Genomic DNA, 113,388 nt, shown 5'->3' with positions numbered 1-113,388 from the left:
CGGAATCCCCCGGGGCGGTGCTCGACACCGGTCACGACACCGGCGAGGGGGGCACGGTTGACGTGCACGTTGAGGGGGTTCATGAAGACCGCGACCCGGGTACTTCCGTCGGATCGTGGATCGATGCTCTGGACGACCCCGTCGGCCGCGGACAGCACACGCCCGGTGGCCGGGCCGCGCTCCGGGTCGCGGAAGAACCAGGTCATCCCCGCCGCGAGCGCGATCACGGGTACGGCGGCCAGGGTGCGTGCCCTGGAACCTCGCGCGGCCAGGGCCGCGGCGCCGGCGGCGCCCAACGCCGGTACCAACCAGGGGGCCGATCCCTGGGCCATGCCCATACGAGGTCGGGCCGGTGGCCGGGGGGAGACGGAGGAGGAAGGTGAGTCGTCGGTCATGGGGCGCTTTCGTCACGGGTCGGTCTGTTCGCCGGCACATCGGCCACCGCTTTGAGGAGCGGGCCCCGTACGGGTGGCGGGGCGGTGCGCGGTCACCGGGAGGGGTATCCCCGCCGCGCGCGGTTTCCGTTCGACCAGGGGTCGATCGTCGGTGCGTTGGTGAGATTATCCCCGATCCCACGGGGGTGGGAATCGGTGCAGGTACGGGGACCCGCCGTGGCCATGGCCACGGGATACCCGGCGAACCGAAAAGGTAAGCCTACTCCGTGGGTTCGAGGGAAAGCGCGACGGAGTTGATGCAGTACCTGGCGTCGGTGGGGGTGTCGTAGCCCTCGCCGCGGAAGACGTGACCCAGGTGGGAGCGGCAGGTGGCGCACCGTACCTCGGTGCGGACCATGCCGAGGGAGACGTCGTCGTGCAGGGTCACGGCTTCGGAGTCGGCCGGGTCGAAGAAGCTCGGCCACCCGCAGTGGGAGTCGAACTTCTCGTCCGAGCGGAACAGTTCGGTCCCGCATCCCCGGCAACGGTAGACGCCCGTGGTCTTGGTGTCGACGTAGGCGCCGGTCCAGGGGCGCTCGGTGCCGGCCTCACGGAGTACCGCGTACTCCATGGGGTCCAGGCGCTCGCGCCACTCCTGTTCGGTCGTGGGCAGGTCCTGTGCGGCTCCGTCGTTGGAACGCGGTGCCTGGTCCGATGCGTCAGCCATGGTGATGACGCTACCCGGAATCGGGCCACGATGCAGACCGGAGGCCGAATAGGTCGGAATCGGACGATCGCCCTGGAGGTAGGTAAATCATCCTTAGGGGCTACATGCACCTATCTTCACCCTTTCGCGACGTTCGGTGGTGATCTCGGTGGGTACGGGCTCAGGCAGGGGTCAGTGGTCGAGGTGTACTGAGGCAGGTGGCATGGCTGTTACAGCTCAACAGGCACTCGGAGTCAGTCGGCGACCACTGCGCGTTGGAAGGGTTCGATACGGACTGTGGTGGCTGGACCAGGTGACGACGGGGGCCCGCACGCGAGCCCGAGCCGTCACCGACGGTACGGCCACCGCGGGACGGGAACTGCGCTGGGCCGCCGAGCTCAGTGTCCGCGCCACGCTGGCGGGGATCGACCACGCGCGCCCCGAACCCTGGAGCGACCGAGGGCTGATCTGGCTCTTCGGCGCGATCTCCGTCGCCGCGGTGGCGATGGCGGTCCTCCTGGGAGCGGGAATGGCGCAGTGGGCGATGACCTCGTCCGACGCCATGCTGTTCGCCGCGGCGGGGGCCTTGGCGGTGGGACTGGTGTTCCTACCGCTGGCGTACCTGGTCTTCGCCTCCAGACGACAGCGTCGCCGACGCTAGAGGCACGAGGAAGACGGAAAACCAACGGGTGGAGACGATGATGGAGGGGCCTCGTGGCGAGGCCCCTCCAGCACGTTCGGGGGGCGGCGCCGGGGGTCGGGACGTCGCGGGGGTGCGCGGGGACTGTCAGGCGTCGAAGTCGTACTGGAGCACGTACGCGGAACCGTCCATGGTGATCTCGTTGAACTCCACCGGACGGTGGTCGGCGGTCAGCGCGGTGCGCGCGACCTCCATCACGGGGGTACCGGGGAACAGTTCCAGTTCGACGGTCTCCTCGGGGGTGGGCATGCGGACCCGGATCTCTTCGGTGAAGTGGGCCGGTCCGCTCCCGAGGTCGGTCAATCGGGCGTAGATTCCGCCGGGCCCGCTGTCGTGGGCGTGTAGGCGTCGCGCGGAGTCGGAGGTCTCCTGCCCCTCCCAAGAGCGCGGAGACAAGTGGGACACGGCGCTCTGCACCGGTCTACCGTCCACGAGGTAGCGCCGGGAACGACGTAACACCGTGGACCCCTCCGGTAGGTCGAGGACGCGTAGGACGTGCCCTTGGGGTATCACCTCCTCGATCACGAGGCCCTCCACCTCGTAGCCGCGGGTTTCACTGTCGGTCTGCCAGATGGCCCGCCCGCCGCCCCACAATTCCTTGGACAGACGCCGGGCGCCGTGTCTTCGCAGGGGACGGAACAGACGGACGTAGATGCCCGAGCCGCGGACGGCCACGGCCAGGCCCTCGTTGATCAGTACGGAGAGCGCCTGACGCGCGGTCGCCCTGGCGACCCCGTGACGCTCCATCAGGGTGTTCTCCCCGGGAAGGCGGTCGCCGTCGGCGTACCGTCCGGAGCGGATCCGTGCTCGAAGTTCCTCGGCTATCTCCCGGTAGACCGGAGGTGATCCGTTTGCGGCCGTCGGCACTACGTTCATCCTCTCGCCCAGGGGACCACACCGGTGAGCCCCGTTGATGCGGTGTGTCCGGTCACAACGTTTTCAGTGGATGGCACACCACGGGTATGTCCGGTTGCGGGATGGTTCATGCGTCATTGTGGGGTGACCGAAACACAGCGGTTATGGCGGCCCCTGCGGGGAACCCCCTCAATCCCTCAGGTAACGGGTGAACAGGTTTCCCTGCGCCTCCCACAGGTGGGCCAGCCGCAGCGGGGTGGTCTGTTTCGTGCCCACGCCCGGAACGCCCGGGACCGGTGGCCCTCCCGCCACGATCCGGGGCGACCCCACGCCCAGGAGGTGCGGACTCACCGTCAGGCACAGTTCGTCGAGCAGGTCCGCCGCCACGAACTCCGCCAACAGGTGTGGACCCCCCTCCGTCAACACCCGGTACAGGCCTCTCTCGGACAAGGCGTCGAGGATGTGCCATGGCCGCACGGAGTATTCGTCGACCACCACCAGGTCGGCGTGCTTCGCCACGAACGCTCGCCGGTCGGCGGGGCTGTTCTCGACGGTGAACACCAGGGTGCGGGCGTCGTCGGGAGCCGTGGTGAGCAGTGCGTCGTCGAACTCCAGGGTCCGTGAGACCACGGCGATCCGGGGTGTCGCGGGCCGGCCCTCGCGCAGCTCCGCCCAGACCTCGCGCGGACGCACCGGCCTGTACCCCTCGTGCCGGGCGGTCGAGGCGCCCACCACGATGACGTCGCACAGACCCCGCAGGACCGCCATCACCCTGCGGTCCGGTTCCGAGGACATGTCGCGGCTGCGCCCTGATGGTCCTACGGCACCACCGTCGGCGCTGGCGACCATGTTGGCGCGTACCCAGGGCCGGGTCAGAGCGGTGGGGTAGGTGTAGGCCTCTTCCGGTCGCACGTCCGTGCGCTCGGGGTCGGGGAGGAGTTCGCGGAGCCGTGCGGGCGCGGAGCTTCCCGCGGCGTGAGTGTTCGACATGACCACCAGGCTAGGTTCTATTCCGTCGACCAGGGGGTCACCCTTCGGGCGCCGTCAGGTCCTGATTCTCCGAAAAACCCGGGGAGGTGGCGGGGGAGGCGCCGGGGTGGGGTCGCGAGGAACGAGCCGTCACACCGTGGGCGCCGATGTGTCTCCCCAACCCGTTCCCGACTTCTCGGGGCGCCGGCACACTCCGAGGGCCGGGCCCCTCCCGGCACGCGTGCGGGCGCTGCCGAGAGGGGCCGGCCGTACCTCAGCCGTGGTGGGGCGAGACGCGCCGCAGCAGCATCAGGGCGCGGTCGATCACCCGCACCGGGCAACCCGCGGTAACGAACGGACGCCCTCCCACGTCCGGTTCGGCGGTGTCCAGGACCGTCTCCCACGCCATGCCGTACTCGGTCCCGGGCAGTTTGAACTCCACCGCGTCCGGTCCGCTGTTGAGCAGCAGTACGAACGAGCGGTCCCGGATCGTGCGCCCCCGCGGGTCGGGCTCGGTGATGGCGTCCCCGTTGAGGAACACGCCGAGGGCACGGTCGCCGCTGTTCCAGTCGTTGCCCTCCATGGCAGACCCGTCCCGGCGCAGCCACGAGATGTCGGGCAGCCCGTCCTCGCCGGACCCCTCACCGGGGAGACCGCCCTCCACCGGGCTGCCGCGGAAGAACCTGCGGCGGCGGAACACCGGGTGCTCCCTGCGCAGCCGGGCCAGCTCGCGCACGTAGTCCAGCAGGTCGTTCTCCGGGTACTCCCCGGCCGGCCCCGCGCCCTCCCAGTCGATCCAGGAGATCTCGTTGTCCTGGCAGTAGGCGTTGTTGTTGCCACCCTGGGTGCGTCCCACCTCGTCGCCGTGCGAGAGCATCACCACGCCCTGGGACAGGTACAGGGTGGCGAGGTAGTTGCGGACCTGCCTGCGGCGCAGGGTGAGGATGGCCGGGTCCTCGGTGGGCCCCTCCACCCCGTGGTTCCAGGAACGGTTGTCGTTGGTACCGTCCCGGTTCCCCTCGCCGTTGGCCTCGTTGTGCTTGTGGTCGTAGGAGACCAGGTCGGCCATGGTGAAGCCGTCGTGGCAGGTGATGAAGTTGATCGAGGCCACGGGGCGGCGCCCGTCGTCCTGGTACAGGTCGCTGGACCCGGCCAACCGGGAGGCCAGCTCGCCCTTGACCGGTTCACCCCGCCAGAAGTCGCGCACCGTGTCCCGGTACTTGCCGTTCCACTCGGTCCACAGTGGTGGGAAGTTGCCCACCTGATAGCCGCCAGGGCCCACGTCCCAGGGTTCGGCGATCAGCTTGACCTGGGAGATCACCGGATCCTGTTGGACTATGTCGAAGAACGTGCTCAGCCGGTCGACGTCGTGGAACTCCCGGGCCAGTGCCGAGGCCAGGTCGAAGCGGAACCCGTCCACGTGCATCTCCAGGACCCAGTAGCGCAGCGAGTCCATGATGAGCTGGAGCGAGTGCGGGTACCGCACGTTGAGGCTGTTGCCACAGCCCGTGTAGTCGAGGTAGTAGCGCTGGTCCTCGTCCACCACCCGGTAGTAGCCCAGGTTGTCGATGCCCCGCCAGGAAAGGGTGGGACCCATGTGGTCGCCCTCGGCGGTGTGGTTGTAGACCACGTCGAGCAGTACCTCGATGCCCGCCTCGTGCAGCGACTTCACCATCGCCTTGAACTCCTGGACCTGCTGTCCGCGGGATCCGCGGGCCGCGTACCCGCTGTGCGGGGCCAGGAACGCCAACGTGTTGTAGCCCCAGTAGTTGGTCAGACCGCGCGCCACCATGGCGTGTTCGGGGACGAAGTGGTGCACCGGCATGAGCTCGACCGCGGTCACCCCCAGGGAGGTGAGGTAGTCGATCATCGCCGGGTGTCCCAGCCCCGAGTAGGTGCCTCTCTGGTGTTCGGGGATGCCCGGGTGGCGCATCGTCAGGCCGCGCACGTGGGCCTCGTAGATCACCGTCTGGTGGTACGGGGTGCGCGGACGAGACTCGTTGCCCCAGTCGAAGAACGGGCTGACCACCACGCACTTGGGCACGTAGGGAGCGCTGTCGGCGGTGTTCTTTCGGTCTGGGGAGGCGAAGTGGTAGCTGAACAACGACTCATGCCAGGTGAGCTCGCCGTTGAGCGCCTTGGCGTAGGGGTCGGTGAGCAGTTTGTTCGGGTTGCAGCGCAGGCCCTGTTCGGGTGCGTAGGGTCCATGGACCCGGTATCCGTACTGTTGGCCCGGGCCCACCCCGGGAAGGTACCCGTGCCAGACGAAGCCGTCGTATTCGGTCAGGGGTATGCGTGTTTCCACCCCCTCGTCATCGAACAGGCACAGTTCCACCTGTTCGGCCGCTTCTGAGAAGAGCGAGAAATTGGTGCCGGAACCATCGTAGGTCGCACCGAGCGGATAGGAACTACCTGGCCAGACTTCCACCATAGGCGTCGTCAGTCTCTTGTGTTCGGGGCCCGGAAGGGCGCTTTGGCGTTGCGCCTTCTTCCTTCCGCCAAGGCGGCAAAAGTATGCCGAAACAGACCGACGTTCCTGCGCCGGCCTGTTTCGCGAGTCTTCTTATGGTGATTTGTGTCGGATTTGCGAGGTCGTTCGATAAAATACCGATGGTGAATATTTCACCGACGTGGACGGGCCCTTTCCAGGATCAGGCCGGTGTCCACTCCACGGGGCAGGGTTCCGAACACGTGCCCCCACCCGCCTCCGAGTCGGGAGGCGGTGAACGCCTCGGCCACCGGGGTCGGCGCGTGCCGTAGCAACACCGACGCCTGCAGGGTCAGGGCCATCAGCTCGACCACGGAACGCGCCCGATACTGCATCTCGTCCACGTCGCCCAGGGCCTGCTCCAAACGCTTGAGGGCGGTGTCGTAGTGGTCGTCGGCGCCCGCGGCGGCGCGCAGTTCGGTGAGGAAGGCCTCCACCGACTCCGGAGACCTGGCCATCGCGCGCAGCACGTCCAACGCCGCCACGTTGCCCGAGCCCTCCCAGATGGAGTTGAGGGGCGAGTCCCGGAACAGCCGGGGCATGCCCGACTCCTCCACGTACCCGTTGCCGCCCAGGCACTCCAGCGCCTCGGCGGCGTGCGCGGGCTGGCGCTTGGTGATCCAGAACTTGCCCACGGCCACACCGAGCCGACGGAACGCGGTCTCGCCCTCGTCGCCGCGCACGGAGCGGTCGGCGGCCCCCGCCAGACGCATCATGAGGGCCGTGGCCGCCTCCGATTCCAACGCCAGGTCGGCGAGCACGTTGCGCATCAGCGGTTGGTCGACCAGCCGCTCACCGAACGCGCTGCGCGTCTCGGCGTGGTGCAGCGCCTGCACCAGCGCGGCGCGCATCCCCGAGGCCGAACCGATCACGCAGTCCAGGCGGGTGCCGTTGACCATCTCGATGATGGTGCGCACGCCCCGCCCCGGCTCGCCCACCAGGTGCGCGACCGCGCCGTCGTACTCAAGCTCCGCGGAGGCGTTCGACCGGTTGCCCAGCTTGTCCTTCAACCGTTGGACGAACAACTTGTTACGGGTTCCGTCGGGCAGTACCCGCGGTACCAGGAAACAGGTCAGCCCCTCCGGTGCCTGCGCCAGGGTCAGGAACACGTCGCTCATCGGCGCGGAGGTGAACCACTTGTGCCCGGTGAGCAGGTAATGGCCCTCGGAGGTGGCGACCGCGCGCGTGGTGTTGGCGCGCACGTCCGAACCGCCCTGCTTCTCGGTCATGGACATGCCCGCGATCAGGCCGCTCTTGCCCAGCGGCGGACGCAGCCCGAAATCGTAGGAACGGGCGGTGAGCAGCGGCTCGTACCGGGCGGCCAACTCGGGGGAGTGGCGTAGCGCCGGCACCGCCGCGTAGGTCATCGAGATGGGACACCCGTGCCCGCTCTCGGCCTGGGACCACAGGAAGAACTTGGCGGCGCGGGCCACGTGCGCGCCCGCGCGATCGTCCGCCCACGGTGCGGCGTGCATGCCGTGTTCCACCGCCTGGTCCATCAGGACGTGGTAGGCGGGCTGGTAATCGATCTCGTCCACCCGGTGGCCGTAACGGTCATGGGTGCGCAGCACGGGGGTGTAGGTGTTGGCGGACTCGCCCCAGGCGCGGACGCGCTCCGAACCCGCGGCCGAGCCGACCTCGCGCACTTCGGCCTCGGCCCAGCCCGCGCCCTCGCGGCGCAGACCGTCCAAGAGCGCGGGGTCGTCGGCGGCGTCGTGGTCGCCGAGCGGTGTGGCCTGGTTGAACACCTCGTGTGTGGCGGACATGCCGGCTCCGTTCCTGGTCCGAGGGCGGCGAGTGGGTGAGCCGCATCATATCCGCACGCCGACCTCGAACAGAATCGCGTTCGGTCTCCTTCGGGTCAGGGCCACAACAGCCCGCGACGCCACTCCGTGCCCTCGCGTTCGTAGCGCAGTCGGGTGTGTCTGCGGTCCGGGTCGCCCTGCCAGAACTCCACCTCCCACGGCCGCACCAGGTACAGGCCCCAGTCGTCGGGAGCCAGGTCGGGGTCGGCCACCAACCGGGCGCGGCTCCGCTCGGCCTCGCGGTGGATCTCCGCCGTCTCACTCAGGGATTCGCTCTGGCGACCGTGCAGCCCGGCCACCCGCCCCTCCAACGGCCGATCGCGGAAGTCGGCCGCTCGGGCCTGGGCGTCGGCGAGTTCGGCCCGGCCCCGGATCCGCACCTGGCGTCCCTGCGGGCCCCAGAAGAACAGCAGGGCCACGTTCGGATTCTGGGCCAGGTCACGCCCCTTGGCGGAGGTCGTGGTCGTGGCGAACCACCATCCCCGCTCGGTGAGGTCCTTCAGGATGAGGATCCGGGCGGAGGGTGCCCCGTCGGCGTCGACGGTGGCCACCGTCATCGCGTGCGGTTCGGCGACCCCGGCGGCCACCGCGCCGGCGAACCAGTCCCGGAACAGCTCCAGCGGGTCCGCCGGCGCGGTCTGCGGATCGAAGGACGCCAGGGGACCGGCGAACACCGTCAACCCGCGCAACAGGTCTCGCATGCTCTCGGACATCTCGTGACTCCCCCTTCGGGTCGGCGTCGACACGTCGAATCTATCGAGGCGGACAGGGGAGACGGCGGCCGGGGCCACTCGTGGGACACCGACCCGGTGACGGTGGCGACCCCGGGCTCCCGATATGATGCCGGACGCCGATCGGCGTCCTATGCGAGCAGTGATCCCCTGATGGGACGACTCCCGTGCCGCCGCGATGGTCACGGAGCGAAAAGGGGAACATGACCAGCGAGGAAACCCGTGGACGCGCGAGGTGGCTCTTGGGCCTCCTGGGTAGCGTGATGCTCACCCACACCGCGCTCAACCTCGCCCGACCGCTCATCTCCTATCGGACCATCGCCGTGGGCGGCGACGCCTTCGAGGTCGGGTTGGTCACCGCCGCCTACGCCCTGTTGCCCCTGGTCATGGCGGTCTCCGTGGGCCGTTTCACCGACCGTGCGGGTCGTATCACCTGGCTCGCGGGTCTGGGAGCGCTCATCCTGTCCGTAGGCGGGTTCTCCCTCGCCGTCTCCGGGGACCTGTTCGGGCTGGCGCTGGCGAGCACCGTCGTGGGCGTGGGCCACCTGCTGTGCATGGTCGCGGCCCAGGCGCTCATCGCCCGCTACTCGCGTCCCGAGAACCTGGACCGCGACTTCGGCTGGTTCACCGCCGCCGCGTCCCTGGGCCAGCTCGCCGGGCCACTGATCTCCGGCGTCATCCTCGACGACGCCTCGGGCCCCGCCCTGCTCTCGGCCACCTCCACCGCCCTGGTGGTCGCCGGGGTCGTGGCGTCCCTGGGCGTGCTGCCACTGCTGCCGCTGGCGCGCCTGCGACCGATCCAACGCACCGCCGAGCAGAAGGCCGCGCCCCCGGTGCCCACCCGGGACCTGCTGCGCCGTCGCCGGATGCCCTCCGCGCTGCTCACCAGCCTGGCGTTGCTGACGGCGGTGGACCTTCTCACCGCCTACCTGCCGCTCATCGCGGAGACCCGCGGCATCTCCCCGATGCTCGTCGGCGTGCTGCTGAGTCTGCGGGCGGGCTCCTCCCTGCTCTCCAGGCTGATCCTGCCGTGGATGCTGCGGCGTTGGTCCCGCAAGGCCCTCATCATCGCCAGCACGTCCGTGTCGGCCGTCGCGCTGGCCCTGGTGGCATTGCCCACGAGCGGTTTCGCCGTCTTGGCGGTGGTCCTGCTGGTGGGCGGATTCCTCCTCGGTGTGGGCCAACCCCTCACCATGGCCGAGGTCGCCACGTTGGCCCCCGAAGGGGCCCGTGGCGCGGCCCTGGCGCTGCGCATCTGGGGCAATCGGATGGGCCAGGTGGCCATCCCGGCCGCGGCGGCCGGTGTCGCCGGTGTGGTGGGAGCCCCCGGCGCCCTGCTGTTCTCGGCGTTGGTCCTGGTCACCGCGGCGATCACCGCGAGATGACCCCGAACACCAAGAGCGGGTGGCCCCGAGGGATCACCCGCTCTTCGTGTTCGGTTCGCCTCAGACCACCGCGTGACGGGCGGTCACCGTGGCGTCGTAGCGTTCCAACACGATCCGGGCGAGCTCGGGAGAGTCGCCCAGGGCGGGGGAGACCACGGCCGCCCCCGCCGCCATCGACCGATCATGGATCCGGTCGGCGAAGAACCCCGGCGCCAACAGGTAGGTGGCCACCGCCACCCGCCCGGCCCCGCGTTCCCGCGCCGCCGTGACCGCCTCATCGGGTGTGGGGGAGGCGGCCGACGCGTAGGCGGCCACCACCTCACGCCACGGGCCGCGCTCGGCCAGTTCCTCGGCCAGCCGTGCCACCACGGCGTTGGCCTCCGCGTCGCTGGACCCGGCCGAACAGAGCACCAGCGCGGTGTCGGGATCGGCGCGCGCGCCCACCTCGTTCAAGCGCCGCTCCACCGCCGAGGACAGCGACGGGTGCGGTCCCAAGGTGTCGGCGTGGTACACCCGCAACCAGGGACTGCGCTCGCGTGCCGTGGCCAGTACCTCGGGCAGGTCCACCTTGCTGTGGAAGGCCGCCGTCAGCAGGGTCGGCAGGACCACCACCTCACCGGCTCCGCCCGCGGCCAGTTCGTCCAACGCTTCCTCGGCGCCGGGCGCCACGTGGTCCAGGTAGGACAGTCGAACGTCCAGTTCCGGGCGCAGCGCGCGCACCCGGTGGAACAGTGCCGAGACCGCCTCGGCCGATCTCGGGTCCCGGCTCCCGTGGGCCACCGCGAGCAAGGGGATGGACGTTCCCCCTTGCTCGGTCCGCTCGTCGCCGCTCATGTGTGGATTCCGCACTCGGTCTTGCCGCTGCCGGCCCAACGCCCGCTGCGGGGGTCCTCGCCCGGGGCGACCCGACGGGTGCACGGCTCGCAGCCGATCGAGGGGTAGCCGTCGTACTGGAGCGGATTCACCAGCACACCGTGTTCACCCATGTAGGCGTCCACCTCCTCCTGGGTCCATCGTGCGATCGGGTTGACCTTGGTCATCCTTCGACGCTTGTCCCACTGCACGACGGGGGTGCCGCGGCGGGTCACCGAGTCCTCCCGGCGCAGACCGGTCAACCACGCCGAGTAGGGCTCCAGCGCCCGCTGTAGGGGTTCCACCTTGCGCAGGTGGCAGCAGATACCGGGGTCGCGGTTGTGCAACCGCGGACCCAGCACCAGGTCCTGCCCGGCGACGGTCCGCTTCGGCTCCACGGTGATGAGGTTGATGTCGTAGATGGACTCCACCGCGTCACGGGTGCCGATGGTCTCGGCGAAGTGGTAGCCGGTGTCGAGGAAGATCACGTCGATCCCCGGCAGCGTCTTGGCGGCGAGGTCGACCATGAGGGCGTCGGCCATCGAGGAGGTCATGCACAGACGGTCGCCGAAGGCCTCACCGGCCCAGGAGATGATCTCCTGGGCGGTGGCCTCCTCCAGCTCACGCGCGGCGCGCTCGGCCAGTTCGGGACCCTCGGTGATGGTGGCGTTCATTCGTTCCCTTCCGTCGGTCTGGAGGGGACGCCGCCCGGCGAGAACGACGCGGAGCGCAGACCCACGTACTTGACCCGGAACACCCGGGCGCAGGACAGGCAGGCCCAGGGGTAGCCCTCGCCCTTGACGGCGGCGCCCTCCTCGGGCACCAGGTCCTCGTCACCGCAGTAGGGGCAGTAGTAGGGTGCGGCCCTCTCGGACACGGCGCACCTCCTCCTTCGGATCGGGCCCGGCCCCCTGGGGAATCGGGGCCGGGCGGGGCTCGTCGAGCCCGTACGTTCGTTACCGGGACGGCGTCACTTGAGGTCGGCGTCGTCGGCGCGGGCCGCCCACGCCGCGAAGTTCTCGCCGTCCACCCGCTGTGCCTGGAAGCGTCGCAACACCCGCTCGACGTAGTCCGGCAGGTCGTCCGCGGTGCTCTTCAAACCGCGGATCTTCTTGCCGAAGGCCTGGGTGAGGCCCATGCCGCCGCCCAGGTGGATCTGGTAGCCCTCCACCTGCTCGCCGCGCTCGTTCAGCATCAACTGGCCCTTGAGACCGATGTCGGCGACCTGGACGCGCGCGCACGAGTTCGGGCAGCCGTTGACGTTGATGCTGATCGGGTCCTCGAAGTCCGGCAGGCGCTTTTCGAGTTCGTCGATCAGCGTGGAGGCGCGGTCCTTGGTCTCCACGATCGCCAACTTGCAGAACTGGATGCCGGTGCAGGCCATCGTCTGGCGACGGAACACGCTCGGGTCGACCTCGTAGCCCTCGGATTTCAGGGAGGCGCTGATCGAGGCGATGCGCTCCTCCTCGACGTCGAGGATGATCAGCTTCTGGTCGGGTGTGGTGCGCACGCGGTCCGAACCATGCTCCTCGGCGATCTCGGCCACCCGCAGCAGCGAGGTGCCCGACACCCGGCCCACCTTCGGGGCGAAGCCCACGTAGAACCGGCCGTCGTTCTGGCGGTGCACACCCACGTGGTCACGGCGCACGCCCGGGTCCAGGACCGGCTCGGGGCCGTTGGGGAGCTTGTGACCGAGGTACTCGTTCTCCAGCACCTCGCGGAATTTCTCGGCGCCCCAGTCCTTGATCAGGAACTTGATCCGAGCGCGGGTGCGCAGCCGGCGGTAACCGTAGTCGCGGAAGATCCCGGCCACACCCGCCCAGACCTCGCTGACCTGGTCGGGACGCACGAACGCGCCCAGGCGCTTGGCGAACATCGGGTTGGTGGCCAGGCCACCGCCGACGAAGAGGTCGTAGCCCGCCTCGCCCGCCTCGTTGCGCACACCCACGAACGCCACGTCGTTGATCTCGTGGTTGACGCAGTGCACGGTGCAACCCGAGAGGGAGGTCTTGAACTTGCGGGGCAGGTTCGAGAACTCCGGGCTGCCGATGTGCTCGTCGTAGATCTGCCGGATCTGCTCGCTGGGGTCCAGGACCTCTTCCTCGGCCACCCCGGACACCGGGCAGCCCATGATCACACGCGGGGTGTCACCACAGGCCTCGGTGGTGGACAGCCCCACCGACTCCAGCTTCTCCCAGATCGCGGGCACGTCCTCGATCCGGATCCAGTGGTACTGGACGTTCTGGCGGTCGGTGACGTCGGCGGTGTCACGGCCATAGTCGCGGGAGATCTCCGCGATCGCGCGCAGTTGGGCCACGCTCAGCTGCCCACCGTCGATGCGCACACGCAGCATGAAGTAGCGGTCGTCGAGCTCCTCGGGTTCCAGTACGGCGGTCTTGCCGCCGTCGATGCCCGGGGCCCGCTGGGTGTAGAGACCGAACCAGCGGAAACGCCCTCGAAGGTCGGCGGGGTCGATCGAGTCGAACCCGCCCTTGGCGTAGACGTTGACGATCCGATCGCGGACGTTGAGCCCGTCGTCGTTCTTCTTGTTCTCCTCGTTCTTGTTCAGCGGCTCACGGTAGCCGAGGGCCCATTGGCCCTCGCCACGACTGCGCCGAGGTTTGGTGGCCGTCGCGGCCTTGCCGGGCTGCGCGGAAGAGGGAGGCATCGCGGGTGTCTCCGATGGGGTCACGGGGGTGACCACGGTCCCGGTGCCATCACCGCAGGGCCCGTCGGCACCGCACGTCCTCGTGACAGGTGCAACGGGTGAAGTCCGCGTGTGTGGGAGTTCAAGAAGAGGGTGGAGCGCCGGGGCCGCGGGCACCCACTGAGTTCACGGGGTGCTCAAGGCGGCGAGGGTTTATCCGACGCTGCGACAGATGGCGCTGCTGACCCGAAGGAAGTCCACGTGGCGGCGCACGCGGAGCATGGGGTCGATAACAGCGGTCATGCCTTGAGAATGGCACGCCCGTCGGGTCGTTGTCCAGGTGCGCGGTCGTCATAGGCGGGTGACCCACGTCATGTCGCGGCGTCCCCGGTCATGGTGCGAAAGCGCCCGAGCTGCTCCATTACCGCTAACGTTCTCCTTGTGGTGGGTCTTTGGGAGAGCTTGTGGAGAGCGGCCGACGTGTGGCTCCGTCGGCACCCCATGGTCCACAACGGCACCCTGTTGGTCCTGCGCACCATCCGCGCCTTCGCCCGTGACCGCGTGGTCGGCCTGGCCGCCGAGTCGGCCTTCTTCGCGCTGATCTCCCTGCCGGCGCTCCTGTTGTGTCTGTTGGGCGCGCTCGGACCGTTGGCGATGGTCTTCGGTGAGGACCTCGTGATGGAGATCCGAGAGTGGATGCTGGACCTGGCCGCGCGCATCCTCACCCCCGACACGGTCGCCTCCGTGGTGGAACCGCTCGTGGACGACTTCCTCGGAGGTGTTCAGGGCGGGGTGCTGTCGGTGACGTTCCTGGTGTCCCTGTGGTCGGGCTCGCGCGCGATGAACGTGTTCATCCGCTCCATCACCATCTCCTACGGCCTGGACGAGCTCCGCGGCTGGCTGGGTCAGCGCCTGCTCGCCTTCTTCGCCTACCTCGGCGGCCTGTTCTTCGCCGTGCTGGTGCTGCCGATCCTGGTGGCCGGGCCGGACCTGGTCCACGAACTGTTGCCGATCACCGTGGGCAGACTCAATCTCCTCTACTGGCCTCTCGTGGCCTTGATGGTCACCGCCGCGGTGACGCTGCTGTACGCGCTCAGCGTCCCGGTGCGCACCCCACTGTGGCGCCACCTGCCCGGGGCGGCGCTGGCGACCCTGGTCCTGCTGAGCGGTTCGGCGCTGCTGCGCGCCTACCTGGACGCCTCCTTCGGCCAGGTGAGCATCTACGGGTCACTGGCCGCCCCGATCGCGATCCTGGCCTGGTTGTACGTCATGGCCATCGCGGTGCTCGTGGGGTCTTCCCTCAACTCCGAGATCGACGCCCTGTGGCCGACCGTGCGCACCGCCGCCGCCCGCGCCGACCTCGCCAACCGCCACTTCGAACGCGCCGACCGCATCGCCCAACGCCGGGAACAGGCGGTCATCGACACCATCAACGAACAGAACGGTCGCTGACCACAAACGGCCGAAAGCTCCCACACCAGGGCCGTCGTCGGTATTCTCGCGCCGTCCGGGGGCGCGAGCCCGTCGCCCCGAGCCGGATCCCCCACGAAAGGCCCCCGAGTGACCTCCCCCCGATCGTCCCCGGCCAGGGAGTGCCTTCTCCTGGGTGTGTGCGCCATGATGTCCGGTCAGTTCTCCATGATGCTGCGCATGGTGCTCACCGACCACCACCCGCTGCACGATCCCGGTGTCGCCTCGATCGTCATGTCGGGGCTGCTGGTGCTGCTCATGATCACCGTGCTGTTCGTCCTGGCCGGGCCCGCGTTGCCAAGGCCGTTCCGTGAACCGGAGGATCCTCCACCGCCGGCACCGTCGACGCCCCGGATCATGACCTGGATCTCGTGGGTCATGGTGGTCGTGCCGGCGCTGATGCTCGGGTCGGAGCTGCGCCACCTCCCCGCTCTGTGGCCACTCGCCCTGTTCTCCGTCGCGGGTCTGGTCTTCGCCCTTCTGTGCACCCGGGTCCATCGACGTGAGCGCGCCCGGATCTTCGAAGCGAAGGAGCGTACGCGATGAGGCCCTGGCAGTGGCTGGCGAACATCCCGGGCCTGGCCGTCCTTATCGTGGTCAGCACCGCCCTGACGATGCACGTCACCCAAGACCGAGTGTCGGTGCCGATGGGGCTGTGGACGGCTGTGCTTCTCGTTTTCTTTGCTGGAACGGCCTATTTCGTCGGCCTCATGGAAACGACTCCGTCGGAACGGCAGCGGGCCAAGGGGGCCAACCCGCTCGCCGGTATGGCCTTGGTGAACCTGTTCCTGTCGGTGGGCGGGATTCCCCTCGCGGCGTTCCTGATCATGTGGACCAGGCAGTGGGCGTTGACCCCCACTCTGTTGGTCGGTCTCGCGGGACTCGTCCTCTCCTTCGTGTTCTGGAAGCGTGAGAGGGGCACTCTCCCCGAACCACTGCCCGAGCCCACCCCCAAACTCGTGGGCATGCCCGTCGACGCTCGGCTTCCGGACGGCTGGATCCCCGTGTACGTGCACCGACCGGGTGGCCGCTACCGCGACATGCTCGTCGACTACCGGCTGTACGTGGACGGTGCCCGGGTGGGAGAGCTCGGGCCGGGACGGACACTGCTGATCGGTCTCACCGCGGGGGCGCACGTGTTCCTGGGGCGGATGACCGGTGGCTCCAGTCCGGTCCTGGACCTGTGGCTGAGCGAGGGCAGACCGGTCCATCTGGTGCTGGAGCCGAACGGAAGCGACCTGGAGGCCCTGGCGCGGGTGTTCACCCCCGGCGCCTACCTCAGGCTCGTGCGCCGGGAACAGCCGGGTGTCGGTTTCGAGAACGGTGCGCGGGGACCGTACCCGTGAGTTTCCGGAAACGCGGAGTGGCCGGATCCGGCCAGTTTCGGCGTCAACTTCGACACCTTTCTGCGTGTCCGAACCAGTGCCGATGGAACGAAGCGTGCCCGGTGTGCGGCGAGTGATTCCGGATCAACGCAGGTCACCCGATACGTCAAGTGAAAACCGTGGGAGTGAGCGCGAACCATGCCCGTTTTCCCGGCATCAGATACGGTCGGTCGGCTCCTGTGGGGATCAGTATGATCACGTCCAGCAATGACTACGTCTGTGCCGTAACCCCCTGTTCGGTCACCCCGCCGAGCCGCCACCGCACGTCATCGTCGACCACGATCTCCTCTCTCCAGTACACGAACAGGTCCATGTTCCACATGCCTTCGGAGGCACCATGAGCCGGGCGTCCCGCCCGGGGCATCCCCGGCCCACCGCCGTCATCGTCATCGCGCCGGACGAACGCAACGCCGAAATCGTCATCGAGGGTCGGCGACAGGTCGTCCAGGGCCAGGCCCCCAAGGAGACCCGGCGCGCGGCGCTGGACGTCGCCACCGGATACGCCGCGCACATCGGCCAGCCGGTGCTCGTGGAAGCACGTGACGCCAACGGTTACTGGCGTCTGCTCGCCACCCCCGACGGGGTCGTCCAGGCCGCCGACCAGCCGGTGCCGGGGCCGCCGCAGGGACCTCCGCGGCAGCCTCCGACCGGACCCGGGCCCGCCACGGGCCCCACCGCCCCGAAGGACCGTGCCGCCGGGGCCAAGCGTCGACGCCTGCTCTTGGTCGTCGGCGCCGCCGGTCTGGCCCTGCTGCTCCTGGTCGGGGGCGGCCTGGTCGCCGCGAGGTTCCTCTCCGGCTCCACCGAGGCCTCCGGCGAGGAAGGCGACGACACGACGGTGGAACTGGACCACCCCGCGCCGCCCGGTTACGCCACCACGGTGGACATCACCGAAGAACTGGCCCCCGACACCCTGCCGTCGGTCGACCGCGAGGGGGAGCGCCTCGCCTACATCGACCCGGCGGAGCGGCTCAACCTGCTCAACGCGGAGGGATCCCGCGAATGGTCGGTCGATCTGCCCTTCGAGGCGGGTAAGGCGCTCGGCAGCCCCCGTTTCGTCGAGTTCGACGGCGGAACCCACGTCGCGCTGGAGACCCCCGGGGCCCTGTGGCTCTGGCCGGAGGAGGGAGGAACCGCCGTCAACGTCGAGTTGACCGAGTCCGCCTCCGCCCAGTTCGTCGGCGACGGCGTCCTGGTGCGCGATGACGACAACGCCTACGTCCTGGTGGACGGAGAACTCGCCGAGGTCGAGACCCCCGGCGGTTCCGCGGCGCTGCTGGCCGAGGACGGCCGCGCGCTCGCCGGCGTTCTCCAGGGGCCCTGGCACTGGGTCGCCCCGGGCGAGGACCCTCAGCGAGTGGAACCCGAACAGCCCGACGGCGCCGGCGATCTGGCCGAGGTCATGACCTTCCTGCGCGGCTACGCGCTCGTCCACTGGGAGACGGAGGACGGCGACGGTCACCTCCTCGCCTTCCACGACAACACCGACGGTTCGGTGCTGGGCACCGCCGAGGTCGAGGAGGAGGACCTGGCGGAGGTGCAGCATCGCACCGGCCCCCTCGGCCCGGACCTGGCGGCCTACGGCCCGGTGCTGTTCGCCCCCGGCAGCGGTGAGACCAACGTCGTCCCGGGTTTCGAACCCGAGGTCGCACTCGGCGACCAGGTCTTCGGTGAACTCGACGGGTCCAGGGTGGCGATCGACGCCTCCGGTGCGCTCACCGACGTTCCCGAGGGCGCAGAGACTCCGCGCGGCCTGCTCGGCGACCGCGCGGTGGTGGTCCACGACGGCCACCTTTATGCCATTTCCCCTGAGTGATCACTGCACAAGAGAAAAGAAAGGAGTCGGATGTCCCCCAAGAATCGGGTACTCACCGTAACGGCGGCGGGTCTCTTCATGGCCGGTTTCTCCGTGGGCCCGGCGTTCGCCGTGACCGCTGACGAGACCACTCCTGACGTCACCCCCGAGGTGACCGAGGAGACGGTCGAGTCCCAGCCGGTCGAGCTCGAGATCGACCTCGGCGAGGTCGTGGAGCGTCCCGTCGAGAACGTCTTCAACATCCTCCCCTTTGACGAGGACGATGGCGAGACGCCTCCCCCTGGTGACGGTGGTGAGGAGCAGCCGCCGCCGGTCCCCGTCGACCCGCCGGATGACGGCGACGACGAGGACGATGGCGAGACGCCTCCGGACGAGGGCGAGGAGCCCCCGCCCGGTGGCGAGGAGCCCCCGCCCGGTGACGGTGACGACGGCGACGATGGTGATGACGGCGACGACGGCGAGGACGGTGGCGAGACGCCTCCGCCCGGCGACGACGACGAGACCACGCCGCCGGACGACGGTCAGACCCCTCCCCCCGGTGACGGTGACGACGGCGACGATGGTGGCGACGACGGCGAAGGCGACGACGGTGAGGGTGACCAGGGCCAGACCCCTGGTGCGACCACTCCCACCACGCCGGCTCCGGCGTCGAACGCCGGTGACCCGAACCTCGCCGCGACCGGCGTCGACCTGTCGGGCTTCGTGCTCGGTGGCGCCGTCGTGGCCGGTATCGGTGCTCTGGCCCTGTGGGCCGGCAGCCGCCGTCCGGGCCTGGCCGAGTAACACCGCGTCCGTGCCCACGAGACTGTGGGCCCTGATGTGAGGAGGGCCCCGACCAGCATGGTCGGGGCCCTCCGTCATGTGATCACGACCGTGGACGTAGGGCCGGTGCCAGGAGGAAGGCGGCCGCGCCCCCGACGGCGATCACCCACAGGGCACCGCCCAGGGTCACCGAGTCGGCGAGGAACCCCACGGTCGGGGGGAAGGCCAGGAACCCCACGCGGCCCAGCCACCCCACCAAGGTCACCCCGTCACCGGTGCGCACCCCCGGAACGTTCCCGGCGGCGGCCAGGGTCAGCGGGAACAGGGTGGACACGCCCAGTCCCATCACCCCGAAGCCGATGATCGTGGTGACCGGGTGCGGCAACGCCAGGGCCAGGGCCATGCCACCGGCGGACAGCAGCCCGCTCGCCTGCCCGACGACCACCGCCCCGAACCGGTCGGTGACCCGGTCGCCGATGAGCCGCCCGAACGCCATCATCGCCTGGCATGCCACGAACGGCATGGCGGCCAGGAACAGCGCCGCGTCCAGTTCCGAGGTCATGTACACCGCGCCCCAGGCGGCGGCGGAGTCCTCGATGCCGCCCGCCATCATCAACAACATGCCCAGCGCAAGGAGCAGGACCACGGCGCGACCGGACATGCGGACGCGACCACCACCGTGGCCGTTGGTCCCGTCCTCGCGTTCGCTGTTCTCCGGTCCGGGCAACAGCATGCGGGAGACCACCAGGTTGATCACCACGAGCACGGTGGTCACCCCGCACAGGTGCCACAGGATGGGCACCCCCGCGCCCGCCATGGCGGCACCGAGCAGTCCTCCGGAGACCGCGGCCAGGCTCCAGACCGCGTGGAAGGTGTTGATGATGCTGCGTCGATAGCGTCGCTGCACTCGTAGGCCGTGCGAGTTCTGCGCGGAGTCGGTCCAGGTGTCGGCGACGCCCAGGACGAAGAGGGCACCGGCGAGCATCCACCAGTTCTGCGCGAGCGCGATGAATGGGAGCGCTCCCAAGCTGATCAGGCTCGTACCCACCGCGGTCCGACCACTGCCGAACCAGTGGATGAGCGGACCGGCGAACATCCCGGTGAGGATCGCGCCGAACGGCATCGCCGCGATCGCCAATCCCAGTTCCGCGTTACTCAGCCCCAGCCCGTCCTTGATCACGGGGAGCCAGGGCACCGCGTTGGTGTAGGTGAACCCGTTCACGAAGAACAGGGTCGACACCGCGACCCGGGCACGCCTGGCCTCGGGCGGTGGTGTGGTGGCCGTATCGGTCGGGGTGTTCACGGGCGGCTCCCTAAGCGCTTTCGATGCGGGCCGATGCTATCCAGTCCGGTCATCGGATGAACAGTGTTTTGTCGCGCTCGGTCCCGCCGGGCTTGCCTTTCGGAGCGGAGGTGTTTTACATAGGGAACCCGTGTCCTCACCGAGAGCCCGGAAAGGACCCGCTCGACCCCGCCCTCGCCCCACCCCGCCCCGCCCACACCTCGTCCCCCGCCCAGGCCCATGCACCCAGGCCACGCCACCGCGTCCCGTTCCCGCGTGCGGCATCCCCGCCCACCGTCTCCCTCACCCGGGTAATGCCGTGCCCCACGGTCCCGGCCGGAACCGGAAGACCCGCATGATCAACACGAGCGCGCTGCGAGACAAGCCCACCCTCAACGGCGAGAACGTGTCCCTGGTCCCCCTCGGCCCGGAACACACCGACGCCTACTTCGCCGCGGGACTGGACGAGGAGGTCCGTAGACTCACGGGGTCGCACGGGCACCTGACCTATGAGCAGGCGCGCCTGTGGTGTCACGGTCGCGCCGAAGGGGACGACCGCCTGGACCTGGCGATCACCGAACCCAAGGGCGGTCGTTACCTCGGTGAGCTCTCCATCTACTCGGTGTCCCCGGAGAACGAGACCGCCGGCTATCGCATAGCGCTGTCGGCCATCGAGTTCACCGGTAAGGGGCTGGGCCGGGAGGCCACCCAACTGGTCATGCGCTACGCGTTCGAGGAGATCGGCCTGCACCGGCTCTGGCTCCAGGTGTACGCCTTCAACATGCGGGCCATCGCCGTCTACCGTTCCTGCGGTTTCTACGTCGAGGGTCGTCTGCGCGAATCACTGCTGTGGGAGGGGCGCAGACACGACGCGCTGCTGATGGCGGTGCTGCGTGACGGCTTCCGGCCGGCCTGACACCGGGCGATCGGCGGTTTCTCATCTTCCGGTGAAGGGTGCGGGTTTTGCCCGGACCCGGGGTTGTAATCCGTGTACGGCGGGGTATGCCGGTAGCACTTTGCGAGCGGCGTGATCCACGGACAGCCGGAAGGAGGGGTGTCGGGTCCCATGGCCCCGGCACAGGCGACGACATGAACCCGGTACCCGTATCCCTGCCCTTCACCGACCGGACCGAGGCGGGCCGACGCCTCACCGATCGCGTGCGCCCCTACGCGGTCGAAGACCCGATCGTGCTGGCCCTGCCACGCGGTGGCGTGCCGGTGGGAGCCGAACTCGCGCGCGGTCTCGGCGCGGACTTCGACGTCCTCATGGTGCGCAAGATCGGCCTGCCCGGTCGGCCCGAGACCGGGGTCGGCGCCATCACCGAGGACGGTCACGTCCTCTACGACGACCTCGCCCTGGCACGGATGCGCGTTCCCCGCCAGGCGCTCTCCGACACCGTCACCTCCGAACGCGAGGAGCTCGACCGCCGGCGACGTATCTACCGGGGCGAGCGGTCCCTACCCCGGATCACCGGCCGCGACTGCGTGGTGGTCGATGATGGGGTGGCCACCGGTGGCACCGCCCGCGCCGCGCTGAGGATGGTGCGCCAGGCGGGCCCCTCCAGCCTGGTCCTGGCGGTCCCGGTGGCCTCGCCCGAGGCGCTGGAGATCCTCAAGGGGGAGGCCGACGCGGTGGTGGTGATCGGCGCACCGGACAACTTCCGCGCCGTGGGGGAGTGGTACCGGGACTTCGACCAGCTCTCGGACGACCACGTCACCACGATCCTGACCGAACTGGAACGCTCGCGCCCTCGGCCCGAGGTGGCCCGCGCGGTGCGCATCCGCGCCGGGCAGGTCTACCTCGACGGTGACCTGACCATGCCCACGGCCCTGCGCGGTGTGGTGGTGATGGCCTTCGGCCGTGGACGAGGGGACCCCGAACGACGAGCGATCGCGGCCTCGTTGCAGCGGGCCGGATACGCCACCCTGCTGTTGGATCTGATGACCGGTGACGACGGTGACGACGAGGGGGACACCGAGGTCCTGGGCGAGAGGTTGGGCGCGGCCGTCACCTGGTTGCGCCGGGCCACCGACGCGGCCAGCGAACCCCTGGGCGTCATGGGTTGGGGAGACGCGGCGCCCGCGGCCCTGGTGGCCGCGGCGGAGCTGCCGCAGGACGTGGCGTCGGTCGTGGCGCACGGTGGCCGTGTGGACTTGGCCGAACCGGCGTTGGGCAAGGTGCGCGCGCCCACGCTCGTGCTCTTGGAGAGCGAGGACTCGTTCGTACGTGAGCTGGGGGAGTGGTCGAGGGCCCACCTGGGAGGCTCCTCGGAGCTGGGCGTGGTCTCGGGGACCGACCGCCTCCTCGGCGGGACACGGCAGTGGCGCGAGGTCGCGGTGCGCACCCTGGACTGGTTCGACCGGCACCTGTTCCGCCGTGCCGAGTAGGGCGGGGCGGCCGGGCCGAAGATATTACAGCGGCTCGCTCGAAGGTGCCTTCCGAGTAAGACGTTCGAGTCCGTTCCGTGACCCGGACAGTGGAAAACCCGCGGCGCCCTCGACATGAACGTCGGGGCGCCGCGGGTCATCGGGGCCGGGGCCTTCCGGAAAGAGTTCCGCGTGGGGAATGAAACGCGGACTTAGGCGGCGTTGGCGCGTCGCATACGACGACGGCGCTCAGAGGCGCGCTCGTCCTCGTTCAGACCACCCCAGGTGCCGTACTTCTCCGGACGCGAGATCGCATAGTCCAGGCAGTCGGTCCGAACCGGGCAGGCCGCACAGATCTCCTTGGCCTTGCGCTCACGAATCTCCCGCTCCGGCTGGCGCTCGCCATCCGGGCCGAAGAAGAGCACAAGGTCCTCGCCCCGGCACGCGGCGGCATCCTGCCACCCCCAGCTCGGGCGGGGGCGCAGCGCGGCCTGCCGACGTACCTGAGACATGCTTGAACCACCTCTACTGAAATCACTAGTAAGCTGTCTTAAAAAGCTTCAGTCACCAACAAGTCGGTCACGCGGCGCGAGGCACCCCGCACGACGCAAACGTCGTGCGGTGCAGGTGTTGTTCCCCGGTGTGGCTGAGACCACGAGAAGCACCATCACAGCAGGCGATGCCTGTCGATGAAGGGGTGCTCTCACGCGAACGGCCGCGGAGGCGGTGACAGCCTCCGTCCGAGCCGGTACGTAATCATGCCATCCCCACTCCCGATCGTGCACGGGGGGTGGGGAAATTACTCGTTCAACTGTTACCGAAACCTGATGTCTGACATCAGCTCTGTGGGTATTTGTCCGAGTTTGTCGCAGATCACATGTACGACCGTCTTGCGAAGGACAAGGGACATCGTATGGCGCTATGTCGCCCCTGCCTAGGGGGTCCCCCTGATGCGCCCATCACATTCTGGTCGCTGTAGATCTGCGAGATTGGGTGGGACCGTATGTCATCACCCTCCGCGAGGAGCGACCGAGTGCTCGCCGGCACCCGACGAGGCCCGGTGTGGCGCTCGTGTCCCGCGGCGTCCCCTAAGGGTAGGTCCAGGGATCCAAGGTGGAACAGGGCATGGTGTCCGAGCGTCCCAGACGATAGAAAACAGGATGCGTTCGATCGAATACCCGACGAACGGCACCCACGCCCAGGACAGACTCAAGGAGACGAATCACCGTGGCCCTCTTGCGGCTCATTCTCAACATCATCTGGATCTTCGTCGCCGGGTTCTGGCTGGCGCTCGGTTACGTGTTCGCCGGCGTCATCTGCTGCATCCTCATCGTCACCATCCCGTTCGGGGTCGCGTCCTTCCGTATGGCCAAGTACGCCATTTGGCCGTTCGGCCGTGACCTCGTGCGCCGTCAGGGCGCCGGCGGTGGTTCCACCCTCCTGAACGTCATCTGGCTGATCGTCGCGGGATGGTGGCTGACCATCGGCCACATCGTCACCGCCGCCGGTCTGGCCGTGACCATCATCGGAATCCCCATGGCGTGGGCCTCCATCAAGATGATCCCCGTGGCCCTGGCCCCCTTCGGCAACGAGATCGTCGAGAGCGGGCACGCCCGGGAACCCTGGCAGTTCTGACGGAGTTGTGTCCTTCACAGGGTCGGGGAGAACCCGGACCCTGTACCGTGCATCAACCCCACTGCGACACCCACGCACCATCCGCCTTCCATCCCCCGAACGAGACGAAACGGCATACGGGTGGTCGCCGTCGATGAGCGACCTCGGTGTCACCACCGGAGAATGGAGTCCATGTGCAAGCCCAGCGGCCGGGAGTTTGGGCGCTCCTGAACAAGTGGCTCGTGTCCCGCAGAGCCCGCGCCGAACGCCTCGCCCACCTGGAGGCGCAGGAAGAGGCCCGGGCCGAGGTCGAGGCCAAGGTGGAACAGGAGAAGCGGGTCGCGGCCGAGCAGGATGACGTCGGTGCCGGCGACCTGTTGCGAATGGTCAGTGACGTCGCCTGGCGGATCCTGCTCATCGGCGTCGTGGTGGGCCTGTTCGTCTACGCGGTCATCCACCTGTCGGTGATCACCCTGCCGGTGGTGCTCGCCGTCTTCATCACCGCCCTGCTCATGCCGATGACCAACTGGCTGCGGAGCAAGGGACTGGGGCGGGGATCCTCGACCGCGCTGTCCGTCCTCTCGGCACTGGTCGTGCTCAGCGGCGTGGTCACCATGATCGTCTCTCCCGCGATCCAGGGCTTCGACGGGCTGGTCGCCAGTGTCAGCAGCGCCTTCGTCGAGCTCCAGAAGGTGGAGATCCCCTTCGTCGACCAGGCGTTGTTCACGGAGATGCTGAACAACGCCTGGGCGCAGGTCCAGGGGATGATCACCGACAACACCGACCAGTTGCTCAGTGGCGCCTGGACCGCCGGCACGGCCGTGGTGCAGCTCCTGCTCGGCCTGGTCCTGATCATCGCCATGACCGTGTACTTCGTGCACTCCGGCGACAAGCTCATGGACTGGGTCGTCACCCTGCTGCCGCCCAAGTCCCGCCCCGGCCTGCGCCACGCCAGTGGCGTCGCCTACGGGGTGATGGGCCGCTATGTGCGGGGTGTGGCGATGGTCGGTGTCATCGACGCCGTCGGCATCGGCATCTTCCTGTTCATCTTCCTGGACGTGAACCTGGCCATCCCGCTGATCGTGCTGACGTTCATCGGCGCGTTCCTGCCGGTCATCGGCGCCTTCCTCACCGGTCTACTGGCGGCCATGGTCGCCCTGGTCGCCGAAGGCCCGGTCATCGCGCTGATCATCGTGATCGCGGTCGTCGTGGTCCAACAGGCCGAGAGCAGCTTCTTCGCTCCCCGGATCTACGGACAGGCCCTGGAGCTGCCCTCGCCGGTCGTGCTGATCGCGATCACCGCGGGTGGCATCCTCGGCGGCATCCCCGGCATGTTCCTGGCGACCCCGATCGCCGCCGTCCTGGCGGCGCTGCTGCGCAACCGTCCTCCGGTCAGCACCGAGAACAACTCGGGTGGGCAAGAGGAGTCCGGCCCGGTGACCGCGGACAAGGACAAAGCGGTCGTGGTGGTGGCCCAGGGCCAGGAGACGACCGAACCGGTCAAAGGGACGAAGGACAAGACCGTCAAGGACAGGGCGGACAAGGACAGGGAACAGGGATGACGACCTGATGTGAGCCCGCGCCCGCGGCGCGGGGAATGGCCACGCCCCCGAACCCGTTGTGAGGGTCGGGGGCGTGGCCGTGCACGCTCCGGCCCCCGTGCTCCGGGGGCTCCGGGAAAAACCCTTCACCGACCCCCTCACCCGTGCCGTTAGGCTGGGTCGGTCCGCCGGGGCGCTCCCGCCCACCCGACCCCACCCGCCGGCCCCACGAACAAGGGCTTGGCCGCGCGCGGTCCAGGGCAGCCACCGACCGTCACACCACCTTGAGGAAGCTCCACCCATGCTGATCGCCACCGACCTCGAAATGCGCGTCGGAGCCCGCCTCCTTCTGGAGCCGACGACCTTCCAGGTCGCCGCGGGCGACCGGATCGGTCTGGTCGGCCGCAACGGTGCGGGCAAGACCACCATGACCAAGGTCCTGGCGGGTGAGGGGCTGCCCACCGGTGGGACGGTCACCTCGTCCGGCACCATCGGTTACCTGCCCCAGGATCCCCGTACCGGAGACCTGGACGTCATCGCCAAGGACCGTGTGCTGTCCGCCCGCGGGATCGACGAGGCGCTGCACGGGCTGCGCGAGGCCGAGAAGAAGATGGCCAGCGACCACGAGAAGACCCGCAACAAGGGCGTGCGCCAGTACGCGAGGTGGGAGGAACGCCTCCACGTGCTGGGCGGGTACGCCGCGGACTCCGAGGCCTCGGCTATCGCCTCCAGTCTGGGCCTGCCGGACAAGGTCCTCGGCCAGCCGCTGCACACCCTCTCCGGTGGCCAGCGACGCCGCATCGAACTGGCCCGCATCCTGTTCAGCGGTGCCGACACGCTGCTGCTGGACGAGCCCACCAACCATCTGGACGCCGACTCCATCGTCTGGTTGCGCGACTTCCTCAAGTCTCACCGGGGCGGGCTCATCGTGATCAGTCACGATGTCGAACTGGTCGAGCACGTGGTCAACAAGGTCTTCTACCTGGACGCCAACCGCAGCGTCATGGACATCTACAACATGGGCTGGAAGCAGTACCAGGTCCAGCGCGAGGACGACGAGCGTCGACGCCGCAGCGAGTTGGCCAACGCGGAGAAGAAGGCCGACACCCTGCGCAAGCAGGCCGAGCGTTTCCGCTACAAGGCCACCAAGGCCCGCGCGGCCCAGCAGATGCTCAACCGCGCCGACAAGATCGTGGACGGGGTGCAGGGGGTTCGCAAGGCCGACAAGGTCGCCAAGCTGCGTTTCCCGGACCCGGCCCCCTGCGGTCGCACCCCGCTCATGGCCGAGGGACTGTCCAAGTCCTACGGTTCGCTGGAGATCTTCACCGGGGTGGACCTGGCCATCGACAAGGGCAGCCGGGTGGTCATCCTGGGGCTCAACGGAGCGGGCAAGACGACCCTGCTGCGCCTTTTGGGCGGGGTCGAGGAGGCCGACACCGGTCGGGTCGTTCCGGGCCACGGTCTCAAACTCGGGTACTACGCCCAGGAACACGAGACCCTGGACGTGGGCCGCAGCGTTCTGGAGAACATGATGAGCGCCGCCCCGGACCTGCCCGAGGTGGAGGCGCGCAAGACCCTGGGATCGTTCCTGTTCACCGGCGACGACGTCGAGAAGCCCGCCGGTGTGCTCTCCGGTGGTGAGAAGACCCGGTTGGCCCTGGCCACACTGGTGGTCTCCAGCGCCAACGTGCTGCTGCTCGACGAGCCCACGAACAACCTGGACCCGGCCAGCCGCGAGGAGATCCTCTCGGCGCTGCGCAACTACAAGGGCGCGATCGTCCTGGTGACACACGACGAGGGCGCCGTCTCCGCCCTTCAACCCGAGCGGGTCATCATGCTCCCGGACGGGGTCGAGGACATGTGGAACGCCGACTTCGAGGACCTCATCGCCCTGGCCTGAGTCGGCCCGTGGGAACACGGTGAGGGAAGGGGTGGACGCCCAGAAGGCTGGGAGGTTCACCCCTCCTCTTTTTCGGACAGGGTTTGTGTGTCTCCGAAACCCCGGTCACTCGGTGTGTCCACCGTCGGTTGTGGCGGTCCGGGACGCCCATGCCTGATCATGGCTGTGGTTCCGGCACCCACGGTGCCGGAGTGTCTTGAACGGGAGAGAACTGTGAGTGACGAGTTGAGGAAGGGCGCCCGGGTCTCGGGTGCAGGTCGCGCGGAGCTGGCCGCCGATCTCAAGCGCCGCTACGACGAGGGGGAGAGCATTCGTGGTCTGGCCGCGGCCACGGGCCGTTCCTACGGTTTCGTGCACCGTCTGTTGGGCGAGGCCGGCGTGGAGCTGCGCGGGCGTGGTGGGGCGACACGCAAGGCGTGACGGTCGGTGTCGTCGCCGGGGTTACCCGCGAGTAGGGTCGGGGGTGTCACACCGATCCGACGGAGGAACACATGTCCCAGGCCCAGCAGGAGACCGGCGCGCGGCAGGCGCCCACCGAGGAGGAGCTGACCCGCGCGGGACTGCGGCTGTCGGTGGAGGGCGCGGTCGCCCGCATCACCATCGCCCGCCCCGAGCGCCGCAACGCGATGACCGGTCGCACCTGGACGACCATGGCCCACATCGGCCAGACGCTCCCCGGGGATGTCCGAATCGTCGTCATCTCCGGGGAGGGCGACATCTTCTCCGCGGGCATCGACCTCAACATGTTCACCCCCGAAGGGGTGGACGGGGAGCGCTCGATCATCGACGGGCTGGCCGAGGGGACCACGGACGACGCCGAGCTGGACGCCTACATCGCCGAACTCCAGGAGGGCTTCCGCTGGTTGCGCCGTCCCGACCTGGTCACCATCGCCGCCGTGCGCGGACACGCGATCGGCGCCGGGTTCCAGCTGGCCCTCTCGTGTGACCTGCGCATCCTCGCCGACGACGCCAAGTTCTGTATGAAGGAACCCGCCCTGGGCTTGGTGCCGGACCTCACCGGCACCAAGCCCCTGGTGGACATCGTCGGCGTCCATCGCGCCGTCGAGATCTGCCTGACCGCCCGCAAGGTCGGTGCCGAGGAATCTCGCGAGATCGGTCTCGCGACCCTGGTCGTGGGCGTCGACGAACTCGACGGTGCCGTTGACGACGCCATCGCCGGGCTCCTCGCGGTCAACGCCGACGCCGCCGTCGCGACCAAGGCGCTCCTGTGGCAGGCCGCGGACAACACCCTGGAAGAACAGTGCGCCGCCGAGCGCAAGGCCCAGGCCGGTCGCCTCACGGCCATGGCCAAGGCCATGGCCGCCGGTTCCTGATCCCGGAGCACGGCCGATGGTGATCGGGGCGGGCGGGGAGACCGGTATCACCGGGGAAATGCCCCCGTCCCGTCCCCGCTCAGAGATGATCTCTAGTACGCTGCTGCAAGCGGTCGTTCAATGCCGCGCGCATAAGAGCGCGCCGGGCCGCCAAGACGCGGAGAGCGTGTCGACCCGGTCGACGTCACTCTTGACCCGAAGAGCACACGAACCCCACACGAGACGGGGTCGCTTCCGCGTGTGATCAGGCGCGTTTGTGTGATTTCTTCGCTGGGTCCGCTGTGACCGTGTGAAGCCTTCCTCGAAACGCCGCCAAACGATGAGGAAGGTACACGTCACTTGACGACGGACACTGCCGTAATGCCTGCCTTCGACAGCCTTGGCCTGCCCAAGGACATCGTCGAGGAGCTGGCCAAGAACGGTGTGACCACCCCGTTCCCGATCCAGGCCGCCACCATTCCCGACGCCATCGAGGGCCGCGACGTCCTCGGTTGTGGCCGCACCGGATCGGGCAAGACCCTGGCCTTCGGCCTGCCGGTCCTGATGCGCTGCTCCGAGCGCCGCGCCGCCGCCAACCGCCCCCGGGCCCTGATCCTGGTGCCCACCCGTGAGCTCGCCCACCAGGTGCGCGACTCCCTTCGCGGCTACGCCCGCGTCGTGGGCGTGCGCGTGGGCGACGTGGTCGGTGGCAGCTCCTACACCCGCCAGATCAACGAACTGCGCCGCGGCGTCGACGTCCTCGTCGCCACCCCCGGCCGCCTGACCGACCTGATCGAACAGGGCGCCTGCGATCTGGGCGACGTCGAGGTCTCGGTGCTGGACGAGGCCGACCAGATGTGCGACATGGGCTTCATGCCGCAGGTCAGCGAGCTCCTGGACCAGGTCAAGCCGGACGGGCAGACGCTGCTGTTCTCGGCCACCCTGGACGGTGACGTCGACAAGCTCGTGCGCCGGTACATGAGCGACCCGCGCACCCACTCGGTCGACCCGCCCGTCTCCCAGGTCACCACCATGGAGCACCACCTGCTCAAGGTGCTGCCCCGCGACAAGAACAAGATCGTCACCCAGATCGCCGCGCGCGATGGCCGCACCATCATGTTCGTGCGCAGCAAGTACCGCGCCGACACCATCAGCGAGCAGCTGATCGAGGCCGGCGTGCCCTGCGCCTCCCTGCACGGTGGCAAGACCCAGAGCGTGCGTACCCGCACCCTGGCCAAGTTCCGTGAGGGCAAGATCCAGGCCCTGGTCGCCACCGACGTCGCCGCTCGCGGTATCCACGTCGACGGCATCGACATGGTCGTCAACATCGACCTGCCCACCGGCCACAAGGACTACCTGCACCGCGGCGGCCGTACCGCCCGCGCCGGTTCCTCCGGCCTGGTGGTCTCCCTGGTGGCGCCCAACCAGCGTCGTATGGCCCGCCGCCTGCTCAGCGACGCCGGCGTCGAGGCCAAGCAGCACCTGGTCAACCCCGGAGACGAGTTGCTCTCCGAGGTGACCGGCGCCAAGGAGCCTTCCTGGGAGCCGTGGATCGAGCCGCCGGAGCCCGTTCGCGAGCGTCGCGGCCGTGGCGGCCCCCGTCGCGGTGGCGGCTACCGCGGTAACGGTGGTGGCTACCGAGGCGGTTACCGTGGTGACCGTTCCGAGGGTGGTTACCGTGGCGGCGGTCGTAACGACCGTGATGGCGGTTACCGCGGTGAGCGTTCCGAGGGTGGTTACCGTGGCGGTGGCCGTAACGACCGTGAGGGCGGCTACCGCGGAGACCGCCCCGAAGGCGGCGGTTACCGTGGTGACCGTCCCGAGGGTGGCGGCTACCGTGGCGGCGGCGAGCGTCGGGGCGGCTACGGCGGCGACCGTCGCGGTGGCGGTGGCCCCCGTGGCGGCTTCCGTGGCGACCGTCGCGGTGGCGGCGGCCCCCGCCGTGGTGAGCGCTTCGACTCCGCTCCCCAGCGTTAGGGACTGAACTGAGGAGGGGCCCGGACCGGCACACGCCGGCCCGGGCCCTTCGTCATGGTCCGGAACATGGGTGTTTACGGTCCTTTACCACCTCTTCGCGTGTCCCGGAGAAGCCGCGATCACCCGGAGGAGCACAGTGGGCGGGAAACCCCGAAGTCGCACTCGGGACCACCACGCCCACCTGAAGGGGAACGCGTGACCGTCCTCAACAACGCTCTCGTCGCCCTCAACGACGCCTTCTGGACCTTCTTCGTCATCCCGCTGCTGGTCATCCTGGCCGTCTACTTCACGGTGCGCTCGGGGTTCGTCCAGGTCCGGCTGCTACCCGAGATGTTCCGCGTCATACGCAGCAGCCCCGGGACCGCTCCGGACGGCGGTAGGGAGATCTCCTCCTTCCAGGCCTTCGCGCTCTCCGCGGCCTCCCGCGTGGGTACCGGCAACATCGTCGGCGTCACCCTGGCGATCATGCTGGGCGGGCCCGGAGCCGTGTTCTGGATGTGGCTGATGGCCGGCGTCCTCGGCGCCGCCTCCTTCGTGGAGTCCACCCTCGCCCAGCTGTACAAGGTGCGTACCGGAACCGGATTCCGTGGTGGCCCCGCCTACTACATGCTTCACGGGTTGAACCGACGGTGGATGGGCGCGCTCTTCGCCGTCATCATCACCGTGACGTTCAGCCTCGTCTTCAACTCCGTGCAGTCCAACAGCATCTCCGGGGCGATCGGCACCTCGGTGGGCGCCCTCGGCGGGGGCGGAGGGTGGATCCTGAACGTGGCCGTGGGTCTGGTCCTGGTCGCCATCACCGCCGCGGTCATCTTCGGTGGTGTGCGCCGGATCGCCACCGTCGCCCAGGCCCTCGTCCCGCTGATGGCGATCCTCTACATCCTGCTCGGCGTCGCCGTGGTGATCATCAACATCCAGGCCGTCCCGGACGTCTTCGGCGCCATCTTCGGCCACGCCTTCGGCCTGCGCGAGGTCGCTGCGGGTGGCGTGGGCACCGCCATCCTGTGGGGGATGCGGCGGGGAATGTTCTCCAACGAGGCGGGTCTGGGGTCGGCGCCCAACGCCGGTGCGGCCGCGTCGGTGTCCCATCCGGCCAAGCAGGGCCTGGTCCAGACCCTGGGCGTGTACTTCGACACCTGGTTGATCTGCTCGGTGACCGCGTTCATCGTGCTGCTGTACGGGACCGAGTTCAACCCCGACATCCCGCCCATCGAGGTGGCCCAGACCGCTCTGGAGAGTTCGCTGGGCGGCTGGTCCGTCCACGCGCTCACCATCATCATGTTCCTGCTGGCGTGGACGTCGGTCCTGGGCAACTACTACTACGGCGAGTCCAACCTGCAGTTCCTGGACGCCGAACCCAACCACATGACCTACTTCCGTTCGGCGGTCCTGGTCGCGATCTTCCTCGGTTCCGTCGCCCCGCTGACCGTCATCTGGACCCTCGCCGACATCTCCATGGGTGTCATGGCCACGGTCAACCTGTTGGCCATCGCCCCGTTGTCCACCGTCGCCTTCCGGCTGCTCGCCGACTACAGCCGACAGCTGCGATACGGCCTGGACCCACAGTTCTCCCTGGCCAAGATGCCGGACCTGCAGAACGTCACCGCGTGGGGTCCGGTGTCGGGGGAGTCGGTGGACCGGCGCGAGCCCGGCGAGGAGGGCGACGAACGGGTGGCCGGAGACCAGGGATCCGAGGGCGGCGACGGGCCCCCCGAGGAAGACGAGGACCCCGGCCGTGAGGACGACCGGGGCCCGGAGACGAAGGACTGATCATGCGCCGGGGGCGGGTTCACCGCCCTTGGGCACGGCGGCCAGGTCGGTGCCCCGGGTCTCCCTGGACCACACCACCGCCACCACGGTGACGACACCGACCGCCGCCACGTACACCGAGATCGGCAGGCTGGAACCGAAGGTCGCCAGCAGCGCCGTCGCGATCAGTGGGGCCAGACCACCGGCCACGATCGACGCCAACTGGTAGCCGATGGAGGCACCCGAGTACCGCACCCGGGTGCTGAACAACTCCGAGAAGAACGCCGCCTGCGGACCGTACATCGCGCCGTGCAGGATCAACCCGACGGTCGCGGCCAGGGTCACGGAGCCGAACGTGCCCTGGTCGATGAGCGGGAAGAAGGCGAACGACCACAGGGAGACCCCCACCGCCCCGACCGCGATGACCGGCCGCCGTCCCACCACGTCGGACAGCGCGCCCCACGCCGGGATGGTCACCAGGTGCACCGCGGAGGCGATCAGCACCGCGTTCAGCACGGCCTCGTTGGACAGGCCCGCCTGCTGGGTGGCGTAGACGAGGATGAACGCCGTGACCACGTAGTAGGAGACGTTCTCGGCCAGCCGCACGCCCATGGCCACGAGGGTCTCGCGCCAGTGATGGCGCAGCACGTCGAGAATCGGGGCGCGCTCGGTGCCCTTGGACTCGCCCACCTTGCGCGAGGCGTCCTTGAACACCTCCGACTCGGTGACCGCGAGCCGGATCCACAGACCGATGAACACCAGGATCCCGGACAGCAGGAACGGGATGCGCCAACCCCAGTCGAGGAAGGTCTCGTCGGCCATCACCACGGCCAGCACCGCGAGGACGGCGGTGGCCAACAGATTGCCGCAGGGCACCCCGGCCTGGGGCCAGGACGCCCAGAAACCGCGGTTGCGCGGCTTACCGTGTTCGGCGACGAGCAGGACCGCGCCACCCCACTCACCGCCCAGGGCGAACCCCTGGATGACGCGTAGCAGGGTGAGCAGCAGGGGAGCGCCCACCCCGATCGCCGCGTAGGTGGGCAACAACCCGATCGCGAAGGTGGCGCCGCCCATCATCAACAGACTCAGCACCAGGAGCTGTTTGCGACCGATCCGGTCGCCGTAGTGTCCGAAGACCACACCGCCCAGGGGTCGGGCCACGAACCCGACGGCGTAGGTGCTGAAGGCCAGCATGGTGCCGACCAGGGGGTCGGAGTCGGGGAAGAAGACCACGTTGAAGACCAACGCGGCGGCGGCCCCGTACAGGAAGAAGTCGTACCACTCGATCGTGGTACCGATGAGGCTGGCGGTGACGACCTTGTGGAAGGGGGTTTTCGGAGCACTTCCGTCCGCGGGGGACGGCGTCGTTCTCGGTTCCATGGGCGCCAACGATAGAGACCTGGATCACATTCTGACCATGGGGGTGGAACCCATACGTGCGTTCTCGCTCATGTGGTCTTCGCCCGGGAACGTCCATCCACAGGTTCGCCGTTGCTCGCGCGAACGAAAACGGTTTTCGGTTACCATTCGGGTAGTTCCCAACCGAACCTCACGGAGTACACCCGTGTCCGAACGGACCACACACGACTCCGCCCCGTCCTCCTCTCTCGGCGACTCCCTCGCCGGCGGCTGGGACGACCGCGGAGACGAACTGCCCCCCGCCGACTGGGGAAGGCGGCCCGGAGCACGCAGGACCGGCACGGTCTGGCTCTTCGCCCTGATCATCACCGCGATGGCCTTCGGCCACGCGTGGCTCTCCGACGACCTGACCGGCCAGGCCTTCCTGGCCTGGGCCACCATCTTCACGGCCATCAGCTTCCAGGCCATGCCCTTCCTGGTCTTCGGAGTGGCCCTGTCCGCCGCCCTTGTCGCCTTCGTGCCGACCTCGGTCTACCGGCGGTTCATCCCGAGCAAGGCGGGCCACGCCGTCCCCGTGGCGGGTGTCTCAGGCGCCTTGCTGCCAGGGTGCGAGTGCGCGTCCGTGCCCATCGCCGGCAGCCTGATCAAACGGGGGGTGGCGCCTGCGGCGGCGTTGACCTTCCTGCTCGCGGCGCCCTCCATCAACCCGATCGTCATGATCGCCACCGCGGTGGCCTTCGCCGGACAGCCGGAGATGGTACTCGCCCGCTTCACGGCCTCCCTGCTGGCGTCGGTGGTCATCGGTTGGATCTGGGTGAGGTTCGGTCGTACCGATTGGCTGCGTCTTCCCGCGCAGTCCCATGACCCGGGTGCTTCCAAGTGGCGGGTCTTTCGCGAGTCGATGCTGCACGACATCATGCACGCCGGCGGATACCTGGTGGTGGGCGCCCTCGCGGCCGCCACGCTCAACGTGATGGTGCCTCGCGAATGGCTGCTGACGGTGGCCGAGGCACCCATCGTCTCGGTGCTGGTGCTCGCCGCGCTGGCCATCCTGTTGTCCATCTGTTCGGAGGCCGACGCCTTCGTCGCGGTCAGCCTCACCGACTTCTCGCCCACCGCCAAGCTCGCGTTCATGGTCATCGGCCCCATCGTCGACCTGAAGCTCATCGCGATGCAGGCGGGAGTGTTCGGCTGGCGCTTCGTCGCCCGCTTCGCCCCCCTGTGCCTGGTGGTCGGTCTCCTCAGTACGTTCCTGATCGGAGCCTTGATCCTGTGAACCGCATCGCGCAGGGACTCACCCTCGTCCTGCTCGGCGCCGCCGCGCTGACCAGCACCGTGCCCACCGACCTGTACCTGAACTGGGTCAAGGCGGGCTTCGGGCCCTTCCTGATCGCCGCCGGGATCGTCATGGTCGGGCTCGGCGTCCTGGTCATCGTGGCCGAGGTCCGCGGGGAGAGGGACGACTCGGACGAAGAGGAGACCACCCCCGCCACGGCCGAGGCGAACACGTCGGGACAGGGCGACGATCACGGCCACGACCACTCTCGCGCCCCCTGGGTGGCCTGGCTGCTCCTGCTCCCGGTGCTGGCGGTATTCGTGGTCGCCCCGCCGGCCCTGGGTTCGTACACGGTGGAGAGCACGAGTGGTTCGGCGGGTCCACCACCCCGGGATGAGGGTGGGAACTCCAAGTTCAACGACGCCCTCTCCGAGGCGGCGCCGGGGGAGACGGTCCGACTCGATATCCAGGCGTTCGTGATGCGGGCCTGGATCGACGAGGAACGCGAGATGGCCGACCGCGAGATCGAACTGACCGGGTTCGCCGTTCCCAACGAAGAGGGCGAGGGCTGGTACCTGGCCCGACTCCAAATGGCCTGCTGCGCGGCGGACGCCGTGGTCAACAAGGTCCTCATCACCGATCGGCCGGCGCCCGAGGCGGACAGCTGGTGGACGGTCCAGGGCACCTGGGTGGAGCCCGAGGGAGACCTGTACGACGTCTCCGAGCACGAGTTCGCCACCGAGGGGATGGAAGAGGTCACCAACCCGCCCGATCCCTACGAGTAGGGGCCGGGACTCTCGGCCCGTTGGGGCGTCGCTCCCGCCACACCGTCGCCAGTTCTCGGTTTTGGGATGACACTGGGTGACAATGAGTGCGTGTCAGAACCCCAGGAACGGCAACGGAAAAGATGGGGATGGCTCCGCCCCCGTTCCATCCGAGCCCGGGTGACGGTTTGGGCCACGACCATACTGACCCTGGTCGTACTGGTCATCTCCGTGGGTTCCTTCCTGTTCCTCCGGGAAGTGGTACAGAACCAGTTGAGCGATCGGGCTGCGGAGGCGGCACGTGCCGTCGTCGAGCACATCATGATGGACCGCTACGACTCCTCCATCCCCGCCACCGAACCGATCCTGCGGTTGCAGATCGTTGACCGGGAGACCTTTGAGGTCCTCGCCTCCAGCGCCGCGGTGAGGGGCCTGCCGGCCCTGACCGAACGGGCGCCGGCCGAACACGACTTCCGCATGGACACGGTCGTCTGTGATGAGGCGGCGGGGATCGAACCCGACGACTGCTTCCAGGTGGTGGGCTACACCGTCACCGACTCCGCCTATGGTGACGTGATCGTGCTCGCCGCTACCCGCACCCCCCAGGTGCTCATGCGGCACACGCTCGAATCCGCCCTGACCGGTATGGCGGTCGTCCTGCTCGTCGGCACCGCCCTGATCCTCTGGTACGGGGTGGGACGGGCGATGCGCCCGGTGGAGATGATCAGCGCCGAGATGGACCGGATCTCGGTCAGCGACCTGCACCGCAGGCTCCCCGTCCCCCGCAGCGACGACGAGATCGCCCACCTGGCCCGCACCGCCAACTCCACCCTCGGCCGGCTGGAGGAGGCGATGGTCCGGCAGAGGCGCTTCGTCTCCGACGCCTCCCACGAACTGCGCAATCCCATAGCCGGTATGCGGACCAAACTGGAGGTCGAACTTTCCGATCCCGAACCCGACCAGCGCGCCCGCGAACGCCTGCTCAACGGTCTGCTCTCCGACACCGAACGGTTGGAGAACATCGTCTCCGACCTGCTGGAACTGGCCCGGATGGACACCGACGTGGCCATGATCCGCGAACGTATCGAACTGGGCTCCCTGGTGCGGGAGGAGTTCACCGACCCGCGCCGACACACGCAGGTGCGCGTGCACGCAGCCGAACCCGTCCACGTCGTGGTCAACCGAATGCGCCTGGTGCGGGTGTTGACCAACCTCGTCGCCAACGCCGAGCGCCACGCCCACAGCCGTATCGACATCATCGTCGGACAAGGCAAAGGGGCCGCGGTCCTGGAGGTACACGACGACGGCGCGGGGATCCCGGTCAAGGACCGCGAACGCGTCTTCGAACGCTTCTCCCGACTGCCCGACTCCAAGGAGCTCGACCCGGGTGGCAGCGGCCTCGGGCTGGCCATCTCCCGGGAGATCGTGCACGCCTACGGCGGCACACTCGTGGCAGGCCACAGCGACCTGCTCGGCGGTGCCCTGTTCACTCTGCGCCTCCCCGAAGAACTGGACGACGAGGACGAGTCGGAGCAGCGCACATGAGCGTCGACGCCCCGGCCACGGGCGCGACCGGAACAACGACCCGGGGGCCGCAGGAGGACCCGAAGGCCGAACGTGAGCCGGGGGCCGCCGGCGGGGGAGGCGGAGTCGACCCCCTCACCCGCCCCTCCGGGGGAGGGGCCCACCGCCCCAACTACTTCGTCGTCGGGTTCGTCGGCGCACTCGGAGTCCTCAGCGCCTGGCTGCTGGTGGAGGCCCTGACCGGGGCCCGAGCGGTGTTCGTCTACATCCTGGTGGCGCTCTTCCTCGCGGTCGGCCTGAACCCGGTCATCGAACTACTGCGCCGCGGGCTGCGGATGCCCCGCTGGGCGGCGATCGTCACCGTGTGCCTGGCCCTGCTGGCCTTCGTGGCGGTGTTCACGTGGGCCATCGTGCCACCGTTGACCGAGCAGGTGAGCGGTTTCGTCTCCGCGCTGCCCGGCGCCATCGACCATCTGCGGAACACGGCGTTCTTCCACGAGGTGGATCACCGCTACAACGTGTTGGAACGCCTGGAGGGGGTCGTCACCGGCGGCGACTTCGGACAGCGGATCTTCGGTGGCCTGGTCGGGGTGGGCCAGGTGGTGTTCAACTGGTTGTTCGCCCTCTCCACGGTGTTCGTCCTGACCCTGTTCTTCATGGCCTCGTTGCCCGGCATGATGGACGTCTCCTACCGGTTCGTGCCGCGTTCGCGCCGCGACGGGGTCCGTGAGATCGGTGACGAGATCGTTCGACGCATCGGTGCGTTCATCGCCGGACAGTTGGTGGTGGCGGCCTTCGGCGGGGTCGTGGCGTTCTTCTTCCTGTGGGCGATCGGTTCGGCCTACGCGCTCACCCTGGCCCTGGTGGTCGCCGTCACCGCGTTGATCCCTTTGGTGGGTACCAGCATCGGTGCGCTCGCGGCCGCCCTGGCGGTGGGGGTGGGCGACCTCTGGCTGGGACTGGCCACCCTCGTCTTCTTCCTCGCCTACCAACAGATCGAGAGCTACGTGATCTCTCCCCGGGTGATGCGGCACGCCGTGGACGTGGCTCCGACGGCCAACATCACCGCCGCCTTGGTCGGCGGCGCGCTGCTCGGTCTGGTCGGGGCGCTGTTGGCCATCCCCACCGTGGCAGCGCTCACCCTGGTGCTGAAGAAGGTGGTCTTCCCCCGTCTGGAGCGGCGCTGACCCGGAGTGGCGGAAGGGGAGGAGGGCGCGGGCCCGATGCGACCCACGCCCTCCTTCGCCTTGTGCCTTCCGGGTGTGCCCGGAGCGGGCCCCGCTAGTGGTCGCCGTCGTGCAGGGCGACCTCGTCGGGGTCGGGCCGGTCCAGTTCGAAGGGGAGGATCTCCCCGCCATCGCTGTCGGTGACCCGCGGTTCCTGCAGGATCTCCGGTTCCTCACCGGCGTGGTTCTGGGCGACCATGACGCCGGAGTAACCGCTGTGGTCGTCCTCGGTGGCGACGAACGGCACCAGCCCCGGGCCCTCCCACTCCTGGGAGTTGAGCGTCTGGATCAGGGTCTCCCGGTCCAGGTCGGGGCCGACCTCCATGAGCAGCTGGGCCATCAGCGTGGCCTGCACCATGCCGTACATCGTGGTGTCGGTGAAGGGCGCGCCCTCGTTGTACTCATCGTGGATCTCACGGAAGAACGCGGTCCACGGGTCTTCGGTCTGGCCGGCCATCGGGAGGAAGGAGGTGATGATCAGCCCGTCGGTGAAGGCCTCCGGCGGCACGTCCTCCGCGGGTGTTCCCTCGGCGTACCGCGTGATCAGTTCGGTGACGACCTCGACGTCACCACCGAAACTGGGGGCCACCCACTGCGGCTCGTAGCCGACGGATTGGGCTTGGAGGATGGCCAGACCGAGGAAGGCCGGAATGCAGTAGCAGACGGCGACATCGGCCTCGGCGTCCTTCAGGGCCTCGATCTGACCGTCGAGTTCGGCGACGCCGGGGTCGTAGTCCTCCCAGGCGACGATGTCGTCGATGAGGTACTGCTCGATGCCCGCGTGCGAGGAGGGGCCGACGTCGTCGTTCTGGTAGAGCAGACCGACGCTGTCGTCGGGGAAGTTCTCCGAGATGTAGGCGCCCTGGACCTTCGCCTCCTTGGAGTAGTCCACCTGGAAGCCGTAGCTGTAGGGGTACTGCTCGGGTGAGTCCCAGGCCAGTGCTCCGGAGGAGACGAAGAGGTCGGGGACTCCCTCGGCGTTGAGGTCGTCGATCACCGCTTCGTGGGTGGGCGTGCCCAACCCACCGAGCATGGCGAAGATCTCCTGCTCGTCGATGAGGTCGCGCGTGACGTCCATGGTCTGCGCGGGGTCGAAGACGTCGTCCTCGACGCGGTAGTCGATCTGGCGGCCGTGGATGCCACCGTTGTCGTTGATGTAGTCGAAGACGGCCCTCGTGCCGGTCGAGACGTGTACGAAACCCGGTGACGCGGCACCGGTGAGAGGTTGATGGGTTCCGATGACGACGCTGTCGTCGGTGACCCCCGTGGTGAGATCGCTCGCGGCGGACTCTTCCTCACTCGACCCGGAGCCGCCGCACGAGGTCGCGAGAATCGCCACGGTGAGCGTCGAAGCGATGATTCTCAGTGTTCGCATGTGGTCTTCCTGAACTTCGGTGGTGCCTGCGCAGCGGGAGGCTTTTCGGCCTGTGGGGGAAGACGGCTTCGTAGCTCGGGAGAAGGCTCTGGGGGTGGACCCCTACTCATCAGTACGTTACCGGCTGGTAAACATCATACGAAGGGGGTCGAGTGCTGCGACCGCTGGTAACGCATAGTCGCCCGGCCCCAGGTCACAGGCGCGCGAATGGGCCGGAGGTCCGACCGGGGGTCTCCGGCGTTAAAGGTGGCGAGGGTCGGCGCGCCTTTGTCGAGAAACCCTTAGGGGGTAACGGTTTCGTGGTGTGCAAGGGTGTTTCGAGTGGAAAGTCCGATCATGGGATCAATGTGCGGATCGAAGTCGGTGATTCTTCCCGATCGGCTCAGACCTTCTCGGCGCTCTGGTCGATGATCTCCCGCGCCACGCGCGCGATCCGGTCCGCCACCTGGCTCACCGGGCCGTCGCGGCGCCAGACCAGAAGGTGCCGAAGCTGTATCGGGGCCCCCGCCAACTGACGGACCACCACACCCCGGCCGGTGTCGAAGTCGGACTGGCAGGGTGCCACCGCCCGGCGGTCGGCGATCAGGTCACGGATCTCCGACCGATCGTGCAGTCGGTAGGGCACCTCGGGGCTGAACCCCGCCTGCTGGCAGGCGACGTAGAAGCACTCGGGCCAACCGGTTCCGTCGGGGGGAGTGAGCGCCCAGGAGTTGTCCGCCAGGTCCTCCAGGTGGATGGACGGTTTTTCGGCCAGCGGGTGGTCCACCCACAGTGCCACGTGCAGCGGATCCACCGCGAGCATCGCCCACGCCAGCGGTCCGTCCGTGGTCAGGTCGCGGTCCACGTAGTCGATGGTGGTTCCCAGGTCGAGTCGGCCGGCCCGGACCAGGTCGGTGACCAACTTGGGGGAGTACTCGGTGCGTACGTGTACCGGGACCCCGGGGAAGACCTCCGAGAGTCGTCCGGACAGCTCCACGGTGAGTTGGCCGACCCCGCCGATGCGCAGCGCGGTGGGGAAGGCTCCGCGCGCGCTGATGTCGTGCATCAGGTCGTCCATGGACAACAGCACGGCACGTGCTCGGACCAGGACGAACTCGCCCAACTCGGTCGGGCGCACCCCCGAGCGGCCACGGTGGAACAACGCCCCGCCGACCTCGCGTTCGATGCGTTGCAACTGGGTGGTGAGCGCGGGTTGCGAGGTGGACAGTGCCGCTGCCGCCTTGGTGACGCTGCCGGTGTCGGCGAGGAGACAGACGGTGCGAAGGTGGCGGAGTTCGAGGTCCATGCGTGGAATCTAAGCCGCATGACCCCTCCGTGTACAGGCGGCCGAACCCGAAGGCTCGTGGTGGGCGTCGTGTTCAGGGCGAACGTCTCGGAGGCCGTTCACCGTCCAACCCCGGGGTGCCCAAAGTGCGGGGCTTTGGGATAAGGTGCCCAGCGTCACCATATAGTTGGACGACCTACTAAATCGCGGTCCGCGAAGTGGGTCCCACGCGCACCAGGGCGCGTAACCGTGGGAGAGTTCATGGCGGTCGAACGCACGCTGCACACACCCGAGGCCGAACAGCTCCTTGAGTTGACCCGGGAGATCGTGGACAAGGAGATCGTCCCGCGTGCGGCCGAGGACGAGGAGAACTCCGTCTTCCCCCGCGACGCCTTCACCACCCTGGGTCGCGCCGGTCTGCTGGGGCTGCCCTACCCCGACGAGTACGGCGGCGGGGGACAGCCCTACGAGGTCTACCTCCAGGTGGTGGAGGAGATCTCTCGCGGTTGGCTCGCCCTGGGCCTGGGCGTCAGCGTCCACACCCTGTCCTGCTACCCGTTGGCCGCCTACGGGGCCGAGGACCAGAAGGCCGCGCTCCTGCCGGACATGCTCGGCGGGGAACTCCTCGGCGCCTACTGCCTGTCCGAGACCACCTCGGGTTCGGACGCCGCGGCCATGGCCACCCGCGCCGAACGCACCGAGACCGGCTACCGGGTCAACGGTGCCAAGGCGTGGATCACCCACGGCGGACAGGCCGACTACTACGCGCTCTTCGCCCGTACCGGAGCCCCCGACTCCGGTGGCCGCGGCATCAGCTGCTTCCACGTGCCGGCCGACACCCCCGGACTGGGCTCCGCCGCGCCCGAACGCAAGATGGGCATGTGCTCCTCCACCACCGCCGGGATGCTTTTCGACGACGTCGAGCTCGACACCTCGGCGCTGGTCGGGGAGGAGGACCGGGGCTTTCCCATCGCCCTGTCCGCCCTGGACTCGGGGCGCCTGGGCATCGCCGCCTGCGCCGTGGGCCTGGCCCAGGCCGCCTTGGACGCCGCCGTCGCCTACTCCCGCGAACGCCACCAGTTCGGCTCCGCCATCGGCGACTTCCAGGGTCTGGGCTTCATGCTCGCCGACATGGCCACCCAGATCGCCGCCTCACGCGAGCTGTACCTCTCCGCGGCCCGCCTCCGTGACGCCGGACGCCCCTTCGGCAAGCAGGCCGCCATGGCCAAGCTCCTGGCCACCGATACCGCCATGAAGGTCACCACCGACGCCGTCCAGGTGTTCGGCGGCTACGGCTACACCCGCGACTTCCCGGTCGAGCGCTTCATGCGCGAGGCCAAGGTCCTTCAGATCGTGGAGGGCACCAACCAGGTGCAGCGTCTGGTGATCGGCCGCCACCTGGCCCGAGAGGCCGAGGCCTGAGCACCGCACCGCCTCAACGGCGCAGCAGCTCCAGGGCGATCTCCGCCTGGTGCACCGTCGGCTCGACCCCGCGGTCGGTGAGCACCGCCAGGGCCGACCGGTAGTCGGGGCCGCGCTCCAGGTCGTGGAGCCAAGCGGCCTCGGGACCCCCGCCGCCCTCCCAACCCAGGAGTCGCGCCCGGCTGTTCGGTGGGCTCACCGAGACCCGACGCAGGCCACCGGACAACCCCAGTCCGGTGGCCTTGAGCAGGGCCTCCTTGCGCGCCCAGTAGCCGAAGAAGGCCCCCACCCTCCCGGCTTCGGGCAGCGTGCTCCACTCTCGACGTTCGGTGTCGGCCAGTGTGAAGGCGGCCAGTCCGTCCAGGTCGCGCGAGTCCGACACCCGCTCCACGTCCACCCCGACCGGGACACCCTCGGCCAGGGCCAGCACCACCCACTCGCCGGAGTGACTCACCGAGATCTCCCAGCCGTCGGCGGCGCCGATCGGAACCGGCTTGCCGTGCGGGGAGGCGTCCTCCCCACCCGCCCCGGTGCGAGCCTTGTCCTCACACGATCGGCAGCGCAGGTCGAAGACGACGTCCTCGGGGGCGCAACCGACACGTTCGGCGAGCACCAGACGGGTCAGTGCCCGCCCGACCAGATGGCGATCCCGGTCGGCCTGAAGTCGGAACCGGGCGTTGCGGGTGCGTTCGCCCTCGTCCAGCAGGTCGAGCAGACGGCCGCTCGCGGCGGAGGTGTGGGCCCACCACACCGTGGACTCTAGGGGCGAGGAACCAAGGGTCATGCCCTCCATTGTGGCCGATCTTCCCGTTCCTGGGGGGTGTGCGCCCGTGTCGAAGTGGGCATTCGGTAAGTGGCAGGTCGGCCCGCCCCCTTTGGAGGCTCAGATGTCTGTCGTGATGATGTTCGGTGCCGGAGCCCTGGTCGGGCTCGTCGCCCTCACCGTGGTCTTCCTGGTGACCCTCCTCACCGAGAAGCCCCTCACGTGGGAGTCGGAGGAGACGGAGGCCCCGGACGCGCAGCGGCGTGACCGGTCCGTACTCTAGTTCGACGGTGGGGCGGCGATCGTGCCGCGCACCACCGATCGATCGAGGAAGGGCCGATGAACATGGCCGAGGAGAGCCGTCCGACGTTCGGCGCCGAACGTCGAGAGCGCATCCTGGAGCTGGTCCGCGCCAACGGGAGCATGTCCCTGCGCGACCTGGCCATCAAGGTGCGGGCCTCGGAGGTCACGATCCGTCGTGACGTGCGCGCCATGGAGACCGAAGGGCTGCTCGACCGCCGCCGCGGTGGTGTCGCCCTGCCCGGCAGGATCGGACACGAACAGAGCTACACCGGCAAGCGCGACCAGTGCGCCGCGGAGAAGGCCGCCATCGCCGTGGCCGCGGCCCGTCTGGCGCGTCCGGGCGACGCCATCACCATCGGCCCGGGAAGTACCGCCGAGGCCTTGGCCCGCGCGCTGCGCGGCCACGGCGACCTGACGGTGGTCACCAACTCGTTGCCGGTGGCCGACGCCCTGGCCGGTGCCAACGGGGTGGAGGTCGTCATGACCGGTGGCACGGTGCACGCCCCCATGCGGGCGTTGGTCGGCGCCGCCGCGGAGAGCGCGCTCGCCGGGCTCCGGGTCAACCGGGCCTTTCTCTCCGGCAACGGCGTCAGCGCCGAACGAGGCCTGAGCACCCCGAACCCGGCCGTGGCCGGCATCGACCGGGCCCTGTCGGCCTGCGCGGAGGAGACCATCGTCCTGGCCGACCACACCAAGGTCGGCGCGGAGACCATGATGCCCACCGTCGCCCCGGAGAACATCGCGCACCTGGTCACCGACTCGGGCGCCGACCCTGAGGTGATCATGACGTTGGAGGAGATCGGAACCCTGGTGCACGTCGTCGTGGCCGCCGACGAAAGGGGTCAGTGACGACCTCGCGCGAGCACGCGCGCCCGTCCGATTCCTCCGGAAGGGCGCATAGCCTGCGATTCGAACCGACTTGTGCGGTGAAGGTGCGATGCGTGATCCTGTACACACTTACTCGCCGGTAAGAACATCCGCACACGACCCTCACGACGCCAGGAGCCGACGCGCATGCCCTCCGAACCGACGCACCTCCCGCCCGGGCCGGTGCGGGTCACACCCGAACCCGTGGCGCTCCCCGAGCCCTGGCGCAGCTCTCGTCTGACCGTGGTCGTGCCCACCTATGACGAGGCCGAGAACCTTCCCCGCCTGGTCGCCCGCCTGGTCGCCCTGGACCTGCCCGAACTGCGCATCGTGGTGGTCGACGACAACTCCCCGGACGGCACCGGGGAGATCGCCGACAAGCTCGCGGCGGAACTCGGCGGCGCGGAGACCGGCAGGCTCACCGTGGTGCACCGCACCAAGAAGGATGGGCTGGGCCGGGCCTACGTGGAGGGCATGACCCGAGCGCTGGACGGCGGCGCCGACTACGTGGTGCAGATGGACGCCGACCTCAGCCACCCGGTCGGGTACGTCCCCCAACTGCTGGGCACCCTGCACTCCACCGGCGCCGGCGTGGTCATCGGCAGTCGCTACGTGCCCGGCGCCAGCCTGTCCGAGGCCTGGGGGCTGCGCCGCCGTCTGCTCAGTGGCTGGGCCAACACCTACGTCAAGACGGTGCTGGCCATCCCGGTGCGCGACGTCACCGCGGGCTTCAAGCTCTGGCGTGCCTCGGCCCTGCGCACCCTGGACCTGTCCGGCATCCAGAGCACCGGCTACGCCTTCCAGGTGGAGATGCACTACCGGGCGTTCCGCCGCGGCCAGAAGATCGTGGAGGTGCCCATCCACTTCGAGGACCGGGTGATGGGCGAGAGCAAGCTCGATGGAGCGGTGGCCCTGGAGGCGGCCCTGCGTCCGCTGCGCCTGCGCCACGCGGAGAACTCCAGACGCCGGCGCTGATCCGGGGACAATCGGTCGATACGCCGACGTCCGGTGGATGTCCTCACATTTCCTTGTCACCTCCCTGAACCTGGGTACCAAGGAGAAGGAGGAGGTGGACGCGATGGTCGACAAGCACTACGACGTGGACACCGACATGGGGGACGACCCGGAACTGAGCCAGACCGAGGAGATCGAGCGGCGCATCGAACCCGACCACAACATCCAGCGGTACGACTTCAAGGATGATGACAGCCGTGGCGGCCGCGGTATCGACGAGGCCGTGCGGGACGAGCGCGGCGACGTCTACCCCAAGGAGAACTGGGGTGGGGAGACACGGACCACCGAGGAGGAGGCCCTCCAGGTGGTCGACGACGGTTCCGCCGGCGACACCGGAGAGGGAGCCGCCGTCCGGGACGGACGTTTCGAGGACCCCGAGACCGGTGCGGTGCGGGACGAGTTCTCGCCGGCGACCCGCCACGGGCGCCCGGACCGGACCCGGGACCAGCGGGGTTATGTTCCGGACGCGGACGATCCCGCCGATCCCCACGAACCCGACGCCTGATCGGTCACGTCGGACCCCGGGGCCCCGACACGGGTACCCGGGGTCCGACGCTTCCTCGTCCCCACCCTTCACACGGGCGGGAACCGGTGCGATGATCGAGGTCACACCCGGTGTAGGAGAAGGGGGAGGAGACCGAAGTGAAGGAACACCCCTACGAAGTGGACCTGGACCTCGGGGACGACCCACAGGCGACGGAGGTCGCCCAACGCGACATGGTCCTCGACTCCGAGTTCAACATCCTCGACTACGACTTCGTGGCCGACGACAGCCGTGGTCGGAGCGGGATCGCCGACGGTCTTCGCGCCGAACACCTGGGGGCGGCCATCCCGCGTCAACGCTGGGGCGGTGAGCGCAGCGCGGAGGAGGCGGCCCTGAGCGTGGTCCCCGACCCCGACGCCGTCACCGACCGGCCACCTGAGGGTTACGAGGAGGACTGACCCGACGAACCGGGGTGGTCCCCATCCCCGCTCACACCCGCGCTGGATCCGGGGCAGGACCGCATCGGCGGCCCCGACACACCACAAAAGCGCAGTGGCCGATCGTAGGGAAGCTCCTCCACCGCGGCCGACTCGGACTCGGGTACCGACCCCCGGGCGGCGGCCTCCACGGCCGCCGGCATCCGACCACGCGGCAACGCCAGCGCGCACAACGCCGCGGCCACCGCCAACGCGGCCAGGATCAGCATCGCCGTGCCGAAGTGCTCGGCCAACCCCGTGGTCCCCTCCGAACCACCGCCCTCTCCGGTCGCGCCGCCGATCCCGGCCAGCGCCGGGATCGCCGCCACGCCGATCAGCTGTGCCCCGCGCGCGAACGTGTTGTTCACCCCCGACGCCAGCCCGGCGTGCCGTTCGGGAACCGAGGCCAGTACCGTCGCCGTCAGCGGCGCCACCGTCGTGGACATGCCCAACGCCACCAGCAGCACACCGGGGAAGACCTCGGACAGGTAGGGCGCGGGTTCGCCGATCCGCGACAGCCACACCAGCCCACCCGCCAACAGCAGCGGACCCACCACCAGTTGGGGGCGTGGACCGATCTTCGCGGCCAGTTTCCCGGAACGGGCCGAGAGCGTCAGCATCAGGATCGTCAACGGCAGGGACGCGGCCCCCGCCGCGATCGGTGAGTAGCCGGCGACCTCCTGCAGGTAGATGACCATCAGGAACAGCAGTGTCCCGAGGGCCGCGTAGATCACCACCGTGGACGCGTTCGTCACGCTGAACGGCACCGACCGGAACAGGTCCAACGGCAGCATGGGGTCGCGCCTTCGGGACTCCACCAGGAGGAACGCGACGAGCGCCAGCACACCGACGACCGCGCCGGTCCACACCGCCGGGGTACCGCCCTCGGCGCCCCACTGGATCAGCGCGTAGGTGATCGCGCCCAGTGCCATCACACCCAGCAGAGCGCCACCGTAGTCCAGGCCTCCCGTGGCGGAGCCGCCTCGCGATTCGGGCACCTTGAAGTGGGCGATCAGGAGCACCACGACCGCGAGCGGCAGATTGATGAGGAAGATCAACCGCCAGTCGCCGATCTGGACCAGCCACCCGCCCACGAACGGGCCCACCGCCGAGGCCACACCGGTCAGCCCCGACCACGCGCCGATCGCCCGTGCCCGGTCGTCCTCCCGGAAACCCGCCTGCAGGATGGCCAGGCTCCCCGGGGTCAGCAGCGCACCGCCCACCCCCTGGGCGACCCTCCCGGCGATCAACCACCCCAACGTCGGAGCGAACGTGCACAGCGCCGAGGCGAGCGCGAACACCGCAACCCCGATCATGAACAGCCGCACCCGACCGAACCGGTCCGCCAGCGACCCGCTCAGCAGGATCAGCGCCGACAACGTCACCATGTACCCGTTGACGATCCACTGCAGCCCGGACAACCCGGTGTCCAGGTCCTGTTGGATGGCGGGCAGCGCCACGGTGACCACGGTCGAGTCCAGGAACGCCATGCCCGAGGCCAGGACCGTGGCCGTCAGCATCCACCGCGCCGCGGGCGTACCCCAGGCCACTCGCCCCGCGGATGACGGCGTCGAGACCGATCCACTCATGGGTCCCTCCTGCCCCGATCGGACCGGAACCGAACACGGTGGCGCTATTCGCTCGCGAGCGCGCCGGTGATGGAGGTGCCCGCGGCCCGGCGGGCCGGCAGTACCGCGGCCAGCAGGCCGGCCAGGATCGCCACCGCGATGAACACCGCGATCTGCGCACCGGGGAAAGCGAACACCAGGTTGGGCAGCACCGCGATGCATGCCGCCCAGCCGAACACCACGCCCAGGACGATGCCCACCCCGGCGCCGATCAGGCTCAAAAGCACGGCCTCGATACCGAGCATCCGGCGCAATTGGGCCTTGGTCAGCCCCAAGGCCCGCAGCATCGCGGATTCACGCGTACGTTCCAGCACGGACAGCGCCATCGTGTTGGAGATGCCGAACACCGCGATGACGATGGCCAGACCCAGCATCGCCGTGATCGTGTAGAAGGCGGTGTCGATGATCTGGGAGAACTGGTTCTTGACCTCGGTGAATGAATCGACCTGCAACGTCGGGTGGTCGTCCACGGACGAGTAAACGGCCTCGCGCAGTTCGGCGGGGTCGGCGTCCTGGGTGCCCTGGACCATCAAGTAGGAGTCACCGGTCCCCTCGGGGAAGATCCGTTCGTACTCCTCGACGGTGACGACCACCCCGAAGACGGCCTGCATGTTCTCGGCCACCGCGACGATCTCGAACTCCAGGTCGCCTTCGGGGGAGGCCAGAGTGATGGTCTCGCCCGCGCCCCTGTCCCCGGCGAACTCCTCGGAGATGGCCACGGTGCCCGGGCCCACATCGGCCAGGTCGCCCTCCGCCAGTTCGGGGGTGATGTCCACACCCATCTCCGCGCCGCTGTAGGCGGTGACCGGGATGGTTCCGTCGGTCCCCTCCATGGCGGCGTCGGACTCGGTGTAATCGCGACGTACACCGAACACCGACGCGACGGTCGGCTCCTCCATCAAGTCCAGGCGCACCTGGTCGGGTACGAACGACGTGTCGTCCGTGGCCGCCGCATTCGGGTCGAACTGGTGTTCGATATGATAGTCCTCCGAGAACGCGTCGTCCAACAACCGGGTCAGGGTCGACTCGACCGAGGCGCTCACCACCGAGTAACCGGTGATGAGGGTGGCGCCCACGGTGAGGGCGATCATGGCGGTGGCGGCGCGACGTGGGTTGCGGCTGGAGTTGTCCACCGCGAGCCTGCTCGGCACACCCAGGCGGCGTAGCGGGAAGCCCAGGACGCGCACGATGGCGCGCACCAGCAGTGGTCCGAGTACGACCACGCCGAGGAGGGCGAGCAGCGCCGCAGCGGTCACGACGAACAGGTTCATCGGGTTCGGCCCGATGAGCCGGACCCCGGTGACCATCACACCCGAGACCATGAAGGTCAGCACACCGAACCCCGCGCGAAGGCACCCGGTGCCCTCCTCCAGTCCGGTCGCGGTGGCGCTCGTGCGCAGCGCCGCCAACGGGGACACCCGGGTGGCGCGCAGGGCCGGGACCAAGGCGGAGAACACCGTCATCAGGGTGCCGATCAGCAGGCCGGCCAGGATCGCGTTCGGATCGATCACCACCGAGGAGACCACGTCGGCGCCCATCAGAGGACCGCCGATCCAGGCGCCGAGGTAGCCCACGCCGATCCCGGCCAGTACACCCAGGGCCGAGGACACCAGGCCCACCACGAAGGACTCGACCAGCACCGAGCGGAAGACCTGGCCGCGCTTGGCGCCCACACAGCGCAGCAGGGCCATCTCACGCTGACGCTGGGCGATGAGGATCGCGAACGTGTTGTAGATGACGATGGAGGCGACGAACATCGCGATCACGCCGAACAACAGCAGGGAGATGCGCAGGATCACGTTCTCGCCGCCTCCCAGCCCGGAGATCTCCTCCCCGTAGGCGACGCCGGTCCGGACCTGGGCCGTGTCTCCCAGGAGGTCCGCGACGCTCGTGGCGACCTGTTCGTCGGTGGCGCCCTCGGCGGCCAGGACGTCGATCTCGCCGAAGCCCTCGGCCCCGGTCATCCGCCGGGCGACGTCCTCGGTCATGACCACCGTGCCGCCGAAGCCGTATTCGGGGTCGATGCCGAAGTCGACCAGTCCGGTGACGGTGAACTCCTGTTCCCGGCTATCGGGGTCGAGCAGGGTGACGGTGTCGCCCACCTCGAACCCGGTCTCGGAGGCGATGGTGGTGCCCAGCGCGACCTCGTCCTCGGCGGTGGGCAGGACGCCCTTCTTCGCGGTGAAACGGGTGGCCTCGCCCACGGAGACGCCCATGGGAGGCACGGCGCCGACGGCGTGTCCCTCGGCGTCGAGCAGGACGGTGTGGCCGTCGACCACACCGTCCGCGGCGGCGACCTCGTCCAGGGAGCGGATCTGTTCCAGGTGTTCCTCGGTGAGCGGTTCGGGTTCCAGGAACGCTCCCGCCTCGTCCTGCCTCTGGGCGGGCACGGCGATGGCGTCGACGGAGGTGGCCGACCCCATCACGGACTCGTCGTAACCGGCTTCGAGGGTGTCGGCGAAGACGATGGTGCCGGAGATGAACATGACTCCGAGCAGGATGGAGAGGGCGGTGGTGACGTAGCGGGCCTTGTGCAGTCGAAGGCCGGCCAGGGTGGTGCGGAGCATAGCGGAGATGACTCCTGGATCATGCGGCCGGGTTGTGCGGCCGGGGGCGGGGGTCGTGTTCGGGCGTGCTCGTCACGCTAGGTTCGAGAAACGCTCGAAACCTCCGTCCACGGGCCGAACCGGGTATGGGCCAAAGGCATGTCCTGGTACGGGTCCGGGACGCCTAAGTGGGGGGCGGTCCCCCCTACTTTCGTCGGGGGTTCCGTCGGCTCGGGTGAACCGTCACGGCCCCGGATCGCCTATGGGCAGGCGAAACGTCGCCGGCCGGTGAACGGGGCGACGGTCCGAGGGGCTGATGGCGACGACCCGGCCCCGGCCTACACTCGGTCGCGTGAGAACCCCGCTGAGAGAACAGGTGGACCGTGCCAAGACACTGGCGCGGCGAAACGGGATGTGGTGGTGGAACCGTCGGCTGCGCATCGCCGACTGGTGTTTCGCCCTGTTCACGCTGCCCTTCAGTGGGCTGGCGATGCTGGCCGGGGTCGGCGGTGGACTGGGCGTCCTCTCGGCGCTGTTCGGGGTCTACGGGAGGTTCATGGACTCCCTGCCGAGCATGTGGTGGACCCTGCTCGGGGGAGTCCTCGCCTTCGTGGTGCCCGGGGTCCTGGCCTCGCTGACGATGTTGTGGCGGCGCAGTGCCCCGAGGTGGCTGCTGTTGACCGGGCTGCTGATGTTGGCGCTGTACGGCAACCCGATCCCGCTGATGGTGGGCCTGTACTCCTACCCGGCCCACTTCAATGACCGCAAGGTCCTCACCGGCTGGTTCGCCCTGGGGTGCCTGGCCGTGGCGAGCGTGTTCAACTCCGCGGTGATCTCCTTCGTCATGACGGCCACGTTCATCCTGGTCCTACCGACCATCGCCGGTTTGTGGATCGGTACGCGGCGTGAGTTGGTGGAGCGGTTGCGTGAGCGTGCGGAGCGGTTGGAGCGTGAGCAGCACATGATGGCCGAGCAGGCGATCACGGCGGAGCGGACGCGGATCGCGCGGGAGATGCATGATGTGGTGGCGCATCGGGTGAGTTTGATGGTGTTGCACGCGGGTGGGTTGGAGGTGTCGTCCGTTGATGAGCGGACCGAGCGGGCGGCGGGGTTGATCCGTACCACGGGGCGTGAGGCGTTGACGGAGTTGCGTGGCATCTTGGGTGTGTTGCGTGAGGAGGAGGGGCAGGCGGCTCCCACGGCTCCGCAGCCGGTGTTGGCGGATGTGGCGGGGTTGGTGGCGCAGTGGCGTGGTGCCGGGATGGACGTGGAGTGCGAGCACACCGGGGGGCGTGGTGAGTCGCCTTTGGCGGTGCAGCGTACGGCGTTTCGGGTGGTGCAGGAGGCGTTGACCAACGCGGCCAAGCACGCCACGGGTGCTCGGGTGCGGGTGTGGTTGCACCACGGGGTGGACCGGTTGGAGGTGGAGGTGGCCAACGGTCCGGTGCCGGGTGTGGTGGACCCGGCGCCGCGTAGCGGGTTCGGGTTGACGGGTCTGCGGGAGCGGGTGGCTTTGGCGGGTGGGGAGATCAGTGCGGGTCCCTGCCCCGACGGCGGATGGCGCCTGCGCGCTATGTTGCCGGGGGAGGGGACCACCGAGTCCGCCTCGCACGACGCGTTGGAACCGCAAGACAGAGGAAGAGGGCACCAAGGGTGATCCGCACGATCCTGGTCGATGACGAGATCCTGGTCCGCTCCGGGCTGCGGATGATCCTGGAGTCCGCCCCGGACATCGAGGTGGTCGGGGAGGGCGGCGACGGTGAGGAGGCCGTGCGCCTGACCGAGGAACTGCGCCCCGACGTGGTCCTGTTGGACATTCGGATGGCCGGCATGGACGGGTTGGCCGCCGCGGAACGCATCACGTCCCTGCCCGAGCCGCCCCGCGTAGTGCTGCTGACCACCTTCGACCTGGACGAGTACGTGCACAGCGCGCTGCGCGCCGGGGCGGTGGGGTTCCTGCTCAAGGACACCCCGCCGCGAGACCTCATCGCCGCCGTGCGAACCGTCGACGATGGGCACGCCATGCTCTCGCCCAGCGTGACCAAGCGCATGCTCGAACGTTTCGCCTCGCCCGCGCCCGCCGACTCCGCGGCCGGACGGCAGGACGCCCTGAGCCGTTTGTCGGCGCTCAGCGAACGCGAACGGCAGGTGCTGGTCGCGGTGGCCGAGGGCAAGTCGAACGCCGAGGCGGGACGGTCCCTGGGCATGCGGGAGACCACCGTCAAGGCGCACGTGAGCCGCATCCTGGCCAAGCTGGAGATGTCCAACCGGGTCCAGGCGGCCATCCTCGCCCACGACGCCGGTTGGGCCTGACGATCGCTTGACATCGCCGGTCGGGCCGCCTTATCACAGTCCGTGTTCTTGTGGCGGTCCGTCACTGATCACGCCTTTGCCCTCGGTTGCGGCTACCGGCCGGTAGGTCGGTACGCTGCAAGGCGATCCCCATCCGAGCAACACACGTCGTGGCTGTTCAGGCCACCAAAGAATGAGGAGCCCCTATGTCGCGTTCGGTACTGGTCACCGGCGGCAACCGCGGAATCGGCCTGGCCATCGCCCGTGAACTGGCGGCGAACGGTGACAAGGTCGCGGTGACCTACCGCTCCGGCGAACCCCCGGAGGGGCTGCTCGGCGTGCGTTGCGACATCACCGACTCCGCCCAGATCGACTCCGCCTTCAAGGAGGTGGAGGAGGCCCACGGTCCGGTGGAGGTCCTCGTCGCCAACGCCGGCGCCAACAAGGACCAGCTCCTGGCCCTGATGAGCGAGGACGACTTCTCGTCGGTCCTGGACACCAACCTCACCGGTGCCTTCCGCGTCGCCAAGCGCGCCGTGCGCGGCATGATGCGCAAGCGCTTCGGCCGCATCGTCCTCATCTCCTCCGTGGTGGGTCTGCTCGGTTCGGCCGGCCAGGCCAACTACTCCGCGTCCAAGGCCGGACTCGTCGGCTTCGGGCGTTCCCTGGCACGCGAGCTCGGTTCGCGCAACATCACCGTCAACGTCATCGCCCCCGGTTTCATCGAGACCGACATGACCGCGGCCCTGCCCGAGGACCGCCAGGCCGAGATCAAGAAGAACGTCCCCCTGGGCCGCTTCGGCGGCACCGACGACATCGCCAAGACGGTCACCTTCCTCGCCGGCCCCGGCGGCGGCTACATCACCGGCGCCGTCATCCCCGTCGACGGCGGCCTCGGCATGGGCCACTGAGCGACCGGCACCACGAAGAACGGACCGCCATGGGAATCCTCGACGGCAAACGCATCCTCGTCACCGGGGTGCTCACCGACTCCTCCATCGCCTTCCACGTCGCCCGACTGGCCCAGGAACAGGGCGCCACCGTCGTCCTCACCGGCTACGGCCGCCTGGGCCTGGTGCGGCGCATCGCCAAGCGCCTGCCCCGGGAAGCCCCGGTCCTGGAACTGGACGTCACCGACGACGAGCACCTCGCGACCCTGGCCGCCCGGGTCGGTGAACACGTCGACGGCCTCGACGGCATCGTCCACTCCATCGGCTTCACCCCACAGGAGGCCTTGGGCGGCAACTTCCTCAACACCGAGTGGAGTGACGTCGCCCAGGCGATGCACACCTCCACCTTCTCCCTGAAGTCGCTCACCACGTCCCTGCTGCCCCTGATGGGCCGGGGCGGATCGGTGGTCGCCCTCGACTTCGACAACAGCGTCTCCTATCCCGTCTACGACTGGATGGGCGTGGCCAAGTCCGCGCTGACCTCCACCGCCCGCTACCTCGCCCGGTACGTGGGGGACCGGAACGTGCGGGTCAACCTGGTCTCCGCCGGGCCACTGAGCACCATGGCCGCCCGCAGCATCCCCGGGTTCGAGGAGCTGGCCCGGAACTGGCCCGAGCGCGCCCCGCTCGGCTGGGACGTCAAGGACCCCGAGCCCGCGGCCAAGGCGGTCGTGGCACTGCTGTCCGACTGGTTCCCCGCCACCACCGGCGAGACCGTGCACGTCGACGGTGGTTTTCACTCCACCGGGGCCTGACACGAAGCACCGACGGGGGCGGGCGGCGCGTGATCGCGCCGCCCGCCTTGTAGCATCGGGGCGGCCGAGTCGAGTGGAGAAGGTGGGACATGGATCTGGGACTGTCGGGGGCCAAGGTCGTGGTGACCGGGGCCAGCAGGGGGATCGGCCGCGCCATCGCCCAGGTGTTCGCCGAAGAGGGCGCCGACCTGGCCCTGTGCGCCCGCACCCCCGAACCGCTCGACCGGGCCGCCCGTGAACTGGGTGAGACCGGGGCCGAGGTCTTCAGCCGGGCCCTGGACGTCACCGACCACGACGCGCTGCCCGTCTTCATCGAGGACGCCGTCATCGCGCTCGGGGGCCTGGACGTGCTGGTCTCCAACGTCTCCGGCGGCAGCGCCGCCACCCCCGACCAGTGGCGGCGCGGCTTCGACGCCGACCTCATGCCGTTCGTGCGCCTGACCGAGGCCGCCAAGCCCCACCTGCTGCGCTCCGAAAGGGGTGGGTCGGTGGTGCTGGTCTCCACGACCTCCGCGCTGCACGTCACCCGCCCGGCAGGGGCACGCTCCTACGGGGCGGTCAAGGCGGCGCTCAACCACCACGCCTCCTCGCTGGCCCGGGAGTGGGCGCCCGAGGGTCTGCGCGTCAACACGGTCTCCCCGGGACCCACCGAGTTCCCCGGTGGCGGTTGGGAGCGGCGCCGCGAGAGCGACCCGGAGTTCTACGAGAGCATCCGCGAACGCGTCCCCACCGGACGCCTGGGCCGTCCCGAGGAGGTCGCCCGTGCGGTGGCCTTCCTGGCGAGTCCCGCCGCCACCTACGTCACCGGTCAGAACCTGGTCGTGGACGGCGGGTTCCTCGACCGCGTCTGACCAGGACCACCACGAGCGTCACGAGCGCGAACCCGCCCAGGGCGCCGGAGACCAGGATCGACACCGCGGCCTCGGGGAACCACAACAGGCCCGCGCGAACGCCGATGGTCGCCGACAGCGTCACCACCGCCGCCACGGACAGCGCGGCGAACACACCCCGGATCCACCCCGTCCACCGCCGTCGGACGCGATCACGACGCGGGTGGATCACGGTGGCGACCGCACCCGCCACGGACAGTGGGATCGCGGCGGTGACACCCCACACCAGGGCCGGCCCCAACGGATCCGTTTCCGGTTCGAGGGGGGTGCCACCACCGGTCAATAGGTGGGCCGGTCCGAACCCGACCGCCTGGACCTCTCCGTCGCGCAGGTTGTCGTAGCCGTTCTGCGGCACCACGACGGCGCGCTCGCGTTCGGGCAGCACGATCATCATCGCCGCGAACCCCGGGGTGGCGCCGGCGTGCCAGACCACGTGTTCGTCCACGCCCGGCACGGGCGCGTCCCACCAGCCCAACCCGCACTCGCGTCCGGGGGAGCGTTCGACGGCACCCGTCCGGGCCTCGCCGAGGGTGGCCGAGTCCAGGACCGGCGGATCCTCGACGAGTTGCATTCGGGCGAAGGCCGCCAGGGAGTCCAGGTCGCCGCCGAGGTAGCCGTAGGCCACGCCGCCGTCGTCCACACGCGCCGGGACCGGGCTCGGGAATCCCCACAGGGTGCGTTGGCCGGCGGCCAGGCCCAGGGCGCGCGCCTCCTCCGTGTTGGTGAAGGTGTCGGTCATCCCCGCCGGGTTCAGGATCGCCTCACGCAAGTAGGAGCCGTAGTCGGTGCCGGTGACCGCCTCGACGATCGCGCCGATCAGCAGGTAGTTCGCGCTGCTGTACTCGAATTCGCCCGGGTTCCCCGGGTCGGACACCGAGGAGGGCGTGCGCCACGAACGCTCCATCGCCGACGTCGTGTGCGCCGCGCTCATCGAACACCTGCCGCTGGACGAGGACCGCCGAGCCGAGCACCGCGTCATCCGTGCCCTGGCCGCCCGCGCCCTGGACAACCCCCGCCTGGCCGAGGTGGACGTGCTCGCCGCCGAGGACACGCACGCCCGGATCGCGCGCGCGATCCGCAACGGTTTCGAATGCGGTGAGGTCGACCCGGCCACGGACCCCGACGTGGCCGCCACGCGTGCCCGAGCCGTCGTTCGAGCGGAGATCGACACCGTCTTCACCGGCGAGTGCGGTCAGTACACCCGCCGACCTGGGACCTGATCAGCCCTCGCGCAGGATCTGGACCAGCCTCGTGGTGCGTTCGGGGGTCAGGTTCTCGCGCACACCGCTCTCCAACGCGCCATCGGTGGCGTCCACCACCGACACGTGCCGCACGGCGCGGGTCAGCGCCGTGTACACCTGGGGCCGCGACACCGGAACCTTGGGCGGGAACACCGTCACCACCGCGGGCCATCGGCCGCCGTGCGCGGCCGCCACGGTGACCGCCCAGCCGTGGCGCAGCGCGGAGGGGTCGGCGACCTTCACCCGGGAGCCATCGGACAGCTCCACCACCGCGCCGTCGTCGAACTCGCGCAGGTACCCCGTGTCGCCCGGGCCGTGACCCGGGCCGGTGGCGGTGAGCAGCACCCGGTCGCCCGGGTCGAAACCACCGTGTGCGCCCTGGCCGGGGTTCAGCAGTTCCTTGCAGGCGGCGTTGAGCGCACGCGCCCCCGCCGGACCGTCCTCACGTGCGGTCACCACCTGCACGTCCTCGACGGCGATGCCCAGGGCACGCGGGATGGAGTCGGTGAGCAGCTGCGTCACCCGGTGCGCGGCCTCCTCGGCGGAGGTGGACGGAACCCGCACCACCTCGCGCTCGGGCGCCTCCACCTCGGTCCACTCGCCCGCGGCCACCGAAGTGGCCAGTACCCCGAGCGGGCCGGGAGCGGTCTCGTCGGCCAGGGCGGTCACATGCGCGGTACGTGAGGCGGCCACGTCGATCACCACGCGTCCGGGGGTGGCCGAAGGCGCCTGGTCGAGGTCGGCGAGCAACACCAGGTGCGCTCCGTCGGCGCACGCCGACGCCAGTTCGGCCATCCTCGCGGTGCCCATCGACATGGACTCGCACAGGACCACGAGGCCCGCCTCGATCGGCGCCCGACCCAGCAGCGCGGCCAGGGAGAGGACACGAAGCGGCTCTTCCGCGTCCGCCGCGGTCTCGCTCACCCGGTCCAGGTCGGCGTTGACGGCCGCCGCGGTCTGGGCGGTGGGGGCGACCACGGCGATGCCCACGCCGCTCTCGGCGGCGATCGCGGCCAGGGCGTGCAGGGCACGGGCCGTTTCGGCGTGGTCGCCGGGGCCGTGTCGCACCACGGTGACCGGGCGCAACGCCACCGTCACCAGGGCCTCGCGGGTCTGCTCCGACAGGTCGAACCCGCCGCGCTCGGCCACCGCCTCCACGGTCTCGGCGGCGGTCAGCGAGTCCATCACCGGATCGTTCGCGCCGATCAGTCGGGCCAGATGGGTGCCCAGACGCTGTTCGGAGTGCCCGAGGTCGGGCAGGGCGTAGAAGCGTTCGGGGTCGGGCGGCTCGGGGACGCCGCCCTCGGTGAAGTCGAAGTCGTCGTCGGACTCGTCGGTGCTCTCGAACAGCGCCGCCTGCTCGGCGTCGACGGCGGCCTCCAGGGCCGCCATGGGCGCGGATACGCCCAGCTTGCCGACCACCGTGGCCAGGCGTTTCTCCTCCACCGCCGTGTGTCCGCGGTTCGCGGCGGTGCGCAGGGTGTGTCGCACCAGCGCGGACAACCGGCGCGGGTCGTCGGGCCGGGCGCCGTCGCCCAAATGCTTGCGGGCGCAGTAGTCGGCCTGTTCCCGGGTCACACCCGGCACGCGCAGCAACAACCATGGGTCGGCGTCCAACGCGGCGGCGGACCGTGGGCCCAGCTCGGACACCAGACGCGGTGCGAGGGCGCGCGGGGCGCCCATCCGGTCAAGGACGGCACTGACCTTCTCGACGGCCTCGGACACCGGTTCCCCTCGTCAGGTGGTGGATGGTTTCCGGGTGAGCCTATCGACTCGCGGCGACGATCCGGTGCGGGGTCGGCCGGGCCCGGCCATCGCCCTTGACATTCGGAGAAGTGGTGTTCAGGCGCGATCGGAGGCCGGTCGGGTGGTCTCCACGTCCGGGGAGACCACCCGAAGGACGGCCTCGCAGGGGTCGGTCTCGGGGGCGCTGAGCCGGATCGCGTCCGCGGCGGTCGCGGCGGAGGACCGGAAGAGTTCGCGCTGTGTTCGGGGGAGTCCGCCCAACACGCGCTCCTCCACGTGCGCGACCAGTTCCTCGGCCCGTCCCAGCACGGAGAGCCCGTGGTCGGTGGGGCACACCCGGCGCACCCGTCGGTCCTTGGAGTCGACCCGGCGCCGGACCAGGTCGGCGGCCTCCAGGTCGTCGAGCAGATAGGTCATGACGCTGCGGTCGATGAGGAGCCGTTCGGCGAGCGCGGCCTGGGTGGGGGGCTCGCCCGCGGCGACCGTGGTGAGCACGTGGAACCCGCGGCTGCCGTGCGGCAGGTCGGCCAGGGCCTGCTCGACGTGCTCGTGCCAACGGCGGAGCAGGACGGCCAGCGACCACCCGAGGTCGGGTCCGGGAAGGTCCTCCGAAGTGCTGGCGCTCATGGGCTCACGATACCAGGAACAGTTTGTTCATCAGATATGTTGAAGGGAACATCGTTTGTCCCACAAATGATCCTGGTCACGTCGCCCCGAGGAGAAGCCATGACCGACTACGGACACCGCCTGGAGTTCGGCACCTTCATCACGCCGACCGCCCAGGACCCCGAACGCGCGGTCGGGCTGGCCGAAGTGACCGAGGCCGCCGGCCTGGACCTGGCGAGCTTCCAGGATCACCCCTACAACCCCGGCTTCCTCGACACCTGGACCCTGCTGAGCTGGGTCGCCGCCCGCACGGAACGCTTGCGCGTGGCGGGCAACGTCCTCAACCTGCCCCTTCGCCCCCCGGCCGTCCTGGCCCGCGCCGCCGCCAGCCTGGACCTGCTCTCCAAGGGGCGCTTCGAACTCGGCCTGGGCGCCGGCGCCTTCTGGGACGGCATCCACGCCATGGGCGGTCCGCGTCGCACCCCCGGACAATCGGTGGAGGCCCTCACCGAGGCCATCGACCTCATCCGCGAGGTATGGGACGCCGACGCACGCGGCGGAGTGCGAGCCCAGGGCGAGCACTACTCCGCCCACGGCATGAAGCGCGGCCCCCGCCCCCACCACGACATCGGCGTCTGGCTGGGCGCCTACAAACCCCGCATGCTCCGCCTGGTCGGCGCCAAGGCCGACGGTTGGCTGCCGAGCCTGGGTTACCTCGACCCCGCCGACCTGCCCGAGTCCAACCGGATCATCGACGACGCCGCCGAGGCCGCCGGACGCCACCCCCGACAGATCCGACGCCTGCTCAACCTCTCCGGAGCCGCGTTCTCGCCCGTCGACCGCGGCTTCCTGCAGGGCCCGCCCGAACAATGGGTCGAGCAACTCCTGCCCTTGGCGGTCGAGAACGGTGTGGCCACCTTCATCCTGGGCACCGATGACCCGCGCACAATCGAGATCTTCGGTGCGGAGGTGGCCCCCGCCCTGCGCGAGGCGGTGGACCGCGAACGCGCCACCGCCGGCACCCCCACCGGGCCGGCCAGGACCGCTGCCGCGCTCGGCGCCCGTCGCCCCGGCATCGACTACGAAGGCGTGCCCGAGTCCCTGCGCGAGGGCGCGGTCGAACCCGGCGACAAGGACTACCGAGGCGTGCGCCACGGCTACATGCAAAGGGGCCGGCCCGGCCTGGTCCTACGCCCCGACGAGCCCGCCCGGGTCGCCGAGGCCCTGGCCTACGCCCGCGAACAGGACGTGACCCTCAACGTGCGCTCCGGCGGGCACGGGATCAGCGGTGCCTCCACCAGCGACGGTGGCGTGATCGTCGACCTGGGCCGGATCAACGGGATCGAGGTCCTCGACCCCGAGTCCGGGCTGGTGCGCCTGGGAGCCGGCGCCCGCTGGGGCGACGTCGCCGAGCGGCTCGGCGCGCACGGGCTCGCCATCAGCTCCGGCGACCATGGGGGAGTGGGTGTGGGCGGCATCGCCACCACCGGCGGCGTCGGCTACATGTCCCGCTCCCACGGACTCACCATCGACAACGTCGTCGCCGTCGAGCTGGTCACCGCCGACGGCCGGCTCCTGCGTGTGGACGCGGACCACCACCCCGACCTGTTCTGGGCTGTCCGCGGCGCCGGCGCGAACATGGGCGTGGTCACCTCCGTGGAGATCGAGGCCGCCCACGTGGACACCGTGGTACTGGGACAGTTCACCTACGACGCCGCGGCCACCGCCGCGTTCCTTCGCACCTGGGGGGAGATCGCCACCGCCGCGCCGCGCGAGGTCACCGCGTTCCTCACCCTGGGCACGGGACGCGCGGGCCAGGGACCGATCGCGCAGGCGATGGTGGTGTACGCGGACGACGACACCGACGCGGCCGTCACCGCGCTCGAACCCTTCCTGAAGGCCGGTCCGGTCCTGGACCAGCGCGCGCAGCTCGCGCCCTACCCGGCGCTGCTCGTCCCACACCAGGGCCCGCACCAGGGAGCCGGCGTCCCCGTCTCACGTTCCGGGCTGGTGGGTACCATCACCGACACCAGCGCCGAGATCATCGCGGGGATGGTCGCCTCCGGTGACTCCTACTTCACCCAGTTCCGCCAGGTCGGTGGGGTGGTCAACGACGTCGCGCGCGACGCCACCGCCTACGCCCACCGTTCGGCGAACTTCTCGGTGGCCGCGCTCGGGCGACACGCCGACCGCTTGGACTCGCGTTGGGCGGCGCTGGAGGGCGAACTCCAGGGCATGTACCTCAGCTTCGACACACGCACCGGGCCCGAGGTCCTGGCCCAGGCCTTCCCCGAACCCACACTCGGGCGGTTGCGCGCGATCAAGTCTCAGTACGACCCGGAACGGGTCTTCGACCACAACTTCCCGATCCCGCCCATGGCCGACTGACCGGGTCGACCGACCGGGCCGACCGGGCGGCCGATCAGCGTCCGGGGCCGGCGGTGGCGTCGTCCAGCGCGTCCCTGATCTTGGGCGGCAGCTCCACGCTCTCCACCGAGAGGATCTCCTCCAGTTGGGGCAGGGTGCGCGGCCCCACGACGGCGGAAGCGACGCCGCCCTGGTCGCGTGCCCAGCTCAACGCCACCGCGAGCGGGGACACGCCCAGACCCTCCGCGGCGGTGCACACCGACTCCACCACCCGACGACTGCGGTCGTCCAGGTAGGGCTCGACGTAGGGCGCCATGTGGGGGAAGGCCGCTCGAGAGTCCGAGGGCACCCCGTTGCGGTACTTGGCGCTGAGCACGCCGCGACCCAGCGGGGACCAGGCGATCAGGTGGGCGTCGCTCGCCGCGGCCGCGGGCCGTAGGGAGTGGTCGGCGGATCGGTTGAGCAGTGAGTACTCCGTGCCCGCGCTCACCAGGGGAACCCGGTCCGGGCGGGCACGCTGCCAGGTCGCCAGGGTCGCGAACTGCCAGGCCTCCAGGTTCCCGGTACCCACGTAGCGGGCCTTGCCGGCGGCCACGGCGGTCTCCATCGCCGACAGGATCTCCTCCGGCGGGGTGTGCGGGTCGAACACGTGCAGCTGCCACAGGTCCACGTAGTCGGTCTGAAGCCGTCGCAGGGAGGCGTCCAGCGACGCCAGTAAGTGCCTTCGGGAGGCGTCCACCGGCCGGTAGCCCTCGGGGGTGTGGCCGCTCTTGGTGGCCACGACGACGTCCTCGCGCCGCACCGTTCCGCGCAGCAGGCGGCCCAGGATGCGTTCGCTCTGTCCCCCCGTGTAGATGTCGGCCGTGTCCACGAGCGTGCCGCCCGCGTCCGCGAACGCGGTGAGCTGCTGCCCGGCCTCCTCCTCGGAGGTGTCCTTTCCCCAGGTCATCGTGCCCAGAGCGGTACGAGACACCCAGAGCCCTGATCTGCCCACCTGTCGCTGTTCCATGCGGCGGAGGTTACCCTGTCCCTCTGTCGACGGGGGTGCTCGGCCGGTTTCGGACGGGCCCTCTCACCAGTGACGAGGAGACCGGAGCACCAAGACGTGATGTTCTGGACAGGTTCTCGTGAGCCGTCGGACACCGGTAGTTGACCGAACGTAGGTCGGGGGTACACCTTGGCTGCGTACTGTCATCACAGTCCGGTCCGGGGCCGAGGTGCGACGAGTGACGTGTGACGCGGCCCCAGTCGACCGCTCCCCACACAAGAATGTGCCCGCGCCCTTCCTTGGGCCACCCCTGAAAACGAAAGACCGAACCGCGTGTCCATCTTCGAGGCGGTCGTTCTCGGCCTCATCCAAGGACTCACCGAGTTCCTACCCATCTCCTCCAGCGCCCACCTGCGTGTCTTCGCGGCGTTCTTCAACTGGCCCGACCCGGGCGCGGCGTTCACCGCCGTGAGCCAGATCGGTACCGAGCTCGCGGTGATCCTCTACTTCCGCAAGCGCATCTGGGCGATCATCTCCGTCTGGTGCCGGTCTCTGTTCGACCGGGAACTGCGCGGCGACATCAACGCCCGCATGGGCTGGTACATCATCATCGGCACCATCCCGATCGGTGTGCTGGGCCTGCTCCTGGAGGACCAGATCGAGGGGGTCTTCCGCGACCTGCGCCTGATCGCCCTCAACCTCATCATCTTCGGCATCCTCCTCGGCGTCATCGACCACCTCGCGCGCCGTCAGAACGAGATCGAGGACCTGACCCTCAAGCGTGGTCTGACCTTCGGTCTGTTCCAGACGCTTGCGCTCATCCCGGGCGTCTCCCGCTCGGGCGCCACCATCACCGGTGGTCGACTGCTGGGCTTCAGCCGGCCGGCCGCCGCCGAGTTCGCGTTCCTGCTCGCCCTGCCCGCCGTGTTCGCCTCCGGTCTGTACAAGATGCTCGACATCGGCGGCGACGAGTACGCGGGGTGGGGCGCCACCATCGTCGGCACCATCGTGGCGTTCGTGATCGGCTACATCGTCATCGCCTGGTTGATGAAGTTCATCAGCACGCACAGCTTCATGCCGTTCGTGTACTACCGCATCGCCCTGGGCGTGCTCATCCTGGTCCTGGTCTTCTTCAACGTGCTCGCCCCGGAGGGCGGAGCCGGGATCGGCTGAGGAACGCCGGGACCGGCCACCGTGTGCGGCCGGTCCCGGCGGCGGAACATAGTCTGTGGTCATGGCGACATCGGCGCAGACCAAGGACACCCCGCCCGCCCCCGAGGCGGTCACCCTCCTACTCGTACGGCACGGGATGACCGACGCCACCGGCCCGCGGCTGGCCGGCCGGGCTCCGGGGCTGCACCTCAACGAAACCGGCCGGGACCAGGCCGCCCGCCTCGCGGAGCGCCTGGAGGGGCTCACCCCCTCGGCCCTGGTCTCCAGCCCCCTCGAACGCTGCGAGGAGACCGCGCGGGCCCTGGCCCGGCGGCTCGGTGTTCCCCTCACCCTGGACGAACGCTTCCTGGAGTGCGACTACGGAAGCTGGACCGGGCGCTCCCTCACCGACCTCGCCACCGAACCCCTGTGGCGGGTCGTGCAGGACCATCCCAGCGCCGCGCGCTTCCCCGGCGGGGAGTCCCTCGCCGCGGCCTCCGCCCGCGCGGTGGAGGCCGTACGGGACTGGAACGCCCGGCTCACCCGGGAAGCGACCCAGGACCCGCCCGTGTACGTCGTGTGCAGCCATGGCGACGTCATCAAGGCGATCGTCGCGGACGCACTCGGCATCCACCTGGACCTGTTCCAGCGGGTGCGGGTGGACCCCTGTTCGGTCACCTCCATCACCTACACGCGCACCCGCCCCTTCCTCAACGGCCTCAACGACACCGGACGTCCCCTGGCCGGAGTGCTGCCCACCGCCGCCGAGGCCAAGGGGGACGCCCCCGTGGGGGGCGGATCCGGGGCGCCCGTCACCGAGTGAGCCCCGGACTCCCCGCGTGTGTCCAGGAGACCGTTCGTTCCACATGGATCCTGCGCGGTCCGACCCCTGACTTTGTCCGTTGCGATTTCGATGGATAAGTCAGTGAGAAAGCAATAGTGCTTTTCTGTGCTTTGTCGTATTTATTCATGAATTTTATTCATGGTTTTTTCAACTGGGTCTCGGTTTCATTGTGGCCGCAATTGGTCACCGCGTTGTCCTGGGAAAAGTCGATTCTTACAGTGGGAAGTGCGTTCGACGCCGCCCACCGGTAAGGCGCCTAGAGGTGGTGTGAGTCCGCGAATCCGCCCTTCTGAGTGAAAGGACGAACTATGCCCACTCTGCAGACGAAGCTGGCCGACCTCGAAAAGGAGTTCGACGCCAACTTCTCCGGCGAGGCCTGGAGCGAGCAGGCCGTCATCGACGAGTCGATCCGTGAGATCGGCGGTGCGGACGTCCACGAGATCAACATGGACCTCGGCACCCTCGGCGGCAGCCGCCCCCGCGCCAACTAGTTCCGAGCCTCCCCGAGTCCCTGGGAACCTCGTCCGTCGGGCCGGTGCCACCGGCCCGACGGGTCCTCTCCGGTGAAGGATCGTCGATGCCACCAGCCCCCCTGTTCACCCCACCGAGCGAACGCCTCTTCGCGCTCGCCGCCGATCTCGACACCCCCGCGCTGATCTACGACGTGCCCGGAATCCGTGCGGGCGTGGCGGCGATGCGCCACGACGTCTCCCAGGTCCCCGACGCGAAACTCAACCTGGCCCTCAAGGCCTGCCATACCCCCGCCGTGCTCGGGGAGATGGCCGCGCTCGGGCTCGGCTGTGACGTCGCCTCCCCCGGAGAACTCGACCTGGCCATGAACGCCGGATTCGCCGAGATCTCCGCCACGGGTCCCGTCTTCGCCGGAGCCGACTTCGACACCCTGGCCGAGCACGGGATCACCCTGGACTGTGATTCCCTCGACCAACTCGACTCCTATGGACGGCACCGCCCCGGGAGCGAGGTGGGGATACGCGTGCGCGTGGACCTTCCCCGAACCCTGGAGGGCACGGCGACCTTCGCCGGAGACAGCCGTTTCGGCGTCCGCCCCGCCGACCCCGACCTCACGCGGGTGCTGGGGCGACATCGACTGCGGGTCACCCGGTTGCACGTCCACACCGGCCAGATGACCCCCGATTCCCTGCGTTACAAGACCCGATACCTCCTCACCGTGGCCGAACACCTGCCCGAGGTGCACACCATCGACCTCGGAGGCGGTTTCTTCCATCTCTACCGGGACCGGGCGAGGGCCATCGCCGCGTTCGCCGACGTCGCCTCGCTCGTCACCGGGTGGCGCGAACGTACCGGTCGCCCGATCTCCCTGCGCTTCGAACCCGGCGGCGCGCTGCTCACCCCCTACGGCTACCTCCTCACCCGGGTGCGGTCGGTGGAGGAACACCACCCGGTCCTGGACACCCGCGTCGTGACCCTGGACGCCTCCGCCTGGAACCTCGCCCCTTGGCACAACCGTCCCCAGGTCCTGTCCCTTGACGGGCATGGGTCCGGCGGGCCCGCCCTCGTGGCGGGCTGCACCCTCTACGAGAACGACTTCTTCGGCGCCACCCCCACCGCGGCCCGCACCACCCTGGAGGTTCCCCACTGTCGTGCGGGCGACCGCCTGGTCATCACCGCCACCGGCGCCTACACCATCACCAACGCCCGGTGGTTCAACCGCGTCCCCCCGCCGCGCGAACACCTCTTCGACGGCGAGCACATGATCGAGGCCGAAGCCGCGCTCACCACCGCGGGGGCCACCGCGTGAACGACTCCGGACCCGGGGCGACGGGAACCCCTCCGATCACCGACGACACCCTCCTGGCCACCGAACCCCTGCTGGCCCTGCGAGGCTCCGAGGACGGCCGCACCACCGTGTGGCACACCGGTGAGGGATGGGAGCTGGAGGTCGGTCCGGTCACCGCCGACCTCCTCGCCGCCTTCGCGGTCCCCCGCACCCTGGCCACCCTCGCCAAAGGCGACGCGACCGACCGGTCGCACCTGCGCACCTTGGTCACGGCTCTGGGCGAACGCGGCCTCATCCGCCGACACGACCCGGACGGAGTCCCCACCCCCGCCGGCCGTGGCGGCATGTTCGGCGCCCCGGTCCTCACCCTGGCCCAGGCACTGCGCGGCGATTCCTGTGACGTCGTCTTCCTCGGGATGCCCTACGACCTGGGCGCTTCTCACCGGCCCGGCAGCAGGTTCGGCCCCGCCCAGCTACGACGTACCGGAGGCGCCCTGTTCCGCTACCGGGACACCGCCGACGGCCCACCCGGTGCCGTGGACCCGGTGACCGGGAACCGCGTGCTGGCCGGGGTACGTCTGGCGGACATCGGTGACGTGACCGCCAACGTGCATCGTTCCGCCGGGCCCACCTGGTCGGTTCTGGAGAACGTGGTCGGCCGACTCAGCGGTCACGGCCGGCTACCGGTGACCCTGGGCGGCGACCACTCCGTCACGTTGCCCATCGTCCGCGGTCTGGCGGAGGTCCACGGCGCACTGGGCGTCCTGCACATCGACGCCCACGGCGACTACGCCCGTCCCCGCCGCGACGACGCCGAACTCCACTGCCATCACGGAAACGTCATGGACTGGGTGGTGGGCGATCCTCGGGTGGTCCGACTCGCCCAGTTCGGCCTGCGCCAACTGGAGGACCCTCCCGCACGAGAGGACGACACCCTCCGCCGCTGGCCCGGGACCTCGGCGCTGAGCACCCCGCTCGGTGAGATCCTCGCCGAACTTCCCGAGTCCCTGCCCTACCACCTGACCATCGACGTCGACGCGCTGGACCCCTCGGTGCTCTCCGCCACCGGCACGCCCCTGCCCGGAGGTTTCACCCACGCGGAACTGGTCGGGTTGCTGACCGACCTGTGCTCGGCCCGGCGCATCGTCGGGATCGACGTGGTGGAGTTCCTGCCTCATGAGGGGGAGACGGACGGACTGATCATCGCCGACCTGCTGTTGCGAGCCCTGGACGCCGCCATCGGCCACCAGGAGGGGAGCACGTGACGATGGGCTCCTCCGCACCCGGCGAGGCGATCCTGCGGGCCGCTCGGACCGTCGCCACCCCCGCGCTCCTGTACGACCTGGACGCGGTCACGGCCACGGTCCGGGAACTACGAGAGGACACCGCCCCGATTCCGGAGAGCGTCCTGCTGTTCGCCCTCAAGGCGAACCGCTTCCCTCCGTTGCTGCGCCACCTGGCCGACCTCGGGGTGGGCGCGGACGTCGCCTCACCCGCCGAGTACCGCGCGGCCCGAGACGCCGGCATGGACCCGATCAGCGTCACCGGGCCGGGTCTGACCGGCGACCTGCTCGCCGGCATGGCCGAGCAGGAGGCCTTGGTCGACGTCGACGGGGTCGACCAGCTGCGCTCACTCCTTCGGGCCCGGCCCGCGCCAGGGGAGATCGGGCTGCGTCTGCGCGTGCCCATGGCCGAACAGGACCGGGTCTCCGCACGCCGTGCGAGCAGGTTCGGTGTCGATCCCGCCGACCCCGAACTCCACCGGCTCCTGGACGGGGCCGACACACACGTCGTACGACTGCATGTGCACAGCGGCGAGATCGGGACGCCCGACCGGGCCGACCTGCTGACATCGGCCCTGCTCACCTGCATGCGCGCCTTCCCACGAGTACGCGAACTCAACCTGGGCGGTGGCCTCACCACCTTGTACACGGACCGACAGCAGGCCCGACAGGCCTGGAAACGCGTCGCCGAACGCCTCGACGGCGTTCCCGTGCGCGTGTTCTTGGAACCGGGCATGTCGACGACCGCGCTGGCCGGCTACCTCGTGGTCTCCCTGCGCTCCGTCGATCGGTTCCCCGACGGCCGTGGATACGCCGTGGCCGACGCCTCCGGATGGAACCTGTTCACCTGGGGGAGCCCACGGGTGGTGGCGCGTCTGCCCGAACGGGACGGGCCGGGGCGCCCCCATCTGATCGGTGGCGTGACCTGCTACGAGAACGACGTGTTGACCGAGGAGGTCTCTTTGACCGACCCCGGCCCCGGAGACCGCCTGGTGTTCAACGCGTCCGGGGCCTACACCGCGAGCATGATGCGCGACCTGCACGGATGGGGTCCACCACATCAGGAGGCCGTGTACACCGAGGGAGGGCGGAACACATGACCGGAACCATGGACACGGCCGAGGGGCGCACGGGTACGGCCCCGGTGACCGCGCACGACGATGTCACCGCCCTGCTCGGACTGGCCGACACACTCTTTCCCCCGGGCGAGGACGGGGGGCCGACCGAGTCGATCCGGGAGTGGCGGGAGCGGGTCGCCTCCCTGGTCGGGCGGCAGGGGTCCGAAGTCGAGGCGGAGATGGACCGGGCGGAGGCGGACCTGCGCGTGATGTGGCTTCGCCACGCTCACGGCTTCACCGACCGGTCCTACAAGTCACCGCCCCTGGGAACCCCGATGGCGCTGCCCTTCGGGCGTCCCTCCACGCACAGCTACGAACGCAACATCGAATGTCACTCACTGGAGGAACGGCTCGCGGCCCAGGACCCCGAGCTCGATCACCACGAGGTGGCACACGTCGTTCATTCGAGCGGTATGGCTTCCATCGCCGGGGTCCTCCAGTGCTATCGGAGTCTGATCCGGCGGACCGCCGACCGCCCTTTGAACCTTCTGATGTGGGGCGCCTACTACGAGACCGGAGTCCTGTTCGACCTGGTCGCCGACGACGGCCTGCGCTGTCGACGCGCCCGGACCCAAGAGGAACTGAGGTCCTGCCTCCTCTCCGGGGAGGTGGACGTGCTGTTCATCGAACCCGTGCGCTACGAGTGGGAATTGGACACCCTCGACCTACCGGCACTTCTGAGCGCCTGGCGGGGGCGGCGGGGAAGCCGTCCCGGCCTGGTCGTGGTGGACTCCACCCTCGTCTCACCGGTGTGGCCGCGGGAACGGTTCGTGGCGGCCGTCGGAGACCCCGGCGTCCTGGTCGTCGAGGTGCGCTCCGGACTCAAACTCGACCAGCGAGGGCTCGAACTCGGCAACCTGGGCGTGGCCTCCCTGTACGCACGTCGATCCGATCCGGTACTTCCACCCGCCGCCGACCTGGCCACGTACCTGCGCAAGATGCGCACCGTCGTGGGATCGGGTCTGTCCCTGGAAGCCCTCTCGGTGCTCAGCGCACCGTTCGTCCTGGATCGCGCGGCGGCCCGCGACCACGCGGTCTCGGTCCTGCGCAACAACGCGCTGACCGCACGACTGCTCGCCGACTCCGCGGGACCGGGACGACTCTTCACCCGCGTCGCCCACCCCTCACTGGCCCAGGGGGACGCCTCCCCCTGGGCGCAGGCTCCGTTCATCGTGTGCCACCTGCGCGAGGACACGCTGGAGAACCACGGGCTGTTGCTCGGCGTGCTGCGTTCCCAGGCGCGTCGCCGGGGACTGCCCTTCTCGCACGGGTCGAGCTTCGGTTTCCGTGCCCACCGCTTCGAATGCATAGTCCCCTCCCTCAAGGAGGGGCGAGGCCTGTTCAAGGTGGCGATGGGTGCGCGGGCCGGATGGGGGCGGGCGGCGGTGGTGGAACTGCTGATGGAGGTGGCGGCCCACCCCGACATGGATTCCCTGCGCCGATCCGACCCCGACGCCGTCCCCGTGGATCTGACCGATCTGGAGTGAAGGAGAACCCGATGATCCTCACCGAAGGGCCGATGGAGGTACCCGTCGCCCACACTCTGCGACAGGAGGTGAGAGCGGTGCTGGAGGGTCTACCGGCCACGACGTCGGAAGACCTCACCGGGGCCCGGTCCCGGTACACCGACCTGGCCGTCGACGACCCCGGACTGCGGGATCGCCTCGTCGCCGTCGCGGCCCCGCTGTCCGGCGCACCCGACCCGGCGACGGTTCGGGTGCGCCGCCACGACGTCGGCGACTTCACGCTGCCCCATCGGGTGGGCGACGTCGTGGCCGGTCACTGGTCGCTGACCTTCCCCTTGGACGACTCCGAGGTCGATGGGGTCACCGCCTGGGTCGATGAGCGTTTCGAACGTGTCCTGGACCGGGCGGGCACGGGTCTGCTCCTGGCGCCGGGGTCGTGGGCGTGGGTGAGCCCCGTGCGCGGGGCACCCAGGTACAGCGTCGTGATGGGAGTGCGATGAGGCCGTTGACCGTGGTTCCGGACGTGGTGGCCGACTGTGCGGGGATCGTCTCCCTCGCGCGCCGCTACCGACACCTGTTCGCCGATCACCCCGACCCCGCGGCTCCGCCGCGACCGGTCGGAACCGACCCCTTCGACCCCTACCGGGACTCCGAGTACGAGGACGACGATCGTTATCACGTCCTGCAGTCCGCCTGGATGCCCGATGACCTCAGGGCGGCGATCTTCGCCGCCATCACCCCCGAGGGGACACCGAAGACGGACTACTACGTTCAGGTCAACAGGTACGACCGGGGAGACTACGTCCTGCCGCACCGGGACTCACTGCGCCAGGGCCTGTACATGCTCACCACTTCGGGGACCGATGGGCTCAACGCCCAGCACGACCCCGAAACCATGGTGTTCGTCCCCGACCGTGCCGGCACCTTCGTCGAGCACGACCCCCAGGCCTGGCACTGGGTCGACCCCGTGGCCTGCGAGGAGCGCTACACCCTCGTGACGATCCCGCCGCTGCCGCACCGTGGCGACGAACTCTCCGGCGAGGCGGTCTAGGGCGGTATGCGACGTTTCTCTCTGGTGTGGTCGACCCAACTCATGTCGGCGATCGGATCGGGTACGGCCTGGTTCGCCATCACCCTGTGGGTGTGGGCGGAGTCCGGTTCGGCGACCCTGTTCGCGATGCTCACCCTGCTCTCCCTGGCACCCGGCCTGGCCATGGCGCCGATCGCCGGCGCACTCGTGGACCGCATCGGGCCACGGGTGGCCGTCCTGGTGGGTGACGGCGCCCTCGCCATCACCACGTCCACCGTTCTGACGCTCTATCTCACGGGGAACCTGGAGATCTGGCACCTGTACGTCATCGCCGTGTTCGAAGGGGTGATGGAGTCCCTGCACCTGGTGGCCTACATGGCGTTGGTCCCACTGCTGGTGGTGGAGGAACGGCTGGTTCGCGCCAACGGGATGATCAGCCTGGCCTCGCCCGGCGCGGAGATCCTCGCCCCGGCCCTGGGGGGCGTCCTGCTGGCGCTGACCGACCTGTCGGTGGTCCTGTTACTGGACCTGGTGACCTTCGTCTTCGCCGCGCTGGTCCTGTTGGTGGTCCGCACCCCTCGACCGGCCGTGGCCGAGGGGGAGCGGCGGCGTTCGTGGGCGGTGTTCCGCGCGGACCTGCTGTTCGGGTTCGCCTACATCTTCCGCAGCCGGCCCCTGGTGCTCCTTCTCCTGCTGTTCTTCGTGCTCAACTTCTCCGGGGCGATCTCCTACGCCCTGACCACCCCGTTGATCATGATGCGCAGCGGGGACGACCAGGCTCTCCTGGGAGTGGTCCTGGCTGCCGGAGGCGCGGGCGGTGTGCTGGGGGCCCTGGTCGTCAGCGCGGTGGGCGACCGGTTCCGACGGATGACCCTCGTGCTGGGCGGCATGGCGGTCGGTTCGGTCGCCGGGCCCCTGCTGCTGGGACTGTCGTGGACCCCGTGGCTGTGGATCGCCTCCTCCCTGGTCGCCGGCGCGGTGCTTCCCGCGGTCAACTCCGCCTACCAGGCCATCTGGCAGTCCCACGTGCCGGAGCGGCAACAGGGCCGCGTCTTCGGGGCCCGTCGTCTCCTCGCCCAATCGTCCCTGCCCTTGGGCCTGCTCATCGTCGGCCCGGTCGTGGACTACGTACTGACACCGCTGTTCACCGACACCGGCCCGGGCATCGGGGTGACGCTCTTGGGCGGTGACAAGACCGGTGCCACCGCGCTCTTCCTGGTCTTCGCGGGCCTGCTGGGGCTGGTCGCGGTGCTATTGGCCATGACCTCGGCGAGGTTGCGCGAATTCGGTGAACCCGTCGCGACGGGAGCCGTGAAGGCCTCCGAACCACCTGAACCGACCGATCACGAAGGAATGAGCACACCGCGATGATCAACCCGATCGACACCACGGACGAGTCCGCCCTGCGCGCCTGGCACACCGCCCTGGTCGAGGGGGCGACGGCCGGCCGCGTGGAGGCCGCGGTCATGGGTCTCTCCGACCTCAAGGGGATGGTCGCCCCGCGCGAGGACCGTCACCACCGGCTCTACGCCGCCGTTGAGGACGACCGCGCCGTGGGCACCCTGCTCATCGACCTCCCGGACCTGGAGAACCGACACCTGGCGGAGGTGGACGTCTCGGTGGTCCCGGAATACCGGGGCAGGGGCCTGGGCGGGCGACTGCTCGAACTGGCCACGAAGGTCATGGAGGAGGAGGGGCGCGGCACCGCGACCGGTGAGGTCTACGTCCCCGGCGGGTACGCCCCGGACGCTTGGCCGGGCGCCGCTTTCGCCCGCTCCCATGGCTTCGACGTCGTGCACGAGGAGGACTACCAGGTGCTGGACCTTCCGGTCCCGGAGCGACGGCTGGCGGCCCTGCCCGAGATGACCGGTGAGCACCGAACGCTCACCTGGACGGGCCCGTGCCCGGAGGAACTGTTGGCCGACTACGCGCGGATGCGCACCGCGATGGAGCGTGAGGTGCCCACGGGCGGGCTCGACACCGAACCGCAGGTGTGGGACGCCGACCGGATCCGGAAGGAGGACCTGCGCCGCGTCGACCAGGGGTACACCACCATCGTCTCCGTCGCGCGGACCGGTTCGGGGGAGTGGTCCGGGTACAGCCTGATGATGGTCCCGGCGGAAGGCGAGGGCGAGGTCTACCAGGACGACACGTTGGTGATGCGAGCCCACCGGGGGAACAGGTTGGGGGTGGCGCTCAAACGGCGCAACCTCGAAGCGCTGTCCAGGGACGTTCCCGAGGCGAAGTGGGTCCGCACCTGGGTGGATCCCGACAACACCCCGATGCTCGCGGTCAACGACCTCTTCGGGTTCCGCACGGTGGAACGGATGTTGGAGGTCCAGCGGGTCTTGACTTCCTCCCCACGCCTAAAGGCGGGGGATTCCCACCAGCGATAACGCCGGTCGGTGCGCCTGCCCTCGCGAGGGCGCTGGTTCCTGCTTCACAGACCGGGTAACCCCGAAATCTCCCGCCCCTACTGCGCAGGCTTCGCCATGATCGCGCAGCGGGGGCCCGACTGACACCGCATGCCCTGCGGCGTAAAGGATGTTCTTGGCCGCGTTCACATCGGCGTGATCGGTGTGTGCGCAGGAGATGCACGCGAACTCGGCTTGGCTCTTGCGCGAGTGGGCGTCCACCACCTTGCACCGATGACACGTCTGCGATGTGTAAGCGGGGTCGACCAGCACGACCCTCGTGCCGGTCTTGCGGGCGGCGTTGCGCAGCGCGAGTTCGAGCCGGTGCCACCCCTTGTCCAGGATGGCCCGGTTCAGTCCGGACTTTTGACGCACCTTTTTTCCAGGCGCTTCCAGCGTTCCTTTGGCGGAGGCGGTCATGTCGGTGGTGCGCAACCCCTCCAACACCACCACGTTGTGCCGGATCGTCAGTGTGCGGGTGAGCCGGCCGCAGAAGTCGGTGCGCCGGTCCACCGCACGGGTGGTGATGCGCCCCATGGCCTTCACCATCTTGGCCCGGTTGGCCGACCCCTTCTTCTGTCGGGCGAGTTTGCGCTGAAGGCGCAGGTACCGGGACTTCTCGCCGGGGGTGGCGAAGGGGCGGTCATGGAACGCGCCGGTGGACAACGTGGCCGCCACAGCCAGACCCCGGTCCACCCCCACCGGGGTGCCCGGATGGTGCTCGGGGGTGAACAGCCCGTCTTCGACGAGGAACGATATGAACCAGTGCCCGCCCTTGCGAGATACGGTCGCCGAGCGGATCGTGCCGCCGAGGGGGCGGGAGGAGCGCAGCCGCACCCAGCCCAGTTTGGGCAACTTGGCCCGCGACCACTTGCGGTTCAGCTTCTCCACCACGATGAGGTTCCCGGCGGGGAAGCGGAACGAAGGCCGCCACCGGTACTTGGCCCGCCACCGCACGTTGAAGGTGCCCTTCTGGTGGCATGCCCGGTCCAGGTCCTGCAACGTCTGCTGGAGCACATGCGAGGGGGCGGCCTTGAGCCAGGTCTCTTCGGCCTTGGCCTCGGCCAACTGGGCGGCCTGAAGGTGGTACCCACAGAACGGCCCTTGTCGGCCCCGGGTGTAGCGGTCGACGTACTGGCGGCGCTGGTCCAGGGCGGTGTTCCACACCGCCCGGCAGATGTCACCGAACTCGGTGCACATCGCCTCCTGCGCATCGGTCAGAGCAAGCCGGTAACGACGCCCCGACAACATCGTGGAACACCCCCTCCCTCTCAGCGGCTCTTCTGGTTGTGCACGTACTGCTTGATCGCTTCCAGCGGGGCGCCTTCGATGGTGGCCACGAAGTAGCGGTTCGTGCACAGCATCGGCAGGCGGGACTTGCAGGTGCCCGAAATTCCTCGCGCACGATCTTCCTCAGCCGTTCCTCGATTCAGCCCTCAGGACGCGGTATCGGTGCGTGGGGTGCCAGAGCACGTGGAGGGCTCGTTGGAAGGTGATGCCGCAGATCGAGCGCGGAGTGACGGGCGCGTAACTCATCGTATGGAAAAGGGCTGTTCAATGTTCCCGTTCGCGGAAGAGCGGCTATCCCCAGGGCTGAAGCCCGGGGTCTGCGCCGCCCGGAAAACTCAGATCACCTGATCGGGGTCGGGCGAATCGTCCCGTGTCACCGATATCCCGTAAGGTTGTCACCATGCCCGTCTTTCAGTTCAACCCACCGGAACGGTTCATCGCGGGGACCGTGGGACAGCCTGGGGAGCGCACCTTCTTCCTCCAAGCGGTGGGTGAGGGTCGTATAACCAGCGTCGTGTTGGAGAAGGCTCAGGTGGAGGCCCTGGCGGCCCGCATCGAGGAACTGTTGGAGGAGGTGCACCGCCGTTTCGGTGCCCCGCCCGGTGACGAGACCGCCCCCGAGGACGAAGGCCCCCTGGAACAGCCCATCGAACAGGACTTCCGCGTCGGCACCCTGGCCCTGGCCTGGGACGCCGAGGCGGCCCGCGTGATCATCGAGGCCCAGGAGCTCGACGAGTCCGGACCCGAGGAACTGGTCGAGGACGATGACGATGAGGAGGAGCTGGAGGTCTTCGCCGAGGAGGCCCCGGCCCACCGTGACGTCCTGCGCGTCTACCTCACCCCCGGTGAGGCGCGCTCGTTCGCGGGCCGCGCCCTGAAGGTGGTCTCCGCCGGGCGCCCCGACTGCCCCCTGTGCGGTCGTCCGTTGGACCCGGCCGGTCACATCTGCGCTCGCCAGAACGGCTATCGCCCGGACCGGCTCGTCTGAGCCGTGCACGCCGACGACACCACCGAGGGCGGACCCTCGCCCGCCGACTTCGACGGGATCGACCCCGCCGAAGGCGTCGACCTCCTCCGTAAGGGCGACCTGACCGTGCGGGGCCGCCTGACCACGGCCTCCAACGCCACCCTGTACTGCACGATCTCCGACGGTGACCGCTCGGCGGCCTGCGTGTACAAGCCGGTGGCGGGGGAGCGGCCCCTGTGGGACTTCCCCGACGGCACCCTGGCCGGTCGAGAGGTGTCCGCCTACGCGGTCTCCGAGGCGCTGGGCTGGTCCGTGGTGCCGCCGACCGTGCACCGCGACGGCCCCTACGGTGAGGGCATGGTCCAGTTGTGGGTGCACGGTGACACCACCGTCGACCTGGTCGAACTGTCCAGACGCACCGAACATCGGGGCCTGCGCCGGATGGCCGTGCTGGACACGGTGATCAACAACTCCGACCGCAAGATCGGCCACCTGCTGCCCGGTCCGGGCGGACACCTGTACGGCTGCGACCACGGGGTGTCCTTCGCCGAGGACTACAAACTGCGCACCGTCCTGTGGCAGTGGCAGGGACAGCCCCTCACCGAGGAGGCCCTGGGGGCCCTGACCCGGCTGAGTACCCGGTTGCGCGACGCCGAGGACCCGCTCTCGAAGGAACTGGACCGACACCTGACCGGCCCGGAGGTCTACGCGGTCCGCGCCCGGGTGGATCTGCTCGTCCACCACCGCATCCACCCCTACCCCGCTCCCGACTGGCCTTCCGTCCCCTGGCCACCCGTGTGAGCAGCATCAAGTCGTTCAAAGCTCGTTACCGGGGAGTAGGAATGGTGTTCCACCGACGGACACCGGCACAATGGTGCCTGTGAGCAACGAGTGGAACTACCTTTTCGACATGGACGGCGTGCTGGTACGCGAGGAGCACCTGATCCCCGGGGCCGACACGCTCATAGCCGAGCTGCGGGAGCAGGGGACCCCGTTCATGGTGTTGACGAACAACTCCATCTACACCCCGCGCGACCTGCGGGCCCGACTGCTCAACTCGGGGCTGGACATCCCGGAGGAGTCGATCTGGACCTCGGCGCTCGCCACCGCCCAGTTCCTGCAGACGCAGCGGCCCGGTGGTTCGGCCTACGTCGTGGGTGAGTCCGGTCTGACCACCGCGCTGCACAACGTCGGCTACGTGATGACCGAACGCGACCCCGACTACGTGGTGCTGGGGGAGACCCGCACCTACAGCTTCGAGGCCATCACACGGGCGATCCGTCTGGTGCGCAACGGCGCCCGGTTCATCGCCACCAACCCCGACGAGACCGGACCCAGCGCCGAGGGACCGCTGCCCGCCACCGGCGCGGTCGCGGCGCTCATCGAGAAGGCCACCGGACGCCGGCCCTACTTCGTGGGCAAGCCCAACCCGCTGATGATGCGTTCGGCGTTGCGTCGGATCGGTGCGCACTCGGAGAACACCCTCATGGTCGGGGACCGCATGGACACCGACGTGCTCAGTGGTCTCGAAGCCGGTTTGCAGACGGTGCTGGTGCTGTCGGGCATCTCCGGTCGGGACACCGCCGACGAGTTCCCGTACCGGCCCACCCGGGTGATCGGGTCGGTCAAGGACCTGGTGGGCAGGACCGGCGACCCCTTCGGTGACCAGGGATAGACGAGCAGTAGACGAGCAGGGGTGGAGACGAACACGACGGGGGCGGTGGACCATCGGTCCACCGCCCCCGTGGCGTCGTGTCAGGCGCTCTGTCGCTGCTTGGCGATCTCCTCCACCTTGGCCGCTTCTTCGCGGCGGCGGGCGCGGAGCAGTTCCAGGCGTTCGGCGAGAACCTCTTCGAGGTCCTCCATGCTGCGGCGTTCGAGCAGCATGTCCCAGTGCGTACGCACCGGCTTGGTGTTCTTGGGCTCCTCGCCATTGCCGTCTCGGCGTAGGGCGCGGTCGCCGCAGAAGCGGCATTCCCATTCGCCGGGGATCTCCGCCTCGGTCGCGAAGGTGACCGAGAAGCGGTGGCCCCGGGTGCAGTCGTAGGTGACTTCCTGCCGGGGAGCCAGGTCGGTGTTGCGGTCGTTCTCGTAGCTCGTCGCCCCGAGCCGGGTGCCGCGAAGTGCTCGCTCGGCCATCGTGTGGGTGCCTCCAGGCGCTCGTGCGGTCTCGCGGGGTGTAACGCGTTGGTCCACGTCAAGATTCCCCGACTGTCACGGGTCGAACCTCTTCGGTGGGTGCGGGAAGCCCGCGTGTGCCGGGGGGCCGGCTTGGCCGACCCTCCCGCTGGTTGTGATCTGCACCACTCTAGGGGTGATTGTCGGCGGCTCCGCGCAGCGACGCGGGTGCCGGGCCCCGCCCGAAGTCGGATCATCCGCGCGTTCGTTATCGACGAACGGCACTTTCGGCGAGGAGGCGCAGTTCAAGTCGGGTGTGAGCGGGTTTCGCACAATGGTCGTGGTGCGCCCGCCCCGGGCATTGGCGGGGCCGGTGTTGCGCAGGCTTCCTCTGTGGTCAAGAGGGTCGCGGATCCGGTTTTGGGTAATTCATTGTGCATTCCCGTGGCATAGGCGTCGGTCCGGCTGAGTGGTAGGTTTGCTCGCTGTGTGTCTGAAAGGCCGGATTGCTGTTGTTTCTCCGGCCTTTTTCGCGCATCTTCGCACGTGGATCGCGGGCTACTTCGGACGTGTCCCGCGACATGCACAAAGAGTGACGACGGAGCCGTATGACCGCTGATATCCCCCACGACGGCGTATCAACGTCGCGTTCCACCGCACCGCGGTGGCTCCTGCTCCTGGCCCCCTCGCTTCCGGTATGGGGTTGGGCCCTGTGGGCCGCCCACCCCGAGGCCCGGACGTCCGTCCTCACCGCCGGCGCGCTCACCCTCGTGCTCGGGGTCGCCCTCGCGCTGCTCCTGGCCGCACGGGACCGCCGCGTCGAGACACTGCGCGCCGAGGTGGAACGGGTACGGGCCGAGACCGCCGCACTCGGCTCGCGGACCCTGCCGCGCGTGGTCGAACACCTACGCCAGGGCGACTCCGCCGAGACCGCCCTGCACCGCGTCACCCTCCCGGAGGACCCGGGCACCTCCGAGGCGCTGCGACTGGCCGCCACCGAGATCTCCGCCGCCGAACGCCGCCGCTCCGCCGCGATGGCCGCCTGCGCCACGGCGGCCGGCCGGGTCCAGGCGCTGACCACCACCATGCTCGCCGACCTGCGCGCGATGCAGGAACGGCACGGTGACGTCGGAGGCGGGGACCAGATCCTCGGTGACCTCATGCACCTGGACCACACCACCGCGCAGGCCGGTCGCATGGCCGACGGCATCGCCGTCCTGACCGGCGCCCGTTCCGGCCGCCGCTGGAGCCGCTCCATCCCGATGGAGAGCATCCTGCGCGGCGCCATGGGTCGCATCGGCGCCTACCGACGGGTGCGCACCCACAGCGTCTCCAGACTGGCCGTGGCCGGGTTCGCCGCCGAAGGGGTCATCCACGCCCTGGCCGAACTGCTCGACAACGCCGCCAAGTTCTCCCCGCCCACCGCCGAGGTCCACGTCCACGTGGAGGAGGTCCAGGCGGGGGTGGCCATCATGGTCGAGGACGGTGGTCTGGTCATGGGCGACGAGGCCCTGCGCCGTGCCCGGCGGATGGTCGAGAGCGCCTCGGACATCACCACGATCTCCGGAACCCGCCTGGGGTTGGCGGTCGTCGGCAGGATCGCCCAACGCTATGGGTTGTCGGTCGCCTACCGTTCCTCCTCCCGCGGCGGCACCGGGGTGGTCCTGCTGTTGCCGCAGCGCCTCATCAAACCGCTGCCGGCGACGACGGACCCGGCGCCGAACACCCGGGTCCGGGTGACCACCGAAACGCCCCCGTCCGACGTGCCCGCCACATCGACGGGTTCCGACGAACCGACCCCCACCGACGAGCCCGAGCCCCGGCTCTCGAACGGATTGCCCCAGCGTCGACGCGGCCGGACCCTCGCCGCCGTCGAACGCACCCGGACCGCCGCCCCCGCCGACAGCGACACCCCCGCGGACACCGGCCCCTCCACCTCGCCGAAGGGGTTCGGCGCGTTCCGCTCCGCCGTACGCGGCCCGGCCGACTCATCCAAGGACACCTGATGGATCTCGACAAGCTCACCTGGCTGCTCGAAGGCCTCCTCGAACGCACCCCCGGCACCCGCCACTCCCTCGTGCTCTCGCGCGACGGACTCAAGCTGTGCCACAGCTCCGGTCTGAGCACGGACAGCGCCGACCACCTCGCCGCGATCGCCGCCGGGCTCCAGAGCCTCGCCCACGGCGCCTCCAAGGAGTTCGGCAACGGTGGGGGCGGAGTGCGCCAGGCCATGGCCGAGTTCTACGGCGGTCTGCTGTTCATCGTTGAGGCGGGACAGGGCGCCCACCTGGCCGTCATCACCTCGGAGGAGGCCGACCCCGGGCTGGTCGGCCACAACATGAGCGAATTGGTCGAGCAGTTGGGCGAATACCTGTCCAGCCCCGCCCGGGCCGGGACCGCGTGAGCCCCTCGCCGCGTCAGGAAGGCCCGGACCGGCTCTACGTCATCACCTCCGGGCGCAGCGGCGGCGTCGACGACACCTTGGACGCGGTGACCCTCATCGTGGCCGAGAGCGAACCCGCCCCCGGGATGCAGTCCGAGCACGCACACATCCTGCGCCTGTGCACGAGCCCCCTGTCGGTGGTCGAGGTCGCCGCGTACCTGGGTCTGCCCCTGACGGTCGTGCGCATCCTGCTCACCGACCTCATCGACACCGGTCGGGTGACCGCGCGCCATCCGACCCCCGCGCCCTCACCGGCGCACCCGCTCACCTCCCCGGACGTGTTGGAGAAGGTGCTCGTTGCACTCCACGACCTCTGAACCCGCACCCGCCGACGGAACCCTCGGCGTCCCGGGCACCCGACTTCCCGCCGGTGCCGCCCAGGCCCTGAAACTCGCCGTGGTCGGCGGCTTCGGGGTCGGCAAGACCACCATGGTGCGTTCGGTCAGCGAGATCAGGCCCCTGACCACCGAAGAGACCATGACCAGCGCGGGCGCCTCGGTGGACGACCTCAACGGGGTCGAGGCCAAGGGCACCACCACGGTCGCCTTCGACTTCGGGCGCATCACCATGGACGCCACCTCGGTCCTGTACCTGTTCGGCGCCCCCGGCCAGCAACGATTCTGGTTCCTGTGGGACCGCCTGTTCTCCGGGGCCCTGGGCGCGGTGGTCCTGGTGGACACACGCCGCCTGGAGGACTGCTTCTACGCCATCGACCGTCTGGAGGCCCAGGGCACCCCGTTCGTGGTGGCGCACAACGACTTCGGCGAGGCCGACCACCCCCTGGAGGACGTGCGCGCCGCCCTGGACCTGGACCCGGCCGTGCCCCTGCTGCGCTGCGACGCCCGCGATCGCGACTCGGCCAAGCGGGTCCTCATCGCCCTGGTCGAACACGTCCGCACCCTGGTGAAGGAGGGCCGACGATGAGCGGCTGCCCGATCGTCGAAGGCCGTGTCCCCTTGCACGGCCCCGAGTTCGAGACCGACCCGGCAGGCCTGTACCGGGCCATGCGCGCCGAATACGGCCCGGTGGTCCCGGTGACCATGGAGGGCGACGTCCCCGCGTGGCTGGTCGTGGGCTACCGGGAACTCCACCAGGTCCTCACCGAGACCGACGTGTTCCAACGCAGTTCCGAACGGTGGAACTCCTGGGACCTGATCCCGCCCGACTGGCCGCTGAACCCCCTGGTCATGCGCAGCCCCACCATCCTGTACGCCGAGGGCGCCGAACACAGGCGTCGGTCAGAGGCGGTCAACGACGCCCTGGCGGCGGTGGACGCGCACGAGTTGCGCACCAACGTCACCCGCATGGCCGACCGGCTCATCGACGGATTCTGCGCCTCCGACGGCGTGGACCTGCGCACCGCCTACACGGCCCGGCTGCCCGCCCAGGCCCTGGGGTGGATCTACGGTCTCGACGACGCCGGTGGCGACCACCTCGCCGAGATCATGACCACGATGATCGACGGCGGTCCGGACACGATGAAGGCACGAGAGTCCCTGATCGGTCTCATGGCCGACATCGTGACCCGGCGACGCGCCGAGCCCGGGCCCGACCTGGTCTCCCGGATGCTCGCCCACCCCGCCGCGTACACGGTCGAGGAGATCATCCTCGACCTCATCGTCGTCCTGGGCGGCGGCAACCAGCCCACCACCGAGTGGTTGGGCAACGCCCTGCGCCTGATGCTCACCGACGACCGGTTCGCGGCCTCGATCGTCGGGGCGCGCAGCAGCGCCCGCGAAGCCCTCAACGAGGTCCTGTGGGAGGACACCCCCACGCAGATCTACGCCGCCCGCTACGCAGTACACGACGTGCAACTCGGTGGAACGTCGATCCGCGGCGGCGACATGCTCCTCCTGGGACTGGCCGCGGCCAACCACGACCCCGACGTGCGCTCGGCGCCCACCGCGGCCGGCGATCGCGGCAACCACGCCCACCTGTCGTTCTCACACGGCGCGCACCGCTGCCCCTATCCCGCCCAGGAGATCGCCGAGGTCATCGCGATCACCGGCATCGAGGTCCTCATGGACCGACTCCCCGACCTGGAACTCGCCGTCCCCGCTCAAGAGCTCCGGTGGCGCCCGTCCCCTTGGGTACGCGGCGTCTTGTCCCTTCCGGTCACCTTCACCCCCGCGCCCCCACGAGGAGCACTCTGATGTCCTGCCCCGTACAGCATGGATCCTCTGGAACAGTCACCCTCGACCCCTACGTCAAGAACCTGCGCGCCGAACGCGAGGCCCTGTACGCCGCGGGTCCCATCACCCGTGTGGACCTGCCCGGCGGCGTGTCCGCCTGGGCCGTGACCCACCACGAGGCCGGTCGCGCCGCCCTCAACGACTCGCGCCTGGTCAAGGACATCGCGCACTGGGAGGACTTCCAGCAGGGCCGCATCCCCGAGGCCTGGCCGCTGCTCAGCACCATCCCGCCCGCGCCCACCAACCTCCTCGGCACCGACGGCGCCGAGCACAAGCGGCTGCGTCTGCTCACCGCCAAGGCGTTCTCCGCGCGCAGCATCGAGCGTCTGCGCCCGCGCGTGGAGGAGATCACCACCGAGCTACTGGACGCCATGGAGGCCAAGGCCGACGGAGGACGCCTGGACCTCAAGGGCGAGTTCGCCTTCAAGCTGCCGATGAACGTGATCGGTGAGCTCTACGGCGTGGACGCCGCCGAGCACGACTGGCTCCGCGACATGTACGTGCAGTTCTTCAGCGCGGTCACCACGCCGGAGGAGTTCATGCACACGTACAAGACCCTGGAGCGCTACTACGACGACATGATCGCCCACAAGCGCGCCAACCCGGCGGAGGACCTCACCACCGAGCTGCTCAACGCGGGCGAGAACGGCGACTCCCTCACCGACCTGGAGGTGCGCGGCACCCTGCAGGTCGTGGTCGCCGCCGGTCACGAGACCACCGTCAACCTGCTGTGCAACGCCGTCCGCGCCCTGCTGGCCCACCCCGAGCAGTTCGACCTGGTCAAGAAGGGCCAGGTCGGCTGGGACGCGGTGGTGGAGGAGACCCTGCGCTTCGACCCGCCCACCTCCAACTTCGTCTTTCGCTTCGCCACCGAGGACATCGAGATCGGCGGGACCACCATCAAGAAGGGCGAGGCGCTGATGACCTCCTACGGGGCCATCAGCCGCGACCGCGCCGAGCACGGCGAGGAGCCGCACCCCGACACCTTCGACCTGACCCGGAACAAGGGCCGTCACATCTCCTTCGGCTACGGCCCGCACGTGTGCCCGGGATCGCACCTGGCGCGAATGGAGGGCCAGATCGCCCTCCCGCTGCTGTTCGAGCGCTTCCCGGACCTGAAGCTCGCCGTCGACGACTCCGAGCTGGAGAACCACCCCTCCATTCTGGTGAACAGCCTCAAGGAACTTCCCGTCCTGCTGCGTCCCTGAGCGATCGAAAGGGCGTGGATCGTCCCCTCGACGGTCCACGCCACGGGCGTTTCAGGACGCAGTCACAAAACATTCAAGAAGTATAGAAAACAGACAGGAAGCTGCATTTCACCCTAGGATCGATGGTCCGAGGGGGTGCGCGGAGATGTCACGAAGGACGACGGCGGTGGTGGCCACGGCCCTGCTGTTCCTCACCGGCTGCGGTCTCGCGCAGGGAACGGCCCCGGCCCCCCGAGTCGAGGCCGGCCGGGGCGTCGACGCCGAAGAGGCCGCCGAGTACATGACGGCGCTGGTCCGATTCAGCGACCCCGAGGGCATGCGCGAGGGACTCACCCTCGCCGAGGAGGACTCCACCGCCCACACCTACCTGCGCCACTACGCGCAGGTGACGGCCGCCAAGGCCGAGGCGGGCGAACTCCTGGACAACGCGTCCCTGGAACCCGTCCCCGACGGTTTCCGGATGTGCCTCCCCGGGGCCGACGACTGCGCGGACTTCACCGACTTCACCGTCGGGGAGGACGACCTCCTGACCGGATTCCGGATCGACGGTCAGGACCCGGGAGAGCGCATGGTCAGCGGTCACGGGGTCGCGGCGAGCTCCGCCGGGGTCGACGTCGTCCTGCTCACCGCCTACCAGACCATCACCGACGACACCCTGGTGGTCTCCGCCGAGTTCACCACCGTCGACGACGTCGACCTGGACCTGCCCGGCGCCACCTACACGGCACCCGACGGCACTCGAAGCCGGGTGGCGGAGACCGTGGGCGAGTACTCCCTGAGGGCCGGTACCGCCACCCAGGCGGTCCTGTACTTCCCGGCCGCCCCCGTCGGTGGCAAACTCACCATCGGCGGCTGTCTCGCCGAGTGCTCGTCCCAGGTCCACCTGGACTTCCCCGTCGACTGAGGAGCCAGGGCCATCGCGGCCGTTACCCCGCCCCGATCCTGGATCCGCCACCCCGGCCTCGTTTCCTCCGTGCTAGATGATCTGCTCGGTCGGAAGCATCGTGATCTCGGTCAGGTTGACGTGTTTGGGGACCGCGCTCATGAAGGCGACCGTCTCCGCGACGTCTTCTGACGAGAGGACGTCGATCCGGGTGATCAGGTCGGCCATGAGCCTGCTCGCCGCCGGATCGGTGACGTGGTCCGGCAGTTCGGTGTCGACCATGCCCGGCTCGATCGTCGCCACGCGGATCTTCTTGCGGCCCAACTCGGTGCGCAGCAGCCTGGTGAGTTGGGTGACGTAGGCCTTGGTCGCCGAGTAGACCTGGAATCCCTCCAGGATCCGGACGGCGGCGATCGACGAGGTCGTGATGAGATCGGCGCTGCGGTCGGCGTTCGCGGCCGCCTCCAGGGACGGCACGAAGGCCTGGATGGTGTTCATGACGCCCTTGATGTTGAGGTCGATCTGGGCGTCCCAGTCCGCTGTGGCCAGGTCGGTGATGCCGGAGATGAGCTGTACACCGGCGTTCGCGAAGACGAGGTCGACCGAGCCGAGCTCGTCGGCGACCCGGTCGGCCGTCGCGAGGACGGCGGCGCGGTCGGTGACATCGGTCGGCAAGGCCAGGGCGGTTCCGCCACCGGCACGGATGCGGTCCTCGACCTGGTCGAGCCGGTCGCCGCGGCGGGCCACCAGCGCCACCTTCGCGCCGAGTTCCGCGAAGCGGACGGCGGTCGCTTCACCGATGCCGCTGGAGGCACCGGTCACCACGGCGACACGCCCGGCGAGCCGGGTTCCGGAGACGACCTGGGCGGAGGGCCGGATGCTCTGCGTTGTGTTCATGTCGACAAGCATGCGGTCGGTTCCGCCGAGCCGGGGGGTAGTGGTACGGCCCCCCGCTAGCCGGGGCTCGCGCCGTGCTCGTCAGTAGGCTCAGGGCATGCCACGCACTGAGCTGGGCCGGTTCCTCATGACCCGCCGCGCCAAGGTGACACCGGAGGCCATCGGAATGCCCGCGACGGGCGAGCGCCGTGTTCCCGGCCTGCGCCGCGACGAGGTCGCCACGATCGCCGAAGTGAGCGTCGACTACTACCGCCGTTTGGAGCAGGGCAAGGAGACCCGCCCCTCGGAGGTGGTCCTCGCCGGCCTCTGCCGGGCACTGCGGCTGACCGAGGCAGAGAACCGGCACCTGTACGCCCTGGCCGGTGCGGCACACCGACTCGGTGAAGAGGCGACGATCCAGCCGGTGCCGGCGGAGTTGCTGAACCTGATGGATTCGTGGAGTCACTCGGGCGCGATCGTGCTGGATCCGGTGCTCGACGTCCTGGCGATGAACACCCGGGCACAGGAGCTGTTCGCCGGTTTCGAGGAGACCGCGAACCTGCTGGAGATGGTCCTGCTGGACCCCGAGGGTCGCCGGTTCTTCGTCGAGTGGCAGGCCTCCGCCGAGGCGACCGTGGCCAACCTGCGCGCCAGCGCCGACTTCTCCGTGGCTCCCGCCCGGCTCCGGGAGCTGCTCGACCGATTGGAGGCCGAGAGCCCGGAGTTCCCCGGTCTGTGGGCGCGCCACGACGTGCGGCCCAAGACCCATGAGACGAAGGTGTTGCGCCACCCCGCCCGGGGTCCACTGGGCATCGAGTTCCACGCCTTCAACGTCGCCAGCGTGCCCGGGTACCAGCTCCTGATCTACCAGGAGCAGGGAGCCGAGGAGGAGCGCCGTGGAACTTAGCGTTTCCCACTCGCCTGTGGAACCCATGCCGGCGAACAGGACCGTGCCTTGGGCGAAACTCACCGACGCGGCCACACCGATGGCCTGCGTGAAGGTGGCGAACAACGATCGGTCGTCGGTGGGTCCGTGTCCAGTGAACCCGGCGCAGAACACACGAGGAGCGCCTGGACATTCTTCAGCTTCCGGTGGACTCCGCCGGGGATCAAAGGGCCCGCGCGACGTGCTCTCGGGCGCGCCGAAGGGCGATGGAAGTGCCACGCGCCCATGGGGAACACCTAGTTCGGCGTGCGGGGTATCGTCACCACCCACAGGAAGACGGCGACGTCGGTATCCGCTTCGAACGTGTAGTCGGCGGTGTTCTCGATCCGTGCCGATCCTCCTTCGGTGACGTTCAGGTCCGATGACCCCGATCGGACCCGAAGCCGGCCGTGGAGAACGTGCGCCATCGACTCGGGCGCGTTCATGGCGGGAGAGGCGTGATAGCGATCGCCCTCGACCAGGTGCCACTTCCACAGCTCGACGAACACCTGGCTCGACTCGACCGCCTGTAGCAGGCACGCCCAACTCCCGGTCGGGGTCGACCACACCTGGACCCCCTCGGGGGAACCCTCCCCGAGCACACCGACCAGTGCCGGGAACGTCGTGCCCAGCGCGGACGCGATCCGGTCGATCGTCGCCAGACTCGGGTTCGCCTGACCCAATTCGATCTGCGTGAGCATCCGTCGGCTCACACCGCTGAGTTCGGCGAGCCTCACCACGCTCAGGTCCTTGCCTCGCCGCACCGCACGGATGCGGTTGCCCAGGAGGACGACGACCTCTGGTCGAATCCGCTCGCTCATGAACCCCTCAGTCAGTACCTCAGGACGCACCCAAGGTGGGCACTATAATGCTCACCATGCCCTCGTTCGGTCACCGTACCGACCGGCCTGCCATACGCATACGTCAAGGTGAGAGGCGCGAATGACCCGGACCCAAGCGATTCCGCCGTCGCCGGAAACAGGCGCGTCGCAGCCCAAGCTCAGCATCCTACGATGGCAGGCCGCCTACGGCACCCTCGGAATACCCCAGGCCGCCGCACCCATCGCCTTCGGTCTGCTGGCCCTACCCCTGACGGGTTCGGTCGAGTCGGGCGCCGCGATGGTCTTCGCCATGACCACGGCACAGATTCTCGGCGCCGTTCCCGTGTCACGCCTGGGCAGGCGCTTCAACGGCGTGCACTATCTACGGGCCCTCATCGCCGTGCGCACCATCGCTCTCGCCGCGGTCACCGTGCTGGCGGCCGTGGGCGCCCCATTCGCGTTCCTCATGATCGCGGTCGTCGCCGCGGGCGCCGTCAACGGAGCGGCCTACGGGTACCAGCGCACCCTCCTCAACCACCTGGTCACCCCGGACCGGCTGCCCCGGGCGTTGGGCGTGGCCGCGACGCTGAACGAGATCAACTTCGCGTTGTCGCCCGTGCTCGCGTCCCTGCTCGGCGCGATCTCCCCGGTATGGGCCATGGCGGTCATCACCGCGCTCGGGGTGGGGCCGATCCTTCTGACGCCCCGGATTCCGCAAGCACGCGGACCGAACCAAGACTCGGCCGCCGGCGGTAAGGAACGGGTCCCGGCTGAGGCGTTTCTCTGGCTGTTCTGCGCGGCCGCGGGCGGCGGTGCGGTCGCGGCCGTCGAGGTCGGCGCCGTGTCGTTCGCGCTCTCCTTCGGACTCGCGCCGGGCTGGGCCTTCCTCTTCGCCTCCGTGCTGTGCGTCGGCGCGGTCATCGGCGGCGTGTGGGTCAGTTTCCGCAACCGCATGCCGGAACGCTGGAAGGTCGCCTGCTTCCTCGCGGTGAGCACCGCGGCGTCCGGGGTGATCCTCATCGGGGAACACATCGCCCTGACCCTGGCGGGCGCGGCGGTCCTGGGGTTCTTCCTGCCGCTCCTGGGGACCTTCTACTCGCTGGTCCTGGACGAACTCGCACCGCCCGACCGTCGAGCGGAGATGTTCGCCTTCCTGCGCACGGCGAGCGCGATCGGCATCATCGCCACCAGCGGACTGCTCGCTCTCCTGGGGTTGCGGGCCGCGCTCATCGGCAGTACCGCACTGCTGCTGACCGCGTCGTGTCTGGCCGCTCTCCACGCCACCTGGTCCGTGCGTGGTCCAAAGGCACACACCGTGTAGCGCACCGCGAGTCACGCCCTGTCTCGTGCCGGGATCGCCTCCTGTCACCCACGGGCCGAACCTGGGGTGGATGGAAGAGGGCGACACCGAGAAAGCATTCCGGTCACCAGGCGTCCGTGACATCTTTTGGACGGGTCATGGCACGAAGCCAGATCCTGGTCGAGGCCGCCTGTACCGTCCCGCCGAAGATCGCGGCCCGCTCGCGGCCCGCTCGCGGCCCCGGTAGGCCGCCTGGCCGAACCCGCGCCGGGGACGCGAGACCTCCACCTTGCCGGCCGTGCTCGGCGTCCCCCCGCACCCTCATCTGCTACGAACACCCGGTCGGGCATACCGATGACTTTCGAGCCGAGCCCTGAGCTTCACTCGTCCGGGGAAAGGTCCTGTTTGTGCGCCAGGCGTTCCCAGGCGTCGGAGAGGTTGCGCAGGTCGTTCACCACTCGCGCGCGCTCCTCCGAGGAGAATCCGGCCAACAACAGTTCGTCGAGGTGGGCCGCGTGTACTGCGGTTTCGGCGAGAATCCGTTCCCCCTCAGCCGTGAGGTAGAGAAGCTTGCGCCGTGTGTCGCTCGTGCAGGTGCGGCGCTCGATGAGCTGGCGGCGGTCCAGCCTGCGGGCGACATCGGCCATGGTGGATCGGTCGAGCGCGGCCATGACCGCCAACGACCCCTGGTCGCCCCCGGGTGTGCGCTGGATCGCGCGCATCACGGCGAACTGCGGGCCGGTGAGCGTGGAGTCGACGACGCTCACCCACAGCGCCGTGTAGGTCTGGTAGAGCCGCCGTATCAAGTAGCCGGGGGCAGTGAGCAGCTCGGGGGGCACTTCGGGGTGTGGTTCGCTCTGTTGCCCCGTGTGGCGCGTGTGCTCCATCCGGTCGCTATCACCCACTGTTCTCTCCTTCGAATCGTGGCCTCTACGCCGGGCTGGACGTGTCGTCGGCCCGGATGACGCGGCGCTTCCCGGTCAGCCCGAGGGCGACCCTATATCGCGAGGAACCGCAGTCGTCACGACACCCTCCAGGCGAACATTGCAGACACATCACGCGAACCAGACTTTTCACAGAACCTCTTGACGTGAGCTGGGTTACATGTAGATAGTCAGTATACGGATTATCCGGGTACGGATGATCTGCGGGCGGTCGCGGCCCCGAGCCACGCCCGTCCGCGGCAAACCACCCACGGTTGGAGGAGCCATGGACCAGAACAACCTCAATGACTTGTGTGTACGCCAGTTGTCCCTGAGCGGTGTTCGCGACGGTGAAACCCTGGCGGTGCTCTCCCAAGGGGACGAACGCGCCTCCTACGCCGACGCCTTCCTCTTCGCCGCCCAGGAACTCGGCGCGAACACGTTCCACATGCGGCTGCCCAGCGCACGCGGTGACGCGGGCGCGTGGGCGGTCGGCGAATCCGGCCTGGCCGGCAACCAGGTCGCAGTCGACGCCCTCAAACAGGCCGACATGCTCATCGACCTCACGTTCCTGCTCTTCAGCAAGGAGCAGTTCGAGATCCAGGGCGCCGGCACCCGCATCCTGACGGTGGTCGAGCCGCCCGAGCTGTTGTCCCGCCTGATGCCCACCCGCGAACTGCGAGAGCGGGTGGAGGTCGGCGCCGAGATCCTCTCCAAGGCACAGACCATGCGCATCACCAGTCCGGGCGGCACCGACGTGACCTACCGGCTGGGTGTGTACCCCACCATGAGCGAGTACGGCTACACCGACAAGCCGGGCCGGTGGGACCACTGGCCGGCCGCGTTCGTGTTCACCGGAGCAGCCGACGACGGGGTGGACGGGACCATCGTTCTCTCGCCGGGCGACGTCTTGTTGCCGTTCAACACCTATGTGCAGTCGCCGGTGACCCTGACGATCGAGAAGGGGTTCATCACCGACATTCGCGGCGGCTTGGACGCCGAACTCCTGTCGTCCTACATCGCCTCCTTCAACGATCCCCGCGGCTACGGGATGTCCCACGTCGGCTGGGGGCTGGACGAGCGCGCCCAATGGCACGGCCTGACGCAGTTCCCCGGAGGCATGGGCATGGAGCTGCGGTCCTTCTACGGCAACGTCATGTTCTCCATCGGTCCCAACAACGAGTTGGGCGGGCCCAACGACACTCCCTGCCACTTCGACATCCCCATGCGCAATTGCAGTCTCTTCCTGGACGGCGAGCCGATCGTGTTGGACGGTGACATCACCGTGCCCGAGATGCGTCCCGCCGAACGCCGTTGACCCCTGCCCGCACTGCCGTGCACCTTGAACAGAGGAGGAACCGGTGACCGACTACCGGATCGGCCTGGTCGTTCCCAGCTCCAACCTGACCATGGAGACCGAACTTCCGCGCATGCTCCGCGCGCGGGAGACGGAGCGACCCGAGGAACGCTTCACTTTCCACAGCGCACGAACACGCATGCAGCAGGTGACGCCCGAGCAGCTGCGGTCGATGAACCAGCAGAGCGAGCGCGCCGCCGCCGAGCTGGCGGACGCGCGGCCGCACGCCGTGGCGTCGGCGTGCCTGGTCGCCATCATGGCCCAGGGCCCCGGCTACCACTGCACTGCCGAGGACACCATCCGCGATGTACTCGACGCCGAGGGCGCCTCGGCCCCGGTCGTGTCCAGCGCCGGTGCCCTGCTGTCGGGGATCTCGGCGCTGGGGGCGAAGCGCGTCGCCATCATCACGCCCTACATGAAGCCGCTGACCAAGATGGTAGCCGACTACATCGAGGACAGCGGGATCGAGGTGGTCGACGCGGTCAGCCTGGAGGTGTCCGACAACCTCGCGGTCGCCGGGCTCGACCCGGCCGATCTGGAACAGCACAGCCAACGGCTGAACCTGAGCCGGGCCGATGCGCTGGTGACCTCGGCGTGTGTGCAGATGCCGTCGCTGCCGGCGATCCCTGCCCTGGAGAAGCGCGTGAACCTGCCCGTGCTCTCGGCGGCGACCGCGACCACCCACCGGCTGCTCAGCGAGCTCGGCCTGCGGACCGAGGTCCCCGACGCCGGTAGTCTGCTGAGTGGCAACCACCCCGGGGCCTGACATGAGAGAGTTCCTCGCCTCCCGGGGGGTCCACCCCTCGCTGCACACGTACTTCGTCACGGCGCTGTCCTACATGGCGCTGGGCCTGTTCTCGTCGCTGATCATCGGCCTGATCCTGGAGACCATTGGTGACCAGGCCGGAATCGGTTGGCTGACCGAGGCCGGGGTCATGACCATGGCGATGTTGGGGCCGGCCATCGGCGCGGCCGTGGGCTACTCGTTGAATGCACCGGCGCTGGTGCTGTTCTCGGCGGTGGCCACCGGGGCCTTCGGTGCCGAACTGGGCGGCCCCGCCGGGGCCTTCCTGGCCGCGGTGCTGGCCACCGAGGTCGGAAAGCTGGTCTCCGGACAATCCCGCTTGGACATCGTGCTGACCCCGTCGGTCACCGTACTGACCGGTTTCGGGGTGTCGTGGGTGGTCGGCCCGGCCATCGACAGCGGGATGCGCGGACTCGGCCAGATCATCATGTGGGCCACCGAACAGCAGCCGGTGCTGATGAGCGTCGTGGTGGCCGCCCTCATGGGCATCGCGCTCACCCTGCCCATCTCCAGCGCGGCCATCGCGGTCATGCTGGACCTGAGCGGACTCGCGGCAGGGGCGGCGACGATCGGGTGCGCAGCGCAGATGATCGGCCTCGCGGTCACCGGCTTTCGGGAGAACGGTTGGGGCGGGGTGGTCTCGCTCGGATTGGGCACCTCGATGCTGCAAGTGCCCAACATCGTGCGCAACCCGCTCTTGTTCGTCCCACCGACGGTCGCCGGCGCCGTACTGGCCCCCATCGCGACGGTGGGTTTCGCGATGGAGGGAAACGCTGCCGGCGCCGGTATGGGCACCTCCGGCTTCGTCGGTCCACTCATGACCGTCGAGACGATGGGTTTCAGCACCGAGGTGTTGCTGCTCATCGCGGCCTTCCACTTCGTCCTACCGGCTCTGGTCGCCTGGTTGGTCTACCTGCCCATGCGCCGTATGTCCTGGATCGGTGAGAACGACCAGCTGATCCGCCAGAGCTAGAACATCGACCCCCTGTGGCTAATCGCACTCTCACACCTGTTGGAGTAAGGATGTCGTCCCGTCAGTCCTATGAAGTGGTCATCGCCGGAGGTGGCCTCGGAGGCCTCACGGCCGCCCTGGCCATGCGCCGCCGCGGTCTGCGCGTCACCGTCCTGGAACAGGCCCCCGAACTGGGCGAGGTCGGTGCCGGAATCCAGTCCGCACCCAACGCCAGCCGGATCCTCGTCCACCTAGGCCTGCGCGAGAAGCTCGAGGAGATCCGCACCGAACCGCAGGACCAGGTCCGGCGGCGATGGAAGGACGGCAGCGTCATCGGTCAGACCCCGCTGGGCGACCGGTGCAAGCGTGAGTTCAACGCTCCCTACTGGCACTACCACCGGGCCGACCTGCACCGCGTCATCCTGGACGCGTGCACCGACCCGGCGGGTGCCGGTCCCCCCGTACAGGTGGAGATCAACAGCCCGGTCACCGACGTCGACGACAGCGACCCCGAACGTCCCGTGGCGGTGACCGCCGACGGCCGCCGTTACACCGCCGATGTGCTCATCGGCGCGGACGGTCTGAAGTCCCGCGTCCGTGACGCGGCCGGTTTCCCCGACACGCTGCGGTTCTCCGGTGAGATGGCCTACCGGGCCCTCATCCCCGGGGACAAAATCGCCGCCGACCCCGCCACCCGTTGGTTGGTCGACCGGTTCCAGAGCACCATCTGGTACGGGCCCGGGCGCCACCTGGTGCACTACGTGATCAACGGGGGCGAGTACCTGAACGTGGTGGCGATCGTGCCGTGCCCGCCCGAACTCGCCTCGCACAGTTCGGTGCCGACCTCGGTCCAGGAACTGGCCGACGCCTTCCCCGGCTGGGACGACCGGGTGGCCACCATGCTCTCCAAGGCCGAGAGCACCGGCGCCTGGCCGCTCTACTACCGCCGCCCCGACCCGGTCTGGGTGAACGGAAGGATCGCCCTGCTCGGTGACGCCTGCCACGCGATGCTCCCTTACCAGGCCCAGGGCGCCTCACAAGCGATGGAGGACGCCGCTGTCCTGGCCGAGGAGCTGGGCGCGGTCACCGTCGACAAAGCACCGGAGGCACTGGCACGCTACGTCTCCCGCCGCGCGCACCGGGCCGGCATGGTCCAGGAGGCGTCGCTGGCCAACATGGAGCTGTACCACCTGCCTGACGGTCCCGAGCAGGAGGAACGCGACCGCAAGCTCCGTGACTTCCACGGGGAATCGGCGATCTCCTACGAACTGTTGTGGCGTGGGACACCGCTCGACGATTCCGACTCCGAATCCTTCTCCTACCAGTTCATCCGCTGAGGAGACCCATGAAGCCCGCCGCATTCACCTACCACCGCGCCCGCGACGTCGACGGGGCCGTCGACCTGCTCACAGAGCTCGGCGACGACACCAAGATCATCGCCGGTGGGCAGAGCCTGGTCCCGATGATGAACTTCAGACTGGCCAGGCCCGCCCATCTGGTCGACGTCACGGCTCTTCCCGGCCTGTCCACCATCAGCACCGACGAGGAAGGGCTGCACATCGGCCCCCTCGCCACCCATCGGGCCGTTGAGACCGCACCCGATTCCGTCATCGGCACCGACCATGCGGTCCTGCGTGAGGCGATGGCCTGGGTGGGGCACCTGCCGATCCGCACACTGGGCACGGTGGGCGGCAGTCTCGCCCACGGGGACGCGACCGCCGAGTGGTGCCTGCTGGCGGTCCTGCTCGACGCCCGGGTCGTCGTCCGTGGCCCCGGGGGCGCGCAGCGCACCATCGAGGCCGCCGACCTCTTCCTCGGCTTCTACATGACGACCCTGGCACCCGACGAGATCATCGTGGACGTAGTCTTTCCGAAGCCGGCTCCGCACTGCGCGCTCACCGAGTTCGCCGAACGCGCCGGGGACTTCGCGGCCGTGGCTGCCGCGGTCGACCTCGACCTGGCCGCGGACGGCACCGTCCGCGGCGGCCGGGTGGCCCTGGGCGGGGTGGCCCCGGTCCCGGTGCGCGTACCCGAGGCCGAGGCGGTGCTCCAGGACGGCGGCACGGCCGGGCCCGAACTGTTCGCCGCGTGCGCCGAAGCGGCCGAGGCGGCGATCGACCCCCCGTCGGACGCCGACGGCAGCTCTGACTACCGCCGGGTCCTGGCCCGGACACTCATCGTTCGTGCATGCGAGGAGGCCGTTGCCCGATGACCAGCACCGATGTAGCCCCGGAGAAGGGGGCTTGGACCGGAACCGCGGTCCGCCGCAAGGAGGACACCCGCCTGCTCAGCGGCGCGGGCACGTTCGTCGACGACATCACCCTGCCGCGCATGGCGCACGCCCAGTTCGTGCGCGCCACGGTCGCCTCGGGGCGGCTGCGGTCGGTCGACCTGTCCGAGGTCCGCCGTGTTCCCGGGGTGATCGCCGCCTACACCGCCGCCGACCTGGACCTGAACGACATCACCGCGGTCCTGGACCGGCCCCTCGAGGAGTTCGTTCCCACCGCCATGCCCATCCTGGCCCGGGACCGAGTCCGGTTCGCCGGTGAACCCGTGGCCATCGTCATCGCCGAGGACGCCTACGCGGTCGAGGACGGTGTCGAAGCGGCACAGGTGGAGTACGAGGCCCTCGACGCGGTCCCCTCCGAAGAGGTCGCGTTGTCCGAAGGGGCACCCACCGTCCACGACGAGGTCCCGGGCAACACGCTGCTGGACGTGTCCATGTTCGCCACCGAGGGCATCGACGACGTGTTCGCCTCGGCCGACTGCGTGGTACGGGTCGACACGCGCAGCAGCCGGCAGAACGCCCTGCCGCTGGAGACACGCGGCGTCGTCGCCTCCTGGCAGGCACGCGACGAGAACCTGCTGGTGCAGACCTGCACCCAGGTGCCCCACACGGTCCGCACCGCCATGGCTCGCTCGCTGGGCCTGGCCGAGAACCGGGTACGTGTCACGGTCGGCGACATGGGTGGCGGTTTCGGTATCAAGTGCGTGGTCGGACGCGAGGAGATCGCGGCGGCCGCGGCCGCCCTGCGCCTGGGACGGCCCGTCAAGTGGATCGAGGACCGCAAGGACGCGCTCACCGCTTCGTTCCTGGGCCGCGAACAGCACTACGACGCGCGCGCCGCCTTCGACTCCGAGGGCAAGATCCTTGCCCTGGACACCGACATCGTCTGCGACATGGGGGCCTACTCCTGCTACCCCTTCACCGCAGGCATCGAGCCGCTGATGGCCTCCGCCGAGATGCCCGGCGTTTACAAGGTGCCCGCCTATCGGGTGAGGGCCCGCGGGATCACCACGAACAAGGCACCCACCGCCCCCTACCGCGGGGTGAGCCGGCCGCAGTTCGTGATGACGATGGAGCGGCTGTTCGAACGCGCAGCCCGGGAGCTGGACATGGACCCGGTGGAGATCCGCCGGCGCAACGTGATCACCCAGTTCCCTTACACCGGGGTCAACGCCATCACCTACGACCCGGGTTCCTACCTGGAGGCACTCGATTTGGCCGAACGGCTGGTCAAGGACGAGGGTTGGTACGAACTGCGCGAGTCGGCCGCCGCGCAGGGGCGCACTATCGGCATCGGCTACTGCTGTTTCAACGAACGCAGCGGTTACGGCTCGGACGCCTTCGCCAAGCGCAAGATGAGCGTGGTGCCCGGATACGACCTGGCCGAGGCCCGGATGGACACCTCCGGAACGGTGGTGGTGAGCACCGGCACACTCAGCCACGGCCAGAGCCACGAGACGACCATGGCCCAGATCGCCGCCGACCGGCTCGGGCTCAACCCGGACCAGGTCAAGATCCAGCAGGGTGACACCGAACGCATCGCCTACGGATGGGGCACTTTCGCGAGCCGCTCCATCACCATCGGTGGCAGTGCCGTCTCCCGGGCGGCCGACCGGCTCGGCGAGAAACTGCTGCACCTCGGTTCCCACATGCTGGAGACCACACCCGACGGCGTCGAGCTTTACGACGGCACGGTCCGCCGGATCGACGACCCCGACCAGGCGGTCAGCTACGTGGACATCGCCGACATCGCCTACCTGCGGCCCAACCTGCTGCCTAAGGCGACCGAGCCCGGACTCACCGGCTCCGGCGACTTCGACACCCCGGGCGACGGGACCTTCTCCAACTCCACCCACGCCGTGGTCACCGAACTGCACCCGGGCACCGGGAAGGTGGAGATCCTGCGTTACCTCTGCGTGGAGGACTGCGGGGTGGCCATCAACCCGCAGGTCGTCGACGGCCAGGCCCGCGGAGGGATCGCCCAGGGCATCGCCGGGGCCCTGTACGAACGCATCACCTACGACGACCAGGGCGAACCCTCGGCGGCCAGCTTCATCGACTACAAGGTGCCCACCGCGGCCGAGATCCCCGACGTGGCGATCAGCCACCTGGAGACGCCCTCCCTGCTCACCGAGAGCGGTGCGAAGGGCAGCGGAGAGGGCGGCACCATCGGCGCCCCGGCGGCGGTGGTCAACTCCGTCAACGACGCCCTGCGCCACACCGGAGTCGAGTTCGACGCGACGCCCATCACCCCGGAACAGGTGCAGCACGCATTGGAGGCCCACTCATGACCGACCGTCTCCTGATCACCCTCACCGTCAACGGTGAGGAACACGAACTGCTCACGCCTGCACGCCGCACACTGGTGGACGTCCTGCGCCACGACCTGCGCCTGACCGGGACCCACGTGGGCTGTGAACACGGCGTGTGCGGTGCCTGCACCGTCCTGGTCGACGGGTCACCGGCCCGCGCCTGCCTGATGTTCGCCGTCCAGGCGGAGGGGCGGGAGATCCGCACCGTGGAGTCGCTCGCGGGTCCCGACGGCCTGGGTGACCTGCAGCGCAAGTTCTCCGAGCACCACGCGCTTCAGTGCGGTTTCTGCACACCGGGGTTCCTGATGTTGGCCGAAGGGTTCCTGGCCGACAACCCTGAACCCACCCGGGAGGAGATCCGGGAAGCGGCCTCCTCCAACCTGTGCCGGTGCACCGGCTATCAGACCATCGTCGACGCCATCGGGGCGTGCGCGGACGAACGCAGGGAAGCCTGCGGCGCCGTGTGCGCCCGATCCGCCGACAGCCCCGCCGATGAGAGGAGCCGGGCATGATCCTGGAGAAGAGCACATTCGTCGAGGCCTCCCCCGAGGAGGTCTTCACCGCGGTCAACGACGTCAAACGGATCGTGACCTGCGTCCCCGGTGCGGCGCTGGACGGCCGGGACGGCGACACCTACCAGGGAAACGTCAAGGTCAAGGTGGGGCCGATCAGCGCCGCCTACTCCGGCACGGTGCGTTTCCTCGACGTCGACGCCGACCAGCGCACGTTGCGGGTGCAGGCACGCGGTTCCGAGGCCGGCGGCAGCGGCGACGCCGAAGCCGCGGTGACCCTCGGTGTCGTCGAACGCGACGGAGGCTCCGTCCTCAACATTGAGGCCGACCTGCTGATCCGCGGGAAGATCGCCCAGTTCGGCAAGGCCGCAATCGGGGCCGTCTCCGACCGGCTGCTCCAGCAGTTCGCCGACAACCTCTCCCGGATGCTGCGTGAGGGGTCGGGCGCGGAGCCCGCCGTTGCCTCCGCCCCGTCGGGTCAGGTCCCGGCCCAGGGGCAGCCGGTCGCCGCTGCTGCTCCCGCGACGGCCGGCGACGAGCTCGACGGTCTGGGTCTGCTCGTCGGCCCCAGGACCAAGAAGCTGATCCCGTATGTCGGTGCCTTCGCCGTCGGGGTGCTACAGGGTCTCCTGATCGGCAAGCTTGCCTCGCAGTCCAAACAGATCGCCCTGCTGAAGGAGGTTCGCCGTGGCTGAACTGGACACCTACGGTGATTCGACGGCAGACACCTACGCTCAGGCCGGTTTCGGTTCCCAGGTGCGGCGCGGCACGCGCCCCGCGGTGGTCGTGGTCGACCTGAGCCGCGGGTTCACCGAACCGGACTTCCCCAGCGGCGCCGACCTCACCTCGACCGTGCACTCCACCGCCCGCCTCGTGGAGAGCGCCCACGCCGCCTCGGTCCCGGTCATCTACACCGTCATCGCCTACTCCGAGGAGGAGATCGCCGGCGACTGGTACCGGTGGCTGGACAAGGCCCCGGGCATGCGTGGAATGCGCGAGGGCAGCTCGGCCGTGGAGCTCGACCCACGGCTGACGCGCGGTGATCGCGACCCCCTCATTGTGAAGAAGGGCGCGTCGGCCTTCGCCGGCACGCCACTGGCCACCATGCTCACCGGGCTGAACAGGGACACGGTACTGGTGTGCGGCGCGACCACGAGCGGATGCGTGCGCGCGACCGCGGTGGACGCCGTACAGGCGGGTTTCTCCGCACTGGTCCCGCGCGACTGCGTGGGGGACCGGGCTGAGGGCCCGCAGGAGGCGGCACTGTTCGATCTGGACGCCAAGTACGCCGACGTCGTCGGGCTCGACGACGCCCGGACCTACCTCTTCCAGGCCCGGGCATGAGCCGCCCCCACCCGCATCTCCAGGAGGAAACGACCATGTCCGACAGACCGATCCACCAGGAGGCCCTCGCCGACCTCGCCGACGTTCCCGCCGTTGGGCGCTGGTTCCGCTCGGGTGGCCTCCGGTTGCACGCGCTCGACTACGGGGCCGTCGAGCAGGCCTCCGGGGTACAGGAGCGGCCCAGTGTGCTCATCCTGCCCGGGATCACCAGCCCCGCGATCTCCATGGACTTCGTCGCCCGCCGACTCACCGACCTGGTCCGGCCTGTGGTCGTGGACCTGCGGGGCCGAGGCCTGTCCGACGCCCCGGACGACGGTGACTACAGCCTGGGCGCCTACACCGACGACGTCGAGGCCGCGGTCGAAGGGTTGGGGCTGGGCCGGACGGTCCTGCTGGGGCACTCGCTGGGTGCGCGCATCGCCGCGGCCGCCGCGATCCGTCCCGGTGCCGCCTACGCCGGGTCGATCCTGGTCGACCCGCCGATGAGCGGGCCGGGGCGCGGTCCCTACCCCACGACCCTCGAAGCCTTCCGCAAGCAGCTGGAACAGGCCCGGCGCGGCACCGACGCCGAGGAGGTGGCCGGGTTCTGGCCGCGCTGGACGCTGCGCGAGCGCGAGCTGCGGGCGCGGTGGCTGGCCAGCTGCGCCTCCGAGTCGATCGACGCCACCCACCGTGGATTCGAGACGGAGGACTTCTTCGACTACTGGGACTCGGTCCCGCAGCCCACCACACTCGTGTACGGCGCGGACAGCCCGGTCGTCGACGCGGCCGGAGCGAAGGAGGCGGCGTCGGCCAACTCCGGGGCGCGTCTGGTGGAGGTCGTGAACGCCGGTCACATGGTCTTCTGGGACGCCCCCGAGGGGGCGCTGACCACCGTCCGCGAGGCGTTGAACGCGACGCCGACGGGCTGAAGCCGCAACACCGTGTCCGGGTGGCCGCGTCCTCCGGCCCGGACCTCGCCGTGTGGGCTCCCGGTGTCTCAGGGCCCTCACGGCGTATCCGTGGTATTCAGGTGCGTCGCGTACAGGTCGGGTTTGACGAAGACCTCGAGCCGCTCGACCGTGGCCGGCGATCCCCATGCCTCCATCGCCCCTGCATCAGGCCCAGGCGCAGGGGCACACCACGTCAGGCCGGGCCGTGGCAAGCTCAAGGAACGGACAGTGGTGCACCCCGAGCCGCTCGGCGATCTCGGTGATCTCCAACGGTCGGTTCGCGCTACGCAGGAGCCGTAACACCTGCTCCCGGCGTCCTGCCGTGCGTCGGTCCCGTTGGGGCTCCGTGGGCTGGCGCCTCACTGCCCGGCCTGCGGGGGAAGACTCGCCACCAGGGGCGTGTACACCCCGACCACGCCGACCTTGGAGGCGCCACCGGGTGAGTCCAACGGGTCCTTGCGGCCCGGCAGGGGCTGTGTGAAGAACTCTTCGTTATCGACCAGGTAGGCCCCGAACTCCGCGGGCAGGTCGTCCTCGTAGTAGATCGCCTCGACCGGGCACACCGGTTCGCAGGCACCACAGTCCACATACTCGTCGGGGTGGCTGTAGAGCATCCGGTCACCCTCGTAGATGCAGTCGACCGGGCATTCGTCGATGCAGGACCGATCCAGCACGTCCACGCACGGTTGAGCAATCACGTAAGTTATGACCCGATTGTATACAAGTGGTTCTTGTGAAAATCAGGGGAGCTGCGCCGCCGGGTCGGGGCGGAGCAGATGCGGGGGAGTAGTTCGACGACCGAGTCCTCGCCCAACAGACCGGCTTCCACAGGGTGGGGCGGATCCACCCCGCTGGACCCACTCCCGGAAATCGGCGAAGGTCACCGACAGCCTCTGCGCGTGCCTCGGGTCCGGACCGTCCATGGCCTGGGGACGTGCCTGTGGGGTTGGAGTGTGTTGCTGCTGTTACCGCATTCGGCGATCTGCTGACCGGCGCCGACCTGGTCGCCGGCCTCCAGGACCAACGTTCCTCGGCGCAGATGGGCCAGGAGGATATGGGCCGACAGATCGGGTTAGGCGATCACCACGAAATTGTCGATCATGGCCGGTGCGCCCCGCGCCTCCCGGGAGGGTCGGCCCAACACGTAGGGCGCCCGGGCCAGAACGGACCTGTGTGCTTTGTGGTTGTATTCACCGTCGTGCGTCGCCATGACCATGCCGTCGATGGGTTCCAGGACCGGACGGCCGTGGGGCAGGAAACGCTCCGGTGGTTCCGTGGCCAGCACGCTGCGCCAGTCCCTCGCCCGCACCACTGGTTCTGTTCGTCGACCCCGACGAAGTCGATGGCGTAGCGAGAGGCGAAGGCCGCCGTGCCATGGCTGGGCACGCGCCGCATCGGACTGTTGCGGACCGACCACCGTCCGGTGAACGGTAGAGCGAGAACGGTGACCGAGCCCATGTGTGCCCCCTCGACGCAGGTGCCCCTGTCTCGAAGTTATGCGGTCAATAGCCGTGTGACCAGGGGACACAATGCATGTGGCTGAGAGGGCCCGTGGTGCTGTGCAGGGACCGGGCCCGTTCCGGTCGATCCCTGCCGGGCCGCGACTAGTCCGTTTCGTGCCGAGTGTCATGGAGGTTCTGGCGTGTGCCGGGATCGCCTCCCGTCACCTGGGAAGTGGGGGAGCGACCCTGAAGGTCACTCACCCGTGGACACGGGGCATCGCCTCTATTTCGTTCTGGGGCGGACACTGGTTGTGGGGGTGTTCGTTATGTCTGGATCGGGTTGGGTGTACAAGCGGTGCGGGTGCCGTGGTGTGAGGGGTGTGAAGGCTCGGGAGGGCCGGTGCCCCGGGCTGTCTCGGCGGGGGCACGGGAGTTGGTATTTCGCGCTGGAGTTGGACCATCTCCCGGGTGGTCGGCGTCGGGTGCGTCGGGGTGAGGTCGTGGGGTTGCGCTGGCCCGATATCGATCTGGTGCGGGGGACGATGCGGGTGGAGCGCCAGCTGCAGTCCCATCAGGGCAGGTTGGTGGAGCTGGCTCCCAAGAGCGCGACGAGTCGGCGGATGCTGTCGGTGGACCACACCACCTTGGGGGTGTTGCGCCGCCACCAGTGGCACCGACAGCAGGAAGCGCGGGGGCAGGGGCGGGTGTGGGATTCGCGGGGGTTCGTGTTCACCGCCCTGCGGGGCGGCGCGCTGGCTCCGGAGCGGTTGTCACGCCTGTTTCGGAAGCTGAACATCTCCAGTGGGTTGCCGCCGGTGCGGTTGCACGACCTGCGCCATGGAGCGGCGACGTTGGCGTTGGCGGCGGGGGTGGAGCTGAAGGTGGTCCAAGCGATGTTGGGGCACGCGAGCATCGTGTTGACGGCGGACACCTATTCCACGGTGTTGCCGCAGGTGGCGCGGGAAGCGGCGGAGCGCACGGCGTGGCTGGTGCTGCGCGATTCGGGCAGAGCCCATCGGCGAGGAACTGCACGAAGGGTGCGTCGGGGGCCGGCTCCACCTTGGCCCCATCCTGGCCCCATCAGTGGGATCGGACGATGAGGGTGAGGCCGTTGCACCCCGTCTGAACTGGGGTTTTATGGCGCACCCAGCCCGACACAATGCGAACCTCCAGTCTGTGATCGAGGGACCACAGATTGAACTTCTCCCTGCTCACGCCAAGGTCCGCAGGGACGGGTACCACGGTTCGCGGGCTGAGCGTCAGGGCGCGGGGGAGTGAGTGCAATGACTTCTCCCCGTTGGTCCCGCTGGGTCACCATCGCCGCTGTGCTGCTGGTGCTCATCGCTGCGGTGGTGAGCTACAGCCACATGTACGAATTGGCCCTTCGCCATGGCGAGCCGGGGTGGCGCGCGGCTCTGTTTCCACTGTCAGTCGACGGCATGATCGTCGCCTCCTCGATGACGCTGTTGAGCGACGCTCGCAACGGCCGCAAGGGCGGGCTCCTGCCCTGGACTCTGTTGATCATTGGCTCGGGAGCTTCACTGGCAGCGAATGTCGCGGTTGCCGATGCGACGATGTGGTCGCGCATCATCCATGCGTGGCCCTCGTTCGCGTTGATCGGTGCGTATGAGTTGCTCATGCGCGAGTTCCGCACGGCGGCTGAGAGCGTACGCAATGCGAAAGCGGAGCGTACGCGCAGCGAAGACGACTTTCCTTTGCTTCCCGGGGAAAAGTCGCAGACGGAGGAAGCGGGACTGTACGTCGTTCGCGAGCAGGAGACGGGCGTGCTTGACGGTGCCGAAGAGACCCGTCCAACGCCGCCTGAAACCCAAGTCCGCGCATGGCGATGGGTTCTGGATCATCAGAGGGAGCACGGGGCATTGCCTACAGGGGATCAGATCGCAATGACCTTCGAGCACAAACCGCGCTGGGGCAGGTTGGTGAAGCAGCGTGGTCAGCGGGGGCGGCTAGGGGCCGCAGTCTGAGCAGAGGCCGTGCGTCCGACCGGGCTGATTCCTGCGGGAAGTGGGGGTTCGAGTCGGAGGGGGAGATGTCCGATTCTCCTATGGCCCCAAGGTAAGCACGACCTCACCTGAGCGTCGGGTCCGTCTGGTCACCGAGTTCGACCTGTCGGGCGGTGACGGGTGATGGATTCTTCCCGCCGGTCCCGCTGGACCACTATCGTCGCTGTTCTGATGCTGGCCGTGATCGCGGCTGTGGTCTCGTACTCGCACATGTACGAGTTGGCGCTGCGCCATGGAGAGCCCGAGTGGCGCGCGGCCCTGTTCCCGCTGTCGGTGGACGGCATGATCGTCGCCTCCTCCATGACCTTGCTCAGCGACGCCCGTAACGGCCGCAAAGGCGGTTTGCTTCCCTGGACGCTGTTCATCATTGGCTCCGGCGCTTCCCTGGCCGCCAACGTGGCGGTGGCCGACCCCACCATGTGGTCGAGGATCATCCATGCCTGGCCGAGCTTCGCGCTGATCGGTGCGTATGAGCTGCTCATGCGAGCGTTCCGCACGGCAGCGCGGAGCGTACGCAGTGCTGACGCAGCGCGTACGCACATGGGTGATGAACGTCTTCTCCAGGACCATACGGATGCGGAGACTGCTACTGAGGAGTCCCAGGGGGTCGGCACCTGCATGTGGTGCAGGAGCAGGCTGGGGCCTCAGAGAACATCGATCCGGTTGAGGCAGGCACCCATGATCGGCTTCCCCCCTAAGAGCTCATCTCATTTGGAAAGTCTGCGGAAGCAAATCAACGTGCAAGCGATACCGGTGAACGCGAGGAAGTGTTCGGCTTTGCGCTCGTAGCGGCGGTGGAGTCGGCGGCATCCGGCCAGCCAGGCCATGGTGCGCTCGACCTGCCAGCGGTGCCTCCCCAACCGCTTCGAGGATTCCACACCCTTGCGGGCCAGGCGATGGACGATTCCGCGTTCACGCAGCCATCGGCGCAGGTGGTTGTAGTCGTAGCCCTTGTCGCCGTGCAGCTTGGCCGGTTTGCGTCGCCTGCGGCCTCGCCTGGACCTGATGGGCGGTATCGCTCGCACCAGCGGTTGCAGCGCTTGGCTGTCGTGCAGGTTCGCACCCGAGATCGCCATCGAAATCGGAAGCCCGGTCCGATCGGTGATCAAGTGGATCTTCGACCCTTTCTTGCCCCGATCGACAGGATTCGGACCTGTCAGCTCCCCCCTTTGAGAGCACGCATGTTCACCGAGTCGACTGCACACCGCGACCAGTCCAGCTCACCACGGGAACCGAGCTCGACCAGCACCAGGCGGTGCAGCTTCGCCCACACACGGGCCCGGCTCCACTCAGTGAAACGCCGGTGTGCGGTAGGCCCGGAGGGGCCGAATACCGGTGGGAGTTGGGCCCACGTGCAGCCGGTGGTCGCCACGAAGATGATCGCAGCCAAGACCTCGCGGTCCCCGTGTCTGCGCCGCCCACCACCTTGAGGTCGGGTGGGTGCTTCGGGCACCACCCGCTGAAACAGTTCCCACAGTCCGTCCGGCACCAAACGCTCAACCATCGACACCGGTCCAGGTTATCGAGAATCCAAATGAGATGAGCTCTTAGTGGAGGATGGCTTCGCCGGACCAACTTCCAGTACCGGTTCTGGCGTCCGGCATGGGATGGGGACCCGAACGAGCAGGCATGGATGCGGCAGTCACTTGTTGAGGGGATCACGTTCCATGAAGCCGGTCGACACACTCACCGCACGTGGTTGGCTGAAGACGGGATCCCGGAGGTGGCGCGGGCCGCTCGATTGGGGCACAAGCTCCCGGGGATGGCCCAGGTCTATGAACACGTGACCCCCGTGATGCTGAAACAAGTACTCAGAGTGCTCGAAGCGCGGTGGCTAGGGAGCGTCAGCTCCCTGACCGAGGTGGAACGTGATCACCTCTTCGTGATGGCGCCCATACTCGAAGAGCAGTACCGTAAAGACATCAATGATGGGGTCCCTTCGGGGGCCACTCGGGGCTGATCTCCCAAATGTCTCCCATCCGGGAGACCGGCCCTTCAGTAAAAAGAATCAGAGCAACCTTCTGACCTGTGATGATGCCGGTGCGCCAGGCTTACATGTGCTTTGTGGTGTTTATGCCCGTCTGAGTGGGTTCAGCCCGCCAGAGCGGGTTCGGCCCGGCGCGCTCGACCGGCGCCGCCCAGCACGTTGAAGAACACGTTGAGCACCAGCGCGGAGGCGGTGGCGGTGACGATCCCCGAGTGCAGGATCATCGTCGCCCACTCCGGGAACCCGGAGAAGAAGTCGGGCGCGGCGATCGACAGGATCCCGAACCCGAGCGAGACCGCCACGATGACCAGGTTCTGATTGTCCTCGTAGTCCACCTTGCCGAGGGTCTGGATGCCCGCCGCAGCCACCGAGCCGAACAGCACCAGGCCGGCGCCGCCCAGGACGGGGGAGGGGATCATCGCCACGACCCGGCCCAGGATCGGGAACAGGCCCATCGCCACGAGCAGCACCGCTCCGGTGGCCACCACGTAGCGGCTCTTGACCTTGTTCAGCGCGATCAGGCCGATGTTCTGGCTGAACGTGCTGCCGGGGAAGGAGTTGAGCAGCGGGCCCACGACCGCGGTGAGAGCGTCGGCCCGAAGGCCGTCGGCCAGGCGACGGCCGTCGACCTTCGAACCCACGACCGTGCTGACGGCGAGGATGTCCGCCATGCCCTCGGACAGGATGACGACCATCATGATGCACATCGTGATGATCGCGGCGACCTGGAACTCCGGCTGCCCGAAGTGGAAGGGCGTGGGTAGTGAGAAGACCGCGCCCTCGCCCACCGCGGCGAAGTCGACCGCGCCCAGGGCGGCGGCCAACAGGGTGCCCAGCACCAGGCCCAGCAGGATGGAGGCCCTGCCCCACACACCGCGCAGCACCTTGGACAGCACCAGGATGATCAGCAGGGTCGCCCCGCCCAACAGCAGGCCCGTGTCGGTGGGGACGTTGTCCTCGGAGTTGTCGGTGATCCAACCGACCGCCACCGGGATGAGGGACAGGCCGACGACCGTGATCACGCTGCCGGTGACCACCGGCGGGAAGAAGCGGATGAGACTCGCCATCACCGGCGCGATGAGGACGCCGAACAGCCCGGCGACGATGGAGGCGCCGAAGACCGCGGGCAGGCCGTTGGACTCCCCGATCGCGGTCATCGCGGTCACCGGGATGAACGATGCGCCGATGACCAGGGGCATGCGCATGCCGAAGCGCCACACGCCCAGCGTCTGGATGAGCGTCATCAGGCCGCTGACCAGCAAGGCGGCGCTGATGATGAGGCCGCTCTCCACCGGATCCAGACCCACCGCCGCGGCCATGATCAGCGGTGGGGTGATGACCCCGGCGTACAGGGCGAGGATGTGCTGGACGCCGTAGGTGATCATCAGCCGCAGCGGTGGACGTTCGTCCTCGGGGCGCTCGCTGATGGCGGGGTCGGGCTTCATCGTGGTGGGGCCTTCCGGGATCGTGCGGTCTCGTCATGAATCATCGGATGATCCGAACAAGTGCGCAAATTAGGGGTGAACTCTTAGAGGAACACACCAAAGCGTACGGAAGTTGACGAATGACCTTGGGTGATCGAGGGCGGTCGACCCGAACCCCCGAGCCAGACCCCGCATCCGTTCACCCGGCGGCCTTCCCGGGCCATCCCGGGGACGCGAACGGGGCCACGGATCGAACTCCGCGACCCCGCTCCTCCCCGAATCGACGTGACGAAGAACGCCCTCTCGTCACCGACCCGATTCACCCCCAAGCGTCGTCCCCCCGCAGCACCCGAGCCGCCAGGTCGGGGGCCAGCGTTCCGTACCCGGTCGCCGCCCACACGCTCTCCCGCGCCGGTACCGCGTAGTAGGGCACCGCGTCGCGCCCGTTCGATGCCAGGACCGTCACGGGGATCCGGTGCTCCTTCAGGTCGCGTCGGCAGCGCGCACAGGCCCTCACCGTGACCGAACGGTGCGAGGCCGGCGCCCGCCAACGGGCCTTGCCCGTCTCGCCCTCGTGCCGGGGATCGAAGAAGCAGTGCCGCGGCGTGGAGTCGCCCGACAGCGCGGCCTCACAGTGGTCCAGCAACACGCGCGCGCCCACCAGATCCGCCATGTCCTCGGCCGTGTCCAGCACCTTCGCGGCCGCCTCGTAGGCCTCCAGAGCGGTGGTCGCCCGCGCGTGGTTCCCGGAGAACCGGGACACCCGACGGCCGTAAGAGACCAGCGCCGGCTCCAGTTCCCGCCGTGTGGTCTCCTGCTCGGTGGAGTCCACCGTTCCCACTACGGCCTCCGACAACGGCACCACCCGCAGCGGACGACGGGATCGGCGACGCATCCCCCAGACCACCAACGCGAGCAGCGGGAGCGCGGCCAGGCCCCACAAGAGGGCGGTGGCCAGACGCGGGTCGAGCACCGGACCCGCGGAAAGGCGTGCGTGCTCACGCGCCGCCACCCGTTCGTCCCCGAGCATGTCCAAGGCGACATGCAGACGTTCTTCCAGGTCGGCCCGGATCATGTCGGGCCGTTGTTCGAGCACCTCCAGGGTCTGGTCCAGCGCACCCTGGGACACCTCGGCCCGGTTGCCTCCGGAGCGGGTCCCGACCACCGCGGTGCCGGCACCGACCGCCAGGAAGACACCCGGGTCCTCGCCCCGACCGGGCAGTGCGGTGACCATCGACTTCGGGGCCTCGCGCCATGGAGTCACCGCGATGTACACGTTCAGGCCCTCGTCGACGATGCGTTCGCGCAGTTCCCGAGCCTGTTCGTCGGAGAGCACGGCGCCCCTGGAGGGATGCACGTACACCGGGTCCTCGGCCAGGTGTTCGGCGACGGTCGACGGTGACAGTGAAGACTTCGTGTCGGCCATGGCCGCGGCTGCGGGCCACAGCACGAGCAGAACCAGCAGCAGAGCCGGAAGCGTTCGATACACGGGTCAGACTCCGATCAGTGCGCGGGCTCGCGCGAAGGGCTCCTGCTTGGCGAGGGCGACCCGCGCCCAGGGGTCGTCGATGTCGTGGATGGGCAGGAGACCCCGTGCGTGGCGGACGAGCATGGCCTCCTGTCGACGTACACGCGCGTCCAGGCACCTTTCGCAGACTCGCCAGTTACGCCGTCGGTTCTTGAGGTAGAAGGAGTGCGGTCGTGATGCGGGGCCATGCAGCGGATTGACCTGGCAGGGGATGGTCTCGCCTTCATGGGGGGAGACGAGTGCCCGGCGTCCGTGCCGGGCCAGGACCATCCCGCAGACCAGTGCGGTCACCGGAAGCCCCTGGGCGGAGCCGATCAGCCCGGAGGCGTCGTAGGCCTCACGGGCACGGGGAAGCCCCGGATGCCCAGCGGGGGTCGCCTCGAATTCACGGCGTAGGAGCAGTAACTCCCGGGCCAGCCTGCGCCGGATCCGCCACCGGGAGCCACGAGCCGCCACGGTGAACCACTTGCGTGCATGATGTGGCAGGTCGATGGAATCGAACCTCGGTCCGGGTGGTGGTGAGACATTCGTGGCGGACAACCGCAGCAGGACGAACGCGATGATCAGACCGACGATCGCCCCGGGAAGGGACAGGTCCCAGAATCGGGCGGTGTCCGACGCCGTCTCGTAGATCTCTTGGACAGGTGTGGGCGCTGCGTCCGAGGTGAGGGGAGTGGCCTCCACCGGTGTCCTCGGAGACTCCTCCAGCATCGCCAGGACGTTGGAGAGGGTCACCGCGGGGCGGGCACCGGGGCCGAGACCTTCCTCATCGAGAACGGGCGTGATGGGACTGTCGAAGGCGGCCGTGGCCGAACGCCCGTCGGTGGTCACCGCGACGTACACACCGTCGGCGCCGCTCACCTCGTGCAGGGCGTGCAGGAACAGGGTGGGCCGGCCGCCGGTCTCGTCGGTGGGCACGGAGGCGTACATGACCACGTACAACGGGACCTCGCCGTCGAACGCACCGGCCACCTCCGCACTCATGTCGCTTAGTTCCTCTTCGTCGACCGGCCGCATGGGCACCAGATGGCTCAGATAGAGGGGATCACTCCGTAGTGCCTCGGCCACCCGGGTGACCCGGGACAGGTCGGAGATCTCCTCGACACCGCGAGGCCCCTCGATGGAGGTGTCCGCGAGGACCGGTACGCCGGGAAGAAGGAACAGCATGGCCAGGGCGATCGGCCCGGCCAGGAGGCGGGGGAACTTCACGACATGCCCTCCCGACGTCGACGGAGTACCGTCACGCCCGCGACGACGATCAGGGCGACACCCACCATCGTGATCGCCGCACCCACGGTCGAGGGCCAGGTACGGGCGAGCCAACGCTGGGGAACCAGGCCCGGAGCGGCGGCGTCCGGTTCCTGGGTCCCACCCACCAGTTCGACGTATTCGCTCTGGGCCTTGGCGGTGCGCTCCTCCAGGTCCGCGTAGTCCGCGGCGCGCAGCATCCGGTCCAGTTGGTCGCGAGGGTCCTCCGGGTAGGCGCCGGTGTAGGTGGTGTAGATGGCGGCTGCTATGGGGAGACCCGAGTACTTCTCGATCGTCAGGCCCACGTGGTTGGTGTTGGGGGAGAACACCACCAACGACCTTTCACTGTAGAAGGCGACCGCATCGGTCAGCGCGCGCATGTCCTCGTCGGTGGGATGGGCGACGACCAAGACGTCGAGGTCCACCTCCGCCTCGTCCACCCGCGCGCGCAGGTCCTCCGAGACTTCGGACCGGTCCATGTACCCGGCGAGTTCCTCGCTGACGAACACACCGTCGTGATGATCCAGCATGCGGGCGTAGAAGGTGGGGGAGGCCTCGGAGGAGTAGGCGTGGCCGGGGGAAACAGGCGCCATGACCACCACTGCGACCAGGGAGAGCAGCAGGGTCAGGGCGCGCGTCATGCCTGGGGGATGGCGCATGCGGTGCCTTCTTCGGAATCTTCGGTTGTCGAGTCCGAATTATGCCGGTTCTACCGGGCGCGCTCCACTCGGCCCTCGTCCCACACCGGTTTCTCGGCCTCGTAGACCCTCCCGTCCGCGCCGAACACCACGAACCGATCGAAGCCGCGAGCGAACCAACGGTCGTGCGTGACCGACAGGATCGTGCCCTGGTAGAGCTCCAACGCAGACTCCAACGCCTCGGCCGAGACCACGTCCAGGTTGTCGGTGGGTTCGTCCAACAGCAGCATCGTGGTCCCCGACAACTCCAACAGCAACACCTGGAAGCGCGCCTGCTGGCCACCGGAGAGCGTGTCGAAGGTCTGGTCGGCGCTGAGCGCCAACTCGTACCGGTCCAACGCCCGACCGGCCTCCTCGCGCGGCACCCCGCTCCGGGTGCCCTCGCCGTTGTGCAGAATGTCCAGCAGTGTGCGCCCGGCGAACTCGGGGTGCTCGTGGGTCTGCGCGAACCATCCCGGCCGCACCCGGGCGCCCAGGCGGGCCCGGCCCGAGTGGGCCACGGGTTCGATACGTTCCCGTTCCTCCTCGGGCACCAGCGACGACTCCGGGTCGTCGCCTCCGCCGGCCAGCAGCCGCAGGAAGTGCGACTTGCCCGACCCGTTGGAACCCAACACCGCCACCCGGTCCCCGTACCAGACCTCCAGGTCGAAGGGGCGCATCAGCCCCGTCAGCTCCAGGCCCTCGCACACCAGCGCCCGCTTACCGGTGCGGCCGCCGCGCAACCGCATCCGCAGGTTCTGCTCCCGAGGTTGCTGCTGGGGCGGGCCCGCCTCCTCGAACCGGCGCAGCCTGGTCTGCGCCGACTGGTACCGGGAGGCCATGTCCGAGTTGTAGGCGGCCTTCTGCTTGTACATCGACACCAGGCTCTTGAGCTTGCCGTGCTCCTCGTCCCAACGACGCCGCAGCTCCTCCAACCGGGCGAAGCGTTCCCGTCTGGCCTCGTGGTAGGTCTCGAACGATCCACCGTGCACCCACACACTGTTGCCCGCGGCGCCCAGCTCCACCGTGACGATTCGATCCGGGACCCGGCTGAGGAGTTCCCGGTCGTGCGAGACGAACAGGACGGTCTTCGGTGAGGCGCGCAGGGCCTCCTCCAACCAGCGCTTGCCCGGAACATCCAGGTAGTTGTCCGGCTCGTCCAACAACAGCACCGGCGCCGGACCACGAAGCAACGCCTCGATGACCAGGCGTTTCTGTTCGCCCCCGGAGAGGGTGCGCACCTCACGCCAACGGCACTCGGTGTAGGGAACGCCAAGGGCCGCCACACAGCACTGGTCCCACACCACCTCGGCCTCGTACCCGCCGGCGTCGCCGTAACGCGCGATCGCCTCGGCGTAGCGCATCTGGGTCTTCTCGTCCTCGGAGAGCATCATGGCCTCCTCGGCCCGCTCCAGGTCCGCGTGGGCTCGTCGAACCGACGCGGGGGAGACCGACACCAGGAGCTCGTGCACGGTGGTGGCGTCCCGTACGTGCCCCACGAACTGCGGCATCACACCGAGCTCACCGTCCAACGTCACCGCGCCCGACTGCGGTACGACCTCACCACGCACCAGCCGCAGCAGGGTGCTCTTGCCGGCCCCGTTCGCGCCGACCAGGGCGGTCTTGGAGCCCTCGCCGACCCGGAACGAGACCTCGTCCAGCAGCACCCGCCCGTCGGGCAGGGTGTGCGAGACCTGGTTGACGTCGACGTAACCCACGAATTCCCCTTCACCGTTACAACGCGCCCGCTCGCGTCGCCACCGCAGGCTTCCACGCGATCACGGTCCGAAGCAAAGGGTTTTCCCTGGTGGCGGGGGAGGCCCAGAACCTTAAGCCTTCCTTAGCCCACTCCTAAGATCCGATGAAACCCGATGTGCTCGGGCATCCCGCAGACCTAGCTTCGTCCCACCGGGAAGTTCACGAGGAAGGTGGCGGGATGACGCTCACACAGGGTGCGGCCGAACTCGAAACGATGCCGGAGATCCATCGCGACCTCGAACCGGGGGAGCGGCCGGTCTCGATCGAGCGCATGTCCATGCTGTCGAACCGCTCGTCCGTGGCCCTGCTCGGGCCGGACGCTCGGTTGCTGTGGTTCTGCCATCCCGAACCCGATTCCAACGCCCTGTTCGCCGAACTCCTCGGCGGACCCGAAGCCGGGGTGTTCGCCATCGGCCCCGCGCACGGGCGCATGCCCCTGGGGCAGCGCTATGTGCCCGACACCATGACCGTGCGCACCCGCTGGTCGCGGCTGGAGGTCACCGACTACCTCGCCCAGGACACCGAACCCGGCCGCACCGACCTCATCCGCGTGGTCGAAGGCTCCACCCCCATCGCCGTGGAGTTCGCGCCGCGTCCCGACTTCGGCCGAGCCCCGGTCCGTATCGTCGTCGAGGACGACGGACTGCGCGTCCACGGCACCGACGAACCCCTGGTGCTGCGCGCTCCCGGCGTCGAATGGCGAATCGAGCGCGAAGGCGGCCAGGACACGGCCCGGGCCACCATCCACCCCGTGCCGGGGGAGCCGATCGTGTTCGAGTTGCGCTGCGGATCGGATCTGCTCACCTGGCACCCCACCCCCGAACCCGAACGTCGGGCCCACACGGAGAAGGAGTGGACCAGATGGGTCCATGAACTGTCCCTGCCCGGTACGGAGAGTTCGTTGGCGGCCCGATCGGCGTTGACCCTCCGCGGCCTGTGCACCCCCACCGGCGGGGTCATGGCCGCCGCCACC

Annotated in this window: 107 protein-coding genes and 1 pseudogene (1 of these 108 only partly in view); 70 read left to right on the top strand and 38 right to left on the bottom strand. The window is 69.1% G+C overall.

Annotated features, from left to right (window positions below; genetic code table 11):
* Together ACWGSK_RS14455 and msrB are read right to left on the bottom strand one after the other, a co-directional pair.
* Positions 1-395, bottom strand: the 5' portion of a protein-coding gene (locus ACWGSK_RS14455; RefSeq protein WP_358505672.1) for a phosphatidylserine decarboxylase. 274 nt of this gene lie to the left of the window's left edge; only the first 395 of its 669 coding nucleotides appear in the window; it begins with the start codon at positions 393-395; its stop codon lies off the left edge, out of view.
* Between the two features lie 259 nt (positions 396-654).
* Positions 655-1,101 carry a peptide-methionine (R)-S-oxide reductase MsrB gene (msrB, locus tag ACWGSK_RS14450; protein ID WP_067599785.1) on the bottom strand — a complete coding sequence of 149 codons (447 nt, stop codon included), beginning with the start codon at positions 1,099-1,101 and terminating at the stop codon, positions 655-657.
* A 202-nt stretch (positions 1,102-1,303) separates the two neighbouring features.
* Between msrB and ACWGSK_RS14445 the strand changes: the two genes are divergently transcribed.
* Positions 1,304-1,741, top strand: a complete 438-nt coding sequence (locus ACWGSK_RS14445) for a hypothetical protein (protein WP_358505675.1) — start codon at positions 1,304-1,306, stop codon at positions 1,739-1,741.
* A 126-nt stretch (positions 1,742-1,867) separates the two neighbouring features.
* Here ACWGSK_RS14445 and ACWGSK_RS14440 read toward each other — a convergent pair whose 3' ends face one another.
* The 5 genes from ACWGSK_RS14440 to ACWGSK_RS14420 all read right to left on the bottom strand — a co-directional run bounded on the left by ACWGSK_RS14440 (position 1,868) and on the right by ACWGSK_RS14420 (position 8,610).
* A complete protein-coding gene (locus ACWGSK_RS14440) occupies positions 1,868-2,656 on the bottom strand; it encodes a GntR family transcriptional regulator (RefSeq protein WP_358505682.1) in 789 nt (262 codons plus the stop codon).
* 168 nt (positions 2,657-2,824) lie between these two features.
* Complete coding sequence (locus tag ACWGSK_RS14435) at positions 2,825-3,625, bottom strand: dihydrofolate reductase family protein (protein ID WP_358505685.1); 801 nt, start codon at positions 3,623-3,625, stop codon at positions 2,825-2,827.
* Positions 3,626-3,878: 253 nt separating this feature from the next.
* Positions 3,879-6,035, bottom strand: coding sequence for a glycogen debranching protein GlgX (gene glgX, locus ACWGSK_RS14430; RefSeq protein ID WP_358505688.1), 2,157 nt, complete (start codon positions 6,033-6,035; stop codon positions 3,879-3,881).
* 191 nt (positions 6,036-6,226) lie between these two features.
* Positions 6,227-7,858 (bottom strand): acyl-CoA dehydrogenase family protein, encoded by a 1,632-nt coding sequence (locus tag ACWGSK_RS14425; RefSeq protein WP_452456001.1) that lies wholly within the window; start codon positions 7,856-7,858, stop codon positions 6,227-6,229.
* A gap of 95 nt (positions 7,859-7,953) precedes the next feature.
* A complete protein-coding gene (locus tag ACWGSK_RS14420) occupies positions 7,954-8,610 on the bottom strand; it encodes a pyridoxine/pyridoxamine 5'-phosphate oxidase (RefSeq protein ID WP_452456000.1) in 657 nt (218 codons plus the stop codon).
* Between the two features lie 221 nt (positions 8,611-8,831).
* Between ACWGSK_RS14420 and ACWGSK_RS14415 the strand changes: the two genes are divergently transcribed.
* Positions 8,832-10,013, top strand: a complete 1,182-nt coding sequence (locus ACWGSK_RS14415) for an MFS transporter (RefSeq protein WP_452455999.1) — start codon at positions 8,832-8,834, stop codon at positions 10,011-10,013.
* Between the two features lie 60 nt (positions 10,014-10,073).
* Here ACWGSK_RS14415 and ACWGSK_RS14410 read toward each other — a convergent pair whose 3' ends face one another.
* From ACWGSK_RS14410 to ACWGSK_RS14390, 5 genes are all read right to left on the bottom strand, one after another.
* The gene (locus tag ACWGSK_RS14410) at positions 10,074-10,847 is read right to left on the bottom strand and encodes a sirohydrochlorin chelatase (RefSeq protein WP_452455998.1); all 774 of its coding nucleotides are present in this window, start codon (positions 10,845-10,847) and stop codon (positions 10,074-10,076) included.
* The gene (locus ACWGSK_RS14405) at positions 10,844-11,539 is read right to left on the bottom strand and encodes a phosphoadenylyl-sulfate reductase (RefSeq protein WP_452455997.1); all 696 of its coding nucleotides are present in this window, start codon (positions 11,537-11,539) and stop codon (positions 10,844-10,846) included. Before ACWGSK_RS14405 ends, ACWGSK_RS14410 begins: the two co-directional genes overlap by 4 nt.
* On the bottom strand, positions 11,536-11,742 hold the full coding sequence (locus ACWGSK_RS14400; protein ID WP_358505705.1) for a hypothetical protein: 207 nt from the start codon (positions 11,740-11,742) through the stop codon (positions 11,536-11,538). Before ACWGSK_RS14400 ends, ACWGSK_RS14405 begins: the two co-directional genes overlap by 4 nt.
* Before the next feature lie 93 nt (positions 11,743-11,835).
* Positions 11,836-13,533, bottom strand: coding sequence for a nitrite/sulfite reductase (locus ACWGSK_RS14395; RefSeq protein ID WP_358505708.1), 1,698 nt, complete (start codon positions 13,531-13,533; stop codon positions 11,836-11,838).
* A 192-nt stretch (positions 13,534-13,725) separates the two neighbouring features.
* On the bottom strand, positions 13,726-13,815 hold the full coding sequence (locus ACWGSK_RS14390; RefSeq protein WP_358505711.1) for a putative leader peptide: 90 nt from the start codon (positions 13,813-13,815) through the stop codon (positions 13,726-13,728).
* A gap of 138 nt (positions 13,816-13,953) precedes the next feature.
* Here ACWGSK_RS14390 and ACWGSK_RS14385 point away from each other — a divergent pair, with 138 nt between their 5' ends.
* The 5 genes from ACWGSK_RS14385 (at position 13,954) to ACWGSK_RS14365 (ending at position 18,966) form a co-directional block, all read left to right on the top strand.
* Positions 13,954-14,964 carry a YihY/virulence factor BrkB family protein gene (locus ACWGSK_RS14385; RefSeq protein ID WP_452455996.1) on the top strand — a complete coding sequence of 337 codons (1,011 nt, stop codon included), beginning with the start codon at positions 13,954-13,956 and terminating at the stop codon, positions 14,962-14,964.
* Positions 14,965-15,072: 108 nt separating this feature from the next.
* Complete coding sequence (locus tag ACWGSK_RS14380; protein WP_452455995.1) at positions 15,073-15,528, top strand: hypothetical protein; 456 nt, start codon at positions 15,073-15,075, stop codon at positions 15,526-15,528.
* Positions 15,525-16,328, top strand: coding sequence for a hypothetical protein (locus ACWGSK_RS14375; RefSeq protein ID WP_452455994.1), 804 nt, complete (start codon positions 15,525-15,527; stop codon positions 16,326-16,328). Before ACWGSK_RS14380 ends, ACWGSK_RS14375 begins: the two co-directional genes overlap by 4 nt.
* A gap of 376 nt (positions 16,329-16,704) precedes the next feature.
* The gene (locus ACWGSK_RS14370; RefSeq protein WP_452455993.1) at positions 16,705-18,183 is read left to right on the top strand and encodes a hypothetical protein; all 1,479 of its coding nucleotides are present in this window, start codon (positions 16,705-16,707) and stop codon (positions 18,181-18,183) included.
* A 30-nt stretch (positions 18,184-18,213) separates the two neighbouring features.
* The gene (locus ACWGSK_RS14365) at positions 18,214-18,966 is read left to right on the top strand and encodes a hypothetical protein (protein ID WP_452455992.1); all 753 of its coding nucleotides are present in this window, start codon (positions 18,214-18,216) and stop codon (positions 18,964-18,966) included.
* Between the two features lie 82 nt (positions 18,967-19,048).
* Here ACWGSK_RS14365 and ACWGSK_RS14360 read toward each other — a convergent pair whose 3' ends face one another.
* Positions 19,049-20,248 (bottom strand): MFS transporter, encoded by a 1,200-nt coding sequence (locus tag ACWGSK_RS14360; RefSeq protein ID WP_358505729.1) that lies wholly within the window; start codon positions 20,246-20,248, stop codon positions 19,049-19,051.
* Positions 20,249-20,582: 334 nt separating this feature from the next.
* Between ACWGSK_RS14360 and ACWGSK_RS14355 the strand changes: the two genes are divergently transcribed.
* Entirely contained in the window at positions 20,583-21,143 is a 561-nt protein-coding gene (locus ACWGSK_RS14355; RefSeq protein ID WP_358505732.1) for a GNAT family N-acetyltransferase, read from the top strand.
* 173 nt (positions 21,144-21,316) lie between these two features.
* Positions 21,317-22,615, top strand: a complete 1,299-nt coding sequence (locus ACWGSK_RS14350; RefSeq protein WP_452455991.1) for a phosphoribosyltransferase family protein — start codon at positions 21,317-21,319, stop codon at positions 22,613-22,615.
* A gap of 191 nt (positions 22,616-22,806) precedes the next feature.
* On the opposite strand, the gene ACWGSK_RS14345 is transcribed toward ACWGSK_RS14350, so the two are convergent.
* Positions 22,807-23,106 carry a WhiB family transcriptional regulator gene (locus ACWGSK_RS14345; RefSeq protein ID WP_017588640.1) on the bottom strand — a complete coding sequence of 100 codons (300 nt, stop codon included), beginning with the start codon at positions 23,104-23,106 and terminating at the stop codon, positions 22,807-22,809.
* 715 nt (positions 23,107-23,821) lie between these two features.
* On the opposite strand from ACWGSK_RS14345, the gene ACWGSK_RS14340 reads away from it, so the two are divergent.
* The 7 genes from ACWGSK_RS14340 to ACWGSK_RS14310 all read left to right on the top strand — a co-directional run bounded on the left by ACWGSK_RS14340 (position 23,822) and on the right by ACWGSK_RS14310 (position 32,709).
* Complete coding sequence (locus ACWGSK_RS14340) at positions 23,822-24,229, top strand: YccF domain-containing protein (RefSeq protein ID WP_358505738.1); 408 nt, start codon at positions 23,822-23,824, stop codon at positions 24,227-24,229.
* A 173-nt stretch (positions 24,230-24,402) separates the two neighbouring features.
* The gene (locus ACWGSK_RS14335) at positions 24,403-25,770 is read left to right on the top strand and encodes an AI-2E family transporter (protein WP_358505741.1); all 1,368 of its coding nucleotides are present in this window, start codon (positions 24,403-24,405) and stop codon (positions 25,768-25,770) included.
* 280 nt (positions 25,771-26,050) lie between these two features.
* Positions 26,051-27,649, top strand: coding sequence for an ABC-F family ATP-binding cassette domain-containing protein (locus ACWGSK_RS14330; RefSeq protein ID WP_358505744.1), 1,599 nt, complete (start codon positions 26,051-26,053; stop codon positions 27,647-27,649).
* 213 nt (positions 27,650-27,862) lie between these two features.
* A complete protein-coding gene (locus ACWGSK_RS14325) occupies positions 27,863-28,069 on the top strand; it encodes a helix-turn-helix domain-containing protein (RefSeq protein WP_067599734.1) in 207 nt (68 codons plus the stop codon).
* A 71-nt stretch (positions 28,070-28,140) separates the two neighbouring features.
* The gene (locus ACWGSK_RS14320) at positions 28,141-28,983 is read left to right on the top strand and encodes an enoyl-CoA hydratase/isomerase family protein (RefSeq protein ID WP_358505748.1); all 843 of its coding nucleotides are present in this window, start codon (positions 28,141-28,143) and stop codon (positions 28,981-28,983) included.
* Positions 28,984-29,343: 360 nt separating this feature from the next.
* A complete protein-coding gene (locus ACWGSK_RS14315; protein ID WP_452455990.1) occupies positions 29,344-30,939 on the top strand; it encodes a DEAD/DEAH box helicase in 1,596 nt (531 codons plus the stop codon).
* A gap of 195 nt (positions 30,940-31,134) precedes the next feature.
* Positions 31,135-32,709, top strand: a complete 1,575-nt coding sequence (locus ACWGSK_RS14310; RefSeq protein WP_452455989.1) for an alanine/glycine:cation symporter family protein — start codon at positions 31,135-31,137, stop codon at positions 32,707-32,709.
* Here the strand turns inward: ACWGSK_RS14310 and ACWGSK_RS14305 are convergent, their stop codons facing one another.
* Entirely contained in the window at positions 32,710-34,068 is a 1,359-nt protein-coding gene (locus ACWGSK_RS14305; protein WP_358505757.1) for an MFS transporter, read from the bottom strand.
* Between the two features lie 184 nt (positions 34,069-34,252).
* On the opposite strand from ACWGSK_RS14305, the gene ACWGSK_RS14300 reads away from it, so the two are divergent.
* The 4 genes from ACWGSK_RS14300 to ACWGSK_RS14285 all read left to right on the top strand — a co-directional run bounded on the left by ACWGSK_RS14300 (position 34,253) and on the right by ACWGSK_RS14285 (position 38,798).
* Complete coding sequence (locus ACWGSK_RS14300; RefSeq protein ID WP_358505760.1) at positions 34,253-35,323, top strand: permease; 1,071 nt, start codon at positions 34,253-34,255, stop codon at positions 35,321-35,323.
* A complete protein-coding gene (locus tag ACWGSK_RS14295) occupies positions 35,320-36,108 on the top strand; it encodes a TIGR03943 family putative permease subunit (RefSeq protein WP_358505763.1) in 789 nt (262 codons plus the stop codon). Before ACWGSK_RS14300 ends, ACWGSK_RS14295 begins: the two co-directional genes overlap by 4 nt.
* Before the next feature lie 90 nt (positions 36,109-36,198).
* The gene (locus tag ACWGSK_RS14290) at positions 36,199-37,632 is read left to right on the top strand and encodes a sensor histidine kinase (RefSeq protein WP_452455988.1); all 1,434 of its coding nucleotides are present in this window, start codon (positions 36,199-36,201) and stop codon (positions 37,630-37,632) included.
* A complete protein-coding gene (locus tag ACWGSK_RS14285) occupies positions 37,629-38,798 on the top strand; it encodes an AI-2E family transporter (protein WP_358505769.1) in 1,170 nt (389 codons plus the stop codon). Before ACWGSK_RS14290 ends, ACWGSK_RS14285 begins: the two co-directional genes overlap by 4 nt.
* A gap of 94 nt (positions 38,799-38,892) precedes the next feature.
* On the opposite strand, the gene ACWGSK_RS14280 is transcribed toward ACWGSK_RS14285, so the two are convergent.
* Complete coding sequence (locus ACWGSK_RS14280) at positions 38,893-40,212, bottom strand: ABC transporter substrate-binding protein (RefSeq protein ID WP_452455987.1); 1,320 nt, start codon at positions 40,210-40,212, stop codon at positions 38,893-38,895.
* A gap of 382 nt (positions 40,213-40,594) precedes the next feature.
* Positions 40,595-41,497, bottom strand: a complete 903-nt coding sequence (locus ACWGSK_RS14275) for a LysR family transcriptional regulator (protein WP_358505774.1) — start codon at positions 41,495-41,497, stop codon at positions 40,595-40,597.
* A gap of 240 nt (positions 41,498-41,737) precedes the next feature.
* Here ACWGSK_RS14275 and ACWGSK_RS14270 point away from each other — a divergent pair, with 240 nt between their 5' ends.
* A complete protein-coding gene (locus tag ACWGSK_RS14270) occupies positions 41,738-42,898 on the top strand; it encodes an acyl-CoA dehydrogenase family protein (RefSeq protein WP_358505777.1) in 1,161 nt (386 codons plus the stop codon).
* A 13-nt stretch (positions 42,899-42,911) separates the two neighbouring features.
* Here ACWGSK_RS14270 and ACWGSK_RS14265 read toward each other — a convergent pair whose 3' ends face one another.
* Positions 42,912-43,682, bottom strand: a complete 771-nt coding sequence (locus tag ACWGSK_RS14265) for a 4'-phosphopantetheinyl transferase family protein (RefSeq protein WP_358505780.1) — start codon at positions 43,680-43,682, stop codon at positions 42,912-42,914.
* A gap of 103 nt (positions 43,683-43,785) precedes the next feature.
* Here ACWGSK_RS14265 and ACWGSK_RS14260 point away from each other — a divergent pair, with 103 nt between their 5' ends.
* From ACWGSK_RS14260 to ACWGSK_RS14240, 5 genes are all read left to right on the top strand, one after another.
* Positions 43,786-43,944, top strand: coding sequence for a hypothetical protein (locus ACWGSK_RS14260; RefSeq protein WP_358505783.1), 159 nt, complete (start codon positions 43,786-43,788; stop codon positions 43,942-43,944).
* A 62-nt stretch (positions 43,945-44,006) separates the two neighbouring features.
* On the top strand, positions 44,007-44,813 hold the full coding sequence (locus ACWGSK_RS14255) for a DeoR/GlpR family DNA-binding transcription regulator (RefSeq protein ID WP_358505815.1): 807 nt from the start codon (positions 44,007-44,009) through the stop codon (positions 44,811-44,813).
* 165 nt (positions 44,814-44,978) lie between these two features.
* Positions 44,979-45,806, top strand: coding sequence for a polyprenol monophosphomannose synthase (locus ACWGSK_RS14250; protein ID WP_358505786.1), 828 nt, complete (start codon positions 44,979-44,981; stop codon positions 45,804-45,806).
* A 37-nt stretch (positions 45,807-45,843) separates the two neighbouring features.
* Entirely contained in the window at positions 45,844-46,350 is a 507-nt protein-coding gene (locus tag ACWGSK_RS14245) for a hypothetical protein (RefSeq protein ID WP_358505789.1), read from the top strand.
* Positions 46,351-46,487: 137 nt separating this feature from the next.
* Positions 46,488-46,787 (top strand): hypothetical protein, encoded by a 300-nt coding sequence (locus tag ACWGSK_RS14240; RefSeq protein ID WP_358505792.1) that lies wholly within the window; start codon positions 46,488-46,490, stop codon positions 46,785-46,787.
* Here ACWGSK_RS14240 and ACWGSK_RS14235 read toward each other — a convergent pair.
* Both ACWGSK_RS14235 and ACWGSK_RS14230 read right to left on the bottom strand, forming a co-directional pair.
* Entirely contained in the window at positions 46,772-48,394 is a 1,623-nt protein-coding gene (locus ACWGSK_RS14235; RefSeq protein ID WP_358505795.1) for an MFS transporter, read from the bottom strand. The genes ACWGSK_RS14240 and ACWGSK_RS14235 overlap by 16 nt on opposite strands.
* A gap of 44 nt (positions 48,395-48,438) precedes the next feature.
* Positions 48,439-51,000, bottom strand: a complete 2,562-nt coding sequence (locus ACWGSK_RS14230) for an ABC transporter permease (RefSeq protein WP_452455986.1) — start codon at positions 50,998-51,000, stop codon at positions 48,439-48,441.
* A 331-nt stretch (positions 51,001-51,331) separates the two neighbouring features.
* Here ACWGSK_RS14230 and ACWGSK_RS14225 point away from each other — a divergent pair, with 331 nt between their 5' ends.
* The 5 genes from ACWGSK_RS14225 to ACWGSK_RS14205 all read left to right on the top strand — a co-directional run bounded on the left by ACWGSK_RS14225 (position 51,332) and on the right by ACWGSK_RS14205 (position 55,827).
* Positions 51,332-52,636, top strand: coding sequence for a sensor histidine kinase (locus tag ACWGSK_RS14225; RefSeq protein ID WP_452455985.1), 1,305 nt, complete (start codon positions 51,332-51,334; stop codon positions 52,634-52,636).
* The gene (locus ACWGSK_RS14220) at positions 52,633-53,292 is read left to right on the top strand and encodes a response regulator transcription factor (protein WP_358513025.1); all 660 of its coding nucleotides are present in this window, start codon (positions 52,633-52,635) and stop codon (positions 53,290-53,292) included. The genes ACWGSK_RS14225 and ACWGSK_RS14220 overlap by 4 nt, the downstream gene beginning before the upstream one ends.
* 185 nt (positions 53,293-53,477) lie before the next feature.
* The gene (fabG, locus tag ACWGSK_RS14215) at positions 53,478-54,182 is read left to right on the top strand and encodes a beta-ketoacyl-ACP reductase (protein ID WP_358513027.1); all 705 of its coding nucleotides are present in this window, start codon (positions 53,478-53,480) and stop codon (positions 54,180-54,182) included.
* Positions 54,183-54,211: 29 nt separating this feature from the next.
* Positions 54,212-54,976, top strand: coding sequence for an enoyl-ACP reductase FabI (fabI, locus tag ACWGSK_RS14210; protein WP_358513029.1), 765 nt, complete (start codon positions 54,212-54,214; stop codon positions 54,974-54,976).
* Between the two features lie 89 nt (positions 54,977-55,065).
* Entirely contained in the window at positions 55,066-55,827 is a 762-nt protein-coding gene (locus ACWGSK_RS14205) for an SDR family NAD(P)-dependent oxidoreductase (protein ID WP_358513031.1), read from the top strand.
* Here ACWGSK_RS14205 and ACWGSK_RS14200 read toward each other — a convergent pair.
* Positions 55,778-56,770 (bottom strand): serine hydrolase domain-containing protein, encoded by a 993-nt coding sequence (locus ACWGSK_RS14200; RefSeq protein ID WP_358513033.1) that lies wholly within the window; start codon positions 56,768-56,770, stop codon positions 55,778-55,780. The two genes, ACWGSK_RS14205 and ACWGSK_RS14200, sit on opposite strands and share 50 nt — an antisense overlap.
* On the opposite strand from ACWGSK_RS14200, the gene ACWGSK_RS14195 reads away from it, so the two are divergent.
* Positions 56,751-57,086, top strand: coding sequence for a TetR family transcriptional regulator C-terminal domain-containing protein (locus ACWGSK_RS14195; RefSeq protein WP_358513035.1), 336 nt, complete (start codon positions 56,751-56,753; stop codon positions 57,084-57,086). The genes ACWGSK_RS14200 and ACWGSK_RS14195 overlap by 20 nt on opposite strands.
* Here the strand turns inward: ACWGSK_RS14195 and ACWGSK_RS14190 are convergent, their stop codons facing one another.
* Together ACWGSK_RS14190 and ACWGSK_RS14185 are read right to left on the bottom strand one after the other, a co-directional pair.
* Positions 57,087-58,832, bottom strand: a complete 1,746-nt coding sequence (locus tag ACWGSK_RS14190; protein WP_452455984.1) for a helix-hairpin-helix domain-containing protein — start codon at positions 58,830-58,832, stop codon at positions 57,087-57,089.
* Positions 58,833-58,949: 117 nt separating this feature from the next.
* Positions 58,950-59,480: a MarR family winged helix-turn-helix transcriptional regulator gene (locus ACWGSK_RS14185; protein ID WP_358513039.1), complete on the bottom strand. Its 531-nt coding sequence runs from the start codon at positions 59,478-59,480 to the stop codon at positions 58,950-58,952.
* Between the two features lie 99 nt (positions 59,481-59,579).
* On the opposite strand from ACWGSK_RS14185, the gene ACWGSK_RS14180 reads away from it, so the two are divergent.
* Complete coding sequence (locus ACWGSK_RS14180) at positions 59,580-61,847, top strand: LLM class flavin-dependent oxidoreductase (RefSeq protein ID WP_358513041.1); 2,268 nt, start codon at positions 59,580-59,582, stop codon at positions 61,845-61,847.
* Between the two features lie 34 nt (positions 61,848-61,881).
* Here ACWGSK_RS14180 and ACWGSK_RS14175 read toward each other — a convergent pair whose 3' ends face one another.
* The gene (locus ACWGSK_RS14175; protein WP_452455983.1) at positions 61,882-62,835 is read right to left on the bottom strand and encodes an aldo/keto reductase; all 954 of its coding nucleotides are present in this window, start codon (positions 62,833-62,835) and stop codon (positions 61,882-61,884) included.
* Between the two features lie 312 nt (positions 62,836-63,147).
* Between ACWGSK_RS14175 and ACWGSK_RS14170 the strand changes: the two genes are divergently transcribed.
* From ACWGSK_RS14170 to ACWGSK_RS14120, 11 genes are all read left to right on the top strand, one after another.
* Positions 63,148-63,987, top strand: coding sequence for an undecaprenyl-diphosphate phosphatase (locus ACWGSK_RS14170; protein WP_358513045.1), 840 nt, complete (start codon positions 63,148-63,150; stop codon positions 63,985-63,987).
* Positions 63,988-64,048: 61 nt separating this feature from the next.
* Positions 64,049-64,789, top strand: coding sequence for an MSMEG_4193 family putative phosphomutase (locus tag ACWGSK_RS14165; protein WP_358513047.1), 741 nt, complete (start codon positions 64,049-64,051; stop codon positions 64,787-64,789).
* A 329-nt stretch (positions 64,790-65,118) separates the two neighbouring features.
* The gene (locus ACWGSK_RS14160) at positions 65,119-65,301 is read left to right on the top strand and encodes a hypothetical protein (RefSeq protein WP_358513049.1); all 183 of its coding nucleotides are present in this window, start codon (positions 65,119-65,121) and stop codon (positions 65,299-65,301) included.
* Positions 65,302-65,387: 86 nt separating this feature from the next.
* Positions 65,388-66,590 carry a diaminopimelate decarboxylase family protein gene (locus ACWGSK_RS14155; protein WP_358513051.1) on the top strand — a complete coding sequence of 401 codons (1,203 nt, stop codon included), beginning with the start codon at positions 65,388-65,390 and terminating at the stop codon, positions 66,588-66,590.
* Positions 66,587-67,834 (top strand): arginase family protein, encoded by a 1,248-nt coding sequence (locus ACWGSK_RS14150; protein ID WP_358513052.1) that lies wholly within the window; start codon positions 66,587-66,589, stop codon positions 67,832-67,834. The genes ACWGSK_RS14155 and ACWGSK_RS14150 overlap by 4 nt, the downstream gene beginning before the upstream one ends.
* Before the next feature lie 2 nt (positions 67,835-67,836).
* On the top strand, positions 67,837-68,952 hold the full coding sequence (locus tag ACWGSK_RS14145; protein WP_358513115.1) for a diaminopimelate decarboxylase family protein: 1,116 nt from the start codon (positions 67,837-67,839) through the stop codon (positions 68,950-68,952).
* Positions 68,949-70,457 (top strand): hypothetical protein, encoded by a 1,509-nt coding sequence (locus tag ACWGSK_RS14140; RefSeq protein ID WP_358513053.1) that lies wholly within the window; start codon positions 68,949-68,951, stop codon positions 70,455-70,457. The genes ACWGSK_RS14145 and ACWGSK_RS14140 overlap by 4 nt, the downstream gene beginning before the upstream one ends.
* Before the next feature lie 11 nt (positions 70,458-70,468).
* Complete coding sequence (locus ACWGSK_RS14135) at positions 70,469-70,936, top strand: hypothetical protein (RefSeq protein WP_358513054.1); 468 nt, start codon at positions 70,469-70,471, stop codon at positions 70,934-70,936.
* Positions 70,933-71,487 carry a hypothetical protein gene (locus ACWGSK_RS14130; RefSeq protein ID WP_452455982.1) on the top strand — a complete coding sequence of 185 codons (555 nt, stop codon included), beginning with the start codon at positions 70,933-70,935 and terminating at the stop codon, positions 71,485-71,487. The genes ACWGSK_RS14135 and ACWGSK_RS14130 overlap by 4 nt, the downstream gene beginning before the upstream one ends.
* Before the next feature lie 6 nt (positions 71,488-71,493).
* Positions 71,494-72,837 carry an MFS transporter gene (locus ACWGSK_RS14125; protein ID WP_452455981.1) on the top strand — a complete coding sequence of 448 codons (1,344 nt, stop codon included), beginning with the start codon at positions 71,494-71,496 and terminating at the stop codon, positions 72,835-72,837.
* Complete coding sequence (locus tag ACWGSK_RS14120) at positions 72,834-73,862, top strand: GNAT family N-acetyltransferase (protein ID WP_358513059.1); 1,029 nt, start codon at positions 72,834-72,836, stop codon at positions 73,860-73,862. The genes ACWGSK_RS14125 and ACWGSK_RS14120 overlap by 4 nt, the downstream gene beginning before the upstream one ends.
* Here the strand turns inward: ACWGSK_RS14120 and ACWGSK_RS14115 are convergent.
* Positions 73,833-75,131 (bottom strand): RNA-guided endonuclease InsQ/TnpB family protein, encoded by a 1,299-nt coding sequence (locus tag ACWGSK_RS14115; RefSeq protein WP_452455980.1) that lies wholly within the window; start codon positions 75,129-75,131, stop codon positions 73,833-73,835. The two genes, ACWGSK_RS14120 and ACWGSK_RS14115, sit on opposite strands and share 30 nt — an antisense overlap.
* A gap of 20 nt (positions 75,132-75,151) precedes the next feature.
* Positions 75,152-75,259: pseudogene (locus ACWGSK_RS14110) on the bottom strand (IS200/IS605 family transposase); the annotation flags it as partial.
* A gap of 311 nt (positions 75,260-75,570) precedes the next feature.
* On the opposite strand from ACWGSK_RS14110, the gene ACWGSK_RS14105 reads away from it, so the two are divergent.
* The 3 genes from ACWGSK_RS14105 (at position 75,571) to ACWGSK_RS14095 (ending at position 77,812) form a co-directional block, all read left to right on the top strand.
* A complete protein-coding gene (locus ACWGSK_RS14105; protein ID WP_358513063.1) occupies positions 75,571-76,158 on the top strand; it encodes a DUF3090 domain-containing protein in 588 nt (195 codons plus the stop codon).
* Positions 76,159-76,161: 3 nt separating this feature from the next.
* On the top strand, positions 76,162-76,938 hold the full coding sequence (locus ACWGSK_RS14100) for an SCO1664 family protein (protein WP_358513065.1): 777 nt from the start codon (positions 76,162-76,164) through the stop codon (positions 76,936-76,938).
* Between the two features lie 70 nt (positions 76,939-77,008).
* Positions 77,009-77,812 (top strand): HAD-IIA family hydrolase, encoded by an 804-nt coding sequence (locus tag ACWGSK_RS14095; RefSeq protein ID WP_358513067.1) that lies wholly within the window; start codon positions 77,009-77,011, stop codon positions 77,810-77,812.
* Between the two features lie 80 nt (positions 77,813-77,892).
* On the opposite strand, the gene ACWGSK_RS14090 is transcribed toward ACWGSK_RS14095, so the two are convergent.
* Positions 77,893-78,276, bottom strand: a complete 384-nt coding sequence (locus ACWGSK_RS14090; protein WP_304075711.1) for an RNA polymerase-binding protein RbpA — start codon at positions 78,274-78,276, stop codon at positions 77,893-77,895.
* A gap of 587 nt (positions 78,277-78,863) precedes the next feature.
* On the opposite strand from ACWGSK_RS14090, the gene ACWGSK_RS14085 reads away from it, so the two are divergent.
* The 7 genes from ACWGSK_RS14085 to ACWGSK_RS14055 all read left to right on the top strand — a co-directional run bounded on the left by ACWGSK_RS14085 (position 78,864) and on the right by ACWGSK_RS14055 (position 85,002).
* The gene (locus ACWGSK_RS14085; protein ID WP_452455979.1) at positions 78,864-80,261 is read left to right on the top strand and encodes an ATP-binding protein; all 1,398 of its coding nucleotides are present in this window, start codon (positions 78,864-78,866) and stop codon (positions 80,259-80,261) included.
* The gene (locus ACWGSK_RS14080; protein ID WP_358513071.1) at positions 80,261-80,659 is read left to right on the top strand and encodes a roadblock/LC7 domain-containing protein; all 399 of its coding nucleotides are present in this window, start codon (positions 80,261-80,263) and stop codon (positions 80,657-80,659) included. The genes ACWGSK_RS14085 and ACWGSK_RS14080 overlap by 1 nt, the downstream gene beginning before the upstream one ends.
* On the top strand, positions 80,656-81,015 hold the full coding sequence (locus tag ACWGSK_RS14075; RefSeq protein WP_358513073.1) for a DUF742 domain-containing protein: 360 nt from the start codon (positions 80,656-80,658) through the stop codon (positions 81,013-81,015). Before ACWGSK_RS14080 ends, ACWGSK_RS14075 begins: the two co-directional genes overlap by 4 nt.
* Positions 80,996-81,622: a GTP-binding protein gene (locus ACWGSK_RS14070; RefSeq protein ID WP_358513075.1), complete on the top strand. Its 627-nt coding sequence runs from the start codon at positions 80,996-80,998 to the stop codon at positions 81,620-81,622. The genes ACWGSK_RS14075 and ACWGSK_RS14070 overlap by 20 nt, the downstream gene beginning before the upstream one ends.
* Positions 81,619-82,851 (top strand): cytochrome P450, encoded by a 1,233-nt coding sequence (locus ACWGSK_RS14065; RefSeq protein WP_358513077.1) that lies wholly within the window; start codon positions 81,619-81,621, stop codon positions 82,849-82,851. Before ACWGSK_RS14070 ends, ACWGSK_RS14065 begins: the two co-directional genes overlap by 4 nt.
* Positions 82,851-84,098 carry a cytochrome P450 family protein gene (locus tag ACWGSK_RS14060; protein WP_358513079.1) on the top strand — a complete coding sequence of 416 codons (1,248 nt, stop codon included), beginning with the start codon at positions 82,851-82,853 and terminating at the stop codon, positions 84,096-84,098. The genes ACWGSK_RS14065 and ACWGSK_RS14060 overlap by 1 nt, the downstream gene beginning before the upstream one ends.
* 145 nt (positions 84,099-84,243) lie before the next feature.
* On the top strand, positions 84,244-85,002 hold the full coding sequence (locus tag ACWGSK_RS14055) for a hypothetical protein (protein ID WP_358513081.1): 759 nt from the start codon (positions 84,244-84,246) through the stop codon (positions 85,000-85,002).
* Positions 85,003-85,074: 72 nt separating this feature from the next.
* Here ACWGSK_RS14055 and ACWGSK_RS14050 read toward each other — a convergent pair whose 3' ends face one another.
* A complete protein-coding gene (locus tag ACWGSK_RS14050) occupies positions 85,075-85,878 on the bottom strand; it encodes an SDR family oxidoreductase (protein ID WP_358513083.1) in 804 nt (267 codons plus the stop codon).
* 97 nt (positions 85,879-85,975) lie between these two features.
* Here ACWGSK_RS14050 and ACWGSK_RS14045 point away from each other — a divergent pair, with 97 nt between their 5' ends.
* Positions 85,976-86,764, top strand: coding sequence for a helix-turn-helix transcriptional regulator (locus ACWGSK_RS14045; RefSeq protein WP_452455978.1), 789 nt, complete (start codon positions 85,976-85,978; stop codon positions 86,762-86,764).
* A gap of 275 nt (positions 86,765-87,039) precedes the next feature.
* Here ACWGSK_RS14045 and ACWGSK_RS14040 read toward each other — a convergent pair whose 3' ends face one another.
* A complete protein-coding gene (locus ACWGSK_RS14040; RefSeq protein ID WP_358513086.1) occupies positions 87,040-87,603 on the bottom strand; it encodes a helix-turn-helix domain-containing protein in 564 nt (187 codons plus the stop codon).
* A 121-nt stretch (positions 87,604-87,724) separates the two neighbouring features.
* On the opposite strand from ACWGSK_RS14040, the gene ACWGSK_RS14035 reads away from it, so the two are divergent.
* Complete coding sequence (locus ACWGSK_RS14035) at positions 87,725-88,924, top strand: MFS transporter (RefSeq protein WP_452455977.1); 1,200 nt, start codon at positions 87,725-87,727, stop codon at positions 88,922-88,924.
* A gap of 359 nt (positions 88,925-89,283) precedes the next feature.
* Here the strand turns inward: ACWGSK_RS14035 and ACWGSK_RS14030 are convergent, their stop codons facing one another.
* Positions 89,284-89,808, bottom strand: coding sequence for a MarR family winged helix-turn-helix transcriptional regulator (locus tag ACWGSK_RS14030; protein WP_358513090.1), 525 nt, complete (start codon positions 89,806-89,808; stop codon positions 89,284-89,286).
* Positions 89,809-90,112: 304 nt separating this feature from the next.
* Between ACWGSK_RS14030 and ACWGSK_RS14025 the strand changes: the two genes are divergently transcribed.
* The 10 genes from ACWGSK_RS14025 to ACWGSK_RS13980 are packed head-to-tail and all read left to right on the top strand — an operon-like array spanning position 90,113 to position 100,306.
* Complete coding sequence (locus tag ACWGSK_RS14025; RefSeq protein ID WP_358513092.1) at positions 90,113-91,144, top strand: M29 family metallopeptidase; 1,032 nt, start codon at positions 90,113-90,115, stop codon at positions 91,142-91,144.
* Positions 91,145-91,187: 43 nt separating this feature from the next.
* A complete protein-coding gene (locus tag ACWGSK_RS14020; RefSeq protein ID WP_358513093.1) occupies positions 91,188-91,949 on the top strand; it encodes a maleate cis-trans isomerase family protein in 762 nt (253 codons plus the stop codon).
* Position 91,950: 1 nt separating this feature from the next.
* A complete protein-coding gene (locus tag ACWGSK_RS14015; protein WP_358513095.1) occupies positions 91,951-92,961 on the top strand; it encodes a PTS transporter subunit IIC in 1,011 nt (336 codons plus the stop codon).
* 50 nt (positions 92,962-93,011) lie between these two features.
* Positions 93,012-94,277, top strand: a complete 1,266-nt coding sequence (locus ACWGSK_RS14010; protein WP_358513097.1) for an FAD-dependent monooxygenase — start codon at positions 93,012-93,014, stop codon at positions 94,275-94,277.
* 8 nt (positions 94,278-94,285) lie between these two features.
* On the top strand, positions 94,286-95,152 hold the full coding sequence (locus ACWGSK_RS14005; RefSeq protein WP_452455976.1) for an FAD binding domain-containing protein: 867 nt from the start codon (positions 94,286-94,288) through the stop codon (positions 95,150-95,152).
* Positions 95,149-97,518, top strand: coding sequence for a xanthine dehydrogenase family protein molybdopterin-binding subunit (locus ACWGSK_RS14000; protein ID WP_452455975.1), 2,370 nt, complete (start codon positions 95,149-95,151; stop codon positions 97,516-97,518). The genes ACWGSK_RS14005 and ACWGSK_RS14000 overlap by 4 nt, the downstream gene beginning before the upstream one ends.
* Positions 97,515-98,051: a (2Fe-2S)-binding protein gene (locus tag ACWGSK_RS13995; protein ID WP_358513103.1), complete on the top strand. Its 537-nt coding sequence runs from the start codon at positions 97,515-97,517 to the stop codon at positions 98,049-98,051. Before ACWGSK_RS14000 ends, ACWGSK_RS13995 begins: the two co-directional genes overlap by 4 nt.
* Positions 98,048-98,746 carry an SRPBCC family protein gene (locus tag ACWGSK_RS13990; RefSeq protein ID WP_358513105.1) on the top strand — a complete coding sequence of 233 codons (699 nt, stop codon included), beginning with the start codon at positions 98,048-98,050 and terminating at the stop codon, positions 98,744-98,746. The genes ACWGSK_RS13995 and ACWGSK_RS13990 overlap by 4 nt, the downstream gene beginning before the upstream one ends.
* Positions 98,739-99,395 carry an isochorismatase family protein gene (locus ACWGSK_RS13985; protein WP_358513107.1) on the top strand — a complete coding sequence of 219 codons (657 nt, stop codon included), beginning with the start codon at positions 98,739-98,741 and terminating at the stop codon, positions 99,393-99,395. Before ACWGSK_RS13990 ends, ACWGSK_RS13985 begins: the two co-directional genes overlap by 8 nt.
* Positions 99,396-99,430: 35 nt before the next feature.
* Complete coding sequence (locus ACWGSK_RS13980) at positions 99,431-100,306, top strand: alpha/beta fold hydrolase (protein WP_452455974.1); 876 nt, start codon at positions 99,431-99,433, stop codon at positions 100,304-100,306.
* A gap of 380 nt (positions 100,307-100,686) precedes the next feature.
* On the opposite strand, the gene fdxA is transcribed toward ACWGSK_RS13980, so the two are convergent.
* The gene (fdxA, locus tag ACWGSK_RS13975) at positions 100,687-101,034 is read right to left on the bottom strand and encodes a ferredoxin (protein WP_452456075.1); all 348 of its coding nucleotides are present in this window, start codon (positions 101,032-101,034) and stop codon (positions 100,687-100,689) included.
* Positions 101,035-101,399: 365 nt separating this feature from the next.
* Positions 101,400-101,636, bottom strand: a complete 237-nt coding sequence (locus tag ACWGSK_RS13970; RefSeq protein WP_452455973.1) for a hypothetical protein — start codon at positions 101,634-101,636, stop codon at positions 101,400-101,402.
* Between the two features lie 633 nt (positions 101,637-102,269).
* Between ACWGSK_RS13970 and ACWGSK_RS13965 the strand changes: the two genes are divergently transcribed.
* From ACWGSK_RS13965 to ACWGSK_RS13955, 3 genes are all read left to right on the top strand, one after another.
* Positions 102,270-102,869, top strand: a complete 600-nt coding sequence (locus ACWGSK_RS13965; protein WP_358513119.1) for a tyrosine-type recombinase/integrase — start codon at positions 102,270-102,272, stop codon at positions 102,867-102,869.
* Positions 102,870-103,052: 183 nt separating this feature from the next.
* Positions 103,053-103,754 carry a DUF2637 domain-containing protein gene (locus tag ACWGSK_RS13960; RefSeq protein ID WP_452455972.1) on the top strand — a complete coding sequence of 234 codons (702 nt, stop codon included), beginning with the start codon at positions 103,053-103,055 and terminating at the stop codon, positions 103,752-103,754.
* A gap of 162 nt (positions 103,755-103,916) precedes the next feature.
* Positions 103,917-104,582, top strand: coding sequence for a DUF2637 domain-containing protein (locus ACWGSK_RS13955; protein WP_452455971.1), 666 nt, complete (start codon positions 103,917-103,919; stop codon positions 104,580-104,582).
* On the opposite strand, the gene ACWGSK_RS13950 is transcribed toward ACWGSK_RS13955, so the two are convergent.
* The 6 genes from ACWGSK_RS13950 to ACWGSK_RS13925 form a co-directional block, all read right to left on the bottom strand.
* Positions 104,501-105,297 (bottom strand): IS5 family transposase gene (locus ACWGSK_RS13950; protein ID WP_452456074.1). Its coding sequence is split into 2 segments (ribosomal slippage): positions 104,501-104,955 and positions 104,955-105,297, totalling 798 coding nucleotides; the frame shifts between segments, so codons are not numbered across the junction. The two genes, ACWGSK_RS13955 and ACWGSK_RS13950, sit on opposite strands and share 82 nt — an antisense overlap.
* Before the next feature lie 587 nt (positions 105,298-105,884).
* A complete protein-coding gene (locus ACWGSK_RS13945) occupies positions 105,885-107,225 on the bottom strand; it encodes a nucleobase:cation symporter-2 family protein (protein WP_452455970.1) in 1,341 nt (446 codons plus the stop codon).
* 298 nt (positions 107,226-107,523) lie between these two features.
* Positions 107,524-108,693, bottom strand: coding sequence for a hypothetical protein (locus ACWGSK_RS13940; protein ID WP_452455969.1), 1,170 nt, complete (start codon positions 108,691-108,693; stop codon positions 107,524-107,526).
* A gap of 3 nt (positions 108,694-108,696) precedes the next feature.
* Entirely contained in the window at positions 108,697-109,941 is a 1,245-nt protein-coding gene (locus tag ACWGSK_RS13935; RefSeq protein WP_452455968.1) for a hypothetical protein, read from the bottom strand.
* On the bottom strand, positions 109,938-110,639 hold the full coding sequence (locus ACWGSK_RS13930; protein WP_452455967.1) for a hypothetical protein: 702 nt from the start codon (positions 110,637-110,639) through the stop codon (positions 109,938-109,940). The genes ACWGSK_RS13935 and ACWGSK_RS13930 overlap by 4 nt, the downstream gene beginning before the upstream one ends.
* A 50-nt stretch (positions 110,640-110,689) precedes the next feature.
* Positions 110,690-112,375, bottom strand: a complete 1,686-nt coding sequence (locus ACWGSK_RS13925) for an ABC-F family ATP-binding cassette domain-containing protein (protein WP_358516016.1) — start codon at positions 112,373-112,375, stop codon at positions 110,690-110,692.
* 218 nt (positions 112,376-112,593) lie between these two features.
* Between ACWGSK_RS13925 and ACWGSK_RS13920 the strand changes: the two genes are divergently transcribed.
* On the top strand, positions 112,594-113,388 hold a 795-nt coding region (locus tag ACWGSK_RS13920; protein WP_452455966.1), incomplete at its 3' end, for a trehalase-like domain-containing protein.

This window comes from Nocardiopsis sp. NPDC055551 (assembly GCF_053619415.1).
Note: the sequence above shows the minus strand (reverse complement) of the source record. Positions and strands in the feature narration are given on the sequence as shown.

What these genes read in the sequence shown, in the direction of transcription:
- msrB (WP_067599785.1), bottom strand. Translation starts at nt 1,101, where the DNA reads ATGGCTGACGCATCGGACCAGGCACCGCGTTCCAACGACGGAGCCGCA.
- ACWGSK_RS14445 (WP_358505675.1), top strand. Translation starts at nt 1,304, where the DNA reads ATGGCTGTTACAGCTCAACAGGCACTCGGAGTCAGTCGGCGACCACTG.
- ACWGSK_RS14440 (WP_358505682.1), bottom strand. Translation starts at nt 2,656, where the DNA reads ATGAACGTAGTGCCGACGGCCGCAAACGGATCACCTCCGGTCTACCGG.
- ACWGSK_RS14435 (WP_358505685.1), bottom strand. Translation starts at nt 3,625, where the DNA reads ATGTCGAACACTCACGCCGCGGGAAGCTCCGCGCCCGCACGGCTCCGC.
- glgX (WP_358505688.1), bottom strand. Translation starts at nt 6,035, where the DNA reads ATGGTGGAAGTCTGGCCAGGTAGTTCCTATCCGCTCGGTGCGACCTAC.
- ACWGSK_RS14425 (WP_452456001.1), bottom strand. Translation starts at nt 7,858, where the DNA reads ATGTCCGCCACACACGAGGTGTTCAACCAGGCCACACCGCTCGGCGAC.
- ACWGSK_RS14420 (WP_452456000.1), bottom strand. Translation starts at nt 8,610, where the DNA reads ATGTCCGAGAGCATGCGAGACCTGTTGCGCGGGTTGACGGTGTTCGCC.
- ACWGSK_RS14415 (WP_452455999.1), top strand. Translation starts at nt 8,832, where the DNA reads ATGACCAGCGAGGAAACCCGTGGACGCGCGAGGTGGCTCTTGGGCCTC.
- ACWGSK_RS14410 (WP_452455998.1), bottom strand. Translation starts at nt 10,847, where the DNA reads ATGAGCGGCGACGAGCGGACCGAGCAAGGGGGAACGTCCATCCCCTTG.
- ACWGSK_RS14405 (WP_452455997.1), bottom strand. Translation starts at nt 11,539, where the DNA reads ATGAACGCCACCATCACCGAGGGTCCCGAACTGGCCGAGCGCGCCGCG.
- ACWGSK_RS14395 (WP_358505708.1), bottom strand. Translation starts at nt 13,533, where the DNA reads ATGCCTCCCTCTTCCGCGCAGCCCGGCAAGGCCGCGACGGCCACCAAA.
- ACWGSK_RS14390 (WP_358505711.1), bottom strand. Translation starts at nt 13,815, where the DNA reads ATGACCGCTGTTATCGACCCCATGCTCCGCGTGCGCCGCCACGTGGAC.
- ACWGSK_RS14375 (WP_452455994.1), top strand. Translation starts at nt 15,525, where the DNA reads ATGAGGCCCTGGCAGTGGCTGGCGAACATCCCGGGCCTGGCCGTCCTT.
- ACWGSK_RS14370 (WP_452455993.1), top strand. Translation starts at nt 16,705, where the DNA reads ATGAGCCGGGCGTCCCGCCCGGGGCATCCCCGGCCCACCGCCGTCATC.
- ACWGSK_RS14365 (WP_452455992.1), top strand. Translation starts at nt 18,214, where the DNA reads ATGTCCCCCAAGAATCGGGTACTCACCGTAACGGCGGCGGGTCTCTTC.
- ACWGSK_RS14355 (WP_358505732.1), top strand. Translation starts at nt 20,583, where the DNA reads ATGATCAACACGAGCGCGCTGCGAGACAAGCCCACCCTCAACGGCGAG.
- ACWGSK_RS14350 (WP_452455991.1), top strand. Translation starts at nt 21,317, where the DNA reads ATGAACCCGGTACCCGTATCCCTGCCCTTCACCGACCGGACCGAGGCG.
- ACWGSK_RS14345 (WP_017588640.1), bottom strand. Translation starts at nt 23,106, where the DNA reads ATGTCTCAGGTACGTCGGCAGGCCGCGCTGCGCCCCCGCCCGAGCTGG.
- ACWGSK_RS14330 (WP_358505744.1), top strand. Translation starts at nt 26,051, where the DNA reads ATGCTGATCGCCACCGACCTCGAAATGCGCGTCGGAGCCCGCCTCCTT.
- ACWGSK_RS14320 (WP_358505748.1), top strand. Translation starts at nt 28,141, where the DNA reads ATGTCCCAGGCCCAGCAGGAGACCGGCGCGCGGCAGGCGCCCACCGAG.
- ACWGSK_RS14315 (WP_452455990.1), top strand. Translation starts at nt 29,344, where the DNA reads ATGCCTGCCTTCGACAGCCTTGGCCTGCCCAAGGACATCGTCGAGGAG.
- ACWGSK_RS14305 (WP_358505757.1), bottom strand. Translation starts at nt 34,068, where the DNA reads ATGGAACCGAGAACGACGCCGTCCCCCGCGGACGGAAGTGCTCCGAAA.
- ACWGSK_RS14285 (WP_358505769.1), top strand. Translation starts at nt 37,629, where the DNA reads ATGAGCGTCGACGCCCCGGCCACGGGCGCGACCGGAACAACGACCCGG.
- ACWGSK_RS14280 (WP_452455987.1), bottom strand. Translation starts at nt 40,212, where the DNA reads ATGCGAACACTGAGAATCATCGCTTCGACGCTCACCGTGGCGATTCTC.
- ACWGSK_RS14275 (WP_358505774.1), bottom strand. Translation starts at nt 41,497, where the DNA reads ATGGACCTCGAACTCCGCCACCTTCGCACCGTCTGTCTCCTCGCCGAC.
- ACWGSK_RS14270 (WP_358505777.1), top strand. Translation starts at nt 41,738, where the DNA reads ATGGCGGTCGAACGCACGCTGCACACACCCGAGGCCGAACAGCTCCTT.
- ACWGSK_RS14265 (WP_358505780.1), bottom strand. Translation starts at nt 43,682, where the DNA reads ATGACCCTTGGTTCCTCGCCCCTAGAGTCCACGGTGTGGTGGGCCCAC.
- ACWGSK_RS14260 (WP_358505783.1), top strand. Translation starts at nt 43,786, where the DNA reads ATGTCTGTCGTGATGATGTTCGGTGCCGGAGCCCTGGTCGGGCTCGTC.
- ACWGSK_RS14255 (WP_358505815.1), top strand. Translation starts at nt 44,007, where the DNA reads ATGGCCGAGGAGAGCCGTCCGACGTTCGGCGCCGAACGTCGAGAGCGC.
- ACWGSK_RS14250 (WP_358505786.1), top strand. Translation starts at nt 44,979, where the DNA reads ATGCCCTCCGAACCGACGCACCTCCCGCCCGGGCCGGTGCGGGTCACA.
- ACWGSK_RS14245 (WP_358505789.1), top strand. Translation starts at nt 45,844, where the DNA reads ATGTCCTCACATTTCCTTGTCACCTCCCTGAACCTGGGTACCAAGGAG.
- ACWGSK_RS14235 (WP_358505795.1), bottom strand. Translation starts at nt 48,394, where the DNA reads ATGAGTGGATCGGTCTCGACGCCGTCATCCGCGGGGCGAGTGGCCTGG.
- ACWGSK_RS14230 (WP_452455986.1), bottom strand. Translation starts at nt 51,000, where the DNA reads ATGCTCCGCACCACCCTGGCCGGCCTTCGACTGCACAAGGCCCGCTAC.
- fabG (WP_358513027.1), top strand. Translation starts at nt 53,478, where the DNA reads ATGTCGCGTTCGGTACTGGTCACCGGCGGCAACCGCGGAATCGGCCTG.
- fabI (WP_358513029.1), top strand. Translation starts at nt 54,212, where the DNA reads ATGGGAATCCTCGACGGCAAACGCATCCTCGTCACCGGGGTGCTCACC.
- ACWGSK_RS14205 (WP_358513031.1), top strand. Translation starts at nt 55,066, where the DNA reads ATGGATCTGGGACTGTCGGGGGCCAAGGTCGTGGTGACCGGGGCCAGC.
- ACWGSK_RS14200 (WP_358513033.1), bottom strand. Translation starts at nt 56,770, where the DNA reads ATGGAGCGTTCGTGGCGCACGCCCTCCTCGGTGTCCGACCCGGGGAAC.
- ACWGSK_RS14185 (WP_358513039.1), bottom strand. Translation starts at nt 59,480, where the DNA reads ATGAGCGCCAGCACTTCGGAGGACCTTCCCGGACCCGACCTCGGGTGG.
- ACWGSK_RS14180 (WP_358513041.1), top strand. Translation starts at nt 59,580, where the DNA reads ATGACCGACTACGGACACCGCCTGGAGTTCGGCACCTTCATCACGCCG.
- ACWGSK_RS14175 (WP_452455983.1), bottom strand. Translation starts at nt 62,835, where the DNA reads ATGGAACAGCGACAGGTGGGCAGATCAGGGCTCTGGGTGTCTCGTACC.
- ACWGSK_RS14165 (WP_358513047.1), top strand. Translation starts at nt 64,049, where the DNA reads ATGGCGACATCGGCGCAGACCAAGGACACCCCGCCCGCCCCCGAGGCG.
- ACWGSK_RS14160 (WP_358513049.1), top strand. Translation starts at nt 65,119, where the DNA reads ATGCCCACTCTGCAGACGAAGCTGGCCGACCTCGAAAAGGAGTTCGAC.
- ACWGSK_RS14155 (WP_358513051.1), top strand. Translation starts at nt 65,388, where the DNA reads ATGCCACCAGCCCCCCTGTTCACCCCACCGAGCGAACGCCTCTTCGCG.
- ACWGSK_RS14145 (WP_358513115.1), top strand. Translation starts at nt 67,837, where the DNA reads ATGGGCTCCTCCGCACCCGGCGAGGCGATCCTGCGGGCCGCTCGGACC.
- ACWGSK_RS14140 (WP_358513053.1), top strand. Translation starts at nt 68,949, where the DNA reads ATGACCGGAACCATGGACACGGCCGAGGGGCGCACGGGTACGGCCCCG.
- ACWGSK_RS14135 (WP_358513054.1), top strand. Translation starts at nt 70,469, where the DNA reads ATGATCCTCACCGAAGGGCCGATGGAGGTACCCGTCGCCCACACTCTG.
- ACWGSK_RS14130 (WP_452455982.1), top strand. Translation starts at nt 70,933, where the DNA reads ATGAGGCCGTTGACCGTGGTTCCGGACGTGGTGGCCGACTGTGCGGGG.
- ACWGSK_RS14125 (WP_452455981.1), top strand. Translation starts at nt 71,494, where the DNA reads ATGCGACGTTTCTCTCTGGTGTGGTCGACCCAACTCATGTCGGCGATC.
- ACWGSK_RS14120 (WP_358513059.1), top strand. Translation starts at nt 72,834, where the DNA reads ATGATCAACCCGATCGACACCACGGACGAGTCCGCCCTGCGCGCCTGG.
- ACWGSK_RS14115 (WP_452455980.1), bottom strand. Translation starts at nt 75,131, where the DNA reads ATGTTGTCGGGGCGTCGTTACCGGCTTGCTCTGACCGATGCGCAGGAG.
- ACWGSK_RS14105 (WP_358513063.1), top strand. Translation starts at nt 75,571, where the DNA reads ATGCCCGTCTTTCAGTTCAACCCACCGGAACGGTTCATCGCGGGGACC.
- ACWGSK_RS14095 (WP_358513067.1), top strand. Translation starts at nt 77,009, where the DNA reads ATGGTGCCTGTGAGCAACGAGTGGAACTACCTTTTCGACATGGACGGC.
- ACWGSK_RS14090 (WP_304075711.1), bottom strand. Translation starts at nt 78,276, where the DNA reads ATGGCCGAGCGAGCACTTCGCGGCACCCGGCTCGGGGCGACGAGCTAC.
- ACWGSK_RS14085 (WP_452455979.1), top strand. Translation starts at nt 78,864, where the DNA reads ATGACCGCTGATATCCCCCACGACGGCGTATCAACGTCGCGTTCCACC.
- ACWGSK_RS14080 (WP_358513071.1), top strand. Translation starts at nt 80,261, where the DNA reads ATGGATCTCGACAAGCTCACCTGGCTGCTCGAAGGCCTCCTCGAACGC.
- ACWGSK_RS14065 (WP_358513077.1), top strand. Translation starts at nt 81,619, where the DNA reads ATGAGCGGCTGCCCGATCGTCGAAGGCCGTGTCCCCTTGCACGGCCCC.
- ACWGSK_RS14060 (WP_358513079.1), top strand. Translation starts at nt 82,851, where the DNA reads ATGTCCTGCCCCGTACAGCATGGATCCTCTGGAACAGTCACCCTCGAC.
- ACWGSK_RS14055 (WP_358513081.1), top strand. Translation starts at nt 84,244, where the DNA reads ATGTCACGAAGGACGACGGCGGTGGTGGCCACGGCCCTGCTGTTCCTC.
- ACWGSK_RS14050 (WP_358513083.1), bottom strand. Translation starts at nt 85,878, where the DNA reads ATGAACACAACGCAGAGCATCCGGCCCTCCGCCCAGGTCGTCTCCGGA.
- ACWGSK_RS14045 (WP_452455978.1), top strand. Translation starts at nt 85,976, where the DNA reads ATGCCACGCACTGAGCTGGGCCGGTTCCTCATGACCCGCCGCGCCAAG.
- ACWGSK_RS14040 (WP_358513086.1), bottom strand. Translation starts at nt 87,603, where the DNA reads ATGAGCGAGCGGATTCGACCAGAGGTCGTCGTCCTCCTGGGCAACCGC.
- ACWGSK_RS14035 (WP_452455977.1), top strand. Translation starts at nt 87,725, where the DNA reads ATGACCCGGACCCAAGCGATTCCGCCGTCGCCGGAAACAGGCGCGTCG.
- ACWGSK_RS14025 (WP_358513092.1), top strand. Translation starts at nt 90,113, where the DNA reads ATGGACCAGAACAACCTCAATGACTTGTGTGTACGCCAGTTGTCCCTG.
- ACWGSK_RS14015 (WP_358513095.1), top strand. Translation starts at nt 91,951, where the DNA reads ATGAGAGAGTTCCTCGCCTCCCGGGGGGTCCACCCCTCGCTGCACACG.
- ACWGSK_RS14010 (WP_358513097.1), top strand. Translation starts at nt 93,012, where the DNA reads ATGTCGTCCCGTCAGTCCTATGAAGTGGTCATCGCCGGAGGTGGCCTC.
- ACWGSK_RS14005 (WP_452455976.1), top strand. Translation starts at nt 94,286, where the DNA reads ATGAAGCCCGCCGCATTCACCTACCACCGCGCCCGCGACGTCGACGGG.
- ACWGSK_RS14000 (WP_452455975.1), top strand. Translation starts at nt 95,149, where the DNA reads ATGACCAGCACCGATGTAGCCCCGGAGAAGGGGGCTTGGACCGGAACC.
- ACWGSK_RS13995 (WP_358513103.1), top strand. Translation starts at nt 97,515, where the DNA reads ATGACCGACCGTCTCCTGATCACCCTCACCGTCAACGGTGAGGAACAC.
- ACWGSK_RS13990 (WP_358513105.1), top strand. Translation starts at nt 98,048, where the DNA reads ATGATCCTGGAGAAGAGCACATTCGTCGAGGCCTCCCCCGAGGAGGTC.
- ACWGSK_RS13980 (WP_452455974.1), top strand. Translation starts at nt 99,431, where the DNA reads ATGTCCGACAGACCGATCCACCAGGAGGCCCTCGCCGACCTCGCCGAC.
- ACWGSK_RS13960 (WP_452455972.1), top strand. Translation starts at nt 103,053, where the DNA reads ATGACTTCTCCCCGTTGGTCCCGCTGGGTCACCATCGCCGCTGTGCTG.
- ACWGSK_RS13955 (WP_452455971.1), top strand. Translation starts at nt 103,917, where the DNA reads ATGGATTCTTCCCGCCGGTCCCGCTGGACCACTATCGTCGCTGTTCTG.
- ACWGSK_RS13945 (WP_452455970.1), bottom strand. Translation starts at nt 107,225, where the DNA reads ATGAAGCCCGACCCCGCCATCAGCGAGCGCCCCGAGGACGAACGTCCA.
- ACWGSK_RS13930 (WP_452455967.1), bottom strand. Translation starts at nt 110,639, where the DNA reads ATGCGCCATCCCCCAGGCATGACGCGCGCCCTGACCCTGCTGCTCTCC.